This is a genomic window from Olleya marilimosa CAM030 (assembly GCF_000518485.1).
Lineage (GTDB): Bacteria > Bacteroidota > Bacteroidia > Flavobacteriales > Flavobacteriaceae > Olleya > Olleya marilimosa.
This window is the reverse complement of sequence record NZ_JADR01000001.1, coordinates 519,043-634,385: the sequence shown is the minus strand read 5'-3', so window position 1 is coordinate 634,385 and position 115,343 is coordinate 519,043. Positions and strand designations below refer to the sequence as shown.

The 115,343-nt window shown below is 31.3% G+C and carries 110 protein-coding genes (2 of these 110 only partly in view); 42 read left to right on the top strand and 68 right to left on the bottom strand.

All coding sequences use genetic code 11. From position 1 onward, the window contains the following. From M890_RS0103135 to M890_RS0103060, 15 genes are all read right to left on the bottom strand, one after another. Positions 1–1,352 carry the 5' portion of a RagB/SusD family nutrient uptake outer membrane protein gene (locus tag M890_RS0103135; RefSeq protein WP_028282127.1) on the bottom strand. 79 nt of this gene lie to the left of the window's left edge, so the window shows 1,352 of its 1,431 coding nt (coding positions 1–1,352); it begins with the start codon at positions 1,350–1,352; its stop codon lies off the left edge, out of view. Between the two features lie 20 nt (positions 1,353–1,372). Next, positions 1,373–4,471: a SusC/RagA family TonB-linked outer membrane protein gene (locus M890_RS0103130; protein ID WP_028282126.1), complete on the bottom strand. Its 3,099-nt coding sequence runs from the start codon at positions 4,469–4,471 to the stop codon at positions 1,373–1,375. Between the two features lie 370 nt (positions 4,472–4,841). Then, entirely contained in the window at positions 4,842–5,213 is a 372-nt protein-coding gene (locus M890_RS0103120) for a cupin domain-containing protein (protein WP_028282125.1), read from the bottom strand. Between the two features lie 25 nt (positions 5,214–5,238). Further along, positions 5,239–7,527: an alginate lyase family protein gene (locus M890_RS0103115; RefSeq protein WP_028282124.1), complete on the bottom strand. Its 2,289-nt coding sequence runs from the start codon at positions 7,525–7,527 to the stop codon at positions 5,239–5,241. 6 nt (positions 7,528–7,533) lie between these two features. Beyond that, a complete protein-coding gene (locus tag M890_RS15685) occupies positions 7,534–9,819 on the bottom strand; it encodes a heparinase II/III family protein (RefSeq protein ID WP_051437430.1) in 2,286 nt (761 codons plus the stop codon). A gap of 1 nt (position 9,820) precedes the next feature. After that, positions 9,821–12,124 (bottom strand): chondroitinase-B domain-containing protein, encoded by a 2,304-nt coding sequence (locus M890_RS0103105; protein WP_028282123.1) that lies wholly within the window; start codon positions 12,122–12,124, stop codon positions 9,821–9,823. 25 nt (positions 12,125–12,149) lie between these two features. Beyond that, entirely contained in the window at positions 12,150–13,073 is a 924-nt protein-coding gene (locus M890_RS0103100; protein ID WP_028282122.1) for a polysaccharide lyase family 7 protein, read from the bottom strand. 194 nt (positions 13,074–13,267) lie between these two features. Then, positions 13,268–14,578 (bottom strand): DEAD/DEAH box helicase, encoded by a 1,311-nt coding sequence (locus M890_RS0103095; RefSeq protein WP_028282121.1) that lies wholly within the window; start codon positions 14,576–14,578, stop codon positions 13,268–13,270. Between the two features lie 3 nt (positions 14,579–14,581). After that, positions 14,582–15,922, bottom strand: a complete 1,341-nt coding sequence (locus M890_RS0103090; protein ID WP_028282120.1) for a DEAD/DEAH box helicase — start codon at positions 15,920–15,922, stop codon at positions 14,582–14,584. 325 nt (positions 15,923–16,247) lie between these two features. Continuing rightward, the gene (locus tag M890_RS0103085; RefSeq protein ID WP_028282119.1) at positions 16,248–17,306 is read right to left on the bottom strand and encodes an NAD(P)-dependent alcohol dehydrogenase; all 1,059 of its coding nucleotides are present in this window, start codon (positions 17,304–17,306) and stop codon (positions 16,248–16,250) included. Positions 17,307–17,308: 2 nt separating this feature from the next. Continuing rightward, entirely contained in the window at positions 17,309–17,734 is a 426-nt protein-coding gene (locus M890_RS0103080) for an OsmC family protein (protein WP_028282118.1), read from the bottom strand. A gap of 27 nt (positions 17,735–17,761) precedes the next feature. Continuing rightward, entirely contained in the window at positions 17,762–18,856 is a 1,095-nt protein-coding gene (locus M890_RS0103075) for an alkene reductase (protein WP_028282117.1), read from the bottom strand. Between the two features lie 83 nt (positions 18,857–18,939). Next, complete coding sequence (locus M890_RS0103070) at positions 18,940–19,515, bottom strand: Crp/Fnr family transcriptional regulator (protein ID WP_028282116.1); 576 nt, start codon at positions 19,513–19,515, stop codon at positions 18,940–18,942. 148 nt (positions 19,516–19,663) lie between these two features. Beyond that, positions 19,664–20,119, bottom strand: a complete 456-nt coding sequence (locus tag M890_RS0103065; protein WP_028282115.1) for a cold-shock protein — start codon at positions 20,117–20,119, stop codon at positions 19,664–19,666. A gap of 207 nt (positions 20,120–20,326) precedes the next feature. Next, the gene (locus M890_RS0103060; RefSeq protein ID WP_028282114.1) at positions 20,327–21,244 is read right to left on the bottom strand and encodes an EamA family transporter; all 918 of its coding nucleotides are present in this window, start codon (positions 21,242–21,244) and stop codon (positions 20,327–20,329) included. A gap of 89 nt (positions 21,245–21,333) precedes the next feature. Here M890_RS0103060 and M890_RS0103055 point away from each other — a divergent pair, with 89 nt between their 5' ends. After that, positions 21,334–21,606 (top strand): DUF3817 domain-containing protein, encoded by a 273-nt coding sequence (locus M890_RS0103055; protein WP_028282113.1) that lies wholly within the window; start codon positions 21,334–21,336, stop codon positions 21,604–21,606. 28 nt (positions 21,607–21,634) lie between these two features. Here the strand turns inward: M890_RS0103055 and M890_RS0103050 are convergent, their stop codons facing one another. After that, positions 21,635–22,024, bottom strand: a complete 390-nt coding sequence (locus tag M890_RS0103050) for an acyl-CoA thioesterase (RefSeq protein ID WP_028282112.1) — start codon at positions 22,022–22,024, stop codon at positions 21,635–21,637. A 118-nt stretch (positions 22,025–22,142) separates the two neighbouring features. On the opposite strand from M890_RS0103050, the gene M890_RS0103045 reads away from it, so the two are divergent. Both M890_RS0103045 and M890_RS15680 read left to right on the top strand, forming a co-directional pair. Further along, complete coding sequence (locus M890_RS0103045) at positions 22,143–22,559, top strand: hypothetical protein (protein WP_028282111.1); 417 nt, start codon at positions 22,143–22,145, stop codon at positions 22,557–22,559. Positions 22,560–22,567: 8 nt separating this feature from the next. After that, entirely contained in the window at positions 22,568–23,014 is a 447-nt protein-coding gene (locus tag M890_RS15680; protein WP_051437429.1) for a GreA/GreB family elongation factor, read from the top strand. Here M890_RS15680 and M890_RS0103035 read toward each other — a convergent pair. The 7 genes from M890_RS0103035 to M890_RS0103005 all read right to left on the bottom strand — a co-directional run bounded on the left by M890_RS0103035 (position 23,011) and on the right by M890_RS0103005 (position 26,907). Beyond that, entirely contained in the window at positions 23,011–23,682 is a 672-nt protein-coding gene (locus tag M890_RS0103035; RefSeq protein WP_028282110.1) for a DUF2461 domain-containing protein, read from the bottom strand. The genes M890_RS15680 and M890_RS0103035 overlap by 4 nt on opposite strands. Positions 23,683–23,805: 123 nt before the next feature. Further along, positions 23,806–23,946: a hypothetical protein gene (locus tag M890_RS16825; protein WP_191098705.1), complete on the bottom strand. Its 141-nt coding sequence runs from the start codon at positions 23,944–23,946 to the stop codon at positions 23,806–23,808. Positions 23,947–23,984: 38 nt separating this feature from the next. Beyond that, positions 23,985–24,188: a hypothetical protein gene (locus M890_RS0103025; RefSeq protein WP_028282109.1), complete on the bottom strand. Its 204-nt coding sequence runs from the start codon at positions 24,186–24,188 to the stop codon at positions 23,985–23,987. 104 nt (positions 24,189–24,292) lie between these two features. Next, complete coding sequence (locus M890_RS16600; protein ID WP_028282108.1) at positions 24,293–24,445, bottom strand: DUF1328 family protein; 153 nt, start codon at positions 24,443–24,445, stop codon at positions 24,293–24,295. Positions 24,446–24,493: 48 nt separating this feature from the next. After that, the gene (locus M890_RS0103015) at positions 24,494–25,399 is read right to left on the bottom strand and encodes a mechanosensitive ion channel family protein (RefSeq protein WP_028282107.1); all 906 of its coding nucleotides are present in this window, start codon (positions 25,397–25,399) and stop codon (positions 24,494–24,496) included. Between the two features lie 47 nt (positions 25,400–25,446). Then, on the bottom strand, positions 25,447–25,950 hold the full coding sequence (locus tag M890_RS0103010) for a Dps family protein (RefSeq protein WP_028282106.1): 504 nt from the start codon (positions 25,948–25,950) through the stop codon (positions 25,447–25,449). A gap of 177 nt (positions 25,951–26,127) precedes the next feature. Continuing rightward, the gene (locus M890_RS0103005) at positions 26,128–26,907 is read right to left on the bottom strand and encodes a tRNA pseudouridine synthase A (protein ID WP_028282105.1); all 780 of its coding nucleotides are present in this window, start codon (positions 26,905–26,907) and stop codon (positions 26,128–26,130) included. Positions 26,908–26,999: 92 nt separating this feature from the next. On the opposite strand from M890_RS0103005, the gene M890_RS0103000 reads away from it, so the two are divergent. The 3 genes from M890_RS0103000 (at position 27,000) to M890_RS16340 (ending at position 29,625) form a co-directional block, all read left to right on the top strand. Next, entirely contained in the window at positions 27,000–27,416 is a 417-nt protein-coding gene (locus tag M890_RS0103000) for a hypothetical protein (protein WP_028282104.1), read from the top strand. Between the two features lie 70 nt (positions 27,417–27,486). Then, entirely contained in the window at positions 27,487–28,287 is an 801-nt protein-coding gene (locus tag M890_RS0102995) for a LytTR family DNA-binding domain-containing protein (RefSeq protein ID WP_028282103.1), read from the top strand. Positions 28,288–28,380: 93 nt separating this feature from the next. After that, a complete protein-coding gene (locus tag M890_RS16340; RefSeq protein WP_051437428.1) occupies positions 28,381–29,625 on the top strand; it encodes a S41 family peptidase in 1,245 nt (414 codons plus the stop codon). A gap of 99 nt (positions 29,626–29,724) precedes the next feature. On the opposite strand, the gene hisIE is transcribed toward M890_RS16340, so the two are convergent. From hisIE to M890_RS0102885, 21 genes are all read right to left on the bottom strand, one after another. Beyond that, positions 29,725–30,327: a bifunctional phosphoribosyl-AMP cyclohydrolase/phosphoribosyl-ATP diphosphatase HisIE gene (gene hisIE, locus M890_RS0102985; RefSeq protein WP_028282101.1), complete on the bottom strand. Its 603-nt coding sequence runs from the start codon at positions 30,325–30,327 to the stop codon at positions 29,725–29,727. Between the two features lie 348 nt (positions 30,328–30,675). After that, positions 30,676–31,431, bottom strand: a complete 756-nt coding sequence (hisF, locus tag M890_RS0102980) for an imidazole glycerol phosphate synthase subunit HisF (RefSeq protein WP_028282100.1) — start codon at positions 31,429–31,431, stop codon at positions 30,676–30,678. Between the two features lies 1 nt (position 31,432). Further along, on the bottom strand, positions 31,433–32,167 hold the full coding sequence (gene hisA / locus M890_RS0102975; protein ID WP_028282099.1) for a 1-(5-phosphoribosyl)-5-[(5-phosphoribosylamino)methylideneamino]imidazole-4-carboxamide isomerase: 735 nt from the start codon (positions 32,165–32,167) through the stop codon (positions 31,433–31,435). Between the two features lie 53 nt (positions 32,168–32,220). Beyond that, positions 32,221–32,802 carry an imidazole glycerol phosphate synthase subunit HisH gene (gene hisH, locus M890_RS0102970; protein WP_028282098.1) on the bottom strand — a complete coding sequence of 194 codons (582 nt, stop codon included), beginning with the start codon at positions 32,800–32,802 and terminating at the stop codon, positions 32,221–32,223. A 142-nt stretch (positions 32,803–32,944) separates the two neighbouring features. Further along, a complete protein-coding gene (hisB, locus tag M890_RS0102965; RefSeq protein ID WP_028282097.1) occupies positions 32,945–34,084 on the bottom strand; it encodes a bifunctional histidinol-phosphatase/imidazoleglycerol-phosphate dehydratase HisB in 1,140 nt (379 codons plus the stop codon). Positions 34,085–34,128: 44 nt separating this feature from the next. Further along, positions 34,129–35,163 (bottom strand): histidinol-phosphate transaminase, encoded by a 1,035-nt coding sequence (gene hisC, locus M890_RS0102960; RefSeq protein ID WP_028282096.1) that lies wholly within the window; start codon positions 35,161–35,163, stop codon positions 34,129–34,131. A 207-nt stretch (positions 35,164–35,370) separates the two neighbouring features. After that, positions 35,371–36,654: a histidinol dehydrogenase gene (gene hisD / locus M890_RS0102955; RefSeq protein ID WP_028282095.1), complete on the bottom strand. Its 1,284-nt coding sequence runs from the start codon at positions 36,652–36,654 to the stop codon at positions 35,371–35,373. After that, a complete protein-coding gene (gene hisG / locus M890_RS0102950; protein ID WP_028282094.1) occupies positions 36,654–37,511 on the bottom strand; it encodes an ATP phosphoribosyltransferase in 858 nt (285 codons plus the stop codon). The genes hisD and hisG overlap by 1 nt, the downstream gene beginning before the upstream one ends. A gap of 269 nt (positions 37,512–37,780) precedes the next feature. After that, a complete protein-coding gene (locus M890_RS0102945) occupies positions 37,781–38,593 on the bottom strand; it encodes a prohibitin family protein (protein WP_028282093.1) in 813 nt (270 codons plus the stop codon). Between the two features lie 19 nt (positions 38,594–38,612). Next, a complete protein-coding gene (locus tag M890_RS0102940) occupies positions 38,613–40,646 on the bottom strand; it encodes a hypothetical protein (RefSeq protein WP_028282092.1) in 2,034 nt (677 codons plus the stop codon). Further along, positions 40,647–41,192 (bottom strand): hypothetical protein, encoded by a 546-nt coding sequence (locus M890_RS0102935; protein ID WP_028282091.1) that lies wholly within the window; start codon positions 41,190–41,192, stop codon positions 40,647–40,649. A 40-nt stretch (positions 41,193–41,232) separates the two neighbouring features. Continuing rightward, positions 41,233–41,979 carry a 3-oxoacyl-[acyl-carrier-protein] reductase gene (fabG, locus tag M890_RS0102930; protein ID WP_028282090.1) on the bottom strand — a complete coding sequence of 249 codons (747 nt, stop codon included), beginning with the start codon at positions 41,977–41,979 and terminating at the stop codon, positions 41,233–41,235. A gap of 162 nt (positions 41,980–42,141) precedes the next feature. Further along, positions 42,142–45,111 (bottom strand): M16 family metallopeptidase, encoded by a 2,970-nt coding sequence (locus M890_RS0102925; protein WP_028282089.1) that lies wholly within the window; start codon positions 45,109–45,111, stop codon positions 42,142–42,144. A gap of 106 nt (positions 45,112–45,217) precedes the next feature. Continuing rightward, a complete protein-coding gene (sucD, locus tag M890_RS0102920) occupies positions 45,218–46,090 on the bottom strand; it encodes a succinate--CoA ligase subunit alpha (RefSeq protein ID WP_028282088.1) in 873 nt (290 codons plus the stop codon). A 96-nt stretch (positions 46,091–46,186) separates the two neighbouring features. Further along, on the bottom strand, positions 46,187–46,579 hold the full coding sequence (locus M890_RS0102915) for a hypothetical protein (protein WP_028282087.1): 393 nt from the start codon (positions 46,577–46,579) through the stop codon (positions 46,187–46,189). Continuing rightward, on the bottom strand, positions 46,580–47,515 hold the full coding sequence (locus M890_RS0102910) for a UDP-3-O-(3-hydroxymyristoyl)glucosamine N-acyltransferase (RefSeq protein WP_028282086.1): 936 nt from the start codon (positions 47,513–47,515) through the stop codon (positions 46,580–46,582). 10 nt (positions 47,516–47,525) lie between these two features. Beyond that, the gene (gene efp, locus M890_RS0102905; RefSeq protein WP_028282085.1) at positions 47,526–48,092 is read right to left on the bottom strand and encodes an elongation factor P; all 567 of its coding nucleotides are present in this window, start codon (positions 48,090–48,092) and stop codon (positions 47,526–47,528) included. A 23-nt stretch (positions 48,093–48,115) separates the two neighbouring features. Then, on the bottom strand, positions 48,116–48,901 hold the full coding sequence (gene lpxA, locus M890_RS0102900) for an acyl-ACP--UDP-N-acetylglucosamine O-acyltransferase (protein WP_028282084.1): 786 nt from the start codon (positions 48,899–48,901) through the stop codon (positions 48,116–48,118). A 10-nt stretch (positions 48,902–48,911) separates the two neighbouring features. Next, positions 48,912–50,318: a bifunctional UDP-3-O-[3-hydroxymyristoyl] N-acetylglucosamine deacetylase/3-hydroxyacyl-ACP dehydratase gene (locus M890_RS0102895; protein WP_028282083.1), complete on the bottom strand. Its 1,407-nt coding sequence runs from the start codon at positions 50,316–50,318 to the stop codon at positions 48,912–48,914. Beyond that, entirely contained in the window at positions 50,305–51,333 is a 1,029-nt protein-coding gene (gene lpxD, locus M890_RS0102890; protein WP_028282082.1) for a UDP-3-O-(3-hydroxymyristoyl)glucosamine N-acyltransferase, read from the bottom strand. Before lpxD ends, M890_RS0102895 begins: the two co-directional genes overlap by 14 nt. A 25-nt stretch (positions 51,334–51,358) precedes the next feature. Then, the gene (locus tag M890_RS0102885) at positions 51,359–52,588 is read right to left on the bottom strand and encodes an HD domain-containing protein (RefSeq protein WP_028282081.1); all 1,230 of its coding nucleotides are present in this window, start codon (positions 52,586–52,588) and stop codon (positions 51,359–51,361) included. Between the two features lie 37 nt (positions 52,589–52,625). Between M890_RS0102885 and porX the strand changes: the two genes are divergently transcribed. From porX to M890_RS0102850, 6 genes are all read left to right on the top strand, one after another. After that, complete coding sequence (porX, locus tag M890_RS0102880; RefSeq protein ID WP_028282080.1) at positions 52,626–54,179, top strand: T9SS response regulator signal transducer PorX; 1,554 nt, start codon at positions 52,626–52,628, stop codon at positions 54,177–54,179. A 29-nt stretch (positions 54,180–54,208) separates the two neighbouring features. Next, positions 54,209–54,622: a tRNA (adenosine(37)-N6)-threonylcarbamoyltransferase complex ATPase subunit type 1 TsaE gene (gene tsaE / locus M890_RS0102875; RefSeq protein WP_028282079.1), complete on the top strand. Its 414-nt coding sequence runs from the start codon at positions 54,209–54,211 to the stop codon at positions 54,620–54,622. 169 nt (positions 54,623–54,791) lie between these two features. Beyond that, positions 54,792–54,935 carry a hypothetical protein gene (locus tag M890_RS16820; protein ID WP_186439182.1) on the top strand — a complete coding sequence of 48 codons (144 nt, stop codon included), beginning with the start codon at positions 54,792–54,794 and terminating at the stop codon, positions 54,933–54,935. After that, positions 54,877–55,422 carry a hypothetical protein gene (locus M890_RS0102865; RefSeq protein WP_028282078.1) on the top strand — a complete coding sequence of 182 codons (546 nt, stop codon included), beginning with the start codon at positions 54,877–54,879 and terminating at the stop codon, positions 55,420–55,422. Before M890_RS16820 ends, M890_RS0102865 begins: the two co-directional genes overlap by 59 nt. Before the next feature lie 238 nt (positions 55,423–55,660). After that, positions 55,661–56,860 (top strand): alanine dehydrogenase, encoded by a 1,200-nt coding sequence (locus M890_RS0102855; protein WP_028282077.1) that lies wholly within the window; start codon positions 55,661–55,663, stop codon positions 56,858–56,860. A 22-nt stretch (positions 56,861–56,882) separates the two neighbouring features. Next, positions 56,883–57,266 (top strand): DUF4258 domain-containing protein, encoded by a 384-nt coding sequence (locus tag M890_RS0102850; protein ID WP_028282076.1) that lies wholly within the window; start codon positions 56,883–56,885, stop codon positions 57,264–57,266. Here the strand turns inward: M890_RS0102850 and M890_RS0102845 are convergent. Beyond that, entirely contained in the window at positions 57,263–58,477 is a 1,215-nt protein-coding gene (locus M890_RS0102845; protein ID WP_232219120.1) for a proline dehydrogenase family protein, read from the bottom strand. The genes M890_RS0102850 and M890_RS0102845 overlap by 4 nt on opposite strands. Positions 58,478–58,533: 56 nt before the next feature. On the opposite strand from M890_RS0102845, the gene aroB reads away from it, so the two are divergent. After that, entirely contained in the window at positions 58,534–59,598 is a 1,065-nt protein-coding gene (gene aroB, locus M890_RS0102840) for a 3-dehydroquinate synthase (RefSeq protein ID WP_028282074.1), read from the top strand. 86 nt (positions 59,599–59,684) lie between these two features. Then, entirely contained in the window at positions 59,685–59,999 is a 315-nt protein-coding gene (locus M890_RS0102835) for a hypothetical protein (protein WP_028282073.1), read from the top strand. A gap of 2 nt (positions 60,000–60,001) precedes the next feature. On the opposite strand, the gene M890_RS0102830 is transcribed toward M890_RS0102835, so the two are convergent. The 3 genes from M890_RS0102830 to M890_RS0102820 form a co-directional block, all read right to left on the bottom strand. After that, a complete protein-coding gene (locus M890_RS0102830) occupies positions 60,002–60,517 on the bottom strand; it encodes a DinB family protein (protein WP_028282072.1) in 516 nt (171 codons plus the stop codon). An 82-nt stretch (positions 60,518–60,599) separates the two neighbouring features. Continuing rightward, positions 60,600–61,079 carry an Lrp/AsnC family transcriptional regulator gene (locus M890_RS0102825; protein WP_028282071.1) on the bottom strand — a complete coding sequence of 160 codons (480 nt, stop codon included), beginning with the start codon at positions 61,077–61,079 and terminating at the stop codon, positions 60,600–60,602. 73 nt (positions 61,080–61,152) lie between these two features. Beyond that, a complete protein-coding gene (locus M890_RS0102820; RefSeq protein ID WP_028282070.1) occupies positions 61,153–62,295 on the bottom strand; it encodes a M14 family zinc carboxypeptidase in 1,143 nt (380 codons plus the stop codon). Between the two features lie 307 nt (positions 62,296–62,602). Between M890_RS0102820 and M890_RS0102815 the strand changes: the two genes are divergently transcribed. The 3 genes from M890_RS0102815 (at position 62,603) to M890_RS0102805 (ending at position 64,460) form a co-directional block, all read left to right on the top strand. Beyond that, positions 62,603–63,040: a helix-turn-helix domain-containing protein gene (locus tag M890_RS0102815; protein ID WP_028282069.1), complete on the top strand. Its 438-nt coding sequence runs from the start codon at positions 62,603–62,605 to the stop codon at positions 63,038–63,040. A gap of 256 nt (positions 63,041–63,296) precedes the next feature. Further along, positions 63,297–63,671, top strand: a complete 375-nt coding sequence (locus M890_RS0102810) for a hypothetical protein (protein ID WP_028282068.1) — start codon at positions 63,297–63,299, stop codon at positions 63,669–63,671. Positions 63,672–63,674: 3 nt separating this feature from the next. Next, positions 63,675–64,460: a TerC family protein gene (locus tag M890_RS0102805; protein WP_028282067.1), complete on the top strand. Its 786-nt coding sequence runs from the start codon at positions 63,675–63,677 to the stop codon at positions 64,458–64,460. 60 nt (positions 64,461–64,520) lie between these two features. Here the strand turns inward: M890_RS0102805 and M890_RS0102800 are convergent, their stop codons facing one another. The 6 genes from M890_RS0102800 to ychF form a co-directional block, all read right to left on the bottom strand. After that, the gene (locus tag M890_RS0102800; RefSeq protein ID WP_028282066.1) at positions 64,521–65,561 is read right to left on the bottom strand and encodes an NHL repeat-containing protein; all 1,041 of its coding nucleotides are present in this window, start codon (positions 65,559–65,561) and stop codon (positions 64,521–64,523) included. A gap of 169 nt (positions 65,562–65,730) precedes the next feature. Then, positions 65,731–66,087 (bottom strand): hypothetical protein, encoded by a 357-nt coding sequence (locus tag M890_RS0102795; RefSeq protein WP_028282065.1) that lies wholly within the window; start codon positions 66,085–66,087, stop codon positions 65,731–65,733. A gap of 43 nt (positions 66,088–66,130) precedes the next feature. After that, positions 66,131–68,803 (bottom strand): DNA gyrase/topoisomerase IV subunit A, encoded by a 2,673-nt coding sequence (locus M890_RS0102790; RefSeq protein ID WP_028282064.1) that lies wholly within the window; start codon positions 68,801–68,803, stop codon positions 66,131–66,133. Beyond that, a complete protein-coding gene (locus M890_RS0102785) occupies positions 68,804–70,663 on the bottom strand; it encodes a DNA topoisomerase IV subunit B (RefSeq protein WP_028282063.1) in 1,860 nt (619 codons plus the stop codon). A 103-nt stretch (positions 70,664–70,766) separates the two neighbouring features. Next, a complete protein-coding gene (locus M890_RS0102780) occupies positions 70,767–71,234 on the bottom strand; it encodes an SRPBCC family protein (RefSeq protein ID WP_028282062.1) in 468 nt (155 codons plus the stop codon). A gap of 81 nt (positions 71,235–71,315) precedes the next feature. After that, positions 71,316–72,410 (bottom strand): redox-regulated ATPase YchF, encoded by a 1,095-nt coding sequence (gene ychF, locus M890_RS0102775; protein WP_028282061.1) that lies wholly within the window; start codon positions 72,408–72,410, stop codon positions 71,316–71,318. Positions 72,411–72,638: 228 nt separating this feature from the next. On the opposite strand from ychF, the gene M890_RS0102770 reads away from it, so the two are divergent. Beyond that, positions 72,639–75,464 (top strand): TonB-dependent receptor, encoded by a 2,826-nt coding sequence (locus M890_RS0102770; RefSeq protein WP_028282060.1) that lies wholly within the window; start codon positions 72,639–72,641, stop codon positions 75,462–75,464. Positions 75,465–75,572: 108 nt separating this feature from the next. Further along, complete coding sequence (locus M890_RS0102765; protein WP_028282059.1) at positions 75,573–76,316, top strand: methyltransferase domain-containing protein; 744 nt, start codon at positions 75,573–75,575, stop codon at positions 76,314–76,316. A 73-nt stretch (positions 76,317–76,389) separates the two neighbouring features. Here the strand turns inward: M890_RS0102765 and M890_RS0102760 are convergent, their stop codons facing one another. Then, complete coding sequence (locus tag M890_RS0102760) at positions 76,390–76,743, bottom strand: 4Fe-4S dicluster domain-containing protein (RefSeq protein ID WP_028282058.1); 354 nt, start codon at positions 76,741–76,743, stop codon at positions 76,390–76,392. A gap of 78 nt (positions 76,744–76,821) precedes the next feature. Here M890_RS0102760 and M890_RS0102755 point away from each other — a divergent pair, with 78 nt between their 5' ends. From M890_RS0102755 to M890_RS0102685, 15 genes are all read left to right on the top strand, one after another. Further along, positions 76,822–77,883 carry an acyl-CoA reductase gene (locus M890_RS0102755; protein ID WP_028282057.1) on the top strand — a complete coding sequence of 354 codons (1,062 nt, stop codon included), beginning with the start codon at positions 76,822–76,824 and terminating at the stop codon, positions 77,881–77,883. A 107-nt stretch (positions 77,884–77,990) separates the two neighbouring features. Then, positions 77,991–79,052 (top strand): 3-phosphoserine/phosphohydroxythreonine transaminase, encoded by a 1,062-nt coding sequence (gene serC / locus M890_RS0102750; RefSeq protein ID WP_028282056.1) that lies wholly within the window; start codon positions 77,991–77,993, stop codon positions 79,050–79,052. Positions 79,053–79,064: 12 nt separating this feature from the next. After that, positions 79,065–80,021, top strand: a complete 957-nt coding sequence (locus tag M890_RS0102745) for a D-2-hydroxyacid dehydrogenase (protein WP_028282055.1) — start codon at positions 79,065–79,067, stop codon at positions 80,019–80,021. A 122-nt stretch (positions 80,022–80,143) separates the two neighbouring features. Next, positions 80,144–80,779 (top strand): DUF937 domain-containing protein, encoded by a 636-nt coding sequence (locus M890_RS0102740; protein ID WP_028282054.1) that lies wholly within the window; start codon positions 80,144–80,146, stop codon positions 80,777–80,779. 100 nt (positions 80,780–80,879) lie between these two features. Further along, positions 80,880–81,311: a DUF6146 family protein gene (locus M890_RS0102735; protein WP_028282053.1), complete on the top strand. Its 432-nt coding sequence runs from the start codon at positions 80,880–80,882 to the stop codon at positions 81,309–81,311. Positions 81,312–81,347: 36 nt separating this feature from the next. Further along, positions 81,348–81,839 (top strand): DUF6787 family protein, encoded by a 492-nt coding sequence (locus M890_RS0102730; protein ID WP_028282052.1) that lies wholly within the window; start codon positions 81,348–81,350, stop codon positions 81,837–81,839. After that, on the top strand, positions 81,840–82,169 hold the full coding sequence (locus tag M890_RS0102725) for a hypothetical protein (RefSeq protein ID WP_051437427.1): 330 nt from the start codon (positions 81,840–81,842) through the stop codon (positions 82,167–82,169). It abuts the gene before it with no gap. A 33-nt stretch (positions 82,170–82,202) separates the two neighbouring features. Next, positions 82,203–84,599, top strand: a complete 2,397-nt coding sequence (locus M890_RS0102720) for a TonB-dependent receptor (RefSeq protein ID WP_028282050.1) — start codon at positions 82,203–82,205, stop codon at positions 84,597–84,599. Positions 84,600–84,616: 17 nt separating this feature from the next. Then, the gene (locus M890_RS0102715; RefSeq protein WP_028282049.1) at positions 84,617–85,210 is read left to right on the top strand and encodes a hypothetical protein; all 594 of its coding nucleotides are present in this window, start codon (positions 84,617–84,619) and stop codon (positions 85,208–85,210) included. A gap of 143 nt (positions 85,211–85,353) precedes the next feature. Further along, positions 85,354–86,091, top strand: coding sequence for a DUF3108 domain-containing protein (locus M890_RS0102710; RefSeq protein ID WP_028282048.1), 738 nt, complete (start codon positions 85,354–85,356; stop codon positions 86,089–86,091). A 140-nt stretch (positions 86,092–86,231) separates the two neighbouring features. Then, positions 86,232–87,302, top strand: a complete 1,071-nt coding sequence (gene gcvT / locus M890_RS0102705; RefSeq protein WP_028282047.1) for a glycine cleavage system aminomethyltransferase GcvT — start codon at positions 86,232–86,234, stop codon at positions 87,300–87,302. 9 nt (positions 87,303–87,311) lie between these two features. After that, positions 87,312–88,226: a glutaminase gene (locus M890_RS0102700; protein WP_028282046.1), complete on the top strand. Its 915-nt coding sequence runs from the start codon at positions 87,312–87,314 to the stop codon at positions 88,224–88,226. Positions 88,227–88,240: 14 nt separating this feature from the next. Next, positions 88,241–89,071 (top strand): sugar nucleotide-binding protein, encoded by an 831-nt coding sequence (locus tag M890_RS0102695; RefSeq protein ID WP_028282045.1) that lies wholly within the window; start codon positions 88,241–88,243, stop codon positions 89,069–89,071. 24 nt (positions 89,072–89,095) lie between these two features. Then, positions 89,096–89,389, top strand: a complete 294-nt coding sequence (locus tag M890_RS0102690) for a 4a-hydroxytetrahydrobiopterin dehydratase (RefSeq protein WP_028282044.1) — start codon at positions 89,096–89,098, stop codon at positions 89,387–89,389. A gap of 89 nt (positions 89,390–89,478) precedes the next feature. Next, positions 89,479–90,207 carry a YebC/PmpR family DNA-binding transcriptional regulator gene (locus M890_RS0102685; protein WP_028282043.1) on the top strand — a complete coding sequence of 243 codons (729 nt, stop codon included), beginning with the start codon at positions 89,479–89,481 and terminating at the stop codon, positions 90,205–90,207. A 71-nt stretch (positions 90,208–90,278) separates the two neighbouring features. On the opposite strand, the gene bcp is transcribed toward M890_RS0102685, so the two are convergent. Further along, positions 90,279–90,734, bottom strand: coding sequence for a thioredoxin-dependent thiol peroxidase (gene bcp, locus M890_RS0102680; RefSeq protein ID WP_028282042.1), 456 nt, complete (start codon positions 90,732–90,734; stop codon positions 90,279–90,281). A 35-nt stretch (positions 90,735–90,769) separates the two neighbouring features. Between bcp and M890_RS0102675 the strand changes: the two genes are divergently transcribed. Next, the gene (locus tag M890_RS0102675) at positions 90,770–91,417 is read left to right on the top strand and encodes an endonuclease III domain-containing protein (protein WP_028282041.1); all 648 of its coding nucleotides are present in this window, start codon (positions 90,770–90,772) and stop codon (positions 91,415–91,417) included. 34 nt (positions 91,418–91,451) lie between these two features. Here the strand turns inward: M890_RS0102675 and M890_RS16815 are convergent, their stop codons facing one another. Both M890_RS16815 and M890_RS0102665 read right to left on the bottom strand, forming a co-directional pair. Continuing rightward, positions 91,452–91,607, bottom strand: coding sequence for a hypothetical protein (locus tag M890_RS16815; RefSeq protein ID WP_198018190.1), 156 nt, complete (start codon positions 91,605–91,607; stop codon positions 91,452–91,454). Positions 91,608–91,662: 55 nt separating this feature from the next. Further along, complete coding sequence (locus M890_RS0102665; RefSeq protein ID WP_028282040.1) at positions 91,663–92,247, bottom strand: RNA polymerase sigma factor; 585 nt, start codon at positions 92,245–92,247, stop codon at positions 91,663–91,665. Between the two features lie 234 nt (positions 92,248–92,481). On the opposite strand from M890_RS0102665, the gene uvrA reads away from it, so the two are divergent. After that, the gene (gene uvrA / locus M890_RS0102660) at positions 92,482–95,265 is read left to right on the top strand and encodes an excinuclease ABC subunit UvrA (protein WP_028282039.1); all 2,784 of its coding nucleotides are present in this window, start codon (positions 92,482–92,484) and stop codon (positions 95,263–95,265) included. Positions 95,266–95,333: 68 nt separating this feature from the next. Here uvrA and M890_RS0102655 read toward each other — a convergent pair whose 3' ends face one another. After that, complete coding sequence (locus M890_RS0102655; RefSeq protein ID WP_051437426.1) at positions 95,334–96,305, bottom strand: DUF3667 domain-containing protein; 972 nt, start codon at positions 96,303–96,305, stop codon at positions 95,334–95,336. Positions 96,306–96,588: 283 nt separating this feature from the next. Between M890_RS0102655 and M890_RS0102650 the strand changes: the two genes are divergently transcribed. Together M890_RS0102650 and M890_RS0102645 are read left to right on the top strand one after the other, a co-directional pair. Beyond that, the gene (locus tag M890_RS0102650) at positions 96,589–97,236 is read left to right on the top strand and encodes a hypothetical protein (protein WP_028282037.1); all 648 of its coding nucleotides are present in this window, start codon (positions 96,589–96,591) and stop codon (positions 97,234–97,236) included. A gap of 173 nt (positions 97,237–97,409) precedes the next feature. Further along, positions 97,410–98,522 (top strand): hypothetical protein, encoded by a 1,113-nt coding sequence (locus M890_RS0102645; RefSeq protein WP_028282036.1) that lies wholly within the window; start codon positions 97,410–97,412, stop codon positions 98,520–98,522. Positions 98,523–98,601: 79 nt separating this feature from the next. Here M890_RS0102645 and M890_RS0102640 read toward each other — a convergent pair whose 3' ends face one another. From M890_RS0102640 to M890_RS0102625, 4 genes are read right to left on the bottom strand one after another with little or no spacing between them, the layout of a single operon-like run. Continuing rightward, complete coding sequence (locus M890_RS0102640; RefSeq protein ID WP_028282035.1) at positions 98,602–100,053, bottom strand: oligosaccharide flippase family protein; 1,452 nt, start codon at positions 100,051–100,053, stop codon at positions 98,602–98,604. A gap of 21 nt (positions 100,054–100,074) precedes the next feature. Then, the gene (locus tag M890_RS0102635; protein WP_028282034.1) at positions 100,075–101,361 is read right to left on the bottom strand and encodes a glycosyltransferase family 4 protein; all 1,287 of its coding nucleotides are present in this window, start codon (positions 101,359–101,361) and stop codon (positions 100,075–100,077) included. 36 nt (positions 101,362–101,397) lie between these two features. Then, complete coding sequence (locus M890_RS0102630; RefSeq protein ID WP_028282033.1) at positions 101,398–103,836, bottom strand: YfhO family protein; 2,439 nt, start codon at positions 103,834–103,836, stop codon at positions 101,398–101,400. Positions 103,837–103,866: 30 nt separating this feature from the next. Further along, positions 103,867–104,118 carry a DUF4834 family protein gene (locus M890_RS0102625; RefSeq protein WP_028282032.1) on the bottom strand — a complete coding sequence of 84 codons (252 nt, stop codon included), beginning with the start codon at positions 104,116–104,118 and terminating at the stop codon, positions 103,867–103,869. 119 nt (positions 104,119–104,237) lie between these two features. Here M890_RS0102625 and M890_RS0102620 point away from each other — a divergent pair, with 119 nt between their 5' ends. Together M890_RS0102620 and M890_RS0102615 are read left to right on the top strand one after the other, a co-directional pair. After that, entirely contained in the window at positions 104,238–105,299 is a 1,062-nt protein-coding gene (locus M890_RS0102620; protein ID WP_028282031.1) for a transporter, read from the top strand. A 15-nt stretch (positions 105,300–105,314) separates the two neighbouring features. Then, complete coding sequence (locus tag M890_RS0102615; protein ID WP_028282030.1) at positions 105,315–106,433, top strand: hypothetical protein; 1,119 nt, start codon at positions 105,315–105,317, stop codon at positions 106,431–106,433. 138 nt (positions 106,434–106,571) lie between these two features. On the opposite strand, the gene M890_RS0102610 is transcribed toward M890_RS0102615, so the two are convergent. From M890_RS0102610 to M890_RS0102600, 3 genes are all read right to left on the bottom strand, one after another. Further along, the gene (locus M890_RS0102610) at positions 106,572–107,831 is read right to left on the bottom strand and encodes a cysteate-C-fatty acyltransferase (RefSeq protein ID WP_028282029.1); all 1,260 of its coding nucleotides are present in this window, start codon (positions 107,829–107,831) and stop codon (positions 106,572–106,574) included. Positions 107,832–108,014: 183 nt separating this feature from the next. Continuing rightward, positions 108,015–109,055: a cysteate synthase gene (locus tag M890_RS0102605; protein ID WP_028282028.1), complete on the bottom strand. Its 1,041-nt coding sequence runs from the start codon at positions 109,053–109,055 to the stop codon at positions 108,015–108,017. Between the two features lie 72 nt (positions 109,056–109,127). Further along, positions 109,128–111,194: a S9 family peptidase gene (locus tag M890_RS0102600; protein WP_028282027.1), complete on the bottom strand. Its 2,067-nt coding sequence runs from the start codon at positions 111,192–111,194 to the stop codon at positions 109,128–109,130. 140 nt (positions 111,195–111,334) lie between these two features. Between M890_RS0102600 and M890_RS0102595 the strand changes: the two genes are divergently transcribed. Next, positions 111,335–111,649, top strand: coding sequence for a YbaB/EbfC family nucleoid-associated protein (locus M890_RS0102595; RefSeq protein ID WP_028282026.1), 315 nt, complete (start codon positions 111,335–111,337; stop codon positions 111,647–111,649). Positions 111,650–111,723: 74 nt separating this feature from the next. On the opposite strand, the gene M890_RS0102590 is transcribed toward M890_RS0102595, so the two are convergent. Both M890_RS0102590 and M890_RS0102585 read right to left on the bottom strand, forming a co-directional pair. Beyond that, positions 111,724–113,955, bottom strand: a complete 2,232-nt coding sequence (locus tag M890_RS0102590) for an OmpA family protein (RefSeq protein ID WP_028282025.1) — start codon at positions 113,953–113,955, stop codon at positions 111,724–111,726. 209 nt (positions 113,956–114,164) lie between these two features. After that, the gene (locus tag M890_RS0102585) at positions 114,165–115,184 is read right to left on the bottom strand and encodes a threonine aldolase family protein (protein ID WP_028282024.1); all 1,020 of its coding nucleotides are present in this window, start codon (positions 115,182–115,184) and stop codon (positions 114,165–114,167) included. 100 nt (positions 115,185–115,284) lie between these two features. On the opposite strand from M890_RS0102585, the gene prfB reads away from it, so the two are divergent. Further along, positions 115,285–115,343 (top strand): peptide chain release factor 2 gene (gene prfB / locus M890_RS0102580; protein ID WP_157243249.1); it runs 1,052 nt beyond the window's last position. Within the gene, positions 115,285–115,343 belong to an annotated coding region that runs on past the window's edge; the region does not span the whole gene.

Genomic DNA, 115,343 nt, shown 5'->3' with positions numbered 1-115,343 from the left:
GTATTAAACGTATAATCCATTTCTGTAGCATGAGCGCTTAATACTGAATTTGCAATTCCAAATCTTACTAAATCAAAGAATCTGTGATTTTCAAAAGCTAATTCTACTCGTCTTTCGTTAATTAAATCTTGTTTAGTAATGGCATCTGGAGCATCTATAGTTGGCATATTAGCTCTTAATCTAACTTCGTTAAAAGAGTCTCTTGCTGCTTGTACTGTTGTTTGCGTACCACCAGCCATGATGGCTTCTACATGCATTAATAATACATCTGCATAACGAGATACAATCCAATCGTTTCCTGCTTGACGTGGGTTTGGACCATAATTGTCTGCTAATCCAAAACCGTTAGGCAAAAACTTAGCTACTTCGTAAAAAGAACCAACTGTAATATAAGATTCAGCTGTTCTATCTCCTCCGTAAAGTCCAAAGTCTGCAATTAAATTATCGTTTATAACATTTAATCCATCTTGTCTACCTACAGATGTTGTAAACTCTGATGAAAATCCTTGACTTTCTGCAGTGTTACCTGCTACATAACCTATTGCAAATAGTATTTCATCGTTTAATTCTGAATAAAATACATCATGAAAGTTTGGCATTAATGAAAACTGCATACTACCAATTATAGCCTCACATAATTGTTGTGCACCTAAATAATCTGGTGATTGTTTAGTCAAGTATACTTTTGCTAATAATGCTTGTGCTGCAGCAGTAGAAGCTCTTGATTTATAAGTACTATCTAAGTTTAAAATTGCTTCTTGTAAGTCTTCAATAATTAAATTATAGATAGTTGCTGTATCTACTCTTGTAAAAAGTACATCTGTTTCTTCTGGACCAACTACAGAGGTAATTAATGGCACATCACCAAATAAACGTACTAGGTTAAAGTAAGCGTATGCTCTTAAAAATTTAGCTTCGGCAGTATATTTAGCTCTATTAGCAGCATCTGCTTTATCTATAAATTTTAAAACTGTATTTGCTCTAAAAATGATTTCGTAGGAACTTGCGTAGTAATCCTCTACTTCTACATTATTAGCATCAACTAAATATCTATGAAAATCTGCTTTAGACCCTTCTGTTGTTGCAGATCTAGTATTATCAGTTCTCATTTCTGTTAAAAGATATTCAAACTGTACGCCTCTATTAAAATTTGAAGAATTCGTTTCGGTATCTTCATTTACGCCTTGAATAGCATCGTAAATTCCGATAATTCCAGCAAGTACATCGTCGTCGTTATTAAAAAACTGATCAACTACTACTACTGAGTCTGGTACTGGATTTAGAAAATCGTCGTTACAAGAAAATAACATCATTCCTGAAACTAAGACCGCTATATATTTTATATGTTTCATAATTTATATGTTTTTTTTAATTAAAAGTCAACGTTTAAACCAAAAGAGATGGTTTTGAAAATAGGTGTACCTGCTCTTTGCGCACCATATTGTGTAGGTGTTTCATCGTCTACAAACTCTGGATTAAATCCATTATACTCGCTTGATGTAATATAAAGTAAGTTTTGAGCAGTAGCATACACTCTTAATTTAGATAATCCTATTCTTTCTGTAATATTATCTGGTAATGTGTAACCTAAGTTGATGTTTCTTAAAGAAAAGTAAGAGGCACTTTGTACAACGTCATCTGTTAATACTCTTTCTTGTAAAAACGAAACATCTGGTATAATTCCTGCATCTACTACCTCTTGAGGACTAGTCGTTGCACCTTGCCAATGTGTAGCAAAATATTGGTCTCCAATGTTTTTAACTTCTGCACCATGACTACCTTGAATCATGAATGAAAAATCAAATTGATCATAACTAAACTCGTTAGTTAAACTCCAGACTAATTCTGGGTAAGGGTTACCTAATATTGCTTTATCTTCCTCTGTAATTAAACCATCACCATTTAAATCTTTTACAATTACGTCTTGTGATTGTCCATTTATTGGGAAGTATGGAGACTCCCAATATTGGTTGGCTAATTCTGTGTCAACTACATAACCATAAAACGATGATATTGGATTACCAACTAAGTTTATCCATTGAGAATTTCTACCAAAAGTATCCTCTGGTGTTGCTCCATTTGAATCACCATAATCCGTCAATTCATTTTTATTTGTTGAAGCAATTAAAGTTGTATTCCATTTAAAGTTTTCTGTCGAGATATTTTTTGTTCTAAACTCTAACTCAAAACCACTATTAACAACCTCTCCTAAGTTTACAATACCTTCAGAAAATCCTGTTGTATAAGATACTGGGTTGTTTAATAATAAGTCATTACTAGTTCTCTTGTAATAATCTAAAGAACCACTAACTTTATTATTAAATAATCCAAAGTCAATACCTGGATTAAACTCTTTTGAAGCTTCCCATCTTAACTCTGCATTAGCAATGTTAGCTGGAGAAAAACCTGTTGTTACATTACCATCAATAATCGCATTAGAATCGTTTAATAAAGATAAATATGCGTACCAATCTGTAAGATCGTTACCAGTATCAAAGTTTTCGTTACCTGTAAGACCGTAACTTACTCTTAATTTTAGATTATTTACAATATCGCTTTCGCTTAAAAAGTCTTCGTTTGAAACATTCCAACCTAGAGATAATGCTGGGAAGTTACCCCATTTTGTACTAGCTCCAAATACAGAACTTGCATCACGTCTAAATGATGCTGATACCAAATACTTGTCGTTGTAAGCATAGTTTACTCTTCCAAAATATCCTATCTTATTTTTTTCGATATTATATTCTCCATAACTTGCAATAGTAGTCGCAGCATTTAAGTTTTTGATTAAATCATTAGTATAACCAGAACCTTCTACAGCACTATTTTCAATTCTACGGTTTTGAACTGTAAAACCTGCAAGGAAATCAAATTCATGGTTTCCAAAATCTTTGGAATACGATAAAGTATTATCAGATATTATACGTCTAGACTCTCTGTTTTGTAACTCGTAAGATGCTCTACTTGCTCCATTTTGGTGGTGTTTAGTACCATTCCAACGTGTTCTTTTTCTGCCTTCTAAAGTTACACCAAGTGATGTTTTTGCAGTCAAACCGTCTATGATTTCATAACTTAAAAAAGTAGAACCTAATAGTTTATTATTAAACTCATAGTGTTCTCTCTCTGCATATTGTGCATAAGCATTAGCATCTCCAGATGTACGTGGCCTAGTTGCACTACCGTCTCCATCTAAATCAAGCTCCATTAAATGGTCTTCTAAAAAGTAATCTCCAACTTGTAAGTCTGGAAAATAGTAATTTGCAGAAGGATCGTCTTGGTTTACAAATTGAAGCGACTCTTCTGTGTGATATATTGGCAACCAAGGTGATTGTCTTATTGGATTGTGGATTGACGTTGGTAATGCTCTTCTTTTAGAGTATGAAGGTGTAAGACTAGCACCAAATTTTAATTTATCGTTAAGCTTAGTATCTACTTTTAGTTTAAAGCTGTACACTTTATAATCATCAGTTAATACTACTCCTTCATCATGAGAGTATCTTAGTGCTGTACTAAATTTTGTTTTTTTGTTACCACCTCTAGCTGATAACGAGTGACTTGTAATTTTACCACCATCAAAAAATACATCTTGCCAATCTCTATCAACACCTAATGTGCTAACTAATAGTTGCATGTATTGTGTTCTTTCAGAAAGTTCTCCAGTTTCAGCTAATTCTTTAGCAGCCCAATCACTTACGCTTTTTTTATAATTGTCACTGTCGTGCGCTTCTTTAAAACCAGTGTAAGTATCGTAGCTAAACTTAGTTTTCCCATCCTTACCACTTTTTGTAGTAATAATTATAACTCCGTTTGACCCTTCACTACCATATATTGCTGCAGATGCCGCATCTTTTAAAACCTCAAAAGATTCTACATCATTCATATCTATACTACCAAGAAAGTCCGAACTAACAACAATTCCGTCCACTACAACAGCAGGACCAGAACTAGCATTAATAGATCCTGTTCCTCTAATACGTATTGTTGGTGCAGCTCCAGCCTCAGCAGATGTTGCTTGTATATTTACACCTGATACTTGACCAATTAACGCATCATCAACCCTTGGCACTGCAATTTGATCTAAATCATCATTAACAACCTTAGATATTGATCCTGTTAAATGACTTTTCTTTTGAGTACCATAACCTACTACAACTACTTCTTCTAAAGTATTGGCATCAACAGTTAAAGATATATTTACTTGAGTTTGCTTATCTATTATTACTGATTGAGCAGCATATCCAATATATGAAAACTGTAGTACGTCTCCAGATTTAGCATCAATTTGATAATTACCATCAAAATCTGTACTTGCTCCTGTATTGGTTCCAACAATAATAACATTAACGTTAGGTAATGGCATATTGTAGTCTGCATCAACCACTACCCCTTTTACTGTTAACTTTTCTTGCGCAAAAGCTGCAATACATATAAAGAGCATTGCAAATAGTGCCGATTTAGCTTTTAAATTCATAATTAATTTTTAAGTTTTAGTTAATTAATTTGTTTCACTAAAAACATAAATATTAGGCAAGTACCAATATGTTTGTTACTTTTGTAATGTTATGTTTTTACATAATTACTTCCCGTCGAAGAAGTATTTTTTAAAAGGATAGGTCGTAACACCTGTCCTTTTTTTTATACATTAAATACCAGATTTACAATTGGTTTACCAATCTGGTTTACCAAATATATATAAAATTTTGTTAATTACAACGTTTTCGTAAATTTTATATGTTAAAATAGAAGATGTTTGAGTTAAAATAACAAACATCTTTATCTCTATGTATTGGTTTTACTACTATTAGCTAATGTCCTAAGGCTTAAGGTTTGTAGAAAAAAAATTATTTATGTCCAAAATATGAGACCTCTCCTCCGCTTAAAAAATCTTCTCTTACTGGACTAAATGTGTCAATTAAAATACCTTCCTCTAAGCAAACTGCACTGTGTAATAAATTAGGCTGAATATATACACCATCTCCAGCTTCAATAATTTGTTTTACTCCATCAATTTCAAATTCAAATTTTCCTGAAACACAATAGGTAGCTTGTGTGTGAAAATGTTGATGAGGAGCACCTAATGCACCTTTTTCAAATTTTACTTTTACCATCATGATTTGGTTGTCATATCCTAAAAATTTTCTTGACACTCCTCCTCCAAGTGCTTCCCATTCCATGTCTTTTGTAATGACATACTTTTCACTAAATCTTTTCATAATCTATTAATTTGTCGTTTTTATTTTATTTGAAATAATAAGAACCTGACCACTCATAATTCTTATCGTTGATTGTTACATTGTGTTTACCTGTTTTTGAAGCATTTGTATTTGATGTTATAAACAGTTTGGTATTACCTTTTATGTTTGTAATTAAAATTGCTGTATACGCGTCGGTATTTAATACCACTTCTAATTGTTTTATGTTACTGTTAGAGTTAATAGCAGACTCTGTTACTGGACTATAACTTCCATGGGCTTCAATGGTTGATACAAAAATTGTGTTTTTAGCATTTTTTCGTCTTAACATAAACGCAGCTTCACGTCTTAAATTAAAGTCTGGATCATTTGCTCCAATTCTGGTAAAATACAATTGATCATTAGTGTCTGTTAAAGTGGTTAAGGTGTAAAACTTGCCTTTATTTAACCATGATAACTGAGTGTTTTCACTAGTTGCATTTGCTGTTGCTTCTACATATAAATGTTGATAACCATTTTTGGTGCCTAATGGGTTTAGTGTAGCTGGTACTTTATAGTCAAAATTAGTTTGTATAAGTTGACCTAAGAAGTAATACGGAAAGTCATATTTATTAGCTTTATCTGAAGTAATTTTCATGATGTCTAACACATAAGGTTTTTCAAAATCCTGATCTTTAATAATAGCCATAGTACGTAATAGCTCTGTACCTGGATAGGCATTAGTCTCTTTTGCACTAGCGACTTGTACATTATCATTATCTGAAGTAAAGTAATTTAAAACCGAATGATGTTGACTACCAACTTCATATTTTGCATCAAAATGTGACGTTTCATTTTGAGTTACCGTATTGTGTGCAATGGTTTGTTTTGCCCAAGTTTTGTTTTCTTTTAAATAATTTCCACCACCTTTTTGCTCGATGTTTACAAATCTTGATAAACCATAATCTTGAAGAATTTCTTCACCTTTTTCATACAAAGAATAGGATAGCTTATCGTAATGACCATGACTAGAACCTTGTGCTGCATATTTAAAGACTAGTTCTATTGCTTCGTTTCTTAAAATAGCCACTCCTCCTTGTGTTCCGTTTGGACCATCTGATAGGTTTATTGATTTTTTAGTAAACGGTTTTGCTTGATTATTTTTAATACCTAGTGCAACAGCTAATCCAGAGTCGTCCAATAACACACGATCTTGTTTTTGCGCAATACTAAGTAAACCTGGATCTTGAGTCCCAAAATGATAAGAAATATCTACAGCAGTAACTAAAGCACTAGTGTAATAAGACATGCCTTTTTGACCATCGTTTAAAGGAAAAAAATCGCCATCTGCATCAGATAAATTCAATAAAGCATTAATGGATTTAAGTAAAACACCATCTTTGTATTCAAATATTTTTAATTCTGGTTTCACGTTATGCAATCCTTCAGCAAAAATTAAAAAAGGATACATGGCGTAACGTTGGTAATAAGGTCCTTCGTTATAATATCCATCTGGAGAAAATGGTTCTTCTATGTTTGCTAAAAAACCAGCTTTACCATCTTTATTTAAAAAGCCACCATCATCGTCTTTTTTATTAGTATCTAACTTTAAGTCTTTAATTCCGTATAAAGCACGATCTATTAATTCTTGATCGTCCATCACTAAACCTATCATACCAACAGCTGCATTACCCCAAGTACTATGGTTGTGGACGCGTTGGTAAAATTGCGGACTGTCTACAGAGATATGATCTGCAAATGGTTTAAATAAGTTGGTTTCTAATGTATCACGTTCTTCTTTGGTTAAATAATTATAAATACAATCGTAAGCCTGACTGACATATACTAACCAATTAGAGTCATTTAAACATTGCCAAAATAATTTACCTCTTGCATAAGATCTTGTTTTGGGATGTAATGGTAACGTTTTATAAAGCGCTTCATATTGCATCAACATATCTTTTACATATTTAGCATATTTTTCATCATCTAAAATTTGATACAACACACCAGCTTTTTGCATGACCATCATATTGCTTTTATGACGTACATGTGTGTAACCACCAGAATAGTCTACAGGAATTGGTGTATCTATACCTAAAACAATTTCGGCATCTACTTCTTCTTTTACTGATTGTAAGGTTTTATCAAAAATTGGGATACTACCTAATTGGGCTCTAATTTCTTTAACGCCTTGAGCAGTCAAAATCAATTTTGGATGCGCTTCTTTAGCATTAGAATTATCTTTAAGAATTTTGTTTTTTATTACAGTTGTTTCCTTGTTATTACAAGATAACATGATAAAAACCAGTAAAAACAAGCTGTATTTTAATATTAAATCTATTTTATTAGTCATGATTTTTTAATTTTTGGCAAACTCTAATATATATTCCTGATTTCCATTTACAGGGATTTTACCAGAATTATAAACTGTTTTATTTACTATTTTGAAGGGTTTACCATCTACCATTACTTGCATATTTAAATCATTATATGGTTGAGATAATAATTGTATTGTTATCGTATTATTATTGCGAGTAATATAAACATCTGAAGTTTTTGAAAATGAAATCGATACTTGTTTATCCGTTATGGTTTGAACAGAAAATAATAATGAAGTCTCTGCTTTAGTTAACGACACAGATTGTTTGTTGTTAGTTTTCCAGTTAGATTGATTTAATATCCAACCTTTCAATTCTGGAACACTAAGCGTTTCGTCAATACGCTTATCATAAGTTTTAAAAGGAAAAATTACACTTATAAAACTGAATGACTTGTCACTGTTTTTAGAAACCACAGACCATTGCTTACCTCTTGCTCCATCTGTTTGTACACTATCAACTGTATGTAGTTGTAAAATATCTAAACCAGAACCATCATCAAACGAAGATCGTAACAAGTTTGGACCATTTTCTTGACTATAATGACCTTGCCATACCTGTTTATAGGTATGATTAGTTTGTGATTCAAAATTATCTTTTACTATCCAAAACTCTTTGTTTAAAGCAATAACTTGTCTTGTATAATCAACACCAATATTACTAAAACCATCATGACTGCCTACAAAAACATCCAACGCCTTATTAGTAGACCATGTTAATGTTTTTGGTTTTGGTAATTTTTTAAATTTTCCAAAACCGCTACCTCCTTTGTTACTTGTATATTGTTTACCAAGTAGTTGATTATCTACCAAAGCAACATTCTTGGTCATGGAGTTTTTAAATAATTCTAAATCTAAAAGAGAATATCTAACCTGATAATTAGGTAAAACAACTTTTCCATTAGCCATTGCTTGTATTCCCAATATATCACCATGTTGATGGTCTGGTTTAATTGGGTCTACTCCTGCTGAAATAACCATGACAGTATCATCTTTATCCCAACCTTCTCTCATAAAATAATAACCAGTATCAGGAAAGTCTAACGATAATGCTTTTGGAGCTGATGTTTGCTTGTTTTTAAGTTTATCTAATTGAGATTGGCTAGCTGTCCAATAAAACTTAGTGCTTAATTTATCATTAGCAAAATAACCGATTTCTGGATTTTCAAAAAGAAGATATCCTAAAGTCATTGCTCCAGAAATATCGTTTGTTTCTGACCAAGGTGTATCTGTATCATCTGACAACACTGGAGCAGATTTATCTGGAAAAGCAATTTTTGAAAGCGTTGTGAACAAAGATTTTAGTTTGCTTTCCCACACCGCTTGTATTGGTAGATTACTTTTTTTAGCTAATTGATAGACATAATAATAAGTCCCAATGTCGCTAATGTGGTAATGCACTGTACGTTCAAACTGGAAACCGTCATTATTAATTTCCTTATCTAAATGCACTCCTAAAAGACTCATAGCATGATTATACCATTGATCTGCACCTTCAAAATCTTTTAAAATAATTGCAATCATTGCTAAAGCGGTTAATCCTCTAGTTTGGTGATTACCAGGTACAAATTCTTGATTGTTTTCAAATAAATGTTGTGCATGCTGCAAAAAAGTAGCGATGGTTACCAGTTGCTCTTGATCAGAATAACCCGATTGTCCTAAAAACAAACTATGTAACTTTAACCAATTAATTACACGATAACCAGACCTAAAGGCTTCGTAAACACCATTACCATCTGCAATAATTTCAAATTGATTATTTGATAATGCTTTGTTTAACGATGCTAATTGCTGAGTAAAATAGTCTAAAAATGTTATGTCTTTATTTTGATAAAAGTAATAGTAGCCTATATCTACCATTTTGTGCTGTCTAGCCAAATGCCTTAAAGCATAGGTATTTACGGGTTGACCATTTTGATAATTAAAAGGTAGTTTCCATTGTGCATTAGATGGGAATTTTGCTAAATGGTCTAACGCACGTTCTGTATGACCAGCTTCAGCTTCTGGATACAAATTTTTGTATTCTTTAAATCTTGCTTCGTTAGTTTTCCAATCATAAAAATAACGTTCTGAGAATTTTTCTCTGAAATACTCAGCCAATCGTTGCTCTGAAATTTCACCATTTACACTAAGTTGTTTTTTTACAGGCTTAGTTAAATAATTACTCAGCTCTTGGATAGTTAAAACTTTATCAGATGGAATATTTTGAGCACCTAAAATGTGCACAAAACCTAAACATATTATTAAATTGAAGCAAAAGACTTTCATACTAATACATTAATTTCAGTTTTAAATTCTGTACAACTTTAATTTCACCAGAATTAGTAATAGTATTATTTTCAGGTTTTTGATCTTTTTCTCCCCAAAGGACAGCTACAACCTTAACTGGATTATTTTTAAAGGTATTATTAGCAAATTCAACATTAACAATACCTCTGTTTTTAATTAAGATATTTTCGGTTTCTGCTGTTCCACAATTTGTTACTGTATTATCCTTAAATACTAAGTTTCCGCCAATAGTAGACTCGTCATAACCACCACGATAATAATTTAAAACATTAGCATCTACATTACTAAAAGTATTATTAGTTACGTAAACAAACTCACTGTTATAATCACCTTTGTCGTTAGTTTCTTTATTTAATTGAATCCCACTCTTACAGTTTTTAATAATGGAATTAGCTACCGAAACGGTATCTGCAAAAGACCCTTTAGATACTTCTAATACGCTGTTAAACTCACTAACCTCAGTATTATTTAGCCACAAGCCATAAGCGCTACTCATATTTTTATCTAATGTTTTAAAAGCAGCTTGCGTTTGGTTTCCTTTTAAAATAAGGTCTTCAATATGTAACACGCCTTTTGGCTGCATTGAAAAAGCTGTAGTATTAGATGTGAAGCTTATTTCTGCTTTATTATTTTTATCTGAAGACTTTAATGTAATTAATTTAGAAATTGGTAAAGCTTCATTAATTTGGTAATCTCCAGCTTGTAAGCTTATTGTATCTCCTGAGTTTGCTTTTGCTAAAGCTTCTATTAATTGAGTTGATGTACTTACTTTAATTGTTTTAGCTTCAGTTTTTGCTTTTTTAGTATCAAACCAATCCGTTCCGTAATTTGATGAATCGTATAATGCTTTATAATCTCCTGTATTGATTATAGCTCCTACAGCATTATTTTCTGAAGTTCTTTTATTCCCGAAAAGGTCAGTGTCAATCGTTTCAAAATCAAAACCTAAATACACATTACTATTATCTATTTTTGGTACCATTAATTGAGACGACACTTTGGTAACATCCATATTTGCTGTTATTAAACCTTTTGGTTTAACCTCACTTTTATTAGCACTATTTGTATAATTGTTTTTAAATAAAACACCATCTACCTTGTCGTAATTTTTAATAGGAAAATCAAAAGGCGTTTGATTATATAATATATTATTAGCAATTACAGTTCTTATTGGTCGTGCCGAACGGATTTCGGACTTAGGTAATACTTCGCTTTGACTAACATTTGATCCAACACTAAAATGAAAAGGTGTTTTTGTATCTATAAAGGAGTTATGTGCTATAACAACGTCTGTTACTTGATTATAACGATTTAAAGGTGATTTAGGAATTCCATTCATTATTGCTAAAGGCGCTCTAAATGTTGATCCTTTTAATTTATAGAAGTAATTATTTGTAATCCAATGTCCTGTATTAATAACTCTAATTCCGCCAATAAATTCAGAATTATCATTACCTATAAAAATGTTTCCATCAATTGTAGCATAGTTTCCGTGACGTAAAACTAAAGAGCCTTCGCTTTCAAAAAACACGTTGTTTTTAAAAGTATTGTTATTAGATTTACTTGAGATAATTTCAACTTCACCATTACAACGTTCAAATAAATTGTTTTCTACATTGGTATGTGATGGTGTCATAGATGTACCACTATCTCCTATTTGCATTGTCTCACCATGTGGACCTCCTTTTCTTGGTCTAGGTCCAAAATGGTTATTTATTATTTGATGGTAGTTTTTTATATGTTGGTTACCATCCAATCTTACCATTACGGTTGGACCAAAATTTGATTTTCCGGTAATATAATTATTACTTAATTGGTTATGACGTCCCCAAAACTCAACCCAATGATCACTAACATCTCTATCTGGTTGTGTAAAAGCATCAATTACACAATTAGTTACTGTACTGTGATTAGCTATTAAAGTGTCATTTATTTTAAATTGAATAACATTTTTTGAAGGTGTATATCCATTTTTAAAATGTAGGCCTTCTACTACTAAATAGTCTCCACCAATTTTTAAATTAGAAACTCCTTCTATACTTACTTCTCCTGGAGTTTCAGCTTTTAATGTGATTGGTTTATTTGCAGTCCCATGACCATAAAATTCAATTTCAACATCTTTATAGACGCCATTTGCTAATATTATATTATCTCCAGCACTACTATTTTTAATAGCTTCATGCAATGCTTCAATTGAATTTACTTTGATATTGTTTAAGGTGTCAGAGTTTCCGCAAGAAACTAATATTAAAGACAATACAAAAAGCGTTATTATTTTTTTCATCTATAAATTGATTAAATTATAATTATTAATGTGTCACGTTTAAACTAAAATATTTGATGTACGCAAAACCATTTGGACTTGTCGTACCTAAATAATTTCCAGCTTTAAAATAGTTGTGAAAAGGCCATTTATTTAAACTAATGTCAGTATACACAAGTGGTTCTTGATTATTTAACTGTACTTCTACTCTACCTGTTGAAGCCGAAATCCTAAAATCAAATGCTTCAAATCCAACGTAACCTAAATTATCTTTTATGTCAAACCATGTTGCACTAGACGTGTCAAGAAGCGCATCACCTGAAGTGGTTTGGTCTACTAAAGATTTTTTATGAGACCATAGGTAACCGTCCTTCCAATATATTTTAATTAAAGGAGGTCCATTATTAGAAGACAATCCATGACTAGCCATATCCTCTTCTGTTATAATTCCGTGAATTTGCATTACAATGACTTTATGGTAATTAGCATTTGTCTCTAAATCCTCTGATATAGATTCTAATTGCAGTCTGCCAATCATTTCTCCTCCATCAGATAAAGACCAATTTTGCTTGGCATTATTAGGATTGATTAATTCTCTAAGTTCTGTTCTGGAATATGAACTATTTGAGGTCGAAATTTCTGGAAATGTGTAAAATACTAAAGCAGTATTTGACAAATCATTATATAAATAAGGTTGTACCGCTTCTATATTTTGATATCCAAAATTTACTAGTTGGTTTGGTTGATACTCGTCTGGAGAGCCATTATTGTTTTGGTCAACTGGTAAAGTCAATTTCCAGTTACTAAAATCTATTATAGCACTATTGTTTACTGTTTGAGGTGAGTTTACCGTCGTTGGTATATTTGCTATGCTTTCCTCCTGATTATCAGTAGACGAGCATGACATCCATAGTGTTAAAAACAATGCTGTTTTTAATATAAATGCGTTTGAAGAAATAGCGAATTTCATTATTAAAATATAAAACTTTACAAATTGGTTTACCAAACTGGTTGACCAAATATAAAGGTTTTATATTAATATTAAAATTTTTAACTGTTTTATTAATAAATTGTTAATTATTAGACTTAAAAATGATTAAACAATAAGTGGAATTAAATTTAGGTTAAATAATACACTAAAGTTAGATAAGTTAAGTGTATTAGTTAAATAGTGTAAACTCTTACCTTTTTCTTTTTTAATCTAGTATTATTAATTTTATCGACGATAATAGATGCTTTGTTTTTTGGAATAGCTACAAACACACAGTCTTGTTTAAGCTCTATAGTTCCAATTTCAGATTTTTCTAGATGACATTGTTTAAACAATACACCAGCAACATCACCTTTTGAAATTTTATCTTTACGTCCTCCAGAAATAAATAGAGTTGCCCAATCTGTAGCTAAAGTATTTACCGTTCCTTTTGGTGTTACAGTAGCATCAAAATTAATAAAATCAGGTAGACGTTCTCCTTCCCATTGTATAACATAAGATGTTCCCTCTGCATTCATACGTGCAGTACGACCGTTACGATGTGTAAACTCTTCTGCTTTTAAAGGTAATTGATAATGTATTATATAATTTAATTCTGGAATATCTAAACCACGAGCAGCAAGGTCTGTGGCAATTATAATTTGGTGAGTTCCGTTTCTAAATTTTATTAATGCACGTTCTCTATCAATTTGCTCCATTCCGCCTTGAAAGCAACCATGAGGAATGTTATTTTTATTTAAAAAATCGCTTACAAATTGAATAGTGTCTTTGTAATTACAAAATATAATACCTGGCTTATTACCAATATCATGTAATAAATCGACTAAAGTTTGAAGTTTATTTTTATCAGGTGATATCACTTGCTTGATTTCTAAATTTGAAACCTTAGTATCTGAATAATCAATAATTAATTCATTTTCAAGACCGACAAAACGTGGAATTTCCATGTCTTGCGTAGCAGAAGTTAATATTCGTTTTTTAATATGTGGTAGACTAGCAATAATCTCACTCATTTCTTTTTCAAAACCGACTTCTAAAGACTTATCAAATTCGTCTAAAACTAGAGTACTAATATCATCTACTAAAAAGGTTTCGCGTCTTAAATGGTCAGCGACACGTCCTGGTGTACCTACTAGAATAGCTGGTGTGTGGGCTAAATCAATTTTATCTTTACTAAAATGTCTTCCTCCATAGACAGCATTGGCTTTAAAACCTGTTCCCATGGTACGAATCACTTGTTCTATCTGAATAGCTAGCTCTCTAGAAGGTACTAAAATTAATAATTGTACATTTTTACAATTGGTATCTAATGCAGTAATAGTTGGTAACAAAAAGGCCAATGTTTTACCAGTCCCTGTTGGAGATAATAACACTGTGTTTTCAGCATTTGTAATAGACAACAAGGCTTCTTCCTGCATTGGATTAAGTGCCTTGATATTTAATTTATCTAAAATATCTTGCTGTACTTTTAAATAGCTACTCATGGTTTATTTTTTCTTTTTTTTCTTTATAACCTCTTGCTTTTCCACAATAGTATTGTTTTCTGCAATGTAATTAGATAAGATTTTATCTACTAACTCTTCCTTGGTTAGATGGTGAAAAATAGTTTTTACTTTTGCTTTAAAATCTTCTGGTATATCTTTGTTTACTTTAGTTTTAAAGATTTTTTTAGCCCAAAGTAAACCATTATTTTCTTCAATACTTTTAGCGTCAGCTTTTTGGTATTGTTTAAAAGTTATTCCTAATTCTGCCTCAAATTCCGGAATATCATGTATTTCATCTTCTTGAATAACACTTAATGCAAGACCGTTTGCTCCTGCTCTAGCTGTACGACCACTTCTATGCACATAGGCATCATAGGTGTCTGGTAAATGATAATTAACTACAAACGCTAAGTCTTTTACATCAATACCACGAGCAGCCAAATCTGTAGCAATAAGTATATTAATATGACCTTCTCTAAATTGACCCATGATTCGATCTCGAATTCCTTGAGTTAAACTTCCATGTATTGCTCCTGATGAAAATTTATTAATGGCTAAATTTTTAGCCAACTTATTGACTGCAGCTTTGGTCTTACAAAAAATAATACCACGTTGACCATCGTTAGCGTTTAAAAAGTGCATTAACACATTTAATTTCTCGATAGGCTCAACCACAACGTATTGATGGTCTATGCCTTGATGACCAACGGTTTCCATATCAGCTTCAATAGTCAACACTTTTTTAGACAAACTGTTTTGAACCAATTGCTTTATTGTTCCTGGCATAGTTGCTGTAAACAATAATGTTCTTCTGCTTTTTGGTAAAACCTTAATTATGGCATCTACACCTTCTTTATGTGCACTCACCATTTCATCTGCTTCATCTAAAACAAAATAAGAGATTTCTTTAATATGTATAGCGTTACGCTCTATTAAGTCGGCTAAACGTCCAGGAGTAGCTACAACAATATGTGTCGTACTTTTAAGTGTTTCTATTTGCGGTTTTATTGGTATACCACCAAAAACACCAGCAATGCTAACTCCTAGTTTAGGCGCATTAAATGCTTCTAAATTTTTAAATATTTGCTGCCCCAACTCTCTTGTTGGAGCTAAAATTACTGCCTGAATATTATTTTTGCTATTGTCTATTAATTGTAATAATGGTAATCCAAAAGCTACTGTTTTTCCGGTTCCTGTTTTTGCTATAGCTACAACATCCTCTGTATTGTTAAGTATTACAGGTATTACTTTTGATTGAATATCTGTTGGATCTGTGATTTGCAAATCTGCTAAAGCACTTTGCAATGCTGCATTAATCCCTAAACTAGAAAACTGTTGTGACATAAAATATAATTTTATGCAAAGATAGTAGAGTTTTGTTGGTTTAACAGATTTATATGATGGGATTTGGTATACATTTTATAGACTGTTATCAAACTATATATACAATAGAGTTTAACTACTATCTACGCAAATAATATTTTACATGAATAACCATATTGTTTTGTAAAGTTAAGTGTTATACGTTATCTAGAGTAGACCAATGATAGATTGTACTATGTAAAATATACACTACTATTTTAGAAGATTTTTTTCGGCTTTAGCCTAAACACAAAAACAGCCTCTAAATAACTTAGAGGCTGTTTTTTATATAATAAAAAAAAGTGCTTTAATTTTTAAGCGATTTCATGTCAATTACAAATCTGTATTTAACATCGTTACTTGTAACACGATCGTAGGCTTTATTAATATCTTGCATATCGATAAGCTCTATATCACTTGTAATATTATGTTCTCCACAAAAATCTAACATCTCTTGCGTTTCCTTAATACCACCAATTAAAGATCCAGCAATACGTTTACGACCCATAATGATATTTCCTCCATGGAAAGGTTCTAAAGCTTCTATAGCGCCAACTAAAACCATTGTAGCGTCAATTTTTAATAAGCCTAGATAAGGATCCATTTCATGTCCTACAGGAATAGTATTTAAGATAAAATCAAAACTACCTTGGTGTTTTTTCATATCCTCTTCATCTTTAGACACTAGCACTTCATGTGCGCCTAGTCTTTTTGCATCTTTACCTTTTTCTGGAGATGTTGTAATCATTACAACGTGAGCTCCTAAAGCATTTGCAAATTTAACTCCCATGTGACCTAATCCACCAAGACCAATAACACCAACTTTATCTCCTTTTTTAACTTTCCAGTGACTTAATGGAGACCAAGTAGTAATACCTGCACATAGTAAAGGTGCAGTTGCTGCTTCGTCTATATTCTCAGGTATACGTAATACAAATTTCTCATCAACAACCACTGAAGTAGAATATCCACCGTAAGTCTGTTGGCCTTCTATATGCTTATCAGGACTGTTATAAGTCCAAGTTGTACCATTCTCGCAAAATTGCTCTAAATCTTGGTTACAAGAAGAACAGGTTTGACAAGAATCTACTAAGCAACCTACACCTACTAAATCACCTACTTTATAGTTGTTAACTCCAGTACCTACTTCTGTCACACGACCAATAATTTCGTGTCCTGGTACTACTGGATAGGTAGAACCTTTCCAATCGTTTCTAACAGTATGGATATCACTATGGCAAACACCACAATACGTAATATCAATTTTTACGTCGTCTGTTCCTACAGCTCGTCTTTTAATATCTAAAGGTTTTAAATCTTCGGTTGCTGCTGTTGCACCATATGCTTTTACTGTTGTAGTTGCCATTTTTATGCTTTTTTAAGTGTTACTTTAAGTTCTATCTCTGTGTTTAATACTTTTGAAATTGGGCATACTTCCTTTGCTTTATGTGCGATTTGTTGGAATTTTTCTGCATCAATTTCTGGAACATCTCCTACTAAATTTAAAGTGATTTTGGTAATTGCTCCATCTTCAAATACAACAGTAGCGTCTACGTCTAAACTTGTTGCTGTAAAATTATCTTCGTTTAATAAAAAACTTAACTGCATAGCAAAACATCCTGCATGAGCTGCTCCTATTAATTCTTCTGGATTAGTTCCTTTTTCACCATCCTCAAATCTGGTATGAAATGAATAGGCAGTTTTATCTAAAATCTTACTTCCTGTGGTTAAACTACCATGTCCATCTTTACCACTACCTTTCCATTCTGCATTTGCTTTTCTTGTAAATTTCATCTTGTTTGTTTTTAAGTTAAACTTTTATTATTTAGATGCTTTTGGATAATCTGTATATCCTTTTGGACCTGTTGTATAAAAGGTGTCCTCATCCCATTCTGCCAACTCTAAATTGTTTTCAAAACGCTCTACTAAGTCTGGATTTGAAATAAACAACTTACCGTAAGCTACTAAATCTGCATCACCATTCTCAATAACTTTATTACCCTTTTCTTGGTCAAAGCCTGCATTAATCATAAGTGTACCGTTATATAATGGTCTAAAATGTTTTGCGATTTCTTTGACAGCATACGGAATATCCGAAACATCTGTAAATGGTTCTGATAAGTGGACGTAAGCTAGATTGTAATCGTTTAGTTTTTTTATAATATATTCAAAAGTTGGTATCGTTTCCTCATCCATAGTCATTCCAAAAAGACCATTTAAAGAAGGGTTAAAACGTGCTCCTATTTTTTCTTGCGGAATCACTTCTTTTATTGCCTCTAAAACTTCAAAGAAAAAACGTGTTTTATTCTCTATGCTTCCACCATATTCATCCGTTCTATTATTAGAGGTATTATTAAAAAACTGATGAAATAAGTAACCATTTGAAGAATGAATTTCTACACCATCAAAACCTGCTTTAACTGCATTTGCTGCAGCATTTTTAAAATCTATAACCGTTTGCTTAATCTCTGCAATGGTCATAGCTTTTGGAGTAACAGTATCTTTAAACCCTTCTGGTGTATAAGATTTTGCATTAGGATTTAATGCTGAAGATGATAAAGGCAACTCTCCATTATGAAAGTCTGGATGTGACATACGACCAACATGCCATAATTGAATAAAGATTTTTCCGCCTTTATCATGTACACGTTTGGTTACTTTTTTCCAACCTTCTACTTGTTCATCTGTATGTATTCCTGCAGTATTGATGTAACCTACAGCTTTATTTGATACCTGAGATCCTTCAGTAATTATTAAACCTGCAGATGCACGTTGCTCGTAGTATAATCCATGCAACTCATCCGTAGGTATGTTACCGTCGTTATTAGCACGACTTCGCGTCATAGGTGCCATAACTACTCTGTTTTTTAAATTTATGTTTTTGTTATATGGTAATAATAAAGGTTGTTTGCTCATGTGAAAATATGTAATGTGTTAATTATTACAAACTTACAAATCACTTCCTTCAATTTAATTGATCTATATCAATTAGGACAGTTTTAACTTTTTAGCTGCTTCCTTACTCTACTTAGGTTTTCTGGAGATACACCTAGGTAATTGGCTATATCGTAATTAGGAACGCGATTTTCAATGTTTGGGTAAGACATACAGAATTCAATATAACGCTCTTTAGTATTTTTTTCAAGAGTTGATAAAATACGTTTACGTTGTGCAATAAAGGCTTGCGTTATTAATACTCTGAAATAGCGCTCAAAAATTGGTGCTTTTTTATATATTTTTTGAAGACTATTATAATTAATGGACAATAACGTTGCATCTTCAATAGCTTCGATATAAAGTATGGACGATCCTTGATTATAAAACGCCTCAAAATCTCCAATCCACCAATTCTCTATAGCAAATTGAATAATGTGAATACTTCCCTTATCATCTAAATAATATGCCTTTAAACAGCCTTTAACAACAAAATACTCATGCTGAACATTAGTGCCAGGTTTTAATAAAAACTGACCCTTAGACACAGATATTTGGTTTAAAACAGAATTAAATAATTGTATATCCTCTAAACTTGGAGTTATGTGATTATTTATGTGTTTTATAATTGATGTATGCATACTACAAAGATGCTTAAAATTTAAATCATTATCAATGTAATAATAGTAGTATTACAACTTAAATAACATGGTCATAAACTCTTTAAATTAAAAACAAAAAACCCATTAAGATTGCTCTTAATGGGTTTTTAATTTTAATTATGGTCGATTATATTTTCTTAACCTTAACTGCATTCATTCCTTTCATTCCTCTTTCTAATTCAAAAGATACTTTATCATTTTCTGCAATTTGATCTATTAATCCACTAACGTGGCAAAAATATTTTTCGTTGTTTTCTGTATCGATAATAAATCCAAAACCTTTAGAAGTATCAAAAAATGATACTTTTCCGTTTCTTACTGGATCTTCCTCTTCTCCTTCAACCTTTTTAGGTACTCCTAAAACGATTTCTTCTGCATCAATCTTTTCCTTTAATTCTGGATCTGGTGGAGTATCTACCAAATTACCATTAAAGTCTACATATGCAAACTGTATACCATCAGAACCACCATTAGCTTCTTTGTCAAGCTTACGTGCCTCCATCTTCTTGCGCTTATCTTCTCTTTTCTTTAAGCGTTTTTTTTCTTTTTCACTTTTATTAAATGTTTGTTGCGATTTAGCCATTAGCGTTATTAAATGTGTGTTTTAAATGAATTCATTTGTCAGAAGTAATTAAAAGCTATGTTCTGCTTAACGATTCTAAAGTACTTAAAATAAAGATCAAGGAAAGGTTTACCTGCTTAAATGAGTTACAAAGATAGTGATTTTTTAAATAATTGTATATTAAGTCTTTAAGCTTATTAGAATTTAATTATGCAATAGCCTAAATTATTACTTTTTAAATCTAGAAAAAATCACTATTTTTTTCTTAGAGTTAATAAAGTAGACTCCTGTTAATAAGGTTAAAGCTGCAACAATGGATTGCATAGTAATTTGCTCGTCCAAAACATACCAACCTAAAAATAATGCTATTACTGGATTTACATATGCAGAAGTAGATACTTTTTCTGTAGAGACCTCTTTTAACAAATAATTAAACGCTGTAAATGCAACTACACCACCAAAAACAATTAGCAACAACATAGACCCTTTTGCATTAAGACTCCATTGTGTTGGCATTAACCAAGTTTCGTTAAAAACTAAGCTTAAAAGGGTTAAAAGCAAACTAGCAAAAAGCATTTGATAACCTGTTGCCACAAAAAAGTTTTTAGGCAAATCTGATTTTGATACAAATATACTTCCATAACTCCAGCTTAATACACATGAAAATATCATGAGTATACCAATAATACTATCCTTATTTAGTGATAACGTATCTTGACTAACTAATAAATACATACCTATAAAACCAAAAACAACACCTACGATAGATTTTGTTTTAATTTTTGATCCATGTAAAATACGCATTAAAAATATAACAAATAAAGGTTGTGTTGCTGCTATTAATGCTGCAAAACCACTATCTACATACTTTAAAGCCCATACAAAGACACCATTACCATAGACAAGAAATAAAAAGCCTGCAAAAGCCGAATTTAGTATTTGTTTTTTGGAGGCTTTAAGAGAAATTTTTAGAAATTTTGCGATAATAAAAATTAAGACTCCTGCACAAGCAAACCTAATTCCAGCTAAAAAAAATGGTGCAACCTCTGACACTACAATTTTATTTAGCAAATAAGTCGAACCCCAAATAAAGTAGATCGAGAAAAAAGCAAGTACAATTAATATTGATTTTCTAGTACCATCCATATCATTAATTTTAAACGAAATTAGTGATTAATCGTATATAAATGGTAATTAAAAAAACAATAATTATCTTTGTACAAAAGATAATTATTATGCTTAAAACATTTCGTATTGTAGCTTTATTAGAAGGTATTTCATACTTATTATTAATGGCTGCTGCTATTTATAAAAGACTACCAGAAGGTGACGATTATTACGTAAAACTACTTGGTATGCCACATGGTTTATTGTTTGTAGGCTATATAGCATTAGCTTTTTTGATTAAGCCTGAACAAAAATGGAATAATAAAGTATTTGGTATTGTACTATTAGCTTCCATATTACCTTTTGGTACTTTTTATGTGGATAAAAAATACTTAAAATAAGTAGCCTGTAACCACATAGCGATTACCATTAATTTGCCAATCTGTCTTTAACAAACTCAATTTTTGTTTTACCGTGTGGTTTTGGATTACCATCTTTATCTAGGTTAACCATAATAATATTATCTACAGTAATAATAGTCTCTCTGGTACGCATGTTTCTAACTTCGCAATTTAGAGATATCGAGGTACTACCAAATTTTTTAACCTCCATACCTATTTCTATTATGTCACCTTCAACCGCTTTACTCATAAAGTTAATTTCGCTCATGTATTTGGTCACGACTTTATTGTTTTCTAACTGTATAATAGTATAAAGTGCAGCTTCCTCATCAATCCATGCTAATAACTGACCACCAAACAACGTTCCGTTTGGATTTAAATCTTCGGGTTTAACCCATTTTCTTGTGTGAAATCTCATATTTTTTCTTTAAATCAAAGATAAAAAAACTTGATTGTTAACAACACAGTTAAAAAGTATATTTAACTATACAGCCATTAATCTTTATTATCGATATTTTTAATAAAACTTAATTATTATGACTACAAGAGATACCCAATTACTAGCTATTAGACCTATAATTTCCAGTATTAAAATTAGTGCTAATATGAGTCAAGACGAGCGTTTCCAAAACCTAACGCTAAGACCTGTAATTAAATTACAAAACGAATTATTTATTTTAGTTTTTAGAAATTATATAGCCAAGCATAAAAATGTTTTTTACCAATTAACAATTGAAAAACGTTTAAATTATATTGAAAATGCAGTCCATAAAGACATCAAATTTAGAAATAGTTTGAAAGGAATCATAATTGGTCAATTTACTACAGAAGAATATGAAAAATATATTCTAAATTCGTCCGCTTTAAATAAACGAATGATGTCCATAGTGAAACAACGTTTACAAAGTAATATTCAGCTATTTGATAAACCAGAAATACTAAAAGCAGTTTAATATAACCAATGACAATAAAACAACAACTTCTACAGATTTGTAACGAACATGTAGAAAAACGCATCGCAGATTACAAAAACGAAATAGACTTAATTAAAGAGTCCATTGAAAGTAATGATAAAGGTAGCTCTGACGATGATGATTCTGGAAACGGAAAACTTTTAAATGATTTAGAAAAAAATATGGGTTATCTAAACGAAGCTAGAAAAACCCAAGATTATTTAAAACTAGTAAAAGCTAACTTATTAAGCACTAGTGCAGCTTTGGGTAGTTTAGTAAAAACAGATAGTTTACATTTTTTTATATCCATAAGTGTTGGTAAAATTGAAATTGATAATCAAGATTATTATGCTATCTCATTACAATCACCAATTGGTCAATTACTTAAACAAAAGTCTGCAGGTGACACCTTTGAGTTTAATGGTACCAAGTACACTGTAACAGAAGTTGCTTAATCCTTAATTAATGACACACCATTTAGGTCTGTTGTTAAAACATCACTCATATAATCAAAAAAGGGTCTAATGGTTTTAAAATAATCATTGACCTTTTGTGCAAAATCGTCTTTACAAACTTCTGCATCTGTAAATTGTTTAGTAAAGATGTATTGCTTTTTCTTAATTAAATTAATGGCTTCATGATCTTTGTCAAAATTTCTTGGAGCTGTTTTTAATTCGTCACCTTTCAATTCTCCCCAAACAGATTTAAATTTAGAGTCATTAATTATTGTATTAATCTCATCATCATCCATTTCAAATTCTTTTCTTATTCTTAATAAATCCTCTTTATTAGGGTCCCAAAAGCCACAAGCTATAAAGTTGTTTCCTGGTTGTATTTGCACATAATATCCACCTCTTAACCTTGGTTTAACACGATGAAACGTACCTCCAAAATTATTTTTGTAGGGTAATTTGTTTTTAGAAAAACGCACATCTCTGTAAATTCTAAACAATTTCAATTTATCAAGTTCATCATGCACTTGCATTTTAAGATACATCTCATTAAATACAGCTTTTGTAGCCTTTAAAGCTGCATCATATTCAGATTTATTTTCTGCAAACCACTCACGATTATTATTTTTCTCTAATTTTTTAAGAAATTCTAATGCTTTTTTGATACTCATAAGTTAGTGTTATGATTTAAAAATACAAAAGTCCTAAATTTAATTAGGACTTTTGTTGCTATTAATCAAATACATTTTAAATATATTAAATTAACTTTTCTTTTTCTTAGCTATTTTTTTGTTTTAATCTACTGCATCTTCTACATCATCCGCAACATTTTCTACTGCGTCTTCAACTTTTTCTCCTGTAGATTCTTCTCTACATCCTGTTAATAGTAATGATACTGAAAATAACAAGATAAATGTGTGTGCTAGTTTTTTCATAATATTTTGGTTTATTGGTAGTTGTATTATTTTTATTTTTAATCCTCTATTTCTTCATCAATTTCTTCCTTTACATCATCCATTGCATCATCAACATCGTCTGAAGCTTCTTCTAAATCATCACCAATTTCATCAATAGTCTCTTCAACTTTTTCTTCTGGTGTTTTATTTTCTTCTCTACATCCTGTTACAGCTATTGATAGCGAAAAAAGAATAAGAAATGTATATATAAGCTTTTTCATTGTTTTAGGTTTTAAAGGTTTAGTAAACTAATCAGCTAACTTATTTTTGCTTTTAAAATATTAGTTTAATAGCTGATTAGTTGTATGTTTTTCTGTTCCTAGCTTTATGCCTTTTTTAGAAGTGTTAATACAAATAACACTAAAAAGATGAAGAATAAAACTTTAGCAATTCCTGCAGATGCTCCTGCTATTCCACCAAATCCTAAGATTCCAGCGATAATTGCGATAATAATAAATGTGATTGTCCAACGTAACATAATTTTTGGTTTTTTAATGATTAATATTTAATTAAAGGCGCTTTGCTTTTAATTATTTGAGAATGAATTCTCGGTTTCCTTAGGCGTATCAAATGATAATTTATTATCAAATTGAAGAGTCCTAATTGGAAATGGTATATTTATATTTTCTTTATCGTAAGCTTTCTTTATTTCAATAATAGCTTTACTTTTTGATCTCATTTTTTCTAGAGCATTTTCTGCATCTATCCAAAATCTACATAAGTAATTAATAGAGCTTCCTCCATATTCTGTATAGTAAAACTCGACATCTTCTGGTTTTTCTATTTGATCAAATGTGTCACAAATGGTTTGTTTAGTTAATTGTTCTACATGATCTAAATCAGACTCATATCCTACGCCACATTCTAGAAAAACTCTCATTTTAGTAGTTAGGGTGTAGTTTTTCATTGGGTTATCCAAAATCATCTTATTTGGTATGATGACCATGTTGTTATCCGCTTCTTTAATAGTAAAGTCCTTTAGGTTTATGTCAATAACTTCTCCAGAATACCCATTAGTTTCTACCCAATGTCCTATTTGTATTTTCTTTCTAAATGACAATACAATACCTGCAAATGTGTTAGATAATGTACCTTGCAATGCTAATCCTATTGCTAAACCTGCCACACCAGCACCTGCCAGTAATGAGGTTAAAGTTTTACTTAAGTTTAGGATACCTAAGGCTAAAAACAGTCCTGCTAGCACTACAACTACTGATGATAGACTACCTATCATGTTTGTAATTGAGTTTTGCTGAATTTTTCTAGACACTAATTTTGTCACATATTTGTTTACATATTTAGCTATAAAATATGCTGCAATTAAGACTATAATGGCTAAAATTAGATTTGGAATGTTTGATACAATCGCGTTAAACCAAGATTCTAACTTATCGATTAGTAAATTGTATGCTTCTGATAATTGAGATTTCATAATATTTTGTTTAGTTAATAAAGTTTTGATAGCATTAAAACCTGTGTTTAACTATTAGTAACTACTTTTTTTAATTGATCTGCAGTGTTTTTTGACCAAGCATTTAACATCCAACTTGATTTTTCTAATTCTCTAATATATGCTCCAATTAAGTCAATTGTACCTTCATCTCCTGCATCTTCAGCCTTACTAAGTACTTGAGACATTTGTGCTAACATGGTTTTATGGTCGTTAAGCAGCTCCTCTATCATTTCCTGATCAGTTATTAGGCTTGAAGCTTCAGAAAGTGACGATATTTTTAAGTAATCACTAAACTTACTTACAGGATGATGTCTTAATGTTAAAATGCGTTCTGCAATTTCATCTACTTTAAGCTTAGCTTCATTATACATATTTTCAAACTTTTCGTGTAAGTCAAAAAAGTTTTTTCCTAATACATTCCAATGGAAGCTTCTTAATTTTTGATAGTATATATTATAATCTGCTAATAATGTGTTTAACTCTACAACTACAGGTAGTAATTTCTCATCTTGCATATTCAAATAATTCATGTGTTCTGTTTTTAGTGTTGTTAATTTCTTTGATACAAAGATGCAACACTAATCAAGCTGACATGTTATATGATTTTTTAAGAATGTTATAGAATTTCAATAAACACCTATATATAGTGGTGTTTTCTTAATAAAAAAAGTGTTAAAATGTAAAAATCACAACGAATTTGATAATTTTTACTCAAATTCGATATCCTTTAAAATTAACCCAGAAGCAGGTGCTATATAATGGTTATTACCTTTAAAATCTGGTTTTAAACTAGCTTCAATATCCTCTAAAGTACGTTTACCTTGACCAACTGCAATCAATGCTCCCATCATTAAACGGATTTGATTACGCATAAACCCTTTCCCTTTTACACGTAGAATGTAACTTTTTTCTGGAAAAAAGCTTGCTGTATACATAGTATTTTCTACAATTTCGCATTTTAAAATGGTCCTGTTATATATACCATTATCTGTTGGTCTGTAACAATAGTGCTTTAAAAAATGTTCACCTTCAAACAGTCTAGCTGCTTGTTTCATTGACTCAATATCTAAAGGATCTAAAATTGTAGTTAAAATTGGAGCACAAAACGGATGAAATTTACCTCCAAATGCAAAGACATATAAATATTCTTTAATTTTTGAATGTTGTATAATATTAAATGTGCTATCAACCTCCTTTATTGTTAAAGCACGTAAATCTTGCGGTAAGTTATAATTAAATAAAGCTAAAAAGTCGTCAAAATCTGCAATAGGCTCTTCTAAAAACAATTCAAAAGCAGCATTTTCTGCACTAACCATAGCATCTGTGCGACCAGACGTTAAAGTTTTAAATTTCTTTTTATCTAAAATAAAATTTAAAGTACGATCAATCATTAAATGTAAAGTCTTAAGGTTAGGCTGTTTTTGCCAACCATGAAACCTATACCCTAAATATTGAATTGTTATGACGTAAAAAAACTTTTTTTGCATATTTAATTTTGAATGCCGAAAATACAGTTTTACTTACCATTTGACAAAAATTTTATACCTTGAAACCATATTAACTAACTAAACCTAATTTTATGACTAATGTAACGACACACAAACCACCAATTTGGTTTTTAGTAATCAGTATTATTGCCTTAATATGGAACCTTTTAGGCGTTTTTGCATACATAGGACAAGCTTTGATGTCTGACGAAGTTTTAAAACAATTGCCAGAAGCAGATCAAGAAATGTATGCCAATTTACCGTCTTGGTATATTGGAGCTTTTGCTATAGCAGTTTTTGCAGGTACCATTGGAAGTTTATTATTGGTGATTAGAAAAAAATGGGCATTTCATGTTTTATTAATCTCATTAATTGCTGCACTAGCACAAATGTATTATTTAGTATTTGTACTTAAAATGGCCAATGCCATGACACCAATGATTATTATAGTTGGTATGGCTTTAGTATGGTTAGCAAATCATGCAACTAAAAAAGGCTGGTTATCTTAAACTAATTTATAATTAAATCTTAAAAGCATCAATACTACTATTGGTGCTTTTTTAAATAACTTATATTAATTTGAAATCTAAATATCCTTTTGACCCTTCATTAAAACACCACATTATTGTTGGTTTTGGACTTGGGTTATGGATTTTTTTATTCTTATTTATTACCGAACCATTAGATATAAGTGAACTTAATCCTTCAGAAAAACTAAAGTATTTACCCTTTTACAGTCTAATTGCAACTTTTTCATATGTATTATTTTTACCTATTCAGTATTACATTTATAGACAATCTAATAACAATTGGTTTTTAAAACACGAAGTACTATTTTTATTAAGCCTATCCATTGTTTCAATAACATTAGCAAGATTATATTATTTATACATTGTAGTTGCTGGACAAGCCAATCCGCATACTTTAGGTTATATGCTAAAGGCATTATTATTACCTGCATTAGCTATTATTTTACCAATTATAGTTATTGGTCGTTTTGCTTTTGGAAAATATTTTGAAAAAAAACTAGAGGATAAAAAAATTGAAATTAAAGGTGAAGGTAATTACGAAAGTTTAAAACTTCATTTAAACGAGTTAATAGCTGTACAATCTTCGGATAATTATATTGAAATCTTTTACTTGTCTGGTACTAATCTTAAAAAAAGTCTAATTAGAAACAAGCTTTCTTACATTGAAACTACATTTTCCGAATTACAACGTACGCATCGATCCTACATAATAAACCCGTATCATTTTCAGTCTTGGAAAACCGAGAAAGGAAAACATTTTTTAATGCTTTCTCATAATATTCAAATACCTATTTCTAAAACTTATTTAGAAGCTGTTAAAAGTACATTTAATTTCGCCACAGCTGGATAGCATTTCGTCCCAAAGACCTATTATTACTGACTTTTAGTTGATTGTAAAACTATCTTTGTTTCAGAAAGTTTAATCAATTAAAACCTATTAATTATGAAAAAAATCAGTTTAATTTTAGTCCTTTTTTTTACTTCAAGTCAGCTTGCTTTTTCTCAAACCGAAACTTGCGATTGCAAAACCGATTTAGACTTTTTAGTCGAAAAAATAAAAGCTATGCCTTCCTTTAAAAAACAAATTAAGGAAGAAAAAGCTATAGAATTTGAAACAACCTATACAAGACTAGCTAACAAAATGAAACAAAATGTTTTGATTGAGGATTGTTATAAAATGTTACTACAACAAATGATAATTGTTAATGATGTGCATGCCTCATTAAACTTTAATAAAACACTTATTAGTAAAGAAGATTCAAAAGACACTTTAAAACTAAACATTTTTAAAGCTAGTGATGCTTTTAAAAATCATCCAAAAACTAAACAAAACTTAAATGATTTGGAAACCAAATTGTCTAAAAAATCTACACAAGATTTTGAAGGTATATACAATTATGGTGAAAATCTTACAATTGGAATTTACAAACAAAATGATAGTGACACTTTTATAGGTGTTGTTTTAAAAAGTCATCTAAAACAATGGGATGCTGGACAAATTATAATTTATGCAAATCAGACCAACGGGATTAAGTATAACCTATACTACTATGATCCAATAACTAGATCTCCTGGTTTTGTAAAAAGTATATCTTTTGAAAATGGACGCCTTTGGATGTATAAAAAAGAAAACAGTTTTAATAATGAAGAATTACCTATTAAAAATCAGTCGGATTGGGAATTTAAACAATTAACTCCAGATACTCAATATTTATATTTCGGTAATTTCAGTTCTTTTAGTAAAGCTAATAAAACAGCATTTAAAGCCTTTTATGCTAAAACAAAAAAAGTATTAACAGCTAAAAATGTAATTGTAGATTTAAGAAGTAATCGTGGTGGAAACAGTAAACTATCTGATCCTTTTTTAAAATTATTAAAAAAGAAAAACGTTTATATTTTAACCAACTGCTTTACAGGAAGTAATGGAGAGCAATTTACTTTAAAACTAAAAGCGCTTAAAAATGCAACACATTTAGGTCAAACAACAAGAGGAATTATCGCTTACGGAATGAATTATGGTTACAATTACAATACACCTTCTGGTAATTTTAACATTACTCCTACAGATATGGATTTTAATGAGTATTTAGCTTACGAAGGGAAAGGTGTCACTCCAGAAATTGCTTTGGACTACAGTAAAGATTGGCTAGAGCAAACATTAGCAATAATAAAAAACACATCTAATTAATAACACATAACGGTTTTACGTGGTTCTAATGCACGATTAAACTTTCTATTATTTCATTAGATAAACTGTCGCTAATAAATTAGCGACAGTTTTATATGTTTATTTTTTTTCTCTTCCTTTTAATACATCTACAACATCATTAAGCTTAAATCCTTTAGCTTGCAATAACATTAAATAATGAAACAGTAAATCTGCACTTTCACTTAAAAATAAATCGTCATTGTTATCCATTGCTTCAATAACAACTTCTACAGCCTCTTCACCAACTTTTTGTGCTACTTTATTTATACCTGAAGCAAATAATGAGGCAACATAAGATTTCTCGGTATTTCCCGCTGCTACTCTACTTTCAATAGTATTTTCTAATTTTGAAATAAAACCGAAGTTCTCAGAATTAGACTCATTCCAACACGTATCGTTTCCTGTATGACATGTTGGTCCTTTTGGTTTTACTTGTATTAATAAGGTGTCGTTGTCACAATCTAGTTTAATATCAACCAGGTTTAATACGTTTCCGCTTTCTTCACCTTTAGTCCATAAACGATTTTTGGTTCTGCTAAAAAAAGTAACCAATTTGGTTTCTTTAGTTTTATTAAACGCTTCTTCATTCATATAACCCAACATCAATACGTTTTTTGTTGTGGCATCTTGAATTACTGCTGGTACTAAACCGTCATTGTTTTTGTTGAAATCTATAGTCATCTTGTTATGTATTGGTATCGCTAAATACATTGTGTTTTTTTAGCAATATTTTCTTAATTATGCGATACTGAAACAAGTTCAGTATGATGTTGTATTATTTCTGCGTCGTCAGTTTAAGTGAAATTGCACTTTCTGCAATTTTGTATGAAGAACTTATTTTATTGTGCTTCTCGATACAATTTGCTCCTGCTTCACAAACCACTCGAAGTGTCGTAATGTGCTGTTTTTATTGGTTTCTTGTAATACAAACCAATATATTCTTCTTTATTTTATGTGATACTGAAACAAGTTCAGTATGATGTTACGATTATTTCTATGTCGTCAGTTCCAATAGTTAACTATGACGTGTTACATTCTAACTTCTATATTATTTTCTCTTAATGCTTCTTTTAAATCTTGTATTGCAATTTCACCAAAATGAAATACGCTTGCAGCCAATGCTGCGTCAGCTTTTCCTTCTTTGAAAGTATCTACAAAATGCTGAACTGTTCCTGCTCCACCAGAAGCTATTATAGGAATATTCAAAGTTTCTGATAACTTAGCTAAAGCTTCGTTTGCGAAACCTGCTTTGGTACCATCGTTATTCATGGAAGTAAACAAAATTTCTCCTGCACCTCTACTTTCAACCTCTTTAGCCCAATCAAATAAATTTAAATCGGTTGGAATACTTCCACCTGCTAAATGTACTATCCATTCACCATTAATTTGCTTAGCATCTATAGCAACCACAACACATTGGCTACCAAATTTATTAGCCAACTCGTTAACTAATTCTGGTCTTTTTACTGCTGAAGAATTGATGGATACTTTATCAGCACCAGATTTTAATAATACATCAACATCTGCGATTGAAGAAATGCCACCTCCAACTGTAAACGGAATATTAACGTGTTCTGCGACTTTTAAAACCATATCAATCATGGTTTTTCGACCTTCTAGTGTCGCTGAAATATCCAAAAACACTAATTCGTCTGCACCTTTTAAAGCGTATTGCTTCGCTAATTCCACAGGATCTCCTGCATCACGAAGGTTTACAAAATTGACACCTTTGACGGTTCTTCCGTCTTTGATGTCTAAGCATGGTATGATTCGTTTTGTTAGCATATTATAAAAAGCGTTCTAATTCTTTTAAAGTAATTCTGTTTTCATACAATGCTTTTCCAATAATAACGCCTTCACATCCAATATCTGCTAGCTTTTCTAAATCTTCAATGGTAGTAACTCCACCTGATGCAATTAACTTAACTGACTGACCTGAACTATCATTACTACATTGTTCAATAATATTTTTATACAACTCTAAAGAAGGTCCTTCTAACATGCCATCTTTGGAAATATCTGTACAGACCACATATTGTATACCTTGTTTTTGGTAATCTTTTATAAACGGAATCACTTCCAAGCTACTCTCTTCTAACCAACCACTAATTGCAATTTTTTCGTTATTACAATCTGCTCCAAGAATTATTTTCTGAGAGCCATATTTGCGTATCCAACCCTCAAAAGCATCTCTATTTTTAACAGCTATACTTCCTCCTGTAATTTGTTTAGCTCCTGAGTTAAAGGCTGTAATGATGTCGTTATCTGTTTTTAAACCACCTCCAAAATCGATTTTAAGGTTGGTTTTAGATGCGACTTGCTCTAAGACTTTATAATTTACTACATGAGATGCTTTAGCACCTTCTAAATCAACCATATGCAAGTACTCAATTCCTGCATCTTCAAATTGCTTAGCGATTTCTAATGGGTTTTCATTGTATATTTTGGTTGTATTGTAATCGCCTTTTGTCAAACGCACACACTTTCCGTCTATAATATCTATTGCTGGTATTATTCTCATTCTTTTAGCTTTTTATTGTTATAATATTTTCTGAATTACTTCAGAATTTTGAGCTATAGCTCGATAAAATTCTTTAATATTTGTTCTCCTACAGTACTGCTTTTTTCTGGATGAAATTGTACACCATAAAAATTATTGTGTTTTAATGCCGAAGCAAAGTCTATACTATAAGTAGTAGTTGCAATACTTTCTTTACAATTTTCGGCATAAAAACTATGTACGGAATACATAAACTCTTGGTTTTTGATACCTTTAAACAAATCTGATTTTAAATCCGTAATGGTATTCCATCCCATTTGTGGTACTTTAACGGTATTGTTAAAACGCTTGACATCTACATCAAAAATACCCAAACCTTTGGTGTTACCTTCTTCTGAAGATTTACACATGAGTTGCATACCTAAACAAATCCCTAAAACTGGTTGTTTTAATGTTGGAATTAAAGTGTCTAAACCGCTTTCTTTTAACATTTTCATTGCAGAACTTGCCTCACCAACACCAGGAAAAATGACTTTGTCTGCTGCTTTAATCTCATCTGGATTATTAGATAAAATGGCATCGTAACCTAAGCGTTTAAAGGCAAATTGGATGCTTTTTATATTACCTGCTCCGTAATTTATTATTACTAATTTCATTTTATAGCTTTTGTTACGTCAGTTCGAGTAAAATTGCTATTTAGCAATTTTATATCGAGAACTTATTTTTATATGCTTCTCGATACAATTTGCTCATACTTCACAAATCACTCGAAGTGACGTTAATTTAATTTACTTCGACTTAAAGCATTCCTTTAGTTGATGGTAAAAACATTTTATTAGCATCACGTTTTACAGCCATTTTCATTGCTTTTGCAAAAGCTTTAAAAATGCCTTCAATTTTGTGGTGTTCATTAGTGCCTTCAGCTTTAATATTTAAATTGCATTTTGCACCATCTGTAAACGATTTAAACAAGTGGAAAAACATTTCGGTTGGCATATCGCCTATTTTTTCACGTTTAAAATCGGCTTCCCATTCTAACCAGTTTCTACCTCCAAAGTCAACAGCTACTTGTGCTAAGCAGTCGTCCATAGGTAAACAAAAACCGTAACGTTCAATCCCTAATTTATTACCTAATGCTTTGTTGAATAATTCGCCCAAAGCAATCATAGTATCTTCAATAGTATGATGCTCATCAACCTCTAAATCGCCATCAACTTTTATGGTTAAATCCATTGCGCCATGACGACCAATTTGGTCTAACATGTGGTCGAAAAACTTTAAACCAGTATCGATATTATTTTTACCAGAACCGTCAAGGTTTAATTTAATGTAAATCTTGGTTTCGTTGGTATTACGCGTGATTTCTTCTACACGATCATTTAGTTTTAAAAACTCGTAAATCGCTTTCCAATCTGTACTTGTTAATGCGATACAGTCAAAAATGGCTTGTTTTGAACTTTCAATTTCATCAGCTCCTAATTCAGGATCTTCAGATAAGAATATACCTTTTGCTCCAAGGTTTTTAGCCAATTCCATGTCTGTAATGCGATCACCTAAAACAAACGAGTTTTCTAAATCGTATTCAGCTTTATCAAAATACTTCGTTAACAAACCTGTTCTAGGCTTGCGAGTTTCGGCATTTTCATGCGGAAATGTTTTGTCTATACACACTTCAGAAAAAACAACACCTTCTTTTTCGAATGCTGAAATTACTTTGTTTTGCGCAGGCCAAAAGGTATCTTCAGGAAAAGAATCGGTTCCTAAACCATCTTGATTGGTTACCATAACTAGCTCAAAATCTAGCTCTGAAGCTATTTTAGCCATGTATTGAAATACTTTTGGGTAGAACTCTAATTTCTCTAAACTATCTAGTTGATAATCCACAGGTGGTTCTAATACCAAAGTTCCGTCTCTGTCTATGAATAGTACTTTTTTCATGATTATATGTTCTTGTGAGATTCTGAAACAAGCTCAGAATGACGTTATATATTTTTTAAAGCTTCAATTAATCTCTCATTTTCAACAGCAGTTCCAACAGTAATTCGAATACAATTCTCAACCTGAGTATTTCTGTTTCTAATAATTACTTTTTTATCGATTAGATATTGGTAGGTTTTATCTGCATTATCAACTTCAACCAATAAAAAATTAGCATCTGTTGGATATATTTTTTTAACAATATCTAATTGATTTAAAGCGTCTTTTAACTTCGTTCTTTCTGAAAGAATTATATCGATATTTTTAGACACTTCAGATTGATTATTTAAACACTCTAAAACTGCTTCTTGATTTAAAGTGCTTACGTTATAAGGAGGTTTTACACGATTGTAAAGTGCAATAATAGCATCGCTAGCATAAGCAACGCCTACTCTAACACCTGCTAATCCCCAAGCTTTACTAAAAGTTTGACTTACAATTAGATTATTGTATTTATTAATGTTTTTAATGAATGATGCTTGTGAACTGAAATCTATATAAGCTTCGTCTACAATTACGATACCGTTAAAATTCTCAATAATGTATTCAATATCTTCTGTATTGATACTATTTCCTGTTGGATTGTTTGGCGAGCAAATAAAAATGATTTTTACATCTTCAAAATCTAAATACGGTTGTAATTGATTTAAGTTAATTTGAAAATCGTTAATCAAAGGTTGCTTAATCACCTCTATATTATTGATGTTTGCAGATACATCGTACATTCCGTACGTTGGTGTAAAAGTTAAGACTTTGTCTTTTCCTGGTTCGCAAAAAATACGAAAGGCTAAATCGATAACTTCATCGCTACCATTACCAATAAAAATTTGGTTTGTTTCTACAGATTTAATGGTAGATAATTTTTCCTTAATTTTAGATTGTTGCGGATCTGGATAACGATTTAACTCTCCAAACGGATTTTCGTTGGCATCTAAAAACACATCTGCTGTTCCTTTAAACTCATCTCTTGCAGATGAATATGGTTTTAAAGCTATAATGTTAGCTCTAACTAGGTTGTTTATGTTGAATGTTGTGTTCATTTTTTATAATTACTGAATAAATTGCAGTTCTCTATTGTCTGAATTTGTGTGATACTGAAACGAGTTCAGTATGACGTTACGATAGTATTTAAACTTTACTTCTTAATTTAATTCCTTGCTTCAAATCTTTCGTCACACTGAACTCGTTTCAGTGTCTCATTATCTAAAGCTTGTGTGACACTAAAACGAGTTCAGTATGACGTTTGATTATTTTAAATCTTTTAATCTAATTGAAACTGCATTTTTATGTGCTTGTAAACCTTCGGCTTCAGCCATTAACTCTATAGTTTTTCCAATATTTTGAATACCTTCTTTAGTAATTTCTTGAAACGTAATGGCTTTTGTAAAACTGTCTAAATTTACTCCAGAATACGCTTTACTAAATCCGTTTGTAGGCAGTGTGTGATTAGTTCCTGAAGCATAATCTCCAGCACTTTCTGGTGTGTAATTACCTATAAATACTGATCCTGCATTTTCAATTCCGTTAACGTAAAAATCATTATCACTTGTACAAACTATAAAGTGTTCTGGTCCATATTGATTAATTAAATCTAAGGCTATTGCATCAGTTTCAACTAAAATAGATTTAGAATTGTCAATCGCTTGTTTAGCAATATCTTGTCTTGGAAGTGCTTTAATTTGAACCTCTATTTCTTCCGCTACAGCGTTAATTAAATTTTGAGAGGTAGACACTAAAATGACTTGACTGTCTTTACCATGTTCTGCTTGAGACAACAAATCTGAAGCCACATAACTAGCCTTAGCAGTATCGTCTGCCACGACTAATAACTCACTTGGTCCAGCTGGCATATCGATTGCTACGCCATATTTAGTCGCTAATTGTTTAGCGACAGTTACGAATTGATTTCCTGGACCAAAAATCTTGTACACTTGAGGAATAGATGCTGTTCCAAAAGTTAATCCAGCAATAGCCTGAATACCACCAACTTTAATAATTTTAGTCACGCCACATAATTGCGCTGTGTATAAAATTTCGTTAGCTATTTTTCCATCTTTATTTGGAGGCGAACACAATACAATCTCTTTACATCCTGCAATTTGAGCAGGAACAGCTAACATTAAAACGGTTGAAAATAAAGGTGCAGTACCAGCAGGAATATAGATTCCTACTTTTTGGATGGCTCTTTTTTCTTGCCAACAATTAACACCAGCAACAGTTTGTACACTAACTTTTTTAGTTTTTTGTGCGCTGTGGAAAGTTTCAATATTTGTTTTTGCTTGTTGTATGGCTTGTTTTAATTCGGTAGAAATTTTATCACTTGCTGCTTCTACTTCTTCAATAGTTACAGTGTTTGACGCTAATTCTACTCCATCAAATAATTGCGTGTATTTTGCTATTGCTTGGTCTCCATTACGTTGGACATCCTCAAAAATTTGAGTTACCGTAGTTTCAATATCATTAACAGTTTGTGTTGGACGTTGCAAAATGTTTGACCAAGTTGCTTTTTCTGGGTTGATTATCGTTTTCATTATAATACCATGTTATCAATTGGACAAACTAGAATACCTTCTGCTCCATTTAGTTTTAATTCGTCTATAATTTCCCAGAAATCGTTTTTATTAATTACAGAGTGGATTGAGCTCCAACCTGCTTCTGCCAATGGTAAAACCGTTGGACTTTTCATTCCTGGTAAAATATTTATAATATCGTCCACCTTGTTATTTGGTGCATTTAATAATACATAACGAGATTGTCTAGCTTTTAAAACAGATTGTAATCTGAATTGCAGTCTGTTAAGAATAGCTTGATTGTCGTTAGAAATTAGAGGAGAAACCGCTAATACAGCTTCTGATTTTAAAATAACTTCTGCTTCTTTCAGGTTGTTTTTAAATAGTGTACTTCCGCTTGATACAATATCTACAATAGCGTCTGCTAATCCAATATTTGGAGCAATCTCTACGGAACCGTTAATAATGTGTAAGTTAGCCTTAACTCCATTTTTCTCTAAAAACTGATTAACAGTATTTGGATATGAAGTTGCAATGCGTTTTCCTTCTAAATCTTTAACCGAATTATATTTTACGCCTTTTGGTACTGCAACAGACACTTTACAGCTTGAAAACCCTAATTTTTCAGCAATTTTAATATCATTTCCTTTTTCTATTAGCACGTTTTCTCCAATTATAGCAACATCTACCACACCATCTTTTAAGTATTGTGGAATATCACCATTACGTAGATAAAAAATTTCTAATGGGAAGTTTTTAGCCGAAGCCTTTAATTGGTCTTTACCATTATCTATAGAAATACCAACGTCTTTAAGGATTTGCATTGAATCCTCATTTAATCTTCCTGATTTTTGAACTGCAATTTTTAATTTACTCATTTTTTTCTTTTTTATTTTTTTTTAGATTTTTTGAAAATTTGAGTAAATCTTTAGGAAAGTGTATAAATACAAAAAACCGCTTGATTTACTCAAACGGTTTTTAAAATATATTTGGATTTATTCAATACATTTCTAACTAGCTTGAGTGCAAGTATGGAAATGATGATGATGTAATTGAATAAAGTTCATGTCTTTTTTTTGTTCTGTACAAAGATTGTGAAAATAATATTACAAATCCAAATTTAAGTACATTAAATTAATGTTAAGCCTTATTGGTTACCTAAAATAATTGGCATACCTGAATCTCCTGACCCAATAACAATCACTTTACTATTACTTGATTCTGAAAGCTTTACAGTAGCTTCAATACCTTTGTCTTGTAGAATTTTATCTGTTAAAGATGCACTTAAAATTTTATTAGCATCAGCCTTACCTTGTGCTTCAATAATTACTTTTTCTGCTTCTTTTGCAGCCGTAACTAATCTAAATTCATACTCTAAGGATTCTTGTTCTTGTTTAAGTTTACGCTCAATAGCATCTTTAATTGTTGGTGGTAAAGTCACATCTCTAATTAAAATGTTATTTAATTGAATGTATTGAGACTCAACTATTTTTTTAGTTTCTTCAAAAATTTCATCTTGTATAGCATCACGTTTACTAGAATATAATTGTTCTGGAGTGTAGCGTCCAACAACGCTTCTTGCTGCACTACGTATAGCTGGTTGCAAAACTCTACTTACATATTCTCTACCTTTTTCTTTATGTAACTTACTTAAGTTTTTATAATCTGGTTGGTACAGTACTGAAGCATCTAATTTAATATCCAATCCATTACTTGATAAAACAGACATTTTTTCTGGTAATTCTTGTTGTCTAACCTCATAATCAATAACACTATTCCAAGGAGCTACAAAATTGATACCTTCGCCTAATGGCTCACTATCTGGATCTACTCCACCTCCTAATTGATATAATACTCCTGCATGTCCTGAATCTATAGTTTTAACCGATTTAGCCATAATAATTAAGCCTATTACAGCTGCAATGATAAAAGGAAATGCTCCTTTAGGTAATTTTTCCATATTTCTTTTTTTTTAAGTTTTAAATTAATCCTTTATATTTTCTGATAAACCATTCTAACGCTAAGCTTAAAGCGATAATAAACAATAAATAAGACCAATCTATCAAAGGTACAACACTTTTATTGCTTTTTTGAATGGGTAGGTAACGATTATCATTTAATAAGTTATCTGTTAAAGCAGTATAGTTATTAATAAAATAAGCATTACCTCCACTATTAGTAGCCAATTGTTGCAACTTTGTTACATCTGCATTTAAAAATTGTTGCTCGACATTGTATTCTATAATTTTAAAATTTCCTGAAACAGAAATATTTTCTGACTCAGCAGCAACCGTAAAAGTATAGTTTCCAGCATTTAAACTATTTAAATTAACTTGATAATTGTTTCCTTTTAAAATTAAAGGTCTATTATAAGTTATATCCGTTTCTTTATTTTTTAATGAAATATTTAACGAAGCATCAGCATCGAACTCGAAATTTTTATTAAAAAACTGAGCACTTAAAGTAATGTTATCGCTTCCGTTATAAAATGAATTATAATCAATATTTAACCTGTTACGACGTTTATTAGAGGCTAAATACTGCACTAATTTGCCAATAAAATTATCAAATTTTAAAAAACTATCTTCGTTAATATAACTCTGCGCACGCCATTTCCATAGCTCTTCACCAAATAGGACAGCTTCCCTTCTACCATCAGTTTCAAAAGTTGCTAGTAAAGGTTGCTCTGTTTTTATACCTGATACTGTTTTAAACAATATGGTTTCATAGGGTTGGTTAAAGACAGCATCTCCAAAAGTTGATTTTAAAGGTGGAAAGTTTTTAAAATCTATATCTTCAACTATAAAAGGGTTGTAATTATTATTTAAAAAAGGTTGATAATCTTCAGTTTGAGATGTAAAATCTAAACTATAACTACTGGTGACATTATTTAAAAATTGCCAATCAGATTTAGCTCCAATTATTACCCATTTATTTTTATTTTGCTTTTGTAACTCATCAAATAAAGGCTTAAACAAATTATTCGGGCTATACAATATAACTAATTGAAAATCATTTAATTGATTTAAAATTTTATTTGGTTTTAAAAATACAACTTCACGTTGTTCATTGCTTTCAATACTCTTTTTAATAGCTCCTAAATCGGGATGCAAAATTGAGCTTACAATAGCTATTTTAGATTTTTGATCAATGACTTCTACTGCAAAATTCTTATAATTATTAGTCTTATTTTTTTCGGTTTCTAACGGAATTATTTGTGCTTTATAATCTTGTACTCCAACACCATTTGCAGGTAAAGTAAAGTTTAAAACTTGGCTATTATTTGATTTGTCTAACGTTATGTTTTTAGAAAAAACAGTTGCATTTCCTTTGGTTACGATAAATTTGCTAGCAATAGTTTGATTACCATTATAAACCACAATAGCTTCTACCGGAAAATTATTTTTTAAATAGGCGTATTTATTGACATTAAGCTTACTAATTTGTAAATCAGAGTATACAATAGTATCACCTAAAACTATTGGATAAATGGCTTGATTATATTTTTTTGCTGAAAATTGATAATCATTACCAACAGTCTGATTACCATCTGTAACAATAATAGTTGGTGATACCGTATTTTTATAAACTTGAGTTAATGATTTAAACACTTTATCTATATTAGTCTGACGATCTTTAAAAGTCAAACTATCACTAACTTTTAAATCCTCTCCAAAAGACAGAAGCTTAATATTAAATTTGCTATTAATTTGAGCATTGTCCTGAATAGACTTTACAAACGCTAATGCGTTGTTATCTTGTTTTAAATGTTTTAAAGATGAAGAATTATCTACTGCTACTACTAAGTTTGGCTTTTCAGTATAATATTGGATTTGCTCAAATTTAGGATTTATAAGTAATAGCAATACTGAAAATAAGGTAATAAAACGTAAAAAAGCAAAAAGCGCATTGTCCTTTGATGCGCTTTTTGATTTATAGTAATACTGAAACAAAGCTAATAATAAAGCTATTATTCCTGCTAAAATGATATAAAATAGAGTATCTATAGACACTTAATCTTCTTTTACTTTTATGATATCAAATGAGTCCATAAAACGTTTAATATCAGTATTTTCATCTTTATCTGTCATACAAATAACTTGAGATATAAACATCATGTTATCTACTAAAAAAGCATTCATATAAATAAATGCTTTATCAATCTCAATTTTTATACTTCTTCCTGGATAACCATTATGAGTTACTTTATTTTCAAATATTAATGTTCCATTAACATTTTCAACAGCGCCTTGAACAGCTGAATCTAGCACTTCATCATTGTAACCCTCTGAGACCTCTTCAAATTGAGATTCTGGATATGTTGATTTAATTACAGAATACACAACATTATTACTACTTTCTGACGTTGCCACATGCATAACCATGTACATATCTAAAGGACCTGCTTCCGTATCTATCACTTCAAGTGTTTGCACTGGTTGCACAGGATACTTAGCAATAAATGCAAGCTCTTCGGATTTATAATCTATCCATTCTTGAGCTGAAACAGTTATTGCTGACACTAAAAAAAGCGTTAGAACAAAAAATATGTTTTTCATGGTTTATTGTTTGCAAGACAGTTAATAGTTAACTTGTGTATTAAGTTAACATTCCTCCATCTACATTAATAGTTTGACCTGTAACATAGGCAGACATGTCTGATGCTAAAAAGACACATACATTTGCGATATCCTCTGGAGTACCTCCTCGTTTTAATGGTATTGCACTACGCCATCCTTTAACGGTTTCTTCGTCTAATTTTGCAGTCATTTCTGTTTCGATAAAACCTGGAGCAATCACGTTACTTCTAATATTTCTAGAGCCTAACTCTAAAGCTACAGACTTAGAAAAACCAATAATACCAGCTTTAGAAGCTGCATAATTAGTTTGACCTGCATTACCTTTAACACCTACAACACTACTCATATTAATTATAGACCCTTTGCGCTGCTTTAACATAGTACGTTGTACTGCTTTAGTCATATTAAAAACAGACTTAAGATTAACTTCAATCACTTGATCAAAATCTTGCTCACCCATTCTCATTAACAAGTTGTCTTTTGTAATACCTGCGTTGTTTATTAACACGTCAATGCTTCCAAATTCTGTTAAAACATCTTCTGCTAGTTGCTGTGCTTCATCAAAACTTGCTGCGTTACTTTTATATCCTTTTGCTTTTACACCAAAAGCAATTAATTCTTTTTCTAACTCGTTTGCAGCTTCAACAGATGAACTGTAAGTAAATGCTACATTTGCACCTTGCTGAGCAAATACTTGAGCAATACCTTTACCAATACCTCTGGAAGCACCTGTAATAATTGCTGTTTTCCCTTCTAAAAGTTTCATTTATGATTTATTTTTTGGTTTTCGATTTAATCGAAAATCTATTGTTAGTTTACTAATTCAAATATAGTAATTACAAATTGTTATGTGTAAAAAAACCTCATAATTTATACAATTATGAGGTTTTAATATATAGACTTAAATTGGTCAATTTATGTTGTTATATTACAATTTAACGTCTTCTTGTTTTTCGTAATTAAAAAGATAATCAATATCCATTTCTTGAACTTTACCTAGTTTATTTAAAGCTTTTAAATCAACATCTTTTTTGTTTCCAATGACCATAACGTTATAATCTTCTCCTTTAATGTTTTTATTAAAAAACTCGCGTAAATCCGCTAAAGTCATATCTTTAATAGCGTTATACATAGCTTCTCTGTTATCTTCCGATATTCCTAATTTTTGAAGTCTTTCATAACTCCAAAACACATTAGACTTGTTAATACGTTGTGCTGCTATTTGCTTTAAAGTAGACTCTTTAGCTGCATTAAATTGAGCTTCAGACTCTGGCATATCATTCATTAATCCCATCATTGCGTCTACTGCTTCAGGCATTTTGTTAGCTTGTGTCCCGATGTAAGCCATAACATAATTAGAATCGTCTTTTTCTCTAGCAGTACTATAATTAGACCATGCAGAATATGCTAATGATTTAGATTCTCTAATTTCCTGAAAAACTATTGAAGATAAACCACCTCCAAAATAAGTATTAAATAATGTAGATGCAGCCATGTTTTCTGCTTTAAAAGGCTCTCCTTTTGCTAAAAACATCATTTCTGACTGTACCATATCGAAATCAACAAAATAAACATTTCCGCCTGTTTCTTTTTCTTCAAAAGCAACTGCTTCTGGATAATCTTTAAGGTTTTGACTTACTTTATGAGATGTATTTATAGCTGAAACTGCATTATCCACATCTTTACCGTAATAAAACATACGTTGTTTGTAGTTTTTTAAATCTTTGGTAAGATCTACTAATTCTTGAGGATTGATACTATTTAATTCTGTTACAGGAATGATGTTTCGTAAGCTAGAATTTTCACCATATTTAGCATAATTCATTAAACCACTTCTTAAAATACTACCTTTATTTGTCTTGTTATTTTGTCTTCCTTTAGCAATAGACTGTACATATTTACTATACGCTTCTTGGTTTGGTACAGCATTATCCAATAACTCTTCTAAAAGCTCAAGACCTTTAGGCAAGTTTTCTTTTAAACCATTTAAACCAATAAAGGTTTGCTCATTTCCTGTATTAACGTAATAATCTATACCTAATTTATAAAACTCTTTTTTCAAGTCTTCATTTGAATATTTATCTGTACCTAAATACTCTAAATATCCAACCGCTAAATCTAATTTTTTATCATTATCGCTTCCCATATCAAAAATGATATTTAAATCAAATAAGTCATTAGATTCATTTTCAATATAAGATACTTTAATTCCGCTATCGGTTTTTGTTGTTTTAATAGCTGATGCATAATCTACATAAACAGGTTTTAAAGCTTCTGACTCCATTTTATTAAAGTCTTGTATATATTGAGAATTAGCACCTCTGTTAAGATTAACAGGTGTGATTCCAGGGTTTTGAACTTTTACAATTTTGTCGTCATTACCCTTACGTTTGTAGGTTACAACGTAATTGTCTTTATAAAATGAATTTGCAAAATCCACTAATTGTTGTTTGGTAATCTTTTTTAAGTCGTCTAAAAAACGGACTTTATCTTCCCATTTTTCGTTATGAATAAACGCGTCAACATAAGCATCTGCTACAGCTGTACTACTTTCAAATTGTTTTAATTGAGATTTTTTAAGGTCATTGACAACTGCATCAATCATCCAATCTTCAAATTCTCCTTTTTTAAGTTTGTTAATTTGGTCTAACATTAACACCTTTAACTCTTCTAACGATTGACCTTCTTTTGGTGAACCACTTAACGAATGATAGCCATAATCATTTAAAAATGTTGTTGATGATCCTGCGTACTGTACTAATTGCTTCTGATTTAAGTTTAAATCCATTAAACCAGCATTACCATTAGCTAAAATCATATCTGCTAAGGTTACAAATTTTTCTTCTTCGGTATTAACGCCACCTGTTCTGTATGCTATAGAAATACTTTCTGCAGTTGGTCCAAACACTTCGTTTTCTACTACAGTAGTTAAAGGTTCTTCTTTAGGCAAAACTGGATGTTCTACTTCTTTTCTTTCAAATTTACCAAACGTATTATTTACTTTTTGGATGGTTTCTTCAAAATCTAAATCACCAACTAATACCACTGCCATATTATTAGGTACATAATACTTGTCAAAATAATTATGTATATCTATCATTGATGGGTTTTTTAAATGCTCTGCAGTACCAATTGTAGTTTGCTGACCATAAGGATGGTTAGGAAACAAACCTTCAAGCATTGCTGCATAGCGTTTACGACCATCACTATCTTGACCTCTATTAAACTCTTCAAAAACAGCTTCTAATTCTGTATGAAATAAACGTAAGACTACTTGTCCAAAACGCTCACTTTCTAGAGCTAAAAATTTATCTAATTCGTTAGCAGGAATTTTGTTTGTGTATACTGTTTGCTCAAACCAAGTATAAGCGTTAGTACCAGTTGCACCTAAAGAGCTTGACATTTTATCATACTCATTAGCAACTGAATAATTTGAAGCTGCAAGTGATACTCTATCAATCTCTTTATAAATAGCTAGTTTGCTATCTGGATTTTTTTCAGCTCTATGTTTTTCGTATAAATTAGATATGGTATCTAAATATTTTTTTTCAGTTTCCCAATTAATTGTACCAATCTCATCGGTACCTTTAAACACCATGTGCTCTAAATAATGTGCTAATCCAGTAGACTCTTTTGGGTCATAATTAGAACCAGCTCTTACAGCAATGTAAGTTTGAATTTTAGGCTCATCGGTGTTTTTGCTTAAATACACTTTAAGACCATTATCTAAAGTATATAAGCGTAAGCCAGTTGGGTCGTTTACTACGCTTTGATAACTAAATCCATTGGCATCTTTTTGCGTTTCAGTTTTAGCTACTGTCGTATCCGAATTACTTTTTTTGCAGCTAGCAACAAAAGTAATAACAGCTAAAGCTAAAATTAGTTTTAAATGTTTCATTTTTTGGTTGATTATGTTAATAAAAAAAGTTCGTTAGCTAAATTAAGCTAACGAACTTTAAACGTTTATATATTTGGATTATTTTAACACATTAGTGTTAAGTAATTTAAGCCATAACTTCGGCTACTTTTTTACCAATCTCTGCTGGAGAATCTACTACGTGAATACCACACTCTCTCATAATTGCTTTTTTAGCTTGAGCTGTATCATCAGATCCACCTACAATTGCTCCTGCGTGACCCATTGTACGTCCTGCTGGTGCAGTTTCTCCTGCTATGAAACCAACGATAGGTTTTTTGCTACCTGAAGCTTTATACCAATTAGCAGCATCTGCTTCTAATTGACCTCCAATTTCTCCAATCATTACAACACATTCAGTTTCTGGATCGTTAATTAATAACTCAACAGCTTCTTTTGTAGTTGTTCCAATAATTGGGTCTCCTCCAATACCAATTGCAGTAGTAATACCTAATCCTTGTTTTACAACTTGGTCAGCAGCTTCATAAGTTAAAGTACCAGATTTAGATACGATACCAACTTTTCCTTTTTTGAAAACAAAACCTGGCATAATACCAACTTTAGCTTCACCTGGAGTAATAACACCTGGACAGTTAGGTCCAATTAATCTACAGTCTTTATCTTTAATGTAATTAGATGCTTTAATCATGTCTGCAACAGGAATACCTTCTGTAATACAAATAATTACTTTAATTCCTGCGTTAGCAGCTTCCATAATTGCGTCTGCTGCAAATGCTGGTGGTACAAAAATAATAGTAGTGTCTGCTCCTGCTTTGTCTACTGCTTCTTGCACTGTGTTAAAAACTGGTCTATCTAAGTGTGTTTGACCACCTTTACCTGGTGTTACACCACCTACTACGTTTGTTCCGTATTCAATCATTTGACCAGCGTGAAAAGTACCTTCACTACCTGTAAATCCTTGAACTATTATTTTTGAATCTTTGTTTACTAAAACGCTCATGTTTTGTATTGATTAAGAAATTTTATGTTGAATTGTTATTTGCTATGCAAAAGTAAGTTTTTGATTGCGATTACTAAAAGTATTTTAAATTTTATTTTACGAATATGATGATAAACTAGACGGATTTTCATCAAATAATTGACTTATTTCGTATCCTTTATATAAAAGTCCATCCTTAACTTCCCATATAGAAATAAAATGAGCAATTGGCTCTACTTTATCAGGTCTTTCAATCGTAGCTGCATAAGCTGTATATCTAGCTGTAATTGTATCGTTTTCTTTTAATAAATGGCTTAGCTTATATGTAAATGAAACAAACGACTGTCTAACCTCCTTAAGCTTTTGGTCAATACCATTATAATCTAAAGCTGTATAACCTTGACTACTATTCCAATGTAATTGACAGTTTTTATCAAACATTTCAATCGCATTTTCTGCTTTTGCTAAATCTAAACTATAAAAGGCTTTTACAATTGCTCTGGCTGACATCTATTTGTTTTTTAATTGTTTAATTATTTCTGGAATTTGCTTAATATAAGCCAACTCTTTTAATTTTACTCTTGACTCTTCAATAGGAGTTCCAAAATAGGACTTTCCACCTTCGATGGATTTTGTAACACCAGTTTGACCTAAAACATTAGCTTTTTTACCTATGGTAATTCCGCTAGTTGTTCCTACTTGTCCCCAAAGTGTTACTTCGTCTTCGATAATACAACATCCTGCAATACCTGTTTGAGAGGCTATTAAGCACTTTTTACCAATTACAGTATCGTGTCCTACTTGGATTTGATTATCTAATTTAGAGCCTTCTCCAATGGTCGTATCACCTGTAACCCCTTTATCAATAGTACATAATGCACCAATATCTACATTATCATGTATTACTACTCTACCTCCAGATTTTAATTGATCAAATCCTTCTGGTCTATTTTTATAATAAAAAGCACTAGCTCCTAAAATACTTCCAGCATGTATGGTAACATTGTTTCCAATAACCGTATCATCATATATACTAACGTTAGAATGGATTATACAATTGTCTCCTATAGTAACATTATGACCTATAAAACAGTTGGGTTGAATTACTGTGTTTTCACCAATTTTTGCCGAAGATGATATCGCTACATTAGCGCTAGTAAATGGTTTAAAAAAAGTTGTAAGTTTATTAAAATCTCTAAAAGGGTCATCACTAATTAGCAATGCTTTCCCTTTTGGACAGTCAACGTTTTTATTTATTAAAACAATGGTAGCTGCACTATTTAAAGCTTTATCATAATACTTTGGATGATCTACAAACACAATATCTCCAGGTGTAACCACATGAATTTCGTTCATGCCTAGCACCTCAAAATCAGCATCTCCTACAAACGTACAGTCTATAATTTTTGCAATGTCTTGTAATGTATATGGATTAGGAAATTTCATTTATCTCCAACTATTCCTTTACACGTTCTTTATAAGTCCCTTTTTCTGTTTCAACTTTAATTTTATCTCCTTCATTAATAAATAAAGGAACGTTTACAGTTGCACCAGTTTCAACAGTTGCAGGTTTTGTTGCGTTAGTAGCTGTATTACCTTTAACTCCAGGCTCAGTTGCTGTTACTTCTAAAATTACAGTTGCTGGCATATCTACAGAAAGAGGCATATTGTCTTCTGAGTTAATTTGAATAGTTACCACTTCTCCTTCTTTCATTAAATCAGGTGTATCTAAAGCAGATTCTAATAATCTAATTTGAGAGTAATCTGCTTCATTCATAAAATGATAAAACTCACCATCATTATATAAGTATTGAAATTTATGTGTTTCTACCCTTACATCATCTAATTTATGACCTGCAGAAAACGTATTATCTAATACTTTACCATTAGTTACACTTTTCATTTTTGTTCTAACAAAAGCTGGTCCTTTTCCTGGTTTTACGTGTAAAAACTCAATGATTTTATAAATATCATTGTTATATCTAATACAAAGTCCGTTTCTAATATCTGAAGTCGTTGCCATTTTTATTTTTTAATTTTTAATTTTTAATTTGATTTGAAATATCCTTTCATAATTCCACGATGAGAATTCTTAATAAACTGAAGAATTTCATCTCGTTCTGTAGTCGCCTCCATTTCTGCTTCTATAATAGCAGCTGCTTGCGAGTTGTTATAATTTTTCTGATATAAAATTCTGAATATATCTTGAATTTCTCTAATTTTTTCAGTGGTATATCCTCTTCTTCTTAAACCAACAGAATTGATTCCTACGTAAGACAGTGGCTCTCTACCTGCTTTTACAAAAGGTGGTACATCTTTACGCACTAAGGATCCTCCTGTTACAAAAGCATGACTACCTACTGAACAGAATTGGTGGACAGCTGTCATACCAGCTAGAACAACATAGTCACCTATATTTATATGTCCAGCTAAAGTCGAGTTATTAGAAAAGATACAGTTATTACCTACTATACAATCATGAGCAATATGGCAATATGCCATTATTAAACAGTTATCTCCAACAACAGTTTTCATTCTGTCTGTTGTACCTCTATTTATAGTAACACACTCTCTTATAGTTACATTGTCTCCTATAATTGTAAGTGTATCTTCATCATTGTATTTTAAGTCTTGTGGTACCGCAGAAATTACAGAGCCTGGGAAAATATTACAATTTTTACCGATTCGTGCACCTTCCATAATTGTAACGTTACTACCAATCCATGTACCCTCTCCAATAATCACATTATTGCTGATAGTAGTAAATGGCTCAATAACCACATTTTTTGCGATTTTCGCTCCTGGATGAACGTATGCTAGGGGTTGGTTCATTTTTTTAGTATTATTTTACTTTTGTTATTTGCGCCATTAATTCTGCTTCGGCACATAATTTACCGTTTGTATAAGCATAACCTTGCATATGGCAAATACCACGTCTAATTGGTGTTATTAATGAACATTTGAATATTAATGTGTCACCTGGTACTACTTTTTGTTTGAATTTAACATTATCCATTTTCATGAAAAAAGTTAAATAATTTTCAGGATCTGGAACAGTGCTTAAGACTAAAATCCCTCCTGTTTGCGCCATTGCTTCTACTATTAATACACCTGGCATTACTGGTGCACCTGGAAAGTGTCCTTTAAAAAACTCTTCATTCATGGTCACGTTTTTAAGACCAATAACATGATTGTCTGATAATTCGAAAACTTTATCTAATAATAAAAAAGGTTGTCTATGTGGTAACATGTCCATTATTTGATTAACATCCATAACCGGAGTTTGGTTTAAATCAATATTTGGTACATTATTACGTCTTTCGTTTTTAATTAACTTGGACATTTTTTTTGCAAACTGAGTGTTAACAAAATGACCTGGTTTATTAGCTATGACTTTACCTCTAATACGTGTTCCGATTAAAGCTAAATCACCAATAACATCTAATAGTTTGTGCCTTGCTGCTTCATTAGGGTAATGTAATGTCAAGTTATCTAAAATCCCGTTGGGCTTAACAGCAATCGCATCTTTATTAAATGCTGATTTTAATTTTTCCATTGTAGAAGCAGATAACTCTTTATCCACATATACAATTGCATTATTTAAATCACCTCCTTTAATAAGTCCATGTTCTAATAAAGATTCTAATTCATGCAAAAAACTAAAGGTTCTAGAGTCTGATATGTCCTTTTTAAAATCGGACATATTATTTAATGTAGCATTTTGTGTACCTAAAACTTTAGTACCAAAATCAACCATAGTCGTAATTTGATAGTCTTTAGCTGGCATGACTAAAATTTCGCTACCAGACTCTTCGTCGGTATACGAAATCACATCACTAACCTCATACACTTCTCTAAAAGCGTCTTGCTCCTCAATACCTGCTTTTTCTAATGCTTCTACAAAAAACTTAGAAGATCCATCCATTATTGGAGGTTCTGAGTTATCTAATTCTAAGATAGCATTATCTATATCTAATCCTACTAAAGCTGCTAATACATGTTCGCATGTTTGAATGGTAACACCGTTTTTCTCTAAACAAGTACCACGTTGTGTGTTAGTCACGTAATTTGCATCTGCTTCTATTACTGGATTGCCTTCTAAATCTATTCTTTTAAAAGCAAATCCCGCATTTACTGGTGCAGGTTTAAAGGTTAATGTCACCTCTTTTCCTGTATGTAAGCCAACACCTTTTAGAGATACTTCCTTAAGTATTGTTTTTTGCTTTATGTCAGTACTAATTATTCCCATTTCCTTTTTTTTCTAATTCATTTATTGTTTTTACCAATTTAGGCAAGTTTTTAAAATAGACGTACGATTTATTGTAATCACCATACGATAAAGCTGGTGAGCCTTGAAGCACCTCATTATCTTTAACATTACGACCTATACCTGATTGTGCTTGTATTTTGACGTTGTTACCTATTACAATGTGACCTACTATACCTACTTGTCCACCAATTTGACAATTTTCGCCAATTTTGGTAGAACCTGCAATACCTGTTTGAGCAGCTATTACCGTGTTTTTTCCAATCTCTACGTTGTGTGCTATTTGAATTTGGTTATCTAGCTTTACACCACGTCTAATTATTGTGGACCCTAAGGTTGCCCTGTCAATGGTTGTTGCTGCACCAACATCTACAAAATCTTCAAGTATAACATTACCAATTTGAGGTACTTTACTATACTCGCCATTTTCGTCAGGTGCAAATCCAAATCCGTCTGCTCCAATTATAGCACCAGAATTAATGACACAATTATTACCAATAACACAGTCTGAATAAATTTTAGCTCCCGAAAACAACACTGTATTATCTTTAATAATAACATTATCTCCTATATAACAATTAGGAAAAATCTTAACATTATCTCCAATTTTTACGTTGTCACCTACTACTGTAAATGCGCCAATGTAAATATCCTTTCCAACCTTGGCTGTCTTGGATATGGATGTTGGTTGTTCAATCCCAAACTTATTTAGCTTTACTTGATTGTAATATTCTAATAATTTTGAAAATGACTTATAGGCATCATCCACCTTAATTAAGGTGCAACTAATGCTTTGTTCAGGTATAAAGTCTTTTCCTACAATAGCTATTGTTGCTTTTGTAGTGTATATATAAGGTGTGTATTTTGGGTTTGCCAAAAAGGTCAAAGCGCCTTGTACACCTTCTTCAATTTTGGATAATTTAGATACCTCTGCTTGAGGATTGCCTACTACGACACCATCTAAAATCCCAGCTATTTGTTCTGCGGTAAATTTCATTGTCAACAAAAATAGAAAAAATGTGCTAAAGTTGGTCTTTTGGATAACATATATAATATTTAGTGACAGGTTTTGACAACGCTTTTAAGCTAAGTTGGTCTGAAGCCTTAACTATATCCTCAACTTTACCATTTTTATGTAAGATATTTATATTTTGTTTTTTTCTTGAATATGCTTGATTACTAATCTGTCCTGTAAACACAAAATAGTCTGCATCTGCATCAGATATATTGTACTTTTTTTGCAAATTAGCTTTATGCGCTATTAAAACATCCTTTGCTATAGGTTTTTTCTTTATTTTTACTTTTAAAAGATGCCTATTTATAATCATTTCGCAAAGATTTTTTAAAACAAAGTCATCATGATATTGCCAATTTTTCATTGCTGCAACAATATCGTAATCATCCAATTTAGCAAACGTTTCTAGACAATCTGTATCAAATTTATCGATAGTAATTTCATTTTGTAAAAAAAAGGATAAAGGTTTACTTGCTTCTAGATATACGCCTTTTGCCACCAATTCTTTAGCACGTTTTAGTACTCGTATTAATAGCTGCTCTGCGACTAAGCTTGTTTTATGTAAATAAACTTGCCAATACATTAGGCGTCTAGCAACTAAAAATTTTTCTACACTATATATGCCTTTATCTTCAATAACTAATTGATCATCTTTAACATTAAGCATTGTTATTAAACGCTCACTATTAATATTACCCTCGGATACACCTGTATAAAAACTATCACGCTTTAAGTAATCTGCACGATCCATATCAATTTGACTGGAGATTAACTGCAACATAAAGGTCCTGTGATAGTCTCCTTTAAAAATCTGAATAGCAAGTGTTAAATCGTCGTTAAATTCTATATTTAAAGCTTCCATAAATAACAACGAAATTTCTTCATGAGAAACACCACTTACAATACTATGCTCCATAGCATGACTAAATGGTCCATGACCTATATCGTGTAATAAAATAGCGATGTAAAGCGCTTTTTCTTCTTTTTCAGAAATTTCAACACCTTTAAAACGAAGCACTTGCACTGCTTTTTGCATTAAATGCATGCAACCAATAGCATGATGAAAACGTGTATGGTGTGCACCTGGATATACTAAATAGGACAAACCCATTTGAGAGATACGTCGTAGTCGTTGGAAGTATTTATGCTCAATTAAATCAAATATTATAGAATTTGGTATAGTAATAAATCCGTAAATTGGATCGTTTAGTATTTTAAGTTTGTTACTTGCTTTCAAGCTTAATCCTTTATTTAATTAATATACACAAATATACATGAACAATATAAATATTCTTTGGGTTGACGACGAAATAGATTTATTAAAGCCTCATATCATCTTTTTAGAACAAAAAAACTATAAAGTGACTACTTGTAACAGCGGAACAGAAGCTTTAGAAATTTTAGATGAGAAAAAATTTGATATTGTTTTTTTAGACGAAAACATGCCTGGTTTAAGTGGTTTAGAAACTTTAAATGAAATTAAAGAAAAACAAGACACACTTCCTGTAGTAATGATCACTAAAAGTGAGGAAGAATATATTATGGAAGAAGCTATTGGAAATAAAATTGCTGACTACCTGATAAAACCTGTAAACCCAAATCAAATACTACTTAGTTTAAAGAAAAACTTAGACCATTCTAGATTAGTGTCAGAAAAGACGACTTCCAATTATCAGCAAGAATTTAGAAAAATTGCGATGGACATGTCCATGGTAAATAGTTATGAAGAATGGGTAGACCTTTACAAAAAACTAATTTATTGGGAAATTCAGTTAGAAGACATTGAAGACCCTAGTATGTTTGAAATTTTAGAATCACAAAAAAACGAAGCTAACACACAATTTGGAAAATTTATTGATAAAAATTACCCTTCATGGTTTGAGCCTAATACTGATGCTCCTGTATTATCACACACCTTATTTAGAGAAAAAATTGCTCCAGAATTAAGTAAAGAGCAATCAACTTTATTAATTGTAGTAGATAATTTACGTTATGACCAATGGAAAGCGTTTGAACCTTTTGTAAACAATCATTACAAAAAACAAAAAGAGGAAGCTTTTTACAGCATCTTACCTAGCGCTACACAATACGCAAGAAATGCCATTTTTTCTGGTTTAATGCCAAGTGACATGGAAAAACTACATCCAGAATATTGGAAAAACGATACAGATGAAGGTGGTAAAAACCTACATGAAGCCGACTTTTTAAATGCGCAAATGAAACGTTTAGGCCTAACACACCTTAAACATGAATATTATAAGATTACTAATCTAGCATCTGGTAAAAAACTAGCAGACAATTTTAAAGGGTTAAAAGAAAACGATTTGACTGTTGTAGTATATAACTTTGTAGACATGCTTTCGCACTCTAAAACCGAAATGGATGTTGTTAAAGAATTAGCCTCTAACGACAAAGCCTATAGAAGTTTAACACAAAGTTGGTTTAAAAACTCTCCTTTATTAGAAATGATTCAGCAAGCCCAACACATGGGTTTTAAACTTATAATTACCACAGATCACGGAACCATTAATGTTAAAAACCCATCTAAAGTTATTGGAGACAGAGACACCAGTTTAAACCTACGTTATAAAACAGGTAGAAGTCTAAGCTACGAAAACAAAGATGTATTAGCTGCTAAAGACCCAAAAACAATACACTTACCATCTATTAATATGAACAGCTCGTTTATATTTGCTAAAAACGATTTGTTTTTTGCTTACCCAAATAACTATAATCATTATGTAAGTTATTACAGAAACACTTACCAACATGGTGGTGTCTCTTTAGAAGAAATGATAATCCCATTTGTAGTATTAAGCCCTAAATAATTTATTTTTGCACAAAAAAAAAGATTAAAGTGACTATACAATATAATATAGAACAAGTAGAAACAGTAGCAAAACAAGTTTTAGAAGCAGCAACCTCTAAAATCATACTGTTTGAAGGTGACATGGGTGTTGGCAAAACAACATTAATAAAAACACTTGTAGGCTTATTAGGTAGTGAGGACCTAGTTAGCAGTCCGACCTTTTCATTAGTTAACGAGTATAAAGGCATAAATGACAATATCTTTCATTTTGACCTGTACCGTGTCGATGACGAAGAAGAATTATACAATTTTGGTATAGAAACTTATATATATTCTAATGATTATGTATTTGTAGAATGGCCAAATCTTTTAAAACCCTTATTACAAGACCAGTTTACGACGATTAATATTAAATTGTCAGAAAATTCTACTCGAGAGCTTACGCTGACCAATAATGATTAAAAAATTCTCTTTTTTCTTTCAATAAATAGTGTATTTTTGACCAAGTGTGGTTTAAACCACAACAAGAAATTAAAAAAAGCTTGTTTTTAACATAATTTTAACATTTAGTCAATTTTCGATTAGAGATTTTATATACTTTAGAGGTATAATTAATTAAATCCCTAACAAAATGAAAACTAAAAAGTACGTAATAGCATTAGCTATTTTTGGTGGTGTATTATTCACTGCACAAGCAACAAATCTTATTGATTTAAATGGACAACAAACAACAGAAATCGACGGAAGAAAAATCAAAATCCCACCAGCAGGTTAATAGAAAAATAATAATTTCAGGTTCGATTATAGCAACATTTATTGCTTTAACTCCTTATCTGTTTTACATTTATGAAAGTGTTCCAGACCAACAGGTTTGGGACACTTTTTTTTACAAATTTAATAGTGTAGTTTACGAAAATGTTCAAATTGTTGTTTGGACAATAACAGGTAAGTTAATTCCATTACTACTGCTATTTATTTGGTTCTTTACCTGTCGACACTGGTGGTATCATGCATTATTAGTACCAATTATGATGTATAGTTATCAATTAATACATTTTGCATTAAATAACACATATTATTTCGATGAATTTAATTTAATCCATATGTTACCATTTATGGCAATAATTATCCCATCAATCTATTTAGTTAGAGCAAGAATATTTAATAGACTAAATACCGTTGACAAAACCATACAAGATCTAGAGGACGAATTAACATTTAAACCAAAAACGTTTTGGGGAAAAGTTAAACAATACTTTTAATATTACCCATACAACAACCCCTTACTACCCTACTTTATATATGTTTAAGACCTATTATATTATTAACAGTTTTATTCAGAATCTAGTTAACACTACAAAAGCTGATAAAACCTTGGAAGAACAAGAAGAAGAGCTTTTTAAAAAGCCTAAAACTTTATGGGAAAAAATAAGACTTTATTTTTAATGCTTTAATTACAATAATTTGTAATTTGTTTCAGTTTTAAAAACCACATTAATAATGTCTAAACCACTGTCTCCATTTTCAAAAGCAGAATTATTACCTCAAGAGGAAACTTTAGAGATTTTTAAACACAAAAGCAGTTTATTTATAGGTATTCCTAAAGAAACCGCTTTTCAAGAAAAACGTGTTTGCCTTACTCCTGACGCTGTATCAGCAATTGTTAGTAATGGTCATCGTGTTTTAATTGAGTCTGAAGCTGGTAATGGCTCTAATTTTAGCGATAAAGATTATAGCGAAGCTGGAGCTGAAGTCACAAAAGATACTGCAAAAGTGTATTCTTGCCCAATGATTTTAAAAGTAGAACCACCTACTTTAGAGGAATTAGAATTAATTAATCCTCAAACCACCTTAATTTCGGCTTTACAAATTAAGACACAAACAAAAAAATATTTTGAAAAACTAGCTGCAAAACGAATCACTGCTTTAGCTTTTGAGTTTATTCGTGATGCTGATGGTGCTTATCCTGCAGTTAGAGCATTAAGCGAAATTGCAGGAACTGCTTCGGTATTAATAGCAGCCGAGTTACTAAGTAATTCTAGTAATGGTAACGGATTAATGTTTGGAAATATTAGTGGTGTTCCGCCTGTTGAAGTAGTTATACTTGGTGCAGGAACTGTTGGCGAGTTTGCTGCCAGAAGCGCAGTTGGACTTGGTGCTAATGTTAAGGTTTTTGACAATTCTATCACCAAATTACGTTGTTTACAAGCCAATCTTGGACGCACACTGTACACATCCACAATTCAGCCTAAATATTTAAGCAAAGCCCTAAAACGCTGTGACGTAGTCATTGGAGCTGTAAGAGGAAAAGACAGAGCACCAATTATTGTGTCTGAAACCATGGTAGAAAGCATGAAAAAAGGCGCTGTAATAATAGATGTTAGCATTGACATGGGTGGCTGTTTTGAAACTAGCGAAATTACAACACATAATAATCCAACTTATATAAAAAATGGCGTAATACACTACTGTGTACCAAACATTCCAGCACGCTACTCTAGAACCGCTTCGGCATCTATTAGTAATATTTTTACGCCTTATTTACTAGAAATTGCAGATAATGGTGGTTTAGAACATGCTATTAGATTTGATAAAGGTCTTAAAAATGGATTGTATTTTTATCACGGAATTTTAACAAGTCGTGCAGTTGGAGAATGGTTTGACCTAAATCATAGTGATATAAACCTATTAATATTCTAAATTTGCATTTTAAAATATTAGAATGAAAATATTACACAGAATTGGTTACTATTTAGGAGGATTCTCTATTGGCTTAGTCTTATTAGCATTTTTTTTAAACGGAAGAGGTGTTTCTTGTGAGTATAATTATGGTCCAGAAGGAAGAGTCCTAAAAAATATACGCACAAAAACATTAGACTTTTCACCAGAAAGCCAAGCACTTATAGACACTAAAGTCATTGACACTTCTGCAATAAGTTACATACTAAAAAAAGGAGATGTAGATTTTTCTAAAAGTGAACCTAGAAAAGAGCCTTGTGGTATGTATTTTATTTCAGGCGAATCTAAAGACAATAAGAATTATGAGTTTTATATTGAAAACTGCGATAGCATTGCAACTATGCAAACTATTAAAGTCATAAACTAACTATGCTTTCTTCTTTTTCGTTCTTTTTTCAATAAAGTCAACTCTCGTCCTGTTTGTCCTGCAACAGATGTGTTTTCTTCTGCACGTCTAATTAAGTATGGCATAACGTCCTTAACTGGTCCAAAAGGCAAGTATTTTGCGACATTATAACCATGTGCTGCTAAATTAAAACTAATATGATCACTCATACCAAATAATTGACCAAACCAAACACGATTATCGTCTTTACCAATACCTAATTCATCCATTAGCTTTAAGGCTAAAAAAGAACTTTCTTCGTTGTGAGTACCAATAAATATTGAGATTGTACTTAAGTTATTTAAAATATATAACAAACAATCATTAAAGTTTTTATCTGTTGTTATTTTGTCTTTACAAATCGGTGATTCATAACCTTTATCATTTGCGCGCTCACGTTCTTTTTCCATGTAAGCACCTCTAACAATCTTATAACCTAGTAAATAACCTCCTGACTTAGCACGCTCATGCGATGCTTTTAAAAACGCTAATCGGTCATGTCTATAGGTTTGCAATGTATTATATACTATAGGCTTATCTGTGTTATAAACCTTCATCATATCTTCTGCTAAATCATCTGCAGCATCCTGCATCCAGCTTTCTTCACCATCAATTAACACTTCAACATCTCTTTCTTTAGCCAATTTGCATATAGCATGATATCTTGCTACTACTCTATCCCATTCTTGCTGCTCTGCTTCGGTAAATGCTTTACCTTCTCCTTTTTTCTGAAACAAAAAGAAACGTCCTAATCCTGTTGGTTTGAATACTACAATAGGCATCGCTTCTTTCTCATCGCTAAACTCAACAAGTTTCATTATTTTTTCTTTGGCAGAATCAAATTGGTTTTCAATAGCTTTTCCTTCAACAGAATAATCTAAAACCGAACAAACACCTGCAGTATACATTTTGTCTATTACTGGCAAACAGTCTTCTTCATTAACGCCACCACAAAAATGATCAAACACAGTTGCTCTAATCAAACCTTCTACTGGCAAATGTGCTTTTAAAGCAAAGTTTGTAGCTGCTGTACCAATTCTAACCAATGGTTGATTAGATATCATTTTAAACAAAAAATATGCACGTTCTAACTCAGAATCGCTTTTAAGTTTAAATGCAATTTCAGTGTTTTCAAAAAGAGTGTTGTCCAACATAATATAATTTAATTTTGACTGCACAAATATACTACTCATTAGCCTTATTTTTTAAAAAAACTATTAATTTTACCCTTTAACGTTTTTACGCATTTATGACTCCTATTAAAACCCAAGATTACAGCATACAATTTAACCAAAATAGCTACTCAGCATTAAATACTTATATCTCTGAAAATACGTTTTCAAATATTTTTATTTTAGTGGATAGCAATACGTCAAGCCTTTGTTTACCTAAGTTGTTATCAGAATTAACAACAGACTTAGCTATTGAAATAATTGAAATTGAAGCTGGAGAGCAACATAAAAATATAGAAACTTGTTTAGGGGTTTGGCAAACATTATCTGAATTAAGCGCAGATCGAAAATCTTTAATGATTAATTTAGGAGGAGGCGTTGTCACGGATTTAGGTGGTTTTGTTGCGTGTACCTATCAAAGAGGTATACAATTTGTAAATATTCCGACGACACTTTTATCTATGGTTGATGCCTCAATTGGAGGTAAAAATGGTGTAGACTTAGACCATATAAAAAACCAAATAGGTATTATTAAAACGCCAAATATGGTGCTAATAGATACTAGCTATCTTGATACACTATCTAGCAGAGAAATGCGTTCTGGTTTAGCTGAAATGCTTAAACATGGATTGATACATAACGAACTATACTACAATAATTTAACAGCTTTATCTAAACTAACAATTGAAGACTTAGATCAGCTTATTTACGATTCAGTTTTAATAAAAAAAGCTATTGTAGAACAAGATCCAACTGAACAAAATCTTAGAAAATCTTTAAATTTTGGTCACACTTTAGGACATGCAATTGAGTCATTTTATTTAAACCACGAGACTAAAGCTTTACTGCATGGCGAAGCCATAGCAATTGGTATGATTTTAGAAGTTTACCTATCTGCTAAGCTACTTAATTTTCCATTGGACAAAGCAACAAGGATTAAAGAAAGCCTTATTAAAGTATATGGTAAAGTAGATATTCCAACAGAGGATCACTTGGCTATTATTGACTTAATGAAATTTGATAAGAAAAATGAAAAAGGCAATATTAATTTTGTTTTATTAGAAGCTATTGGGCAACCAAAAATTAATTGCATAGTTGATAACGAGCTGATAATCAATTCTTTTAAATTTTACAACGAATAATACTTTTGCATTAAAATAATTTGTAATTTTAGTTAATTGCTATGTTACAGAACTATTCTAACCAGTTTAATTTAAAATATATTGGTATGCGAAAAGTTATTGTAGATTATAAAAAATTAACACCTGAAGTATTAAATTTACTTACACAAAAGTTTCCGGATGGTTATGGAGACAAGGACATTATTACCTTTGACAATCATAACAACGAAACTATTGAAGCTGTTGAAGTACAGACAAATGACACCACGTATTTAGTAAAAGTTAGTTGTAAATTACACTACACGATGACTAATTTTGATGCTAATATCGAATTAGAAACAAATAGCAAAGGTCATGTTGTTGTAGATTTTGATGAAAAACAACTTGATAGCGATTTGATTTTATTTGATGAAGAGGAGTAAAACTATAAATAACGCTCTTTAATAATACGTATATGGTGTTTTTCATGACCAACTATTAAAAAGCCCAAAGCCCTTACAGACACTTGTCCTGTTCCAGCCAAACCTTTACTAAGTAATGTTTCGTCATCAAAACTTTTAAATAAGCTAATTGTTGCACCTCTAACACTTTGATATTCCTCAAGTAAATCTTTTATAGACCTATTATCCGCTTTAGAATATTCAACATAATCATTTTCATCAAAACCTGATAAAACGGTTTTATCTTGTCTAGCAAATCGTAATGATCTATAGCAAAATATACGTTCAGTATCAATTAAATGACAAATAATCTCTTTAATAGTCCACTTCCCTTCTGCATACCTATAACTTAATTTATTAGCATCAATTGACAGATAAAAATCAATAGCTTCGTTATAACTAGATTGTAATCCTGGTAATAATTCAAGTCCTTTAGCATTATCAATATAACCTTTAAAATAAGGAATATATTCAGTATCATTTAAATCAGATATGGTCATAGGTTTAAAATTTGATATAAATAAACAAAAAAACGCTTCAATATTGAAGCGTTTTTTATTTTAATATATGTTAATTAACGAGTTATAGTTCGTTAAAAATACTATGCATTAAACGTTTTTTATCATTGATGCTTTCTTCTAAAGAAATCATAGTTTCCGTTCTGTAAACACCTTCTATATCATCTAACATAAAGATTACATCCTTTGCATGCTCCGTATTACGAGCTCTAATCTTACAGAAAATATTAAATTTACCTGTAGTTACATGCGCTACAGTAACAAAAGGAATCTCATTAATACGCTCTAAAACAAAAGAGGTTTTAGAAGTGTTTTGAAGAAACACACCAACGTATGCTATAAATGAATATCCTAATTTACGGTAATCTAATGTTAAAGACGATCCTTTAATTATTCCTGCATCTTCCATTTTTTTCACTCTAACGTGAACTGTACCAGCAGAAATTAATAATTTTTTAGCTATATCTGTAAAAGGAACTCTTGTGTTTTCAATTAACATATCAAGAATCTGATGATCAATTTCGTCTAGTTTAAACTTTGCCATTTTATGTTTTTATTAAATAATAGACAAAATTAAAACATTTTCAATGAATTTTATACATTAAAATTGGAAATTTTTAAAGATTTAATGATAATTTCACATTATTTACAATCACGAAATCGTTTTCGTAATCCATAGATATCAATGTATTATCATTATTTAATACCACATTATTATTAGCATCCATCTCTTTATGACCATAAAATTGAGATAAATCCGAAATCGTAACAACCTTGGGTCTAAATTTAACCTTATTATCTATTAATTGTTCTAGATAATTTATGCCTATATCCTGTACTTGGTCATTATATTTAGCGTTACGAATAATGATATCATAAAAACGCTTACCATTTTCAGGTATTTTAAAGTAATCCTCCATTTTATAACCTAAATCATTGTCATTAGCAATGTAATTAAGAGCCTGTAAAAGTGCTTTATAAACAAAACCTCTTACCACTTCCCGATTATAATCGTCTTTATAATGTCCAGCCTCAAACAAAATTGTAGGCGCATTTAAACTTTGAAACGTATCTCCAACACAATTAATATTAAATCCATCGTCATATCGACCTATTTGATTGGCTAAATCCGTTTGCAACCCAGTATTTATAGCACTAATAACATTCATTGCTTTTAGTCTTGTACTTGTAACACTTCTTAATTCATCTTGAGAAGGCGATAAAAAAGACAAAGTAGCAGGTTTATTAGTATCTCCAACACTAAACAACGTACGTTGACCATGAAGATTTAAACAGTAATCAGGATTAAAGTTATTAAAACAAGCACTTAAAACCTTGCTTTCTGGTTGGGATAAGTCTTGTGCATCTCTGTTTAAATCAATGTTATTAGCATTTAGTCTTGTATAGGCAGCAGAACCATCTGGATTTAACATTGGTATAATTTTAAGAGTACACGCTTTTAATATAGATTGCATTTCCACACTACTAAAACTGTTTATCATATCAAAAACCGCTTTAGTAGTTGTAGACTCGTTTCCGTGCATCTGTGACCACATAAGCACTTTAATTGGTCCTGTACCAATTGTTAAAGACAAAATATCTTCACCTAAAACAGACTGCCCAATCACTTCAACATTATAAGATGTTGGCAAATTATCTAAAAGTGGTTTAATCATATTTAGATTAATATAACGTCCACTTAAAGCAGGAGCTTTGTAAGTTTTATATAATGTATTTAACAATTGATTATCCATAGTCATTTTATTAGTTTACAAATGTAACCAAATAGTTTTTTACAATTGTAACCAATAGAATTTACATTTGTAATTTACTTATGTAAACAATTTTTAAGGTTTATGCTTCAAAACTTACAGTGTTAATACTCAGTACTTTTAAATTCTTACAAAAATACTTTAAAATACTTATTTTCAGTATATTATAATACATTGTTTAAAGTATTACTATAATAAATATCAGACTTTATTCACACAGTTTACATATTAAAAACAGTTAAATTTACATTTGTAACATCAAGTATTCAGATTAAATGTTTACATTTGTATCGTTATGATAAACAATGTAGATTTTTCAAAAAGACTTCAAAAAGTCATGGATTATTACGGTGAAAATGCGTCCTCTTTCGCCGAAAAAATTGGTGTGCAACGCTCTAGCATATCACATATATTATCAGGTCGAAACAAGCCAAGTTTAGAATTTGTATTGAAAGTGCTATCCTCTTTTGAGGAAGTAGAATTGTATTGGTTGATGAATGGAAAAGGTGAATTTCCAAAAAGTGAAACTAAAAATAGACAAACACCAATTACCCCAATTTCTAAAAATGAAGGACAAGATTTATTTTCTAATACAAAAAACGAAAATCCAGTAGAAACTAAAAATTCTGATTTACTACAAAATTTAAATCAAAAATCTTCTAACGGAAAAATTATTGAACGCATCGTGATTTTTTATTCTGATGGAAGTTTTTCAAATTTTGAAAATTCTTAATTAGATCTCCTCTATTTTATTTTTCATTTTCTTTTGAATAAAATTTCTGTTTTGCGAATTTTAAAAAAATGAACCCAAACGTCATTAATTCTTAAAAATTTAAATTTGTTCACCTTTTCAACTTTTTGTCACCATTTACAAATTTTGCGAATTTGAAGTTAGGTACATAAAATTTTCAAATACGCGATTTATAGAAAGGTTGAATTTTTTAAGTTTTAAACAAACATTTCATTAATTTTGTTATAAACCTTATGCGATGAAATTAAAACTAATATACCTTATCATTTTAACTAGCTTTTTTAGCTGCTACAAAGTCGAACGAAACTGCAAAGACTTTAAAACAGGTCAATTTTATAGTGAAGTTACAATTGGAGATGTTATTTATAAATCTACATTTACTAGAACAGATAGTTTACAAATAGAAACATATGAAGGTAAAGTTGATAGCACATTAGTTAGATGGGTAAATGATTGTGAAGTCATTTACAAAACTATAAATCCTAAAAATATGGCTGAACGTAAAGATGTACATCTTAAAGTTTTAGTCACTACAGATACTTCTTATACTTTTGAATATTCTTATGTTGGAGAGACCAATAAACAAAAAGGTATAGCTTATATTAAAAAATAAAACATGTTAGATTTTCTACTTTCTAGTGATGCTATTTTTGCATTATTAACTTTAACTTTCTTAGAAATAATATTAGGGATTGATAATATTGTTTTTATTTCTATTGCTGCAAATAAACTTCCAGAAGACCAACGAAACAAAGTAACAAATATTGGACTACTACTAGCAATGGTACAACGTATAATCTTGTTGTTTTTTGTATCCTTTTTAGTGGGATTATCAGAACCCTTTTATAAAGTAGACTTTAGCTGGATGCATCTTGAATTAAGTTGGCAAGCTCTAATTTTATTTTTTGGAGGATTATTTTTAATTTATAAATCCACCTCGGAAATTAGAGAGAAAGTAGAAACACCATCACATGATGAAGACGAAGTTAAAAGCAAACCTATTAAATCCTTGCAACAAGCCATTGTTCAGATTTTAATTATAGATTTTATTTTTTCAATTGATAGTATTTTAACAGCAGTTGGTATGACCAATGGATTATCTACTAACCACAATCATAATTTAATATTAATGATTATTGCTGTAGTAATATCCATTATTATAATGATTGCTTTTGCTAATAAAATTAGACGTTTTATAGACGCCAACCCAAGTATTCAAATTTTAGGATTATCCTTTTTAATTTTAATAGGGTTTATGCTAATTACCGAAGCTGGTCACTTATCTCATACTACATTTTTTGGTAAAACTGTAGGAGCTATACCTAAAGGATATTTATATTTTGCTATAGCCTTCTCGTTATTTATAGAGTTTTTAAATCAAAAAATTTCGAAAAAGAAATAAAATAAAGCAATAAAAAAAGACCATCAAATGATGGTCTTTTTTTTATTAAATAAGCTTTATCTATTTAGATAAATATACTGCTGATGCAGCTGCTAAACTATTATTAATAAAAGGAGCAATGTTTCCTCCAGCTTCAAAATTATTGAACGCTAAAATTCTTCCACCTCCATTACCTGCTTCTGCAATGTAAACAGTTTGTGTTGATGCATCATAAGCAACATCTACAGGATTACCTAATAATGTTGAAGCACCTGATACTCTAACTTGTTGTGACACTTCTAAAGTTCCACCATTAGCTACAGCATTAAACTTTGATGTAAAATTTTCGATGTAATGAAAACCTCCATCATCTTGGCCATTTGCAGCATCTGCAATATCTGTTAATATCATAACATCAGAACTAGCATCAAAAGTTAAACCATGTGTTCTAACAATTCCTTCTACAGCAATTCGTTTAGTAGCTGCCAAAGTCATATCTGTTGTGTTAGATAAAAAGTCCGAAAACACTGCTAACTCATTTGTAGCATCCACTACAGCATAAAGATTATTATTATCAAACGTTATTCCCCATAATTTAAACGACGTTGTAATAGTATTACGCAATGTAATTGTGTTACCATCTTTTGTGTAAACGTATAATCTTCCGTCTGGAGTTAATGGATCTCCATCCACATCTGCATTATCTGCAACCACAATAAAATTGCCATTAACAGCAACTTCTCTTGGACTTTGCATATCATTGGTTCCATCCACATCTACTGTTAACGTAGCGCCAGAAACCAAGCTACTTGTATTATTATAACCTTCTAATCCCAAATCTGTTCTAGAAGCTTGTAATAAAAAATCGTTTGTTGCATCATAATATACTCCGTCTGCAGCAATACTAGTTGTAATTAATGTTTTAGACGTTACAGCAGATTGATCTGTAACATCATAAATTGTAATATTACCATCTGCATTATTAGAAGTATATAACTTTACTGAAGTAGGTTCACCATCGTTAATAACTATTGCATCGTTATCATCATCACTACAAGATACTAGTGCTGCCGAAACGAAAAGGGATAACATTGTGTTTTTTGCTAAATTTGATGTTTTCATAATTTTAAAATATTTATTGGTTTATAAGTATGTACGTAAACACTTTAAAAGCAGTTTTTAATATTTTAAATTTTATGATATTGTTAACGTTATTGGCTATGGTAACAAGCCTGATTTAAAGATCTTGTTTGGCAAATATTCGGTCATATGCAATATGTTTGCTTAGTTTTTATTCCTTCAGATAATCTTTTAATTCCTCCTTTAATTTATGATAAGATTTTAATTTTTGGGATAATATATCTTTTTCTGAGAAAGCTTTACTTATTGAAATTGGAGTATCAAAATTGTTAGATATTATTTCTATAGAAATCTTATCACCTTCCTGTAATTTATTACTAAACCAATTAGCGTGTTGTTGAGTGTCCGAGTTTAATCCGCTAATTGAGATGTTTAATTCTTCTGAATTATCCTTTTCGCGTCTTACAGAATCTAGAATACAGGTATCTATAGTGTTTTCATTTTCAAATCCAGCTCGACATATTTTTTTTCCATTTATGAGAACTTGAAATCCAAATTTATTTTTCATTTAATTTTTAGGTTTTGAGCGCGTTCCGCAATGAATGGCAACACTAAAACAAAGTCACCTGACCCTTATCATCTAACCCATAATCCTGACTATCATCATCTTTGTTAGATTTTTCATCTGTTTTAGCTTCTGATTTTTCAGAAATATTCTCCTCCTCCTTCACTTCTATTTCTTGTGCTGGAGTTTCTTCTGGAGCTTCATAAGGAATAGACTCTAATAAATTAATAGCATTTACTTTGTCTTTAGTTAGTTGGTTTCCTAAAGCAGAAATCCCTTTAATTGCTATAAATTCTTCCAAATTCACTTCTTCGTTATCCTTTCTATCTTTACCTCTTTCTTTAGCAAAAACAATTTCGGCAACTGGTTTCCAGTCTGTAGATACAATTTCTAATTGCGAATTAGGATGATCTGTAATAAAGGACTCCTCTTTATTTTCATTTTCAATTAAAAAACGTTTAACATAATAGCGTTCCTTTTCGCCATCATAATAAATAGCAGAAATAGGTTTTTTAGGTAACCATTTTTCCATGACAATCATATCGTCATCAAAATGAAGTGTTACTTCTGGAGTTACTGTTTTGGCAACACCTTTTTGATTTATAATAAGCAGTTTATCTTCTCCTCTAAACTCGCCAACTAACTCACCTCTACCATCAACATTTAAACGCTGTACAGTGTCGTCAAACCAAATTTTTCTTGGTTTTAAAGTCGAAATTCCTTTTTCTTTTAACTCTACAGATTTAATAGCATGTTTAGTCACCACGTTACCCTTAGACGCACGACCTTTAATTAAAATATCTGCAAAATCTAAATCCCATTTTAGTTTTTTAATACTACCAACCTGTCGTAAACTAATTGAAACGACCTCAGCTTCTCCATTTGGATTAGCAGAAAAATACCAGGTTTTAGAGCCTTTGTTTCCGTTGGTTAAATCATATTCTTTATCTCGTGTAATAGACGTTACAGCAAAACGCTTAACGTATGCTGGACCTTTTGTGCCATCACGATAAATTAAATTATAAATGGTACGCTTGTCTTTCTTTTTAAAGACTGCTACGTGTATAATATTTTTACCTATAAAGGTTTTACTATCCACTTTAGTAACCATCATTTTACCATCTGCAGTAAAAGCAATGATATCGTCAATATCACTACAATCGCAAACATACTCGTCGCGTTTTAGTGATGTACCAATAAAACCTTCTTCTCTGTTTACATACAATTTGGTGTTTCTGATTACTACTTTAGTAGCATCCACATCTTCAAAAGCACGTAGTTCTGTTTTACGCTCACGACCTTCACCATACTCTTTTTTAAGTCTTGTAAAATAGGCTATAGCATAGTCTATTAAGTTTGCTAAATGATGTTTAACCTCAGCTATTTGCGCTTCTAACGCGTCAATTTTTTGTTGTGCTTTATCAATATCAAATTTAGAAATACGCTTAATTCTAATTTCTGTTAAACGCGTAATATCATCCACTGTAATAGCACGTTTAAGATGTTGTATATGTGGTTTTAAACCTTTATCAATAGCCTCTATAACACCATCCCAAGTTTCCTCTTCTTCAATGTCACGATAAATTCTATTTTCAATAAAAATACGTTCAAGACTCGCAAAGTGCCATTGCTCTTCAAACTCACCTAGTCTAATTTCTAACTCTTGTCTTAGTAAATCTACAGTGTTATCTGTACTACGACGCAACATTTCTGTCACACCAACAAAAAGCGGTTTGTTATCTTCAATAACGCAACCTAAAGGTGAAATAGAGCTTTCGCAAGCTGTAAATGCATATAAGGCATCAATGGTTTTATCTGGAGATAAACCAGAAGGTAAGTGAATTAAAATCTCTACAGTTGCAGCTGTATTATCTTCTATTTTTTTGATTTTAATCTTCCCTTTGTCGTTTGCTTTTAATATTGAATCGATTAATGAAGAAGTTGTTGTACCAAAAGGCAACTCATTAATAACCAATGTGTTTTTATCTAATTGGCTAATTTTAGCGCGACAACGTACTTTTCCGCCACGCAATCCATCATTATAATCACTACAATCTGCAATACCTCCTGTAGGAAAATCTGGAAACAATGTAAAGCGTTTACCTTGCAAGTGTTTAACCGAAGCGTCAATTAACTCAATAAAATTATGAGGCAATATTTTTGTAGATAATCCTACAGCAATACCTTCTCCTCCTTGCGCTAGCAATAAAGGAAACATTACAGGTAAATTTACAGGCTCTTTACGACGACCATCATAGGACGCTTGCCATTCTGTTATCTTAGGATTAAAGACAACGTCTAATCCAAATTTAGAAATTCGGGCTTCAATATAACGTGCTGCTGCTGCACGATCTCCTGTTAGGATGTTTCCCCAGTTTCCTTGGGTATCTATTAATAAGTCTTTTTGACCAATTTGGACCATAGCATCTGCAATACTTGCATCTCCATGTGGATGATACTGCATGGTATGTCCAACAATATTGGCTACTTTGTTATAACGACCATCATCCAAATCCTTCATGGAATGCATGATACGTCGTTGTACAGGTTTAAAACCGTCTTCAATAGCTGGAACTGCACGTTCCAGAATTACATATGAGGCATAATCTAAAAACCATTCTTTATACATACCAGTAATCCTGGTAATGGTTTCTTTTGGTTCTTGATTATCTAAGTTTTCTAAATTGTCGTTAGCTAGGTCGTCGTTTTCTTCTATCATCTATTTATCCTCCTCAATTAAATCAAGTTCAACTTTAAGATTATCAATAATAAACTCTTGTCTGGTTGGTGTGTTTTTACCCATGTAAAATGATAATAACTCTTCAATAGACATGTTATCATCTAGCATTACTGGATCCAATCTAATGTCTTCACCTATGAAGTGAACAAACTCATCTGGACTAATTTCACCTAAACCTTTAAATCGAGTAATTTCTGGTTTTGGTTTTAGCTTCTCAATAGCGTCTTTACGCTCCTCTTCTGAGTAACAATAAATGGTTTCTTTTTTATTACGAACCCTAAATAAAGGGGTTTGCAGTATATACAAGTGTCCTTCTTTAATGACTTCTGGAAAAAACTGTAAAAAGAAAGTTATTAATAACAGTCTAATGTGCATACCATCGACATCGGCATCTGTTGCAATAACGACGTTGTTGTATCTTAAATCTTCTAGTGACTCTTCGATATTTAAAGCAGCTTGCAGTAGATTAAATTCTTCATTTTCATAAACAATCTTCTTTGTTAATCCGTAACAATTTAATGGTTTACCCTTTAAACTAAATACTGCTTGTGTATTAACGTCTCTAGATTTTGTGATACTACCTGATGCAGAATCTCCCTCTGTAATAAATAAGGTGCTTTCTAGGTTTCGTTCGTTTTTAATATCGCCAAAATGCACACGACAATCACGAAGTTTTTTATTATGTAAACTTGCCTTTTTAGCTCTGTCTTTTGCTAATTTTCTAATACCTGACAGCTCTTTACGTTCACGTTCTGCTTGTAAAATTTTACGCTGTAGCTTATCTGCTGTTTCCGGGTTTTTGTGTAAATAGTTATCTAAATGTGTTTTTAAAAAATCGGTAACATAGGTTCTAACAGTTGGTAACTCTCCTCCCATGTCTGTTGACCCTAATTTAGTTTTTGTTTGACTCTCAAAAACAGGTTCCATAACCTTTATAGCGACTGCACTAACTACAGATTTACGTATATCTGATGCATCATATTGTTTTCCGAAAAAGTCGCGAATTGTCTTTACAATTCCTTCTCTAAAGGCATTTAAGTGTGTTCCTCCTTGTGTTGTGTTTTGACCGTTTACAAAACTGTTATATTCTTCGCTGTATTGGGTTTTACTATGTGTTAATGCTACTTCAATATCATCACCACGTAAATGAATGATTGGATATAATAAGTCTGATTCTGCTATTTTTTCTGCTAATAAATCTTTTAATCCATTTTCAGAATAAAATTTTTCTCCATTAAAAACTATGGTCAGACCTGGATTTAGGTAGACATAGTTTTTAAGCATTTTAACTACATATTCACTTCTGTATTTGTAGTTTTTAAATATAATATCATCAGGCACAAAGGATACCTTGGTACCTTTACGTCTTGTTGTTTCTTCTAAAAATTCTTGATTAACTAAATTACCTTGTTCAAAATCTGCTGAAGCACTTTTACCATCTCTAGACGATTCTACTCTAAAATAAGAAGATAAAGCATTAACAGCTTTGGTACCAACACCATTTAATCCGACAGATTTTTTAAAGGCTTTAGAGTCGTACTTTCCTCCTGTGTTCATTTTAGACACAACATCTACAACTTTTCCTAAAGGAATACCACGTCCATAATCACGAACAATAACTTTACTACCTTGTATCGAAATTTCTATGGTTTTACCTGCTCCCATGACATACTCATCAATAGAGTTGTCTAACACTTCTTTAAGCAGAATATATATACCATCATCTGGAGACGATCCATCACCAAGTTTTCCAATATACATTCCAGGACGCATACGAATATGCTCTTTCCAGTCTAATGATCGTATATTATCTTCGGTATATTTAGTTTGTTCTGACATAAAATTTAGATGCAATTTGGAGATACGTTGCTAATATAATATAACCCTTTAAAAAATGAAACACTGCATAGATAAAGTAATTAACAATGTATAACTATTACTGTTAAGAATATTGATTTTGTAAGTTTTCTGCTTTTATTTTTAAATATTGATTTCTAGTTTTAAGTAAGTTTTTCATGTATTTAGTTAAAAATAAAACATTAACTATTTTACCTATAATACCAAAAGGTGATTCAAAATAAAACTTATCAATCATGATGATATCTTTTTCTTTAGAATTAAAAATATGCTCATGCTTAAAACTTTTAAAGGCTCCTGAAACCATTTCATCCACAAAATAGTTTGGAGCGTCCAGCTGAGTAATTTTAGATGTTAAATGCTGACGAATTCCAAAATGAGTAGCTTCCCATGTTACTGATTCTCCTAAACCTAGTAGACCAGACGTTTTGCCTGCAATATCTTTTTCATTTGAATGTTTTAATGCATCCTTATGAAAATCTATATCTCTAGACAAATCAAAACAAGTGAGTGTATCCGTATGTATTATTGTTTCAAGAACAATTAAAGGCATATAATTTACTTTATTGTAAAAATACAAAACGCCATAATGAAAACTATCATTATGGCGTTTAAAATACTTTATTTTAAGTGTTTATACGTTGAACAAGAAATGCATAACATCTCCATCCTTAACAGTATAGCCTTTACCTTCTACTCTCATTTTACCAGCTTCTTTAACTTTAGCTTCGCTTCCGTAGGTAATATAATCCTCGTATCCAATTACCTCTGCACGAATAAAACCTTTTTCAAAATCTGTATGTATTACTCCTGCAGCTTGTGGAGCTGTTGCACCAACATTTATTGTCCAAGCTCTTACCTCTTTAACACCAGCTGTAAAATACGTTTGTTGATTTAATAATTTATAAGCAGACCTGATAAGTTTTGCAGATCCTGGTTCATCTAATCCAATATCTGATAAAAACATTTGACGCTCTTCATAATCATCCAACTCATTAATATCTGCTTCTGTACCTACAGCTAACACTAATACTTCAGCATTTTCATCTTTAACAGCTTCTTTTACTAAGTCTACATATGCATTTCCAGATACAGCACTATCCTCATCAACATTACAAACGTACAATACAGGTTTTCCAGTAATTAATTGAGCAGGATTAACATACTCTTCTAATTCATCTTCTGAAAACTCTAAAGCTCTAACAGATTTACCTGCTTCTAAACCAGCTTTTAACTTTAATAATACAGCTTCTTCTTTTTGAGCCTCTTTGTTACCTGTTTTAGCAGCACGTTTTACCTTTTCTAATTTTTTGTCAACAGTTTCAAGGTCTTTTAATTGTAATTCCATATCGATAGTTTCCTTATCTCTAATTGGATTAACATTACCATCAACATGTACAATATTGTCATTATCAAAACAACGTAATACGTGTAAAATAGCATCGGTTTCTCTAATGTTTCCTAAAAACTGATTTCCTAGACCTTCTCCTTTACTTGCTCCTTTTACTAATCCTGCAATATCTACAATTTCTACAGTTGCTGGCATTACGCGTTCAGGATTAACCAAGCTTTCTAACTTTTCTAATCTTGGGTCTGGTACATTTACTACACCTATATTAGGCTCTATAGTACAAAACGGAAAGTTAGCACTTTGCGCTTTTGCATTTGATAAACAATTAAATAATGTTGATTTACCAACGTTAGGCAATCCTACAATTCCTGCTTTCATGTAAAGAATTTTTATTTCAAATTAAGGCTACAAATATAGCACTATCTTATCAACTAAATCACTGTTGTTTTATTTTTAATTCACTTAACAAAACCCTAGTATTACGTTAGCTTTTTAACAATAGTGTTGATGAATTCTTACAAATTTTATTAAGTTTTTAACTAAACAACATCGTTTTGTTAAAATTTTAACATAATTTAGCAATTAATCAACTTAAAATATTTAAATATGAAAAAACTTAAATTATTGTTTTTACTACTTCTTTCTGTAGCATTTGCAAGTGCCCAAACTAATGTAACAGGTACTGTTACAGGTGACGATGGTTTTGGTATTCCTACAGTTAATGTTGTAGAAAAAGGAACTTCCAATGGAACAACAACAGACTTTGATGGTAACTACTCATTAAACGTGTCAAGCAATGCTACTTTAGTATTTAGCTATGTTGGTTACGAAACTAAAGAAATAGCAGTAAACGGTAAATCTACAGTTAATGTTACTTTAGCAAGTGGAGAAGCTTTGGACGAAGTAGTGCTTGTAGGATCAAGAACAGCCCCTAGAAGTAACGTAGATAGCGCATTACCTATTGACGTGGTTGGCGTTAAAGAGTTAAATTCTACCGGACAACCTACTTTTGATAAAGCATTACAATACAGAATACCATCCTTTAACACAGTGCAAACACCTGTTAACGATGCGACTTCTTTATTAGATCCTTATGAAATTAGAAACATGGGTCCAAGTAGAACCTTAATCTTAATTAACGGTAAACGTAAAAACTTAAGTGCCCTACTTTACACCCAAACTTCACCTGGTCGTGGAGAAACTGGTGCAGACATCTCTGCAATCCCTACAGACGCTATTAAAAGTGTTGAAATCCTTCGTGATGGCGCATCTGCTCAATATGGATCTGATGCAATTGCAGGTGTAATGAATATTATACTTAAGGATGACGTTAATAATGGTTCTGCAACTTTAAGAAGTGGAATCACTAGCGAAGGCGATGGTGAAATGATCGGAATAGCTGTAAACAATGGATCAACTATTGGAGATGACAAAGGGTTTATTAATTATACTATTGATTTTTCTAAAACTAATTTAGCCAATAGACCAGGAACAGTAGATGCTGCTGGTGAAATTGCAGATTTTACAGGTGGAAGTCCTGCTGAAATTGCGCTTGTAAATGAATTTTTAGGACGTAGACCAGATGCAGGAAATATTAATGGATCTCCTGAAACAGCTGCATCAAAATTTTTAATTAACAGCGGATTAGATATTTCAGAGAATGCAGAATTGTATTTTAACGCAGCTTACGTTTACAAAAAAGTAAATAGCTTTGCTAATTACAGAACACCATATTGGAGAAGAGCACAAGGTTTAGACCCTAGTGAGGTTGATGGCGTTGACTACTACTCATATTTAGGCGATTTTTTCCCTGGAAACAACCCATTAACACCAGGAGGTTATGATGGTTATGTACCAACTTTTGAAGGTTTACTTAACGACTATAATGGGACAATTGGAATAAAGACTAAAATTAATGATTGGAATGTTGATTTAAGTTATACAACTGGTGGAAACACCCAAACCTATAAAGTAAATCAGTCACATAACAGAAATGCTGTTTTTGCACCAAGCTTTAACGACGCAAATGGTAATGGTCAACCTGATCCAGGCGAAGAATTTGAACCTGTCGAATTATATAGAGCAAATAGCCCACAATCTTTTGATCCAGGAGGAACTAGATTTTCTCATAATGTTGGTAATATTGATATTAATAGATTATTATCTGATAAAGTTAGTATAGGTTTTGGTGCAGAATTTAGAAACGAAGTATTTGAAGTTATTGAAGGGGGTTTAGCATCTTATGATGGTGGTGGAGCCGATTCTTTTGCTGGAAATAGCCCAGAAAACTCAGGTAAATTTAATAGATATAACATTGGTGCCTACTTCTCGATGGATTACGATGTTAGTGATGCTTTTTTATTAAGTGGTACTGTTAGAACGGAAAATTATTCTGATTTTGGAAACACTTTTGTTTACAAATTTAGTACACGTTACAAAATAACAGATCAAATATCCACAAGAGCCTCTATATCTTCTGGTTTTAGAGCGCCTACATTACACCAAATTTATACCCAAAAAGCACAATATAGCTTTATTCCAGGTCAAGGAATTCAAGTTGGAGGTTTAATTAATAATGTATCGACTCAAGCTAAATTACTAGACATTCCTGAGTTAGACGCAGAAACTTCTAACAACTTTACAATTGGTCTTGGTGGTAAATTTGATAACGGAATTAGCTTTACTTTAGACTATTATAATATAGCTGTAAAAGATAGAATAGTTTTAGGTTCTGAAATTGGAGCAAGTGGAGATCCTACCAATCCATTAGATATACTTCTAACAAACAATAATTTAAGCGATGTTAGTTTTTTCTCAAATGCTATAGATACTAGAACATCTGGTATTGATGTTGTATTAAGTAAAAGAAATATAAAATTAGGTGAAGGAGATTTAGACTTAAACCTATCAGGAAACTATACTATCCAAAACGAAAGAGATGGAGCTGTTAAAGACATTCCATTAGTTGCTAACTCAGGTCAATCAGTTGTAAATCCAACACAAGAAGCATTATTTTTTACTTCTAGACCACAAACTAAATGGATTTTAGGTGCAAATTATGAAATTAACAAATGGGGATTATCTCTAAACAACACATACTTTGGTAAAACAACTTTTAAACAACAAGGTATGAGTAATGATTTACGCACTGAGTTTACACCAAAAATAGTTACAGATCTTGGAATAAATTATAGCGCAACAGATAAGTTAACTATTGCTTTAAACGTAAACAACTTATTAAATGTGTTACCTGAATGGGAATTTAAAGCTGAAAATACTGCAGGAGATGCAATATTAGCAGACCCAGCAGCTACACAAAATCAATCTAATTTAATTACTTTTAACCAACGTTACTCTCAAATGACTTATGATGGTTATCATTTTAGTCAATTAGGGACAATGTTTAATTTATCTTTAAACTATAAGTTTTAATATTTAAAATAGTTTTAATAAAAAAATGCTGCTCTTTTCGAGCAGTATTTTTTTTATCTTTAAATTAATGCAATTCGTTTATAAAGCTAACTAAAACTTTAATTTATTATGCAAAGTTTATATTCAAATGGTTTTGAAAAAATATACGATAGTATGTATCAAACCTTTATTAACTATAAAGATGAGTATTTGTTTTACAGTACAATACTTAAAAAATATACTAAAAACAACGTTTTAGAAATAGGCTCTGGAACAGGTAACTTAGCTAAACATTTTATAGACAACAACTTTAATTATCAAGGATTAGACTATAGCCAAGATATGGTAAATTTATCATCCTTAAAATTACCTAAGGGTCATTTTATGCAAGGAGACATGAGGCATTTTAAACTAGAAAAGTCTGTAGATTGCACTATAATTACAGGACGCTCTACTAGTTATTTACTATCAAACAAAGATGTATCTAACGCTTTGCAAGCCACACATTTAAACTTAAATAACAATGGCATATTGTGTTTTGATTTTATAGATGCTAATCGGTTTTTTAAAATAATTAAAGGCGGTAAACACTTATATCATGCTGCGTCATTTAACAACAAACATTATAGTAGGGACAGTTATTTAAACACAAATACCTCAAACAATTTTATGTTTGATTGGCATTCAAAATACTTTCAAATTAAACAAAACAAAAAAATACTAATAGCAGAGGATAAATCAGAAGTAAGAGCATTTACCAAAAATGAGTGGGAACTTCTACTACACCTTAATAATTTTAAGGTTTTAGAGTTTATTGATAAGCCAGCATATATGTTTGATTGTTATGCTGTAGTTGCTCAAAAAATAGCATAAAAACAAAAAAAAAAACCTAAGACATTGCTTAGGTTTAATTTAGTTTATATCAGGTAAGTATCTCTAATAGATATTATCCATCAGGATGCATAAATTTTTGTTTTCCTAATAAAGTTTCTTCACTTTCCACATGGTTATCATCAGGTACACAACAATCCACTGGACAAACTGCTGCACATTGAGGCTCTTCATGAAAACCTACACACTCAGTACACTTATCAGGTACAATGTAATAAATTTCATCACTAATAGGCTCTTGTGCTTCGTCTGCATCAACTTCCTTCCCATCAGTTAATACTAACTTACCGTTTAAGCTTGTTCCATCCTTATATCTCCAATCATCAGCACCTTCATAAATAGCTGTATTAGGACATTCTGGTTCACAAGCTCCACAGTTAATACATTCGTCTGTTATAATAATTGCCATAGCGTATTTTTAATCTTTTTTGTTTACTTAACTTTGTAGCGCAAAAATAAAGCCAAAAAAGGTGTTATACAAATAATAATGAGTAACAAAGATCACATAACAGAAGCTTTTGTACAATTAGGTCGTTTTATTAGCCAATTTACTACAGAAAGCGCTGATAAAAAAGAAAACATACCACACAACGATTTATTTTTTGATGGTTTTAAACATCAAATTAAGCTAGCAAAAGAACATAATGGTTGGTTTACACAACAAAATATTCAATATGCTTTAAAAGGTTGGAGCGACCAGTTAACTGAAGATGCGCTTCAAAATTGGTTAAAAAGCTATGATTTAACCACTACTAAGCCTAAAACCGTTGCCATTATTATGGCTGGTAATATTCCGTTAGTAGGTTTTCATGACTTTTTATGTGTTGTACTTACAGGTCATTCTGTTTTGGTTAAACAATCGTCAAATGACAAACACCTACTACCCTATTTAGCAAAATATTTAGAACACTTAGCTCCTGATTTAAAAGGAAAAATACAATTTACAGAAGATAAGTTAAAAAACTTTGATGCTGTAATAGCAACGGGAAGCAATAATACTGCTCGCTATTTTGAGTTTTATTTTAAAGATAAACCTTCAATAATTAGAAAAAGCCGAAACTCTGCTGCCATACTAACAGGATCAGAAACTCCAGAACAGTTAGACGCATTATCAGATGATATTTTTAGATACTACGGTTTAGGTTGCAGAAATGTTTCTAAAATGTTTATACCTAGAGATTATAACTTTGATGCTTTTTTTAATGCTATGTATAAATGGAATCCTATTATTAACGAAGCTAAATACGCTAATAATTATGATTACAATAAAGCTGTTTATATAATGAGTGAATTTGACATGCTAGAAAATGGCTTTTTAATGATTAAAGAAGATCAAAGCTATGCTTCTCCAATAGCAACAGTGTTTTATGAGTATTATGATTCTACTGAAACTTTAAAACAAAAATTAGAAATTGATCAAGATTTAATTCAATGTATTGTAGCTAATAACTTTAGTGATTCTGAAATCCCGTTTGGAAAAACACAAAAACCAGAACTTTCAGATTACGCAGACAATGTTGACACTATTGCATTTTTATTAAAAATCTAACGGATAAATTATTAAATTCTTAACTTAATTTAAATCAATAATTAGCACCTTTGTTAATTGATAAAATAAGATAATTTCTGTTTTGACAGAAAACTAAATTTGTAACCATGCAAAAACATAATTTTAGCGCAGGACCATGCGTATTACCTAAAGAAGTATTACAAAAAGCATCACAAGCTTTATTAGATTTTGACAACGGATTATCTTTAATCGAAATCTCGCATAGAAGTAAGTCCTTTGTTGATGTAATGGAACAAGCTAGAGCATTAGCTTTAGAGTTATTAGGCCTAGAAGGTAAAGGTTATAAGGCTTTATTTTTACAAGGTGGAGCAAGCATGCAATTTTTAATGGTAGCTCAAAATTTATTAGAAAAAAAAGCAGCGTATTTAAACACAGGAACTTGGGCTGACAAAGCAATTAAAGAAGCTAAAATTTTTGATGATATTTTAGAAGTAGCTTCTTCTAAAAACGCCAACTATAATTATATCCCTAAAGGATATGATATCCCAGAGGATCATGATTATTTTCACTGTACTTCAAACAATACCATTTTTGGAACACAAATGAAAAGTTTTCCTAAATCACCAATCCCATTAGTATGTGATATGAGTAGTGATATATTTTCACGTTCATTAGACTTCTCTCAATTTGACTTAATATATGCAGGAGCTCAAAAAAACATGGGACCTGCTGGTACAACTTTAGTAGTTGTTAAAGAAGATATTTTAGGTAAAGTATCTCGTAAAATACCGTCAATGTTAGACTATAAAGTACACATAGACAAAAGCAGTATGTTTAACACACCACCTGTTTTTGCGGTTTACACATCAATGTTAACATTACAATGGTTAAAAGATTTAGGTGGTATTAAAGCTATTGAAAAAGAAAACGAGAAAAAAGCACGTTTGATGTATTCTGAAATAGATTTAAACCCATTATTTAAAGGGTTTGCAGCAAAAGAAGATAGATCAGACATGAATGCAACCTTTACTTTGGTTAACGAAGATTTAAAAGAAACCTTTGATACCATGTGGAAAGAAGCAGGTATTAGTGGATTAAATGGACACAGAAGTGTTGGAGGGTATAGAGCAAGTATGTACAATGCCTTATCATTAGATAGCGTAAAAGCACTTGTAGAAGTAATGAGCGAATTAGAAAGCAAAGCATAAAAATTATTGAAAATGAAAATATTAGCAAACGACGGAATTTCACAAAGCGGTATTGACGCTTTAGAAGCTGCAGGATTTGAAGTTAATACAACTACAGTTGCCCAAGAGCAGTTAATTAATTATATCAACGATAAAGACATTAGTGTATTACTTGTAAGAAGTGCAACAACAGCTAGAAAAGATTTAATTGATGCTTGTCCAAATCTTAAAATTATTGGACGTGGTGGTGTTGGTATGGACAATATAGACGTGGATTATGCTAAACAAAAAGGATTACACGTAATAAACACGCCTGCTGCATCTTCGCAATCTGTTGCAGAATTAGTTTTTGCTCACCTTTATGGAGGTGTAAGATTTTTACACGATGCAAACAGAAACATGCCTTTAGATGGTGACACACAATTTAAAAAATTGAAAAAAAACTATGCAAAAGGTGTTGAGTTAAGAGGTAAAACGCTTGGTGTTATTGGCTTTGGTCGTATTGGTCAAGAAGTTGCAAAAATAGGTTTAGGCGTAGGTATGAAGGTTATTGCAGCAGATAAATTTATAGAAGCTGCAGATGTTAATGTTGATTTTTTTGATGGGCAATCAGTAAAATTTAATATTAAGACACAACCAATGGAAGAGGTTTTAAAACAATCAGACTTTGTTACGCTTCACGTACCAGCACAAAAGGACTATGTAATAGGTAAACCAGAATTTGATTTAATGAAAGAAGGTTCTGCTATAATTAATGCTGCAAGAGGTGGTGTAGTTAATGAAGTAGAATTGGTAACTGCACTAGAAAGCGGAAAATTAGCATTTGCAGGTCTAGATACTTTCCAAAACGAACCTACTCCTGCTGTACAATTATTAATGAATGGTAGAATATCGTTAACACCGCACATTGGAGCTGCAACAAATGAAGCACAAGATAGAATCGGTACAGAGTTAGCAACTCAAATCAAAAACATACTTTTAAACGGATAAAACAAACACTTTATCGTTTTACTTTTGAAACCTAAAATTATAAAAAGCCACATTGTTAAAATGTGGCTTTTTTTTGTACTTTTCAACTATCAAATTGTATTAACTATTAATTTTTATATAAAATGGCAGGAATTTTAGACCTTTTAAACTCAGATTTAGGGAAAACAATCATCAGTGGTGTATCTGGATCAACAGGAACAGACCAAGACAGAACAGGAAGCGTTTTAACAATGGCTTTACCAGTGTTAATGAAAGCAATGGAGCGTAACGCTTCAACACCTGAAGGTGCAGAAGGACTTTTAGGAGCGATAAAAGGTAAGCACGACGGAAGCATATTAGATAATTTAGGAGACCTTTTTGGAGGTGGTGTAAATGACGAAGTGGTTAATGATGGTGACAAAATTTTAGGTCATGTACTAGGTGCTAAAAGAGATGGTGTACAACAAGTTATTGGTCAAAAATCTGGTTTAGATTCAGGATCTGTTGCAAACATATTAAAAGTAGCTGCTCCAATATTAATGGGAGTTTTAGGAAAACAAGCAAGTCAAAATAATGTAAGTTCTACTAACGACTTAGGTGGTTTACTTGGTGGTTTATTAGGTGGAAATGAAACTAAAAACGAACAAAGCTTTTTAGAAAAAATATTAGATGCAGATGGTGATGGTAGCATAATTGATGATGTTGCAGGAATGGTACTTGGTGGATCTAAGAAAAAAGGAGGTATAGCTGGTTTATTAGGTGGTCTTTTCGGAAAATAAGATTTTACTATTACAGTAAAAAAAAGCCAAACAACTTGTTTGGCTTTTTTTTGTGGCATTACTAAACATAAATTTTTGTATTTTTAAGAAAAAGAAGCCTATGAAAAATATACTTTTATTTGCGTTGTTATTATGTATAGCATATAGCTGTAAAACTAATAAAGTCAATAGTCCTAAAGACTTATCTTTGGCTCAACCTGGCGACACTATTACCATATCAAGTGACAAAACAGAATACGACATTATCATAATAGAGCCTGGATTTAATACATGGTTACAAACTGTTGCTAAACCAGAAGGCTTTTACACACAACAGTATTTAGAAAACAAAAATGTAATGTATGTCTCAGCATGGAATAATCGTGTATTACAGCCACAGCGCTACAATCCTAACTTATACGAACTCCAAATTGATTACCAATCCAATATAGATTATGGATATGACGTAAATTATAAGTTGTATAACTATTTTGTTTATTTTCAAAACAGATATAAACAAAATCTTTTAGGTGGTCGTATTCCTCCTAATTAAAGCCTTTTCTATATCTTTGCAGTGATAAAAATTGCAATGGAAAAATTTAAACAACGTTGGGAAATCCAACACAATTGGCAACTATTATTTCCTATTTTAGGCTTTTTGGCACTAGCCTATTCTAGCTATAAGCTTGCTAATAAAATGATTGACGATAATATATTCTTAGTTATAACGTCTACCATAATAACCACTTCATTATTATTAAAGTTTGTATTATTTCTGTTTAAAAAACTGGAAAACAAATGGGAAGTCACATACAAATGGGAAATGATCCGCATATTTATAGTATTTGCTGTCACAGGTAGTTCTTCTTTATTTGTAGGAAGACCAATAATAAATTGGTTAGGAATTACTAAAGAAAACTTAAATATTGTGGTCTATTGGATTTTATATATTATCATTGGGCTAATTTTCTATCAAATAATGTTAGTCTTTTTTGGATGGCTGTCAGGTCAACACAAATTTTTTTGGGAATTTGAAAAAAAGATGATACGACGTTTTGGTTTAGGTAAATTTGTAGATTAATTGAAACAACAACAGCACATATCATTTAAATATATAGCAATAGTTTTACTACTTGCTGTAATGCTTCCTTCTGCTGTAAAATTTACGCATGTTTTTGAAAACCATAAACATGAAGTGTGCTTAGACAATATTACGTCTCACATGCACAAAACTGACGTAGAATGCGAGTTTTATAAATTCAAACTCAACACGCAATTCTATCCTTTTTTTGAAATTACTCTAATAGACATTGAAGACAATTTCTTAAAAATCACCAATACATTATATAACTTTAATTATAATCATCAGCAATTATCGTTCTCTCTCAGAGGACCTCCTTTTTTAGTTTAACATAAGTAATTATTTAAACTAAATTTTTTTACAATGAAATATTATTTAATGGTTTTGTGTTGCTGTGTATTCAGTTGGTCACAAAGTCAAGATTGCAATGGTACTTTTTCAGGAGAAGTGCATGATTTTCATGATGGTACACCAATAATTAATGCTACCATTTTTATTGAAAGTCTAAATAAATATACTACAACTGACATTAATGGTCGTTTTTCTATAGATAACCTATGTAATGCTTTAATTTCTGTAGAGGTTAGTCATCTTGCATGCGAAACCAAAACAATAGACGTTAACATAGTTAACGATACTTTTATTGAAATTAACCTAGAGCATCATATCGAGGAGCTAAATGAAGTTAAAGTGACTGGTGCTTCTGGTATTAAACTGACTAAAACTGCGCAAGAAACTCATTTAAAATCAGAAGTTATTGATCGTTTTAGCTCACTAAATTTAGGTGATGCTTTAAAACAAATTAGTGGTGTATCTTCTATAAATACTGGTAATAGCATTGTTAAACCTGTAATTAATGGTTTACATAGCAGCAGAATTATTGTAATGACTAATGGTGTAAGGCTTCAAGACCAAGAATGGGGAATTGAACATGCACCAAATATAGATTTAAACACTGCTGGTAGTATCAACGTTATTAAAGGTGCCAATGCGTTAGCTTATGGTGGTGATGCAATTGGAGGAGTTATTGTTTTAAAACCTTCTAATATAACTTTAAAAGATTCACTTTACGGAAAAACAATAGTAAGTGGTAACACCAATGGTAGAGGCTATAATTTAAATACCTCATTAACAAAAACATACAAAAAAGGTTGGTATTTAGGTGCACAAGCTTCTTTAAAACGTTTAGGAGACATGGAAGCACCAGATTATAGTTTAACCAATACTGGTTTAAACACTAAAGGTTTTTCTATTAATGGTGGTTTTAAAACTTTTCAAAAAGGTTTTAATGTGTATTACAGTTATTTAGATAATGAAATAGCTATTTTAAGAGCAGCACATATAGGTAATATTGAAGATTTAGTAAATGCGATTAACAATCCGCAACCATTAGTAATTGACGATTTTAGTTATGATATTAATGCGCCTAAACAAGACGTTACCCATCAGGTTTTTAAAACTGAATTCTACAAACGTTTTAAAAAATTTGGACGTGTAGACATACAGTATGATTACCAAAACAACCATCGTTTTGAGTATGATATCCGTGTTGGTGATGATAGAGATAAACCTGCAATAGATTTAACTTTAAAAACACATACTTTAAAAACTAGCGTGACATTGGATTCAAAAAACAATATTTCTTATAATTTTGGAGTAAATGCAGGATATCAAAATAATTTTGCAGCAAACACAGGTGTTAGACGCCTAATTCCGGATTATGACAAGTATGATTTAGGAGCGTTTATTGTTAGCGAATTAAAATTAAACAATGATTTATCATTAGATTTTGGTCTACGTTATGATTTTAATCAAATTGATGCTAAAAAATATTACTTAACTAGTCGTTGGAATGAGCGTAACTATGAATCGGATTTTGGAAATATTGTGATTGACGATTTAGGCACACAATTACTGACTAATCCAGTTTTTAATTACCACAATGTTTCAGCATCTACAGGTATTGCTTATCAATTAAATGAATATAATAGCTTTATATTTAATTATGGATTATCTAATCGTGCTCCTAACCCATCCGAGTTATTTAGTGATGGCTTACATCACTCGGCAGCTAGAATTGAATTAGGAGATTTACGTTTAAAACAAGAAACATCAAATCGTATTTCTGGCAGCTATAATTTTCAAAAAAACAATTTATCATTAAACATTGAAGCTTTTTATAATTATATAAAAGATTACATTTTTATAGAGCCTACTGGAACAGAACAAACCATTCGTGGTGCCTTCCCAGTGTGGAGTTACAATCAAACAAATGCTGCTTTATATGGATTAGATCTTACTGCTAATTATAGCTTTAATGACCATTTGTTTTTAAATAATAAATCCTCAATCACAAAAGGAAAGGATGTTAGTCAAGATCAAGCTTTAATTGATATGCCTTCGTTTAAAACGGTAAATATCATTGGGTATTCTAACCCAAAATGGTTAGATCTTAAATCCGAATTACAAAGTGAGTGGGTCTTTAGACAAAATGATTACCCAAATAATAATTTTGAAGTATTTATACCAACTACAGGACAAATGGAATTGGTAGATGTTAGCACTACACCTCCAGCCTATCACTTATTGCATTTACAAAGCAATATTAGTTTAGATATTTCTGAAAAAACAGACCTAAATATTGGTCTAAATATTACAAATATTTTTAATACAAATTACCGAGAAAACCTTAATAGATTACGTTATTTTGCTGATGATGTAGGAAGGAATATAATGTTACAATTAAAATTAAACTATTAACACTAAAAACATTAACAATGAAAACTTTAACATTAAAAACCATAAAACAAGTATCACTATTATTTTTAATTTCAATTGCATTTACAGCGTGTTCAAGCGACGATGATAATACAAACAACCCAGAACCTGTTAATGAGGAGGAAGTAATCACAACCTTAACAGCTACACTTATTCCTGTTGGTGGAGGTACAACAGTAACAATGCAAACACGTGATTTAGATGGTGATGGACCAAATGCTCCTGTGGTAACGGTATCATCAGACTTAGTGGCAAACACTGTATATAATGGAAGTCTAGTTTTATTAAACGAAACTGAGTCTCCTGCTGGAGAAATAAATGAAGAAATTGTAGAAGAAAGCAATGACCATCAATTTTTTTATAATGTAACAAATAGCATTGCTACTTTTACTTACGAGGATTTTGATGATAACGGAAATCCTTTAGGTTTAGAGTTTACTTTAACTACAGCTGCTACAGCTATGACCGGAAACCTAACAATTACTCTACGTCATGAACCAAGCAAATCTGCAGTTGGTGTTAGCGATGGAGACATTACAAACGCAGGTGGAGAAACTGATGTGCAAGCTGTATTTCCTGTTGTAATACAATAATAGTTAACTAAGTTTACCACTATTTTTAATAAAAACATCCCGTAAATTACGGGATGTTTTTTGTTTTAAACTTTAATAGATTCAAACAAAATATGTAACAAATGCTTTGTTTAAACTACTAATTAAAAAACACTTTAACGATTATGAAAACAGCATTTTACATTGTACTATTAACCTTTGGTTCTTCGTTTTTAGGATATAGTCAAAACCAACCTTTAAGTCCCAATAACAATACAGCAGATACATCACTTGTCCAACCAGAATCATCTAATATGAATTGGTATATTGTCCAGGACACAGTTAAAGTACTTATTGGAAAAGTAAATACTCAAATTAAAAAAGATAAAAAAAACCTTTATGTCGTTACTACAGTAGACATGACCCAAGCCACAACTAAGTGGGTAGACACCACCATTGTATCTATTAAAAACTTTAAACCTATATACCATTCGTCTTACAATCAACAACGTGATATGGTATTACATTTTGACTCTAAAGTGACTGGTTATTATTTTGATAAAAAAACCGATACTAAAACAGCTATTAATGAAACTACCACTAAACCTTATTTTGATAGTAATTTTTACCCACAACTTATTAGGTTTTTACCGTTAACGGAAGGTTATAAAAATACTATTGCCATTTTTGATTATAATCCTAAAACTTCAACAGGTGTAATAACAGCTACTATTAAAAATACAGAACTGGCAATTTTAAACTTAAATGGACAAGAAACTAAAGTTTGGAAAGTGCAAACAACAGATGATATTTCTAAAAATCAAACTATTAGCACTTATTATATTGACGTTACTACCAGAAAAATACTAAAACATGATATAGCTTTTAATGGTAGATTAATGACAATGGAAATAATTGATTAGCATTCTGCATCTTAATAAAAGACTAAGCAAATTTTAACTTGATATTATTTCTAAACCTAAAAGCAACTCAATAATTTTCAATACTTTTGTTAGACAACATTTTAAAATTTCCGCTTGACGGTAAAACAAAAATATATTTCATGAAAAACACAGCTTTAACAGCAACACACGAAGCACTTGGTGCAAAAATGGTTCCATTTGCAGGTTACAATATGCCTGTACAATATGATGGTGTAAATATAGAACATGAAGCAGTTAGAAAAGACTGTGGTGTGTTTGATGTATCACATATGGGAGAGTTTTTAATTTCTGGTCCAAATGCATTAGATTTAATACAAAGTGTAAGTAGTAATGATGCGTCTAAGTTAACTATTGGTAAAGCACAATATGCTTGTTTACCAAATGATGATGGTGGAATTGTTGACGATTTAATTATTTATAAATTAAAAGAAGAACAATATTTATTAGTGGTTAATGCTAGTAATATTGAAAAAGACTGGAACTGGATTAGCTCTAAAAACACAGTTGGTGCAGATATGCGTGATTTGTCTGAAGACTACTCGTTATTAGCTATTCAAGGTCCTAATGCAGTTGAAAAAATGCAGGCTTTATCTAGTCATGATTTATCTGACATTAAATTTTACAACTTTAAAGTTGGTGATTTTGCAGGTATAGACAATGTCATTATTTCTGCAACTGGATATACTGGAAGTGGTGGTTTTGAGATTTATTGTAAAAATGACGAAGTCAAACAAATTTGGGATAGAGTTACTGAAGCTGGAGCAAAACCAATTGGCTTAGCTGCTAGAGATACGCTACGTTTAGAAATGGGATATTGCCTTTACGGAAATGACATTGATGATACCACATCACCTATTGAAGCTGGTTTAGGTTGGGTAACAAAATTTACTAAAACCTTTACTAATAGCGAAGCTTTAGAAGCACAAAAACGCAAAGGTGTAGATCGTAAATTAGTAGCGTTTGAATTAGACGAAAGAGGAATCCCTAGACAAGGCTATGATATTGTTGACAGTCAAGGTAAAAAAATAGGTGAAGTAACGTCTGGTACTATGTCACCTATGTTAAACAAAGGTATTGGTTTAGGCTATGTACCAACGGTCTTTGCAGATGTAAACAGTAAAATAAATATCCAAATACGTAAAAATGCAGTGCCTGCAACTGTTGTAAAACTTCCGTTTTACAAAGCGTAATTATACTTTATGTTAGATTTTAATACAATAATAAACAACATCCATAATAACCTAAAAGACAACGTTGTTAAGGGTGTTGTTGCTTCTTATATCCCAGAATTATCAAAACAAGATGTCAATCAATTTGGCATTTACATGCAACATATGGACGGTCGATCGTTTATGGTTGGTGATGCCGAAGTTCCATTTTCTATACAAAGTATCTCTAAAGTTTTATCCTTATCCAAAGCGATTGCTTTTGAAAACAATGATATATGGAAACGTGTGGATGTAGAACCGTCTGGAAACCCTTTTAATCACTTATCGTTATTAGAGCTAGAAAATGGTATTCCTAGAAACCCTTTAATAAATGCAGGTGCCATAGTGGTTGCAGATATTTTATGCTCTAAATTTGAAAATCCAAAAGCCGATTTTTTACAATTTGTACGCGACATTGCAAATGACCAAACCATTGATTACAATTATAAAGTTGCAGAGTCAGAACGTAAAACGGGTTATAATAATTATGCAGCTGCTAATCTTTTAAAATCTTTTAATAATTTAAATAATAATGTAGAGGATGTAATGGATTTTTACTTCCATCAATGTGCTCTAGAAATGACTTGCTCTCAATTAGCAAAAGCATTTTATTTATTTGCCAATAAAGGTAAATGCATTAATAATAAGCAACATATTTCAAGTAGTCAAGCCAAACGTATAAATGCAATCATGTTAACTTGTGGTTTTTATGACGAGTCTGGTGAGTTTGCTTTTGAAGTTGGACTACCTGGTAAAAGTGGCGTTGGTGGTGGTATTGTAGCTTTATTACCAAATCATTTCATAATCTCTACGTGGTGTCCTGGTCTAAACGCAAAAGGTAACTCGTTAATTGGTATGCAAGCTTTAGAACAATTTACAACACAAACCAATTTATCTATTTTCTAAACGTTAGCATACTAATGAAAGAGATAAATAATAAACATCGAATACTAATTTTAGGTGCTAGTGGTTTTATTGGTCAAGCTTTATATAAAGAGCTATGTGGCTATTTTAGGACCTTTGGAACCTATTGCAGAGACAATTATGCATTTTATAAAAACCAACATTACTTTCAATATAACATCGAGGAAGATGATATTTTTGAAATCCTAGATATTGTAAAACCTACCATTATAATTTCTGCGATAAGAGGAAATTTTTCGGCACAAATTATTGCGCATCAGCACATAACAGAATATGTAATTGCAAATAATAGTAAATTAATATTTTTATCATCAGCCAACGTTTTTGATGCCTATAGCAAATTTCCTAGCTATGAAATTGACAAAACACTTAGTCATAGTATGTATGGTCATTTTAAAATAAAAATAGAAAATATGCTATTACGTTTGCCAAAACAATATTATACCATTATAAGATTACCAATGGTATTTGGAGCGCAATCTCCAAGAATACAAGAGATTAAATTTCATATTAAAGAAAAAATACCCTTTGAAGTATTTCCAAATTTAATAATGAATGTCACCACAGATACTAAGGTCACACAACAAATTCATTATTTAATAAACCGAAATAAAAAAGGCATATTCCATTTAGGTAGTGAAGATTTAGTGCATCATGACGATTTTATTAAAGAAATTATTGCGTCGCTAAACATAAAAAACCCACTTTTAAAACAAGTGTACACAACCAATGACGACAGGTATTTAGCAGTCCTTTCTAAAGAAAACAAGCTACCTAAGCATTTACAGTTATTAAGTCAAGAAATTTTAACAGAATTAGAAGTTTAATTTATTATTTTTAAATAAAAAAATATGGCACTACTTACACAAACAGAAATAGAACAACGTCTACTTAGACTACCAGAATGGGAACATTATGATAATGCAATCCATGCAGAATTTGAATTTGAAAATTTTAAAGACTGTTTTAGCGCAATGAGCAGAATTGCTTTTGAGTGCGAAGCATTAAACCACCATCCTGAATGGACTAACGAATATAATGTCCTTAAAATTACAATAACAACACATGATGCAGGTGGAGTTACAGATAAAGATTTTAAATTAGCTTTAGCAATTGAGCATATTGTTGAAGAGGAAGAGGACTAATACCACTTTATTCACATATTTTTTTAAATTTGTGATTCAATAAAATAATCTAGGTTTTCGCTACAGCGAAACTATAAAAACATATAATCATGGGAAGAGCTTTTGAATTTAGAAAAGCACGTAAAATGAAACGTTGGTCTGCAATGAGCAAGGCTTTTACACGCATTGGAAAAGATATTGTAATGGCTGTAAAAGAAGGTGGACCAGATCCAGCTAGTAACTCACGTTTACGTGCAGTTATACAAAATGCCAAAGCAGTAAACATGCCTAAGGACAATGTGGAACGTGCTATTAAAAAAGCAAGCGACAAAAGTCAAGGTGATTTTAAAGAAGTAATTTTTGAAGGTTATGCACCTCATGGAATTGCTGTTTTAGTTGAAACTGCAACAGATAATAATACCAGAACTGTAGCTAACGTACGTAGTTATTTTAATAAATGTGATGGTAGTTTAGGTACATCAGGATCTGTGGTATTTATGTTTGACCATACTTGTAACTTTAGAGTTGCTGCTGAAGGTTTAGATCCTGAAGAGTTAGAACTAGAATTTATAGATTTTGGTGCAGAAGAAGTCTTTGCAGATGACGACGGTATTTTAATTTATGCTCCTTTTGAAAGCTTTGGAGCTATCCAAGCAGAGTTAGAAAGACGTGAAATTGAAATTTTGTCTTCTGGATTTGAACGTATACCACAAGTAACAAAAGCTTTAACACCAGAACAAGCTGCTGATGTTGAAAAATTATTAGAAAAATTAGACGATGATGATGATGTACAAAATGTATATCATACCATGGAAGAAACGGATAATGATGATGAGTAATCTAATGTCATGAATATTAAAAAAGCGACCAATTGGTCGCTTTTTTTTATGTTAATTAAGTGTCGTATGTATTACAACTCTAAAATTTGAGCAGCATGATCTTTGGTTTTAACCTTATCAATAACATGAGCCACTACTCCATCTTCATCTATTAAAAAAGTTTTACGGTGGATACCATCATATTCTTTACCCATAAACTTTTTTAAACCCCAAACACCAAAAGCATTTATAACTTCTTTGTCTTCATCTGCTAATAAAGGAAAAGGAAAATTATATTTGTTTTTAAAATTAGTTTGTCTTTTTTCAGAATCTGCACTCACTCCTAAAATTTCATAACCTTTATCCTGTAATGCTTTATAGTTGTCTGTTAAATTACACGCTTCTGCTGTACAACCAGGTGTACTAGCTTTTGGATAAAAGAAAACAATTAGTTTTTTTCCTTTATAATCGGATAATGACACTGGATTTCCGTCTTGATCATTAACTGTAAAATTTGGTACTTTATCACCTTGTTTTAATGTATTCATAGTTGTAATTTTGGTTTCACTCAAAAATACAACTAATGACTAAGCAAGAAAAGGTAGATTTTGTTATAAATACGTTAAATAAACTGTATCCAGAAATCCCTGTACCATTAGATCATAAAGACCCTTACACATTATTAGTTGCGGTTTTATTATCTGCACAATGCACAGATGTTAGAGTCAATCAAATCACACCTTTATTGTTTGCTAAGGCAGATAATCCATACGATATGATTAAGATGAGTGTGGAAGAAATTAAAGAAATAATCAGACCTTGTGGATTGTCACCAATGAAAAGTAAAGGTATATACGGACTATCAAAAATGTTAGTCGAAGACTATAATGGCATAGTACCACAGTCTTTTGAAGCTCTGGAAACCTTTCCTGCAGTTGGTCATAAAACTGCTAGTGTAGTCATGAGTCAAGCTTTTGGTGTACCAGCTTTTCCTGTAGATACACACATACATAGGTTAATGTATCGCTGGAATCTAACCAATGGTAAAAGCGTACAACAAACTGAAAAAGATGCTAAACGATTATTTCCAGAACATACTTGGAATGATTTACACCTTCAAATAATATGGTATGGACGCGAGTATTCTCCTGCAAGAGGTTGGGATTTAGAAAAAGATATTATTACCAAAACTATTGGTCGTGCTTCTGTCTTAAAAGCGTACTACAAATAAAAAACGTCCTGAGACTATCAGGACGTTTCAAAGTTTAGTTTTGAAGTGCTTCAAACTTCAAATTTTTATAATTTATAACACTTAAAGCCTTGCTATAATTTAAGATAAAACTTATGGTTTCATCTTTAGGTCTTAATTTAAAACCTTGTTTTTTTGGGGTATTAGAATGTTCAGAGTAAATTTTTGCCATGTATATTAGTTTAAGGTATATACAGATAACGAGCAAAATTTTACTTTATTGTATTTTAATTAGTCAATACTATATTGTGCTTTTCAATAACCTTTCTCATATTAATTAAAGCATAGCGCATACGACCCAAAGCAGTGTTTATACTTACACCTGTACGTTCTGATATTTCTTTAAAACTCATATCATTATACATACGCATTACTAAAACTTCTTTTTGATCTTCTGGCAGCTCGTCTATCAAACGTCTTACATCTGACTCAACTTGCTCTTTAACCATAACCTTTTCAGCATTTAAAGACGTATCACTAATAACAGAAAAGATATCAAAATCACCAGAATTATCAAATTTTGGCATTCTGTTGTTTTTTCTAAAATGATCAATCACTAAATTATGTGCAATACGCATTACCCAAGGTAAAAATTTACCCTCTTCGTTATATTTACCACGTTTTAAAGTACGAATGACTTTAATAAAAGTATCCTGAAAAATATCTTCAGCAATATCTCTATCAAATACTTTAGAGTATATAAAACTATAAATACGTTGTTTGTGTCTAGTAATCAATACTTCTAAAGCAGACTCGTCTCCTTTAATATAGTTACTAACAAGAATAGCATCTGTGATTGTTACTTTTTGCATAATCATTACTTTTTGGGCACCAAAAAAAGGCTCTGGCTTGGGGTTTATAAAATAAAAAGTAATGTTATAGTATAGGCAAAAAATTAAGTTAGGTCATTGATATGCATCAAATATAACAACAATCATTCCGAAAAAACAAAAAAAAACTAAAGTTTTAACATTTTATTGCACAATAATCTTTTTTACTAGATGATTAAGTTATGTTATCTTTGTAGCCAAGACGTAAAGATAACTATGACAACACCGCTTTCTGAAGTAAATCCAAAAGAAAACATTATAATTAAAGGTGCAAAATTGCACAATCTTAAAAACATTGATGTTGTTATACCACGTCGTAAATTGGTTGTAATAACTGGTTTATCAGGTTCTGGAAAATCAAGTTTAGCTTTTGATACTTTGTATGCAGAAGGTCAGCGTCGTTATGTAGAAAGTTTAAGTAGTTATGCTAGACAATTTTTAGGACGCTTAAACAAACCTAAAGTAGACTATATCAAAGGTATTGCACCTGCTATAGCTATCGAGCAAAAAGTTAATAGTACTAACCCTAGATCAACCGTTGGAACAACAACAGAGATTTATGACTATTTAAAACTGTTGTTTGCCAGAGTTGGTCGCACCTACTCTCCTATTTCTGGTCAAGAAGTAAAAAAAGATACCGTTACTGACGTTATTAATTATATAAAAGGTTTAGCCTTAAATGAAAAGCTTTTATTGTTAGCTCCTGTTGTACTTGAAGAAGGTCGTGAATTACAAGACAAACTAAATGCTTTAAATGCACAAGGTTATGCAAGAATAAAAGTAAAAGATAAAGTCTTAAGAATTGACGAAGCTAAAGACTTAACCTCTACCAAAGATTTATTTTTAGTGGTAGACCGAATTGTCACTAAAGACGATGAGGATTTTTATAATAGATTAGCAGACGCCATACAAACTGCCTTTTTTGAAGGTAAAGGAAATTGTTATATCGAAACCTTATCTGATAATTCAACTCGACATTTTAGTAATAAGTTTGAATTAGATGGTTTACAGTTTTTAGAGCCAAACGTACATTTATTTAGTTTTAACAACCCTTATGGCGCATGTCCAAAATGTGAAGGTTATGGTGATGTTATTGGGATTGATGATGATTTAGTGATTCCTAATACAGCACTTTCAGTATATGAAAACGCTATTTTTCCTTGGCGTGGAGATAGTATGAGTTGGTACAAAGACCAATTAGTTAACAACTCGCATAAATTTGATTTCCCAATACACAAACCCTATTTTCAATTAAGCCCAGAACATAAAGCTTTAATTTGGGAAGGAAACCAATATTTTGAAGGTTTAAACAGTTTTTTTGCAGAGTTAGAAAGTAAGGCTTACAAAATTCAAAATCGTGTAATGCTATCTAGATATAGAGGCAAAACACAATGTAAAGTCTGTCATGGTAAGCGTTTAAGACCAGAAACAAACTATATAAAAGTTGGTAATGCAACCTTAACAGAATTAGTAGAATTACCGTTAAGTAAACTAGCTGTGTTTTTTGATACTATCACGTTAAATGAGTACGATACAAAAATTGCAGAACGTCTATTAGTAGAAATTAAAAACAGACTTAGCTTTTTACATAATGTAGGTTTAGATTATTTAACTTTAAACCGAAAATCCAACACACTTTCTGGTGGAGAAAGCCAACGTATTAATCTAGCCACTTCATTAGGAAGTAGTTTAGTCGGATCCATGTATATTTTAGACGAGCCTAGTATTGGTTTGCATCCAAAAGACTCTGAACGTTTAATACAGGTTTTAAAACAACTTCGTGATTTAGGAAATACTGTAATTGTGGTAGAGCATGATGAAGATATCATGAAGGAAGCAGACCAAATTATAGATATTGGTCCTGAAGCTGGTACTTTAGGAGGTCAAGTTGTTGCTGTAGGCACATATGCCGAAATCTTAAAATCAAACTCGTTAACTGCTCAATATTTAAATGAAACCTTAAAAATTGAAGTACCAAAAACACGTCGTACTAGTAAATACAGTGTGGATATTATTGGAGCTAGAGAAAATAATTTAAAAAATATAGATGTCTCTTTTCCTTTAGAAATGTTAACCGTTATTACTGGTGTTTCTGGAAGTGGAAAAAGTACGTTAGTTAAAAAAATACTTTTCCCTGCCATACAAAAACACTTAACAGGTTTTAGTGATAAAGCAGGACAGTTTACAGAACTTAAAGGCAACTATAGTATTGTAAAAAATATCGAATTTATAGATCAAAACCCTATAGGACGTTCATCAAGATCTAACCCTGTAACATACGTTAAAGCTTATGATGACATCAGAGCCTTATATGCTAAACAAAAACTAAGTACAATCCGTAATTATGCAGCTAAACACTTTAGTTTTAATGTAGATGGTGGACGATGTGAGACTTGTAAAGGTGAAGGAGAAGTAACAATTGAAATGCAATTTATGGCAGATGTCCATCTAGAATGTGAAACCTGTAAAGGAAAACGTTTTAAAAAGGAAGTCTTGGAAGTCACATTTGCAGATAAAAATATTGATGACATTTTAAATTTAACTATTGATGATGCTATCGCCTTTTTTGATAAAAATGGGGTTTCTAAAATCAAAAACAAATTACAACCCTTACAAGACGTTGGATTAGGCTATGTTGCCTTAGGACAAAGCAGCTCTACCCTTTCTGGTGGAGAAGCACAACGTATTAAACTAGCTACTTTTTTAGGCAAAGGAAACACCAAAGACAAAACCTTGTTTATTTTTGACGAACCTACAACAGGTTTACACTTTCATGATATCCAAAAATTATTAAAGTCGTTTTATGCATTAATAGCTAAAGGACATTCTATAATTGTTGTTGAGCATAATTTAGAACTCATTAAATGTGCAGATCATATTATAGATTTAGGACCAGAAGGTGGAGAAAATGGTGGTAATTTAGTTGCTTTTGGCACACCTGAAGCGGTTATAAAAGTTAAAGATAGCGTTACTGCTAAGTATTTAAAAGACAAATTATAAAACTTAAATTTGATTTAAGTCAAATCTGAGTTTTGAAACTTTTATTTTAAAAACAGAATTTTATCTTGTTAATAAAATAAAAAAGAAACAAGACCTAATACCACAAAAGCAATAGGTACAAGAACTACCAAAAATACCAACGAGATTATTCCGCTTTTTAAAACACTGTATATTACACCTTGATTATAAAAACGTTTTACAGCAATAACAAGGTATATAAATGTAGATAATGCTATTAAAAAGTCTATCCAATTGGGAACGTCAATAATAATATTAGTGATTAGTAACAGGCCAAAAACTGTAAAAATAAAGGCGAAAAAGTAAAACGAAAATACCAAGTGGTAAGCATAACGTCCTTTTTTCCAGTAAAACAGTTTTAAAAACAAGGCAAACAATGGTAATAATATAAATAAAGCAATTGGTGTTGCATTTATCATGGACACCCAAATAGTACCAGCTTTTCTATCCTGATGAAACTTTAAAAGTTGAGGATATAACAACCTGTCAAACCATCCTGGATTATCACTCATTCCCATTGCTGTATAAATTGTTTCTTTTGAAGCTCCAATAGCTATTAATGAGTCAGTTTTTTTACTTTCGTATCCAAATAATACAATATTGTTTGATTTAATGTCTTTTTGATTTACAATAGAGTCTATTTGTTTATCGGTCATTCCGGACAGCAACTTATTACTATTTAACGTCGCTCTAATTTCGCTTCGTCTAATAGAGTCCTCTTCTTTTCTTTCAATTTCATTTAAAATTTTAGTGGATTCCACTTTAAAACCTTCATTTAAATCATCTTCCACCTTGGTCATTTGAAAAGAAAATAAAAAGAAAAACACAAACGTAACAAATAAATACAATTGTGCAGGATGTAGGTATGACAAGCGTTTACCATCAATAAAACGTTTAGGCAAGAATCCTGGCTTAGTCATTAATGGAATAAAACTTTTAAAAAATTTTGAATCCCAAAGTAGATAATTATTTAAGGTATTGTAAAATAAAATTCCAAGTGTTAATTCCTCTTTATCTTTCATTCCACAATGTGGACAAAATTGGAATCCTGATTTAAAATCGCTATCGCAATTTTTACACTTGGTATACTTTAAGGACATTAGTTAGTAGTTTTTATAAAAGTAAATATTTTAATCAATTATATACTTTTCAATATAGAATTAAATTAAAATAAACTAAAAAAACGTCTTGTACATGCAGTAAAATCAATGCATAACAACTTTGGCATAGCTATTGAAACTACTTAATCAAAATAGCGAATGCCGAAACGCTTAAATAGTAGGCAAAATCTAAATCCTTAATACTATGAAAAAACTAGCACTATTATTTACAGGTATGTTAATTGGATTAACGACTGTAACAGCAGAAGCTAAATCTGCATCGCAAGGTGAAGATTTAGTATTAAACAGAAATTATTACGCACAACCAATCTTGTTTACAGAACGTGGTGTGGAATTTTTAATTTTCCCTGACGGGAGTTTTGATTTTAACACAGCAATAAATCACACGCAAGGAGACTATTATTACAGACAAACTAATACTAACACAAAACGAAGAGCATTAAACGTTACACATGGTGCTCCAGGTACGCAAGTAACTTTTAGTAATCCAAGAGATAGAGGCATGATAATTACACACGATCGTGATGGTAAGGTTAGACGCATAGGAAATGTATTTTTAAACTATAACAGAAGTGGACAAATTAAGCGTTTAGGATCTGTTTATATAAGTTACAACCGTCAAGGTCTAGTTAGCCAAATAGGAAATATGCGTTTAAAGTATAACCGTCAAGGACAATTAATTAAAACAATTGGTCAGGTAAATAGAAGTAATTCTAATCACTATATAGATCAAACTAATAATGGTCATTACCAATACCAAACAACTATAAATAATGATTATTATTACTATAGAAAAGGTGTTGATTCTAAAAATAATAAATTAAAAAAATAGTTAAATAATATCTCATTCTCTTATTCCATAAAGCCATAAACTACTGTTTATGGCTTTATTTTTTGCGCTTAAATTAAGGTACAACAAGCTTGAAACCATTGTGTTTATTGGAAATTATGTTTTTGGCACGATGCTTGTAATTGTATAAGTATTCAATCTTAAAACAAATAATTATGAAACAAGTATTCCTATTATTATCAGCAATTCTCCTTAGTGGGTTTTCTGTTAATGCAGACACAAACACAGCTATAGACAATGGTGTAATTAATAACTCCTATGTTAAAGGTTATGGTAATTCTTTCATTTTTACAGAAGCAGGAATTGAGTTCTCAGTTTATGCAGATGGTCAGTTTGACTTTTATATGCCTAGCTATGGACCTCAAGTTAGTGTAGAAATTAATAACAGAAACACAAATATTAGTTTTAATACAGGCTATGATTATGGTGCTTATGTACAATACGACGAGTTTGGAGCTGTTATACAAATTGAAAACACACCAATTTATTATGACTACTATGGTCGTGTAAATCAAGTAGGAAATGTTTACATTAACTACAATAGCAGAGGCTACATTAGTCGTGTTGGAGGTTTATATGTACACTATAACCGTTACAACCATTATTCGCACAGTACTGGATTTATAAATATATATAACAGAGCATATGTTTACAGACCTTGGCATGCATATTATGTAATACCACCTGTTAATTACTGCGTATTATACACAACACCATATAGAAGACATTACACACCAATTAGATATAGATACGACAGACCTTACGTTAATAATTACAGACGTACTACTGCTGTAGCAAGTCGAAGAGGTAACACAATTTCAAGAAATAGAGCTTTAGCCTCTAGAACAGAAGGAAGAGCACCAAGAGCTACAACTACACCACGAACTAGAAGCAATAGAGCTACAAGTGCTACACCAAGAACAAGAGGAAATGCAACTACAACTAAGCCTAGAAGAAGTACTACAGTGAATAGCACGCCTAGAACAAGAGGTAATACAGTTAAAACAAAAACTAGAAATAATAATGTGATTACTTCAAAACCTAGGACTAGGGATAATACAACAACTACACCTAAAACAAGAGGAAATCAAACAACAACCTCTAAACCAAGAACGAGAAGTAATACTAAAGTAAACACAAGATCAAATAGAAGTGATACACAAGTTAATAAACGTACAACTTCAAAACCTAGAACTACAACTTCAAGAAGTACATCGTCAAGACAAAATTCTGCTTCGTCAAGAAGAAGCACTAGATCTAGAAATTAGAAAAGACTAGTAACTAGTCGATTGAATAGAAATCCTACAAAGGTTGTTTGCCCTAAAGCAACTTAAAGTAGGATTTTTTTTATGGAATAAAGCGATTTAATATTTTTGAAATATCTTCTGATAAATTAAATTTAAAAACAGTCAATCCATAGATTACAATTAAAATTAACGTTTTAGCGATAATGCTAATAATGGGATTAAAATTAAACTCCCAAAAAAACAAACCTAAACCACAAATCAATATTAATAATGTTGTTTTTAAGGTAGCCAATGTAAACGGTTGAATTTTAAATTTTTTATACACAAACAATAGTTTGATAGTATTATATATATAAATAGTAATACAACTTGCGTATGCAGCACCATTTATTCCGTACAACGGAATAAAAATAAGGTTTAAAACTACGGTTAGTATTGCTAATAAAATCCCAAAGACTAGCACTACCCTATAATAATCGCTATTAAAAAGTATGGCATTATTATTTCCAATAAGGTTGTCTGATAGTTTAGCAAGACCAATCACTAATACAACCAAAAAGCCTTCGCTATAATTTTCCGGAATTAAAAGATATAACTTATTGATATTTATTATAATACATAAAAATATAAATCCGCTAATAATAAATAAGTTGATGGAACTTTTTTGATAAAGTGTTTTAAGTTCAACCTTGTGACCTTCATTTAATAGCTTAGAAGTTAAAGGGTTTGCTATTTGATGCATTGCTCTAGCTGGAACACCTATAACTGTTGCTATATATATAGCTACACCATAATACGCCACATTATTAAGCGCTTGAAACTGACCAAGCATAAACTTATCTATCTCTAAAATGATATTAGCTACAGAGCCTGCAATTATTATTAAAGCAGAATATTTTAAAATACTTCCGACATTTGGGATTTTAGTTAATTTAAAAACTGGCATCCTAAGGCTAAAAGCATATAGTTTCATAATTAAGGCTCTGACAATGTATGTAATAACAATCCCGTAAATTAATTGATCTACATTTATGTAACCAAAGTAAAGAGTTAAAAGTAGCAAAGTAGTTATAAACCTGTGAAACACTTCACTCATAAAATTACCAAATACACTTTGTAATTGCACCTTACTCCAAGCGTAAAACACTTCAAAATAAGCAAAAGCTGCAGCACAAATGTATATTAACCAAGTATAGTCTTTTATTATAGTATTTTCTTTAGACAACCAATTGGCAATTATATCATATGCAAAGTGCGTAATTAATCCCAACGGAACTATTAGAAGTAATGGTAAAAGCAACATTAAACTTAAAAAGCTATTTTGAGATTGTCTAGTTTTAAAAGACGAATAAAACTTAACAATTGTATTATGCACTCCAAAAGCCATAAAAGGCATTAAAATACTTGCTGTAGACAGGATAAAAGTGATTAATCCAAAATAGGCTTCGCTAACAAATTGAGTATATAAAAATATAACGTTAACAGCACCAATACCAAACCCAAAATAAGTTATAATAGTATTTTTAATAGATTGATTAACGACTATTCCCATATATTTAATATAATTTATATTTTAGGACTGATTAATCAAATCAGCTAACCTTTTTGTTAACTGTTGCCTTGAATAACCTTGTAATCCTATTGGATTAGTCTTTAAATTATTATCAGTGTAAGCCTGATAATACTGCTTAATACTATTTTTTAAAACATCATAATCCTCATAGTTAAAAAACTGACCAGTATTAGTTTTTGTAATTATTGAAGCGACATCTGCTCCTTTAGGTCCAATAGCAACAATGGGTCTATTAGCAACCATATACTCAAACAATTTACCAGGAATTATTGCTTTAGTATCTTCAGAGTTTATTTCAATTAACAATAATAATTGAGATTTTTTTTGATACTCAATCGCTTTATTGTGAGATACATATCCAACATAATTTAAACATTCACTTAAATTATGTTTTTTAATAGATTGTATAACATCCTCACCTACTTCACCTATTAAATTTAGCTGAAAATCCTCTGTAAATTTAGCATCCTCAATCATCAATTCGCTAAGCACTTTCCAAAGTACTTCGGGATTTCGTTTAGATAACAATGACCCAATATGTGACAATGTAAATTTTTCATCTAAGGTATTTACAACCACTTTTTCGTTGTCATAGCCATTAGTAATTACATGGATAGGTTGACTTGTAATATGCTCAAATTCGGTTTTAGTACTTGGGCTAGTTACAATAATTTTGTCAGCACAATTAAGGACTTTTTTTTCTAATGCCTTATGTTTATTTTTTGAAGCCTTAGTTAATTTTAATTGCTTATGATAACCTATTGTCGTCCAAGGATCTCTAAAATCTGCAATCCAATTTATTTTATGGTTTTCTTTTAATTTTAAACCAATTAAATGCAAGCTATGTGGTGGTCCAGATGTTATAATGGTGTCCACATTAAAATCCATAATATAAGTTGACAAGTAGTTATACGATGGTTTTACCCAGTTTTTTCTGGCATCAGGAATAAAAAAATTACCTCTAACAAACAACATTAAACGCTCCATAAGGCTTTGTTTGTTTTTTTCGGCAATAATCCCTTTACTAATAGTTTTACTTTTTTTAGAAAACAATTGTGCCAATTTGTAAGGCTCCTTAATAGGTTGTTTTAACACAGTAAGACTTGGACTAACCTCGTTTTGTAATGTAGTATCTAAAATGGGATAATTAGCATTGGATGGACAATATACAATAGGTTCTATATTAAAATCTGGTAAATACTTAACAAATTTTAACCAACGCTGTACACCTGGTCCTCCTGCAGGAGGCCAATAATACGTAATAATTAGCACCTTTTTTTTATCCATTATGTAACGCTTTCGCGGAAATTGAGCGTCGTGTGATTACTCCTCACTAATCTTATTCATGCTTTTTACACCATAAATCAAACCTCCTAGCATTAATAATCCTAATAAAATAGAACTAGCTAACGCTATTGTACTTCCGGATTTAACAACTTCTGGTTCAAACTTAAATTCAATAATATGTTTTCCTTTTGGTACTTCTAAACCTCTTAAAGCATAATTTACTTTAATATGTGGTTTTAAAACACCATCAATATAAGCATTCCATCCAGAACCATAATACATTTCTGAAAACACTACAAAACCATTATTACTGTTATTAGACTGATATTTAATATAATTAGGTTTATAATCTAAAGTTTTTATTAAAGCTAAAGAATCCACAATAAACGCTTTAGGAAGGTTAGTTTTAGCTGTAAAACCTTCAGAATAAATAGCTGTTTTTTTAGTATTTAAAGTATCTAATGCCAAAATTTCTGCATCAGCAGAACTTACTTTTTTAGTATTTTCTACAAACCAAGCATTACCATTTGCGTCGTTATTTACAAACGGAAAAGGTCTACCGTCTTCTCCTTGACCAATTATGTATTTCGCGTTAAGCATACTTAATACATTAATATTGTTTTTTGAGATATAAAATTCGTATAAATCTTGATATCGTTTTGGTTTTGCTGCGTGATAACCACCTAAAGCATTATGAAAATAACTGGTTTTTGCACCACCAGACGTTAAGTCATACACACGATAATTATACTTATCCTTAAGTATCTCTAGATCTGCTTTATTGGCTTGATAAGGACGCTCCATTTGTAACTTAGATACAAAATCTTCGTTATTAACATAACGTTTATCTACGCTAACTAAATCTACTACAATTAATAATCCTAAAACTATAATAACTTTAGTTTCGTTTAGTTTCTTTTTCAAAAAGAAATAGATAACGCCTGCAGCTAATAACACAAATAATAAAGTTCTAAGTGTATCTTGTGTAAAAAAGCTAGCTCTATCTGCTCTTAAAGCATCCAAAAATGCTTGACCATTACCTTCTCTAATTTGACCATCAATACCTCCAATAAAATCGATTATTCCAACAGCTTTTCCTAACAAAAATAGGATTGCTAAACCTGCTGTAATAATTACTGTGTTTTTTAAAGCTTTGAGTTTTTCTTCGGTTTTAACAACATCATTAAATAATCTAACTAAAGCAAAGACTGCCAATACAGGAATACATAATTCTAAAATTACTTGTATTGAGCTGACTGCTCTAAACTTATTATATAATGGTACATAGTTAATAAAAAGGTCTGTTAAAAACTCTAAGTTTTTACCATAAGACAATAGTAATGACAATATGGTACCTCCTACCAACCACCATTTTAAACGTCCTTTGACTAAAAACAAGCCTAATACAAACAAAAATATTACAACTGCACCAATGTAAGCTGGTGCTTCAACTATGGTTTGGCTTCCCCAATAAGTTGGTAAACCTTTAGTGTATTCTCTAGCATCTGTTGGTGGTACACCTTGATCAACAATGTATTTATATACTGCAGAATCTTCGCCTACATCTTCTCCGCTTCCACCTCCTAAAAATCTAGGTACAAATAGGTTAAAAGTTTCTAGTTTACCATAACTATATTCTGTGATATACTCTTTACTTAAACCGTTTGTGTTTTCTCTTTTGGACCCATTAGCATTGATAGTTAACTCACTTTTACCACGAGTACTCTCTTTCACGTAATCTTGGGTAGCTAAAATATTAGTCGCATTTAAACCTATTGCAAGTAAAACAGCAACAGATAACACACCTACTGCTTTAAAAAAGTGTGGTATCATTTTTTTACGATAAGCATCTACTAAATAAGCAACACCTAAAACCAAGACTAACAACATTAAATAGTAAGTCATTTGGTAATGATTAGCTACTAACTCTAATCCCATTGCTACTGCTGTCAGGATAAAACCGTAAACATACTTACCTCTAAACGTTAGTATGATACCACTTAATACTAATGGCATATAAGCTATTGCATGTGCTTTACTATTATGTCCTACTCCCAAAATTATGATTAGATAGGTAGAAAAGCCAAATGCTAGTGCACCTAATCCAGCTAATTTCCAATCTACTTTTAAAACCAAAAGCAGTATGTAAAATCCTAAAAAATAAAGAAATAAGTAATCTGCTGGTCGAGGTAAAAAACGCAACGACAAGTCTAACTTTTTAATATAATTGTGTGGGTATTTCGCTCCTAATTGGTAGGTTGGCATACCTCCAAACGCACTATTAGTCCAATAGGTTTCTTCACCAGATTGAGCTTTAAAATCTTTTTGTTGTTTAGCCATTCCTGTGTAGTGAACAATATCACTTTGGTAAATGACTTTTCCTTGTAAAACAGGACTAAAATAAGCTAAAGAGCAAACGATAAATCCTACCAGAACTAAAAGATGAGGTAAGATTTTTTTTAACGAAAATTGCATAAATGATTTTAAAAAGTATGAGGTTGAAAATTACTCAATTTCTTCGTAATCTACATACTCTCCTACATTTTTATTTGAAGATTTATTATTAGGCATTTTATCGATAGTTATCTCGCCTTCTTTTTGAGCTGGCTCTTGTCTTTGTTGGTTAAACGCACCTCCAAAACGTTCGGTTGCTTTTTTAGCTGCATATTTAAATAATACAGGTGCAAACAAACGAGATAAGATTTTTAATCCATAGTAAATTAATACTATTATAAGTATGGTTCTTAATAAAGCCATGTTGTAACAAAAGTTAAATTATCAATACTTTAACAAAAATACAATTCTTCAGTTTTAAATTAAGTTTTAAATACTTAAAAAAAATATAAAATCTTATATTTGACTTTAAACAAAAATATATGCTTAACCCAAAATTAATATTACAGTTTACACTGTTACTTGCAAGTTTTACTGCTACTGCACAATATACTGAAGTTATTAACTCTAATAGACCAGGTGTATCTAGAAGTGCTTTTGCTGTCGGAAAAAATGTGGCTCAGCTTGAGGTTGGACCTTATATGCTTAAAGAAGAGCACACGCCTTTAAAAAATGAAGCATCAGGTTTTGGTATTGACTTTGCTGCACGTTATGGGTTAGTTTGGGAAGAATTAGAATTAAATATAGAAGGTACTTACCAAAACGATACATTTACAGATAATCGTTCTACTTTATTTCCCATAGAAACCGATCGTGCTAATTTTAAATATTTAACATTAGGTGCAAAATACTTGGTGTACGATCCTTATAAAAAACGTGGTGAGGAGAAACCTAATATTTACAGCTATCATGCTAATAAAAAGTTTAAATGGAGTAATTTAATTCCGGCTGTAGCTGTATATGCTGGTGTAAACTATGATGCTAAAGATAATGTTTATGTGCCTTATAGCAATCCGTTTACAAGTCCAAATTACGAAGGTGGGTTTACACCTAAAGTAATGGTCGCAACACAAAACAACTTTAATAGTGGTTGGGTTTTAGTGATGAATTTTGCCAAGGACAGAATTGGTTCAGATTTTTCAGATTTTCAATACATAGTTACTTTAACCAAGTCCATTACTGACCAATGGGTTTTATTTGGAGAAACTCAAGGCATAAAAAGTGATTATTATGCAGACAACCTATTTAGATTTGGTGGAGCGTATTTATGGAGTAAGGATTTTCAGTTAGATACTGCAATAACTTTTAATACAAAAGACACACCTTCGGTTTTTAGCTTTAACTTTGGCGCATCTTATCGTTTAGATTTCCATAAAGATCCTGAAGCTGATATAGATAATGGTACTGATGTACTTGAGGAATACGAAAGAAAAGCAAACAGAAAGAAAAATAAGAATAAAAAAGATAATGATTCTGACACTCCAGAAGATTCAGGTAAACGAAAAAAAGAAACTCAAGAGATTGATTTTGATGACGAAAACTAACCCTTTCTTTTTTATATGATTACAACCAAAAAAGTAGTATCAAAAGCGGATTATAAAGCATTTGTTAAATTTCCTTTTGAAATATACAAAGACTCTAAATATTGGGTACCACCAATTATAAGTCAAGAATTAGCAACATTTGACGCAAAGAAAAATCCAATTTTTAATGATGCAGAAGCAACATTATTTCTAGCATATAAGGACAATAAAATTGTTGGTCGTATCGCTGCCATAATAAATTGGCTTGAAGTAAAAGATCAAAACATAAAAAAAATGCGTTTTGGTTGGTTTGATTTTATAGACGACTTAGACGTTAGTAAAGCACTTTTGCAAGAAGTTTACACCATTGGTAATGCAAATAACCTACATTATACTGAAGGTCCTGTCGGTTTTTCTAACTTGGATAAAGTTGGAGTTATTACTGAGGGTTTTGAGGCTATAGGTAACATGATCACATGGTATAATCACGCTTATTATGTAAATCATTATCAATCACATGGTTTTTCTGTTGAGAAAAAATACTCTGAAAGTCGTTTTCCTTTTAAAAACGTAAAACCTGAATTTTTCTACAAAGCTCAAGAATTGATTAAAAGACGTTATCAGCTTAAAGCTTTAAATTTGAATAAAACATCCGAAGTCATGCCTTATGCAGACCAAATGTTTGATTTATTTAATGAAAGTTACGCCTCACTGTCTTCTTTTGTAGCTATTACAGATATTCAAAAAGAATATTTTAAAAAGAAATTTATAAGCTTTATAAACCCAGAGTATATCAAATTTGTGGTTGACAAAAATGATAAATTAATAGCTTTTGCTGTAGTAATGCCAAGATTTGCTGATGCTTTACAAAAAATGAAAGGCAAACTACTACCCTTTGGATTTTTAAAATTATTAAAAGCAAAAAAAGAAAGTAAAGATGTCATGTTCTACCTAATAGGTGTACATCCAGAATATCAAAATAAAGGAGTGCACGCTGTTATTTTTAATGAATACTATAACACTTTTAATGAAAAAGGTATCCAAACTTGTTATAGAACACCTGAATTAGAGGACAATGAAGCGATACACAAAATATGGAAACATTTTGATCCTGAAGTATATATAAGACGATGTACTTTTAAAAAAGACATATAATTAAAAAAAGAGCTTACTAATACCTAAGAAGCTCTTTTTTTTAAACGCAAATCATATATCAATTTGCCTAAGTTTTAATTTAATTAAAAAAAATCCGACTCATTAGAGTCGGATTTTTTTTATATAATTTTATTTTTTTTATTCTCCCATTGCTTTCATTAAAGCAGCAGACATACGCTTATAAGTACCGTTTTCTAAACGTTCTCTAATAGCATCAAATGCGTCTAATGTTTCGCTAACATCTTGTAAAGTATGCGTTGCTGTTGGAATCATACGTAATAATATTAAACCTTTAGGAATTACTGGATACACAACAATAGAGCAGAAAATACCATAATTTTCTCTTAAATCTCTAACTAAAGCCATAGCTTCTGGAATGCTTCCATTTAAATATACTGGAGTTACACAACTTTGTGTAGAACCAATATCAAAACCTCTATCTTTAAGTCCTGATTGTAATGCGTCTACAATTTTCCATAAGTTTTGTTTTAACTCAGGCATTGTACGTAACATATCTAAACGCTTTAATGCTCCAACAACCAATTGCATTTGCAATGATTTAGCAAACATTTGCGAACGTAAATTATATTTTAAATAATCAATTATTTCTTGATCTGCAGCAATAAATGCTCCTGTACTTGCTAAAGATTTAGCAAAAGTTGCAAAATACACATCAATATCGTCTTGTACACCTTGCTCTTCTCCTGCTCCAGCACCAGTTTTACCTAATGTACCGAAACCATGAGCATCATCTACAAACAGTCTAAAGTTGTATTTTTTCTTTAAAGCAACAATTTCTTTTAAACGTCCTTGCTCACCTCGCATACCAAAAACACCTTCAGAAATCACTAAGATTCCTCCACCTGTTTGCTCTGCCATTTTAGTAGCACGACCTAAGTTTTTTTCTAAACTTTCAATATCGTTATGCTTATAGGTAAAACGTTTTCCGTGATGTAATCTTACTCCATCAATAATACAAGCATGTGCATCAACATCATATACAATTATATCATCTTTTCCAACTAAAGCGTCAACTGTAGACACCATACCTTGGTAACCAAAGTTTAATAAGTAAGCTGCTTCTTTATGGACAAACTCGGCAAGTTCGTTTTGTAATTGCTCGTGTAAATCTGTGTGACCGGACATCATACGTGCTCCCATTGGATATGCAGAACCGTATTGTGCTGCAGCTTCTGCATCAACTTTACGTACTTCTGGATGGTTAGCAAGACCTAAGTAGTCATTGATACTCCATGTAATTACTTCTTTTCCTTGAAATTTCATACGATTAGAAATTTCTCCTTCCAATTTAGGAAACACAAAGTAACCCTCTGCTTGAGCAGCCCATTTACCTAATGGTCCTTTATCTTTGTATATTTTTTCAAATAAATCTTTCATTGTAAAACGCGATTTTTAAGCTTCTATTGTTAGGTATATTAGCTTAAGCTATTAAAATTTAGTTAGATGCTACAAAATTATGCAATTTTATTATACGTGCATAACAAATAACCTATGTATTATCAACAAAAAAGTTAATCTTATTACTACTAAGATTAACTAATTTGTTTATTCTTTAATTATTTACTTAATATATTGAATGCTTTGTGCAGCTTCTTCATTTTTACTATCAAAAAACCCTTGCTCATTCATCCACTTATCACTATAAATCTTACTCATGTATCTAGAACCATGATCAGGAAAAATGACAACAACATTATCTGTATCCTTAAATGTATTAGATTCATTAAGTTGTTTTAAGGCTTGCATTGCTGCTCCAGAAGTATAACCCACAAACAACCCTTCTGTTTGTGCTAATTCTCTAGCTGTGTGTGCACTTTCCTCATCTGTAACCTTGATAAACTCATCAATAGCATCAAAATCTGTAGCAGTAGGAATTAAATTTTTACCTAATCCTTCTATTCTGTATGGATAAATTTCTTTGTCGTCAAACTCTCTAGTTTCGTGATATTTTTTTAATACCGAACCATAAGCGTCAACTCCAATTACCTTAATATTTGGATTTTGTTCTTTTAAATATTTTGCAGTACCAGAAATTGTCCCTCCTGTACCACTACATGCGACTAAGTGCGTTATTTTACCTTCTGTTTGGTTCCATATTTCTGGTCCAGTAGAATTGTAATGTGCATCAATATTTAATTGATTAAAGTATTGGTTAATGTAAACAGATCCCTTAATTTCTTCATGTAATCGTTTAGCTACTTGGTAATAGCTTCTTGGATCATCTGCACTAACGTTTGCTGGACAAACATATACTTTAGCTCCCATGTTTTTTAACATGTCAATCTTATCTGCTGAAGATTTTGAACTAACTGCCAAAATGCAATCATATCCTTTAATTACACTAACCATTGCAATACTAAATCCAGTATTACCTGATGTTGTTTCAATAATTGTGTCTCCTGGTTTAAGTATACCTTGCTTTTCTGCTTGCTCTAAAATGTATAAAGCGATTCTATCTTTTGATGAATGACCTGGATTGAAGGCTTCAACTTTTGCTAGATAATTCCCTTTAAAACCTGAAGTAATTTTTTTTAGTTTTATCATTGGTGTATTACCAATTAAGTCTAATACACTATCAAAAACTTGTTTATTTTGTTCCATAAATGCTATTTAAAAGCTACTTATTTTGAGTTTTGAAACTCAAAACCTCGCAAAAATAAGCATTTTTTTTGATTATTTATTGATTCCTTCTAATTCGAATAAAAATACATATTCTAAAGCAACTTCCTTTAATGCTTCAAAACGCCCAGAAGCACCACCATGTCCTGCATCCATGTCTGTTTTTAGTAGTAAAATATTTTTATCTAATTTACAGTCTCTTAATTTAGCTACCCATTTTGCTGGTTCCCAATATTGAACTTGTGAATCGTGAAGACCTGTAGTAACTAGCATATTAGGATATTCTTTAGGAACGACATTATCATATGGTGAGTAGGATTTCATGTAATTATAATAATCTTCTTCATTTGGATTTCCCCATTCGTCATATTCTCCAGTAGTTAATGGTATGCTATCATCCAACATTGTAGTTACAACGTCTACAAAAGGAACTGCAGCAATAACACCATTATATAATTCTGGATTCATATTAATTATCGCTCCCATTAATAAACCTCCTGCACTTCCTCCCATCGCATACAGGTGTTGACTAGAGGTATATTTATTTTCAATTAAAAATTTAGAACAATCTATAAAATCTGTAAATGTATTTAGTTTAGACTTTAATTTTCCGTCTTCGTACCAAGGACGTCCTAAATATTCGCTACCTCTAATATGTGCTATTACGTAAATAAAACCTCTATCCAATAAACTTAGTCGTATTGAAGAAAAATAAGGATCAATCGTGGCTCCATATGAGCCATAAGCGTATTGTAATAACGGACTATTTCCGTCCAATTTAGTTCCTTTTTTATAGACAATAGACATTGGTACTTTAACACCATCTCTTGCTGTTGCCCAAACCCTGTGTGATATATAATTTTCTTTTTTAAAATTGGCATCTAAAACTTGTTGTTCTTTTTTAACGGTTTTTGTTTTAGTTTTTAAATCATAGTCAATTACAGAACTTGGTGTTGTTAAAGAGTTAAATGAATATCTCAAATAATTACTATCAAAATCCGGATTATTACCAATATCTGCTGTGTAGGTTTCACTTTCAAAATCTAAATAATAATCTTCATTACCATCCCAACTGATAATTCTTAATTGATTTAAACCATTTTCACGTTCGTTTACAATTAAATAATCTTTGAAAATCTCAATATCTTCTAATAATACATCTTTACGATGCGGAATAACATCCTCCCAATTAACCTTATCTGTATTAGATTCCTCTACTTTTTGAAGTTTAAAATTGGTTGCTCCATCTTTATTTGTGATGATGTAAAAATTATTTTGATAATGGGCTATGGAGTATTCTAGGTTTCTTTCGCGTTCCTGAAAGATTTTAAATTCACCATCAGGTGTATTGGCATCTAAAAATCTATACTCGGTTGTTTGAGTACTTGAACTTCCAATTACTAAATACTTTTTAGACTTGGTTTTATACACAAATGTATTAAAGGTGTCATCCTCTTCATGAAAAACGACAGTGTCATCAATACTATTTTGACCTAGTTTATGCTTATATATTTTATCTGAGCGTAAAGTAACTTCGTCTTTTTTAGAATAAAACAGTGTTTTGTTATCATTAGCCCAAGTCGAGCTTCCTGTGGTATTTTCTATTTTGTCCTCAAAAATCTCATTGGTTACTAAGTTTTTTATATACAAAGTATACTGTCTTCTACTAACAGTATCAATAGAGTAGCTTACCAAAGTATTATCTGGACTTATTGAAATACCACCTAGTTTAAAATAGCTATGGCCTTTTGCCATTTGATTACAATCAAAAAGAATCTCTTCTTCTGCTTCAAGGTTATCTTTTTTTCTAGTATAAATTGGGTAATCTTTTCCTACTTCATATCTAGTAATATACCAATAGCCATTTAATTTGTAAGGGACACTTTGATCGTCTTCCTTTACTCTAGATTTCATCTCTTCAAATAACGCCTTTTGAAAACCTTCTGTATGCTTTAAAACAGAATTAGTATAATCATTTTCTGCATTTAAATAGTTTAAAACCTCTTGATCTTCTCTTTGATTTAACCAAAAGTAATTGTCTACTCTAATATCGTTATGTATACTAAGCTTTTTTTCTATTTTTTTTGCAATTGGTGCAGAAACATTAGCGCTAACTCTCATTATTTTAAATCTTAAATTTACTAAAGAGCACAAATGTAAAACTTAATATTAGTTTGATTTATACTTTATTGATATTTAATTGTACATAATATTTAGACAGAATTAATAAATTTGCAAAATTAACTTTAAAATCAAATAAAATGTTTGGAGATTTAATGGGTAAACTTAAAGAAACCCAAGAAAAAGTAGAGGCTACAAAAAAAAGAATGGATACCGTTTTAATTGACGAAAAAAGTACTGATAATTTACTTAAAGTAACATTGACTGCTAATCGCGAAATTAAATCTATTACAATTGATGATGCTTTATTGGAAGATAAAGAACAATTGGAAGATTACTTGATTTTAGTACTTAATAAAGCTATTACTAAAGCTACTAATGTAAATGAAGCAGAAGTTGCAGCAGTCGCTAAAGACGGAATGCCTAACATACCAGGAATGGATATGTTTAAATAATTTGTATTACTACAAACAAAAAAGGAAGCCAAATTGGCTTCCTTTTTTTATATATGAAAAGTATTTACTAAATATTATTCAGCATCGATAACTCTAAATTGAGTACGTCTGTTTGCTAAATGCTCTCTTTCTGTACAAGATACACCATCAGAACATCTGTTAGTTAATCTAGTTTCACCAAAACCATTAGATACAATTCTTGAAGAATTGATTCCTTTAGAGATTAAGTAGTTAGTTACAGCTTGAGCTCTTCTTTCTGATAAAGATCTGTTAGATTCTTTAGAACCTCTTGAATCTGTATGAGAAGCAATCTCTACTGATACACCGTTTTGTAAAACTGGTAATAATTTAGCATCGATTTCTCTTTTAGAAGCTGCAGTTAAAGTTGCAGAACCTAATTCCCAGTTTACGTTAAGATCATTATAAGCTACTAACTTACAATCTACTTCAGCCCAAGATGTTAATCCACCTTTAGTTTGTAATACTTCTTTTGTAACTGTTTTGTTAACTGCAGGTACAGTAACTTCTTCTACTCTAGCGTCACTTGCTAATACTGTTTTCTTGTATGTAGCAGTTTTTTGAGGTACTACAATAACTCTTGTTGTAGGAGGTGTTACCATTACAGTACGCTTCATTGTAGTTGTAGTAGCAGGAATCTCAACAACTCTAGTAGATTCTGGAGTTAAGATAGTTTTTTGAATTGTAGTCATTTTAGCTGGTACATCAGTCGCTCTTGTTGTAGGAGGTGTAGCCATAACTGTACGCTTCATTGTAGCAGTAACTTGTGGAATTTCAGTCACTCTTGTTGTAGCTGGTTCTAAAACCACAGTACGCTTCATTGTCTTAGTTACAGCTGGAATTTCAATAACTCTTGTTGTTGGTGGTGTTACCATTACAGTTCTCTGTACCTCTTTAGTTACAGCAGGAATTTCAATAACTCTTGATGTAGGAGGTGTAACCATTACAGTTCTTTTAACTTCTTTAGTTACAGCAGGAATATCAATAACTCTTGTTGTTGCAGGAGAAACTAAAACAGTTTTCTTGATTGTTTTAGTAATAGCAGGAATTTCAATAACTCTTGTTGTTGGAGGTGTTACCATTACAGTTTTCTTAACTGTTTTAGTTACAGCAGGAATATCAATAACTCTTGTTGTTGCAGGCGTTTGAACTACACGTCTTGTGTAAGTACCCATACCACAATCTTCAGCATTGTTTTCTCCTTGATCACATCCTGGCTTAGTAATAACTTGAGCATCTGTAGCTAACTCTGTAGTGTTAACTGTAATGTTTTGAGCTGGTATGTTTTTGTAACACCAGTATCTACAATCGTTAGGATCGTTTGATTGACAATCAACAGCTGGAGTATCACTCATTCCCCATTTAGCAGTAGCAGGCTTAACTTCGATAGTTTGGTAACCAGAAGTAAATTTAGCAGGTACTACAGATAAAGTAGATCCAAATTCTTGTTTCTTATAAGATAATGTTTCAGTTCCCCATTTAGCAGGAATAACTTCTAAACGTTGACTAGCATTTTGAACAACAACCTCTACATTTTCAGTAGCATATTTAGCTGGTACAATCTCTACTCTAGAAGATGCAGGTTGTACTGTAACTTCTACATTTTCAGTTGTCCATTTAGCAGGTACAACCTCTAAACGTTGCCCACCAGAGTTTACAACAACAGTCTCTGTTCTTGTTTCATACTGCGCAGGTACAGTTTCTAATTTAGTGTAAGCAGCTTGCACTACTACAGTTTCAGTTCTTGTTTCGTACTTAGCTGGTACAACCTCTAAACGTTGGCTTGCTTCTTGCACTACAACTTCAAAACTTTCAGATCCTAGCTTAGCTGGGATAACTGATAAAGATTGTGCAGCATCATTAGATACGATTTCAAAATTTTCAGTTGCATATTTTGCAGGCACAACTGATAATTCTTGATACCCTTGTTGCGTCATCATCTCTTCTGTAGTAGTATTTGTAGATCCAGCAACTTTCTCTAATCTCTGAGAAGCTTCTTGAGTTACTACTTCAAAAGTTTGTGTTTCGTATTGTGCAGGTACTACAGATAATTCTTGTCCTGCAGACTGCACAACAAACTCTTCATTTTCTGTTCTGTACTGAGCAGGAACAACTTTTAGCTTCTTGTACGCAGGAGCAACTTGCACTGTTACATCTTGGTTAACCCACACATCTGGAGTCACACAACGTTTGTAACATTTTCCTGGTTCAGGATTTGTTGGTAAATCTTGTGCGAATGCGATGGTGCAGACAACAAAAGATAAAAATGTTAGTAATACTTTTTTCATTTTTTAAAATTTAAATGGTTATTTGATAAATATATAGCCGAACTAATAACGACTGTTCACTAATTTCAAGCAAAAAAAATACATATCAAACTATAATTACTTTTAATTCTTAAAATTTAGTTAAAATTCGCCAAAAAGCAAATAAATACGTTAAACAACATTTGTTTTTTAACATATTTACATCCAAAAAAATTCCTAAAAATTAAATTTTATAATTCACCAATAACTTTTAGCATTCTATCGTGCTGATTATCATTGTAATTCAAATGAGTTACAAGCCTAAGTTTGTTACTACCCATACCAATTATCTTAATTTTTTTGTCAGAAAGTGCTTCCAAAAATATTTTTTCCGAATATTTATTATTAAGCTCAAAAATTACAATATTAGTTTCTACAGGTTCTACCTTTTTTACAAAGGTTGATTTGGCTAAAGCAACCTCTAATTCTTTAGCTTTTTTATGGTCTTCTGCTAATCTTTCAATATTATTTTCTAAAGCATATAATCCTGCTGCTGCTAAAAAACCTCCTTGTCGCATTCCTCCTCCCAATATTTTCCTGATTCTTATCGCATTTTTCATGATGTTTTCATCTCCTACTAAAACAGATCCAATTGGACAGCCTAAACCCTTGCTTAAACAAACAGATATAGTGTCAAAAGCCTCTCCATATTGTAAAGTCGTTTCGTTTTTAGCCACTAAGGCATTCCAAAGTCTTGCTCCATCAAGATGAAAGCCTAAATTATTTGCCTTACAAACTTGTTTTATTTTTAATATCTCATTAAAATCCCAACAGGCTCCTCCTCCTTTATTTGTGGTGTTTTCAATTTCGACTAAAGTCGTTAAAGGACTATGATAAAAATCTGGAGGGTTAATTGCCTCAATGACTTGGTCTGCTGTAAACATCCCTTGGCTTCCATCCAATAATTTACATGATACACCACTATTAAAAGAGGCGCCTCCACCTTCATAATTAAAAATATGTGCATACTTATCACAAATAACTTGATCGCCAGGATTAGTATGCAATTTTATTGCTGTTTGGTTAGCCATAGTACCACTAGGAAAAAATAAGGCGTGTGATTTTCCAAATAATTTTGCAATTTTTTCTTCTAAAGCATTAATTGTTTGGTCCTCTTTATATACATCATCACCTACTTGTGCAGACATCATAGCTTGTAACATTTCTGCACTAGGTTTAGTAACAGTATCACTTCTTAAATCTATAGTCATATTAATTATTTTATTTCAGCATAAAACTATTAAAAATTGTTGGCAAATATTTTTAAATCTTAGTAATAATTCTATTTTTGTTGTAAACCCAAAATAACATATGATCACTTTAGAAAACATAAAAGATCTTAATACACGCCTTACCTCGTTAAGGCAATA

Coding starts and splice junctions, on each gene's coding strand:
- M890_RS0103130 (WP_028282126.1), bottom strand. CDS start 4,471: ATGAATTTAAAAGCTAAATCGGCACTATTTGCAATGCTCTTTATATGT.
- M890_RS0103120 (WP_028282125.1), bottom strand. CDS start 5,213: ATGAAAAGATTTAGTGAAAAGTATGTCATTACAAAAGACATGGAATGG.
- M890_RS0103115 (WP_028282124.1), bottom strand. CDS start 7,527: ATGACTAATAAAATAGATTTAATATTAAAATACAGCTTGTTTTTACTG.
- M890_RS15685 (WP_051437430.1), bottom strand. CDS start 9,819: ATGAAAGTCTTTTGCTTCAATTTAATAATATGTTTAGGTTTTGTGCAC.
- M890_RS0103105 (WP_028282123.1), bottom strand. CDS start 12,124: ATGAAAAAAATAATAACGCTTTTTGTATTGTCTTTAATATTAGTTTCT.
- M890_RS0103100 (WP_028282122.1), bottom strand. CDS start 13,073: ATGAAATTCGCTATTTCTTCAAACGCATTTATATTAAAAACAGCATTG.
- M890_RS0103095 (WP_028282121.1), bottom strand. CDS start 14,578: ATGAGTAGCTATTTAAAAGTACAGCAAGATATTTTAGATAAATTAAAT.
- M890_RS0103090 (WP_028282120.1), bottom strand. CDS start 15,922: ATGTCACAACAGTTTTCTAGTTTAGGGATTAATGCAGCATTGCAAAGT.
- M890_RS0103085 (WP_028282119.1), bottom strand. CDS start 17,306: ATGGCAACTACAACAGTAAAAGCATATGGTGCAACAGCAGCAACCGAA.
- M890_RS0103080 (WP_028282118.1), bottom strand. CDS start 17,734: ATGAAATTTACAAGAAAAGCAAATGCAGAATGGAAAGGTAGTGGTAAA.
- M890_RS0103075 (WP_028282117.1), bottom strand. CDS start 18,856: ATGAGCAAACAACCTTTATTATTACCATATAACAAAAACATAAATTTA.
- M890_RS0103070 (WP_028282116.1), bottom strand. CDS start 19,515: ATGCATACATCAATTATAAAACACATAAATAATCACATAACTCCAAGT.
- M890_RS0103065 (WP_028282115.1), bottom strand. CDS start 20,119: ATGGCTAAATCGCAACAAACATTTAATAAAAGTGAAAAAGAAAAAAAA.
- M890_RS0103060 (WP_028282114.1), bottom strand. CDS start 21,244: ATGGATGGTACTAGAAAATCAATATTAATTGTACTTGCTTTTTTCTCG.
- M890_RS0103055 (WP_028282113.1), top strand. CDS start 21,334: ATGCTTAAAACATTTCGTATTGTAGCTTTATTAGAAGGTATTTCATAC.
- M890_RS0103050 (WP_028282112.1), bottom strand. CDS start 22,024: ATGAGATTTCACACAAGAAAATGGGTTAAACCCGAAGATTTAAATCCA.
- M890_RS0103045 (WP_028282111.1), top strand. CDS start 22,143: ATGACTACAAGAGATACCCAATTACTAGCTATTAGACCTATAATTTCC.
- M890_RS15680 (WP_051437429.1), top strand. CDS start 22,568: ATGACAATAAAACAACAACTTCTACAGATTTGTAACGAACATGTAGAA.
- M890_RS0103035 (WP_028282110.1), bottom strand. CDS start 23,682: ATGAGTATCAAAAAAGCATTAGAATTTCTTAAAAAATTAGAGAAAAAT.
- M890_RS16825 (WP_191098705.1), bottom strand. CDS start 23,946: ATGAAAAAACTAGCACACACATTTATCTTGTTATTTTCAGTATCATTA.
- M890_RS0103025 (WP_028282109.1), bottom strand. CDS start 24,188: ATGAAAAAGCTTATATATACATTTCTTATTCTTTTTTCGCTATCAATA.
- M890_RS16600 (WP_028282108.1), bottom strand. CDS start 24,445: ATGTTACGTTGGACAATCACATTTATTATTATCGCAATTATCGCTGGA.
- M890_RS0103015 (WP_028282107.1), bottom strand. CDS start 25,399: ATGAAATCTCAATTATCAGAAGCATACAATTTACTAATCGATAAGTTA.
- M890_RS0103010 (WP_028282106.1), bottom strand. CDS start 25,950: ATGAATTATTTGAATATGCAAGATGAGAAATTACTACCTGTAGTTGTA.
- M890_RS0103005 (WP_028282105.1), bottom strand. CDS start 26,907: ATGCAAAAAAAGTTTTTTTACGTCATAACAATTCAATATTTAGGGTAT.
- M890_RS0103000 (WP_028282104.1), top strand. CDS start 27,000: ATGACTAATGTAACGACACACAAACCACCAATTTGGTTTTTAGTAATC.
- M890_RS16340 (WP_051437428.1), top strand. CDS start 28,381: ATGAAAAAAATCAGTTTAATTTTAGTCCTTTTTTTTACTTCAAGTCAG.
- hisIE (WP_028282101.1), bottom strand. CDS start 30,327: ATGACTATAGATTTCAACAAAAACAATGACGGTTTAGTACCAGCAGTA.
- hisF (WP_028282100.1), bottom strand. CDS start 31,431: ATGCTAACAAAACGAATCATACCATGCTTAGACATCAAAGACGGAAGA.
- hisA (WP_028282099.1), bottom strand. CDS start 32,167: ATGAGAATAATACCAGCAATAGATATTATAGACGGAAAGTGTGTGCGT.
- hisH (WP_028282098.1), bottom strand. CDS start 32,802: ATGAAATTAGTAATAATAAATTACGGAGCAGGTAATATAAAAAGCATC.
- hisB (WP_028282097.1), bottom strand. CDS start 34,084: ATGAAAAAAGTACTATTCATAGACAGAGACGGAACTTTGGTATTAGAA.
- hisC (WP_028282096.1), bottom strand. CDS start 35,163: ATGAACACAACATTCAACATAAACAACCTAGTTAGAGCTAACATTATA.
- hisD (WP_028282095.1), bottom strand. CDS start 36,654: ATGAAAACGATAATCAACCCAGAAAAAGCAACTTGGTCAAACATTTTG.
- hisG (WP_028282094.1), bottom strand. CDS start 37,511: ATGAGTAAATTAAAAATTGCAGTTCAAAAATCAGGAAGATTAAATGAG.
- M890_RS0102945 (WP_028282093.1), bottom strand. CDS start 38,593: ATGGAAAAATTACCTAAAGGAGCATTTCCTTTTATCATTGCAGCTGTA.
- M890_RS0102935 (WP_028282091.1), bottom strand. CDS start 41,192: ATGAAAAACATATTTTTTGTTCTAACGCTTTTTTTAGTGTCAGCAATA.
- fabG (WP_028282090.1), bottom strand. CDS start 41,979: ATGAAACTTTTAGAAGGGAAAACAGCAATTATTACAGGTGCTTCCAGA.
- M890_RS0102925 (WP_028282089.1), bottom strand. CDS start 45,111: ATGAAACATTTAAAACTAATTTTAGCTTTAGCTGTTATTACTTTTGTT.
- sucD (WP_028282088.1), bottom strand. CDS start 46,090: ATGAGCGTTTTAGTAAACAAAGATTCAAAAATAATAGTTCAAGGATTT.
- M890_RS0102915 (WP_028282087.1), bottom strand. CDS start 46,579: ATGTCAGCCAGAGCAATTGTAAAAGCCTTTTATAGTTTAGATTTAGCA.
- M890_RS0102910 (WP_028282086.1), bottom strand. CDS start 47,515: ATGAAATTTCCTAATCCATATACATTACAAGACATTGCAAAAATTATA.
- efp (WP_028282085.1), bottom strand. CDS start 48,092: ATGGCAACGACTTCAGATATTAGAAACGGACTTTGTATTAGATATAAC.
- lpxA (WP_028282084.1), bottom strand. CDS start 48,901: ATGAACCAACCCCTAGCATACGTTCATCCAGGAGCGAAAATCGCAAAA.
- M890_RS0102895 (WP_028282083.1), bottom strand. CDS start 50,318: ATGGGAATAATTAGTACTGACATAAAGCAAAAAACAATACTTAAGGAA.
- lpxD (WP_028282082.1), bottom strand. CDS start 51,333: ATGAAATTTACCGCAGAACAAATAGCTGGGATTTTAGATGGTGTCGTA.
- porX (WP_028282080.1), top strand. CDS start 52,626: ATGAACAATATAAATATTCTTTGGGTTGACGACGAAATAGATTTATTA.
- M890_RS16820 (WP_186439182.1), top strand. CDS start 54,792: ATGAAAACTAAAAAGTACGTAATAGCATTAGCTATTTTTGGTGGTGTA.
- M890_RS0102865 (WP_028282078.1), top strand. CDS start 54,877: ATGGACAACAAACAACAGAAATCGACGGAAGAAAAATCAAAATCCCAC.
- M890_RS0102855 (WP_028282077.1), top strand. CDS start 55,661: ATGTCTAAACCACTGTCTCCATTTTCAAAAGCAGAATTATTACCTCAA.
- M890_RS0102850 (WP_028282076.1), top strand. CDS start 56,883: ATGAAAATATTACACAGAATTGGTTACTATTTAGGAGGATTCTCTATT.
- M890_RS0102845 (WP_232219120.1), bottom strand. CDS start 58,477: ATGAGTAGTATATTTGTGCAGTCAAAATTAAATTATATTATGTTGGAC.
- aroB (WP_028282074.1), top strand. CDS start 58,534: ATGACTCCTATTAAAACCCAAGATTACAGCATACAATTTAACCAAAAT.
- M890_RS0102835 (WP_028282073.1), top strand. CDS start 59,685: ATGCGAAAAGTTATTGTAGATTATAAAAAATTAACACCTGAAGTATTA.
- M890_RS0102830 (WP_028282072.1), bottom strand. CDS start 60,517: ATGACCATATCTGATTTAAATGATACTGAATATATTCCTTATTTTAAA.
- M890_RS0102825 (WP_028282071.1), bottom strand. CDS start 61,079: ATGGCAAAGTTTAAACTAGACGAAATTGATCATCAGATTCTTGATATG.
- M890_RS0102820 (WP_028282070.1), bottom strand. CDS start 62,295: ATGACTATGGATAATCAATTGTTAAATACATTATATAAAACTTACAAA.
- M890_RS0102815 (WP_028282069.1), top strand. CDS start 62,603: ATGATAAACAATGTAGATTTTTCAAAAAGACTTCAAAAAGTCATGGAT.
- M890_RS0102810 (WP_028282068.1), top strand. CDS start 63,297: ATGAAATTAAAACTAATATACCTTATCATTTTAACTAGCTTTTTTAGC.
- M890_RS0102805 (WP_028282067.1), top strand. CDS start 63,675: ATGTTAGATTTTCTACTTTCTAGTGATGCTATTTTTGCATTATTAACT.
- M890_RS0102800 (WP_028282066.1), bottom strand. CDS start 65,561: ATGAAAACATCAAATTTAGCAAAAAACACAATGTTATCCCTTTTCGTT.
- M890_RS0102795 (WP_028282065.1), bottom strand. CDS start 66,087: ATGAAAAATAAATTTGGATTTCAAGTTCTCATAAATGGAAAAAAAATA.
- M890_RS0102790 (WP_028282064.1), bottom strand. CDS start 68,803: ATGATAGAAGAAAACGACGACCTAGCTAACGACAATTTAGAAAACTTA.
- M890_RS0102785 (WP_028282063.1), bottom strand. CDS start 70,663: ATGTCAGAACAAACTAAATATACCGAAGATAATATACGATCATTAGAC.
- M890_RS0102780 (WP_028282062.1), bottom strand. CDS start 71,234: ATGCCTTTAATTGTTCTTGAAACAATAATACATACGGATACACTCACT.
- ychF (WP_028282061.1), bottom strand. CDS start 72,410: ATGAAAGCAGGAATTGTAGGATTGCCTAACGTTGGTAAATCAACATTA.
- M890_RS0102770 (WP_028282060.1), top strand. CDS start 72,639: ATGAAAAAACTTAAATTATTGTTTTTACTACTTCTTTCTGTAGCATTT.
- M890_RS0102765 (WP_028282059.1), top strand. CDS start 75,573: ATGCAAAGTTTATATTCAAATGGTTTTGAAAAAATATACGATAGTATG.
- M890_RS0102760 (WP_028282058.1), bottom strand. CDS start 76,743: ATGGCAATTATTATAACAGACGAATGTATTAACTGTGGAGCTTGTGAA.
- M890_RS0102755 (WP_028282057.1), top strand. CDS start 76,822: ATGAGTAACAAAGATCACATAACAGAAGCTTTTGTACAATTAGGTCGT.
- serC (WP_028282056.1), top strand. CDS start 77,991: ATGCAAAAACATAATTTTAGCGCAGGACCATGCGTATTACCTAAAGAA.
- M890_RS0102745 (WP_028282055.1), top strand. CDS start 79,065: ATGAAAATATTAGCAAACGACGGAATTTCACAAAGCGGTATTGACGCT.
- M890_RS0102740 (WP_028282054.1), top strand. CDS start 80,144: ATGGCAGGAATTTTAGACCTTTTAAACTCAGATTTAGGGAAAACAATC.
- M890_RS0102735 (WP_028282053.1), top strand. CDS start 80,880: ATGAAAAATATACTTTTATTTGCGTTGTTATTATGTATAGCATATAGC.
- M890_RS0102730 (WP_028282052.1), top strand. CDS start 81,348: ATGGAAAAATTTAAACAACGTTGGGAAATCCAACACAATTGGCAACTA.
- M890_RS0102720 (WP_028282050.1), top strand. CDS start 82,203: ATGAAATATTATTTAATGGTTTTGTGTTGCTGTGTATTCAGTTGGTCA.
- M890_RS0102715 (WP_028282049.1), top strand. CDS start 84,617: ATGAAAACTTTAACATTAAAAACCATAAAACAAGTATCACTATTATTT.
- M890_RS0102710 (WP_028282048.1), top strand. CDS start 85,354: ATGAAAACAGCATTTTACATTGTACTATTAACCTTTGGTTCTTCGTTT.
- gcvT (WP_028282047.1), top strand. CDS start 86,232: ATGAAAAACACAGCTTTAACAGCAACACACGAAGCACTTGGTGCAAAA.
- M890_RS0102700 (WP_028282046.1), top strand. CDS start 87,312: ATGTTAGATTTTAATACAATAATAAACAACATCCATAATAACCTAAAA.
- M890_RS0102695 (WP_028282045.1), top strand. CDS start 88,241: ATGAAAGAGATAAATAATAAACATCGAATACTAATTTTAGGTGCTAGT.
- M890_RS0102690 (WP_028282044.1), top strand. CDS start 89,096: ATGGCACTACTTACACAAACAGAAATAGAACAACGTCTACTTAGACTA.
- M890_RS0102685 (WP_028282043.1), top strand. CDS start 89,479: ATGGGAAGAGCTTTTGAATTTAGAAAAGCACGTAAAATGAAACGTTGG.
- bcp (WP_028282042.1), bottom strand. CDS start 90,734: ATGAATACATTAAAACAAGGTGATAAAGTACCAAATTTTACAGTTAAT.
- M890_RS0102675 (WP_028282041.1), top strand. CDS start 90,770: ATGACTAAGCAAGAAAAGGTAGATTTTGTTATAAATACGTTAAATAAA.
- M890_RS16815 (WP_198018190.1), bottom strand. CDS start 91,607: ATGGCAAAAATTTACTCTGAACATTCTAATACCCCAAAAAAACAAGGT.
- M890_RS0102665 (WP_028282040.1), bottom strand. CDS start 92,247: ATGCAAAAAGTAACAATCACAGATGCTATTCTTGTTAGTAACTATATT.
- uvrA (WP_028282039.1), top strand. CDS start 92,482: ATGACAACACCGCTTTCTGAAGTAAATCCAAAAGAAAACATTATAATT.
- M890_RS0102655 (WP_051437426.1), bottom strand. CDS start 96,305: ATGAAAGATAAAGAGGAATTAACACTTGGAATTTTATTTTACAATACC.
- M890_RS0102650 (WP_028282037.1), top strand. CDS start 96,589: ATGAAAAAACTAGCACTATTATTTACAGGTATGTTAATTGGATTAACG.
- M890_RS0102645 (WP_028282036.1), top strand. CDS start 97,410: ATGAAACAAGTATTCCTATTATTATCAGCAATTCTCCTTAGTGGGTTT.
- M890_RS0102640 (WP_028282035.1), bottom strand. CDS start 100,053: ATGGGAATAGTCGTTAATCAATCTATTAAAAATACTATTATAACTTAT.
- M890_RS0102635 (WP_028282034.1), bottom strand. CDS start 101,361: ATGGATAAAAAAAAGGTGCTAATTATTACGTATTATTGGCCTCCTGCA.
- M890_RS0102630 (WP_028282033.1), bottom strand. CDS start 103,836: ATGCAATTTTCGTTAAAAAAAATCTTACCTCATCTTTTAGTTCTGGTA.
- M890_RS0102625 (WP_028282032.1), bottom strand. CDS start 104,118: ATGGCTTTATTAAGAACCATACTTATAATAGTATTAATTTACTATGGA.
- M890_RS0102620 (WP_028282031.1), top strand. CDS start 104,238: ATGCTTAACCCAAAATTAATATTACAGTTTACACTGTTACTTGCAAGT.
- M890_RS0102615 (WP_028282030.1), top strand. CDS start 105,315: ATGATTACAACCAAAAAAGTAGTATCAAAAGCGGATTATAAAGCATTT.
- M890_RS0102610 (WP_028282029.1), bottom strand. CDS start 107,831: ATGAAAGATTTATTTGAAAAAATATACAAAGATAAAGGACCATTAGGT.
- M890_RS0102605 (WP_028282028.1), bottom strand. CDS start 109,055: ATGGAACAAAATAAACAAGTTTTTGATAGTGTATTAGACTTAATTGGT.
- M890_RS0102600 (WP_028282027.1), bottom strand. CDS start 111,194: ATGAGAGTTAGCGCTAATGTTTCTGCACCAATTGCAAAAAAAATAGAA.
- M890_RS0102595 (WP_028282026.1), top strand. CDS start 111,335: ATGTTTGGAGATTTAATGGGTAAACTTAAAGAAACCCAAGAAAAAGTA.
- M890_RS0102590 (WP_028282025.1), bottom strand. CDS start 113,955: ATGAAAAAAGTATTACTAACATTTTTATCTTTTGTTGTCTGCACCATC.
- M890_RS0102585 (WP_028282024.1), bottom strand. CDS start 115,184: ATGACTATAGATTTAAGAAGTGATACTGTTACTAAACCTAGTGCAGAA.